Raw genomic sequence first — 108,004 nt, 5'->3', positions numbered from 1 at the left:
CTTTGGCCTTGATCTGGGCGACAAGACGATTGGCGTGGCGATTTCAGACCTGCGGCGGCGGGTGGCGACGCCGGTGGTGATCATCCGGCGGCAAAAATTCACGCTGGACGCGGCAGAGCTTTTGAAGCTGGCCGAGGCGCGCGGGGCATCGGGGCTGCTGCTGGGTCTGCCGCTGAACATGGACGGAAGCGAGGGGCCGCGGGTGCAATCGACCCGCGCCTTTGCCCGCAATCTGGAAAAGCTGACGCCCCTGCCCATCGGCTTTTGGGATGAGCGTCTGTCCACCGTCGCCGCCGAACGCGCGCTGTTAGAGGCGGATGCGTCGCGCAAACGTCGCAAAGAGGTGATCGATCAGGTGGCTGCCGGGTATATTCTGCAAGGAGCGCTGGATCGTCTGGCGTATATCGGGGGCTAGGTTGGACGACATCTGGAAACGGAACGAGGTGGAAAGCCCCTGCGTCAAGATCTGCGTCGTACACCCCGAGGCAAAGATTTGCGTTGGCTGCCGCAGGACACTGGACGAGATCGGCCGCTGGTCTGGCATGACCTCTGATCAGCGCCGGGCGATCATGGCCGAACTGCCGGGCCGCGCGGGCCTGTTGGCCAAGCGGCGTGGTGGGCGGCTGGGGCGTCAGCCGGGCTAAGGCAGCCCCGTTATACCCCGACCCATTCCTGCACTGACCCCATCACAGGCCGGAAATAGGCGATGATCCGCCCCTCTGCCGGGGCGGTGGCCCCCTTGGCCCAAGGGGCCACACCATGCAGCGTCAGCCGGTGCATCAGCGTCGCCTCTCCGGGTCGGGTGGGCAGTTCCACGCGCGGACAGGTTTCGAAAATCTGGCGGCGCGCGGCGGTATAGGCTGCGGTCACATCAATGTCGCCCCATTGCTCGGGCGGCGAATCGCCAAAAGCCGCGAGCAGCGCAGCCCGCAAGATGTTGGCACTGCCCTGCCATGCGACCAAGGGGGCCGCGTCGGCGCTGCAATCATTCAGGGGAATGCCCAAAATCCAGCCATGTGGTTCCTTTACCATGCGCTGGCGATCGGGCCCTATCGCCAGCAGCCCATCCAGATGCGCGGCATCGCGGGTCAACCGGAACCGATAGGCGGCCTCGGTTTCCTCATCGGACGGTTGCGGATAACCGGGATAAACCGTGGACAGTTGCGCCCGGTGCAAGGGCTGCGGCGTCAGGCCAAGGGCCGCCCATGGAAAGGCGACACCCCCGATGGAGCCATCCGGTTCGTTCGGCAACAGGTCCAGCCCCACATCCCATGTGCCGCCGCAACGGCGGGGTTCCTCGCTGTTGTGCAACGCCTCGATTGCAAGTGGCAGCGCGGCGCGCGCCCAGGCGGCAAGGCCGGGGTCGGCCTCAAACCTGTGCCAGTCGCCTACCATCCCACCACCTTGCGCAGCATGTTCAAGGACACCAGCACAAGGAAAATCGCAAAGGCCCGCTTCAATGGCTTGGGGTCCATCGCATGGGCCAGCCGCACCCCCCAGGGCGTGGTCAGCAGGGTTGACCCGATCACGATCAGGAACGCGGGCAGATTGACCGCGCCCACCGTATAGGGCGGCGCGTCCGGCACATGCAGCAGCAGGAACCCCAGCACCGAAGGCACCGCGATCAGGATACCAAAGCCCGAAGCCGTGCCCACCGCCCGGTGGATCGGCATGTTGAAAAGCGTCATCAGCGGCACGCCAAAGGTGCCACCGCCAATCCCCATCATGGCCGAAAAGAACCCGGTGGCCCCCGACAGGCCCCCTGCCCCGGCAGGCCCCGGCATTGCTTGGCCAAGCCGCCATTGCGGACGGCCAAAGGCCATGTAGAGGCCCGCAATTCCCGCCAGCACCCCGAACACCGCCTGCAACACCACCGATTTCACCTGCGCCGCCACCAGAACCCCCAGCGCCGCGCCGATCACCAGTCCCGGCCCCCAGCGGCGCAGGGTGGCCCAATCGACCGCGCCCTTCTTGTTGTGCCCGTTCATCGACCGGATCGAGGTGACGACGATGGTGGCAAGCGAGGTCGCAACGCAGACCTGCATCAGGTGATCGCCACCATAGCCAAGATGCTGGAACGCATAGAAAAACGCTGGAACCAGCACGATCCCACCGCCCACACCCAGCAAACCGCCGACCACACCGGCAAAGGCGCCGATGATCACAAGCACAAGGCCAAGGGTCACAAGTTCGGTCATCGCATCCTCATCTTTTCGCGCAGCCTAGAGGCAGCGGCGGGGAAGGGCCAGTGGCAGGGTTGTGCAGGTGCGGCAAAATGGCTAACCTGTGCCATACCTTTACATCACAGGTTCCCCAATCATGTCCGACCGTTTGCTGCGCCCTGCGTTGGTGCTGGGCCTTTTGTCCTGCATTGGCCCCTTTGCGATTGATCTTTATCTGCCCGCGATGCCTGCGATTGCCCAGGCCCTTGCCACCAGCGAACAGGGGATGCAGACCACGATCACCGCCTATTTCCTGGCCTTTGGTCTTGCGCAACTGATCTATGGCCCCTGGGCCGATCAGGCGGGGCGAAAGCCGCCGCTTTATGCCGGGATCGTGGTCTTCGCCATCGGATCGCTGATCTGCACCTTTGCGCCGTCGGTCGGCTGGCTGATTGCGGGCCGGGCGGTGCAGGGCTTGGGCGGGGCCGCCTTCATGGTGGTGCCGCGTGCCATCATCCGCGACATGCACACCGGGCCGCGCGCCACGCAACTGATGGCGGCGGTGATGCTGGTGATTTCGGTTTCGCCCATGCTGGCGCCGCTGGCCGGGTCTGGTCTGATGGCACTGACAGGGTGGCGGGTGATCTTTGGCGCGCTGCTGGCGGCCTCGGTTGTCAGCCTGATCACGCTGGCGCTGTTTCAGCCCGAAACGCTGGCCCCCGAACACCGCCACCCGTTCAGCTTTGCCGAAACCCGCGCGGCAGCGGGCAAACTGTTAAGCGACAAGGGGTTTTTAAGCCTGACCTTCCTTGGTGGATTCGGCATGGCCAGTTTCTTTGTCTTCATCGCCTCGGCGGCCTTTGTTTATACCGAGTTCTTTGGCCTGTCGCCCACCGGGTTTTCGCTGGCCTTTGCGGTCAATGCGCTGGGGTTCTTTGCCTCTTCGCAACTGGCCGGGCCTTTGGGCATGCGGTTCGGCCCGCGCCCGGTGATGGCGGTTGCGGCGGCGGGTTTTGGCCTGTTCACCGTGGCGCTGGCTGCGGTTGCGCTGGCCGGGTTCCATCCGCTGTGGCTGGTGATCGCCGGGCTGTTCTGCGCCAATGCCTGCCTTGGGTTTGTGATTCCAACAGCCATGGTGCTGGCGCTGGATGATCACGGAGAGGAGGCGGGTCTAGCCTCGTCGCTTGGGGGTACGTTGCAGATGGTGACGGGCGGGGTGCTGGTTGCCGTGGCCGGACCGTTCTTTGACGGAACGCCGGTGCCGATGCTGGTCACCATCGCCATTTGTGGCGTGGCGGCGTTCTTGCTGAGCCGCGTGGTGATGGCACGGCGCGGCGTGGCGCAGGGTGCGTGATTTCACGCCCCAATCTGCGCCCCCTCCACCGCCCCCAGCGCGGCGTCGATCAGGTCCAGTCCTGCCCCGGCGCGCCCTGCCCCTTCGGACAGCACCCGGCGCCACATCCGCGCGCCGGGCCGCCCGTGGAACAGGCCCAGCATGTGGCGGGTGATCGCATGAAGCCGCCCGCCCGCCGCCAGATGCGCGGTGATATAGGGCCGCATAGCCTGCACCACCTGCACCGGATCGGGGGCAAAACTGTCCCCCCACAGCGCATCGGCCCCGATCAGCACCGATGCCGGATCGTGATAGGCGGCGCGGCCCAGCATCACCCCGTCCAACCCCTGATCCAGCAGGCCCTGCGCCTGTGACAGGCTGGTGATGCCACCGTTGATGCACAGGATCAGCTCAGGAAACTGCTGCTTCATGCGGACGACCAAGGGGTAATCCAGTGGCGGAATCTCGCGGTTTTCCTTGGGGCTAAGGCCTTGCAACCACGCCTTTCGGGCATGAACGATCACATGGCGCACGCCGGCGCGGGCCATGGTCTCCAGAAACGCGGGCAGAACGTCTTCGGGAACCTGATCATCCACCCCGATCCGGCATTTCACCGTAACCGGCACATCGGCCTGATCCTGCATTGCGCGCAGGCAATCGGCCACCAGATCGGGGCGCAGCATCAGCACGGCCCCAAAGCAGCCCGATTGCACCCGGTCGGACGGGCAGCCGACGTTCAGGTTGACCTCATCATAGCGCCAGTCGCGCGCGATGCGGGTGGCCTGCGCCAGTTCGGTCGGGTCAGACCCGCCCAGTTGCAGGGCAATGGGGTGTTCGGCCCCGGAATAATCCAACAGCCGCGGCTTTGGCCCATGGATCACAGCCGGGGCCGTGACCATTTCGGTATAAAGCATGGCGCGCCGCGTCATCTGGCGGTGAAAGAACCGACAGTTCCGATCCGTCCAGTCCATCATCGGCGCAACAGATAGCCGGAAGGCATTGTAGTTGCTGGGTTTTTCTTTCTGCACAGTCACTTGCGCCTCGTCAAACACTGCCGATTTGTTCCCGGTTTTGCCCTGTTTACACCCGTTCCCAGATGTGCAGTCCTACAAATGTAGGACTTTCAGGCATCGTGTAGGACCGTGGGTAGCATCAACAAAAGGCAGCGGGCAGATGGGAGCTTCGGCTTCACCGCCCAGATCGTCATAAAGCGCAAGGGGGTCAAGGTCTATACCGAGGCGCGAACCTTCGACCGGGAACCACCGGCCCGCGCCTGGATGAAGCGGCGCGAGGCGGAAATCGCACGCGATGGATGGGGTAAACCCAAGGGCACGCTGGGCGAGGCGATTGACGACTATATCCGCGAGAGCCTGAAGGAGATGGGCAAGACCAAGGCGCAGGTGCTGAACGCCATCAAATCGCACAGCATCGCGGCGCTGGCCGGGCATGAAATCCGCAGCCACGATATTGTCAGCTGGGCGACCGAGCTTTCCAAGAAGGTGCAGCCCCAGACCGTCGCCAACTATCTAAGCCACCTGTCGGCCGTCTTCGCCGTCGCCCAGCCCGCTTGGGGCTATGCTTTGGACGCAGGCGAAATGAAGGCGGCTACGGTGGTCTGCAAGAAGTTGGGCATCACCTCGAAATCGAAGAAGCGTGACCGGCGCCCGACAATCGAGGAAATGGACGCGCTGATGGCCCATTTTGTGGAAAGGTCAAAGCGGCGCGGCGCGATGCCCATGCACAAGGTCGCATTCTTCGCCATGTTCTCGACCAGGCGACAGGAAGAGATTACGCGCATCCGGTGGGAAGATCTTAAACCGGGCAAGGTGCTGGTCAGGGATATGAAAGACCCCGATGAAAAGGACGGGAACAACGTGTGGGTTGATCTGCCGCCCGAGGCCGAGGCGCTGATCGGCACCATGCCCAAGGTCGCGGCCGAGATATTCCCCTTCAGCACCGACGCCATATCGGCCGGGTTCACGCGGGCCTGCAAGTTCCTTGCGATCAAAGACCTGCACTTCCATGACCTGCGGCACGAAGGCATTTCGCGGCTGTTCGAGATGGGGCAGAACATCCCGCATGTGGCGGCGGTCAGTGGGCACCGCAGCTGGCAGAGCCTTCAGAGATACACCCACATCGACGAGGTGGGCGACAGATGGGCGAAGTGGGAGTGGAAGGCCAAGTTGTTGCCCCAGCCTTCAGCGTAGCGCCTGCGCCTCTTTCCGAGCCTTGTCGGCCTGCGCGTCGATATAGTCGGCCAGATCGGACAGGTGGACGCCCTTGGCCGCCTTTTGCGAATCCGACATGCGGACCACGGGCAGCTTGATTTCGCCGCGGCTGATCCGTTCCAACAGCTTGGGCGTCGTCATGCGGAAATGATCTTCGGCCACCGCCTCGATCGGGATCACCGGGCGGCCCTGATACTGGGCCATCAACAGGAAGGCCGTGCTGATCCGCGGTGCGAAGCTCATTTCCCTGCCCCCTGTCTCTTGGCGGCCATCAGCGCGCCCTTCGGCGTCAGCCGGAAGCGCAGGGCCATGCCGCGATCATCTTCGGCCACCTCGACCAAGCCGATGTTTTCCAGCGCCTGAATGACGCGCAGGGGGGCACCTATGCGGGCGGTGGGCATATAACCATCGCGCCAGTCCTTGGCGGCCCGCCACAGCGTCAGAATGGCGATCTGCGCGGCCTTCTTGCCGCCGCGCGAGGACAGGATAGCCATGGCCCCGTCGCGCGTCGTGGGGTCGTGCTGCATCCCGAGCTGGTCTTCGTCGTCGTAGCGGCCCTGATCCTGGTCGCGCTGATGTGCGGCAAAGGTTCTCATTCCGCCACCTCGATCGGAAACAGGGTGTCCAGGCCGTCCACATCGACGGCGCGGGTCAGGATTGCATCAATCATGTCGTCAACCGTCAGGCCGACGCGGGCCGCATGATCGCGGATCGCGCGATAGCTGGTCGCCGTGATTGCGACGCCGTAACGGTGCCGGATCGGCACCATGCCCTTGCGCACGCCCAGCGGCTTCGGCCGAGGCGCAGGCGCTGGGCGGGCCGCGGGCTTTTCCTCTGCCCGCCGCACCGCAGGCTTGCCCTTGCCCGCAAGACCCGCGCACTGGATGCACCGGCACAGGCCTTCGGCATGGTTGTGAATTCGGCAAAGCCCCGTGGTGGACGCGCCCGACAATCGACGGTCACAGCCGGGATAGGCGCAGCGGCTAGGCATCACACAGCCCCCACCGCCGGCCGCGCGCCGTTGCAGGCGTTGGCCCAGTCCAGATGCGCCGCGATGCGCTGGGCGATCTGGTCTTTGGTATAGCTGACACCGGGTTTCAGATCGGCAATCACATCTGCCACCCACCACGCGGCCGAGGTCTTGGGGTCCAGCGGCGTGGCCGCCTGACCGTCCATCGTCTCGCGCAGGTGGATCATCATGGCTAGGTTGGCGAGGTCCACCCAGTTGCCCGCGTTGGTCTTGCCCAAGTGTTCCGAAAACATCAGGACAAGCCGATCGGGGGAACAGGTTTGCCAGCCGCCCCGGCCCTTGGCCCGCGACGATGCCAGCTTGGCCTTCATCATCATGGCGAAGGCATCGACGGCGTGATCGTCGGCCATCGCGGCGTCCTTCGGGAAATCCATCACAAAATCCTTATCTTGTAGCCCATGGCCGCCAGGACGGCCTGCTTGATCTGGAAAACTTCAGTCGGGTGGCCCTTGGCGTCGGCAATCACGCGCAATCCGTCTTCGAAGAAAACGAAGTCCGCGACGTAGTGCATCTGCCGCCCCGTGGGGGTCAGGATCGGCCCGGCCGCGCCCTTGAGCGGGATCTTCACCTGCCGCCGCAGATCGCTGATCTGGCCCGCCCGCTGGCGGAACATCAGCGCGGCCCATTGCGTGGCCTCGCGCTGGCTGTCGAACCAGATGCCGTCCAGGTTGACCCGCTTCGCGCCTTTGACGCGGCGATTGCCCTGCGCAGCCTTTTCGGCCTTCAGGATGACTGCCGCGTCTTTGGCGCTGATCCTCATTCCGCAGCCATCCCGGCGCTGGGCGTCCAGATGATCGGGTGGCCTTCGGGGTAACGCTGCCGATGGGTGATCACCGCTTCCGTCAGCGACGGCTTCCTTCCGCAGATGCCTGCAGTATCGCGGTCGCGCCGGGTCATGACGATTTCTAGCGCGGTATAGCTGTGGGGCGCGATGGCGAAGCGGATACCTGCGTCATGGGCCAGCATCACGGCGCGGGTCAGTTCGTCACTGTCCCAGGTCGCAAAGCTCTGGCCGTTCCACGTCACCTTCAGCGCGCCGGGCATCTTCCAGAAGATCGAGTCCCAGTCGATCGGGGCGTTGTAGATGCCACGGCCGATCACGCCCAGAATGGCGAAGGCGCGGCGCTGGAAGGGGTCCAGCACATCGGGCGCGGCCCACCAGCCCTTGCCCTGACCCATCAGCTTTTTCTGATCGGCCAGAGGCTTGAGCCGCTTGCGCGCCGCGATGGTCCCTTCGACCCAGGCGGCCGTCTGATCGACAACCGTGTCCATCAGCCCATCCCCAGCGCTTGCTTGTAGAGTTCCAGCACCGCCTCTTCTTCGGCAATGTCATCAGGCTGGCGCTTCCGCAGGGCCACGATCTTCATCAAGATCTTGGTGTCGTAGCCGCGGCCCTTGGCCTCTGCCATCAGCTCTTTCTGCTGTTCGGCCACAGTCTTCTTTTCGGCCTCAAGCTGTTCATACCGTTCGATGAACTGCTTCAGTTCGTCGGCGGTGACGTTGTAGGGGTCGGACATGCTCAGACCCCCCCCGCCAACGTCATCGGCCACGAAGGCCGGTTCCGGGGCCTTTTGTGCCGCCGTCAGCTTTTCGATATGCACGTCGATGCTGTGGGCAATGTCGGGCGCATAGCCCTGCGACGGGCGCGGGATCAGCCCGATAACCTGCCGCAGCGCGTCATAGGCTTCGGCCCGCGGGGCCAGCTCGGCCACGACGCGGCGCAGCTGCCGGATTTCGTCACGGGCCATGCCCATCAGGGCGATAGATTTGTTGTCCATGGCGGCCCCCGATCAGCGAATGTTCTGGGCGCCAGCGGCGTCGAGGGCTTCCGCCTGCGCCTTGACGTGTTCGATGGCCTTGTTCGGGTCGGCCGTGCGCCAGTCGGGCCAGTTGCGCTGTTCGTTTTCGTCCTGCTTGTCTTCAATCATCCCGCAGGCCTCGGCCGCCAATTCACCAGGATGCACGCCAGCTTCGCGCAACGCACGGGTCAGGCCGTCCAGCGCAAGGATGACAACATCAACCCACTCTTCCGCCGCCTCGTAAGGCGAACCGGCAGGGATCACCTCGCCCGTCAATTCGCGCTTGATATGGTCCGCGACGCCCGCGCGCCGTTCGCCGGGGCCGAAGGTGGCGCGGCTAAAGGCCATCTGCCGCTTTAGGTGAGCTTCAAGGTCGAACATGCTGACTCCTATGCTGAAAGTGGTTGCCGGTCTCTCCCGGCTGTCAGGCTCTGGCTGTGCAGGTCGCCTTGTCCTGCCGCGCGAATTCCGATCAGGTGAGCCTCGCGGTGCGCACCGAAAGTGTCGTCTCTCCGACCTGTCACCGCTGGTCTTGCTCTCGGTTCCCATCCAGTTCTCTCCGCGAGAAGATGGCGCTGCAGGCACTGGCAACCCCGCCCACCATTCGTGGCCCGCGCTAGACGCGCATGGGCATGATCACCTGCGTCAACGCCGGGTCTTCGGACAGGACGCGGAAGGGGTCTTTGTCGGTGCTGCCCGTGATCCGCACCGTGCCCGACGAGCGGGCAAAGTCCTTCAGATACCGAAGGTTCAGGCCGAAGGGCTTGCCCTTGCCAACGCAGGGCATCGAAACAACCGTGCCTTCCGGGTCGCGGATCGACATGCGGCCCGCGTCGGGGTTGATCTCGACAGCCTGCGCCCGGAAACGGTCGAGGTGCGGGAAGCGTCGCAGCGCGGTATAGTTCAGCGTGACCGCAATATCCTCGACCGGCGAAGGGATGACGCGGGTGTAGTCGGGATAGGTTCCGTCGATCATCTTCGACGTGATTGCCCAGCCATTGCCCGCAAAGCGCAGGCGTGCGGCCCACGGCTTTTCTTTGCCGTCCTTGTCCTTATGGTAAGCAACCTGCGACGTGATGGCGATTGCGCCGTTTCCGCCCTTCAGCAGCCGCCAGTGCAGTAGCTTGGCCGTCTTGCTGGGCACGATGGCGGCAAGATGTGGCCACGCCACATCGGTGTCGTAGACCGTCATGCGGTGACCATCGGTCGAAACCAGCCGCAGCGGCGTGCCGTCCTTTTCGCCAAGGCCATGCAGGTAGATGCCGTTCAGGTAATAGCGCGTCTCTTCGGTCGAGATTGACGCCATCGCGTGAGATATGGCCTTGTGCAACACCGCCTCGCCCACCGCCGAAGCCTCAGTCCAGCCGGGCAGGTCATCGCGCACCGGCCAATCTGTAACCGGGCAAATCTCGCGCAGGCGGGCCGTCATGTCGCCCGCCTCGACGGTCAGAATATCCGCCTCGACCCGCGAAATGGTCACCGGCCCGGAATGAAACTGCACCAAGCCGCCCAGGAAGCGCGGGTCCAGCATCGCGTCGAACCCGTAGTCACCCGTCGCCTCGATCTCGATCCGGCCCTCAATGTCCAGATCGGTCGCTTCGATGTGGAGCAAGCCTTCTATGTCATAGGTCAGGCGAACAAGGCCAAGGATCGGGATGGTGTTCCACCGTTCCACGATCGACCGGGCAAATGCCAAGGCATTGCGCAGCGCGGCGGCATCGACAGTAACCGACGAAGGGGTAAAGCTGGGCTTGGTCACAGTGGGGCCTCGCAACGCTTGGGCGCCTCGACGCGATGGCAGGCGCGCTGGGCGCGGGCCGCGTCGTCATTCGGGCCGATGATGACCCGCAGCCGACCATCGGGCCGGATGCAGCACTGGCGATAGGACTGGCCGCCCTGCCCTTCCGACCCATCCTTGGCCCGTGGCGCTGGGCTGGGCGGTGCTGGCGGGTTCGGTATGCCGGTGTCGTGGCACGATCCGGTGCAATCCGGGTTCGGGTCGCCCTGTTCGTCGGTCCACTGCGTGGCGCGGGCGACGATGGCCGAGGCCAGCAAGAGGCCCGCGGCCACAACGGCCGCCATCATCAGGCGCGGGCGGCGCTTGCCCTTGGGCGGGGCCGTCCAGTCGATCGTCATCAGGTCGCAACTGGGCAACGAGCGGTAACGGTGGCGAACAACGTCCATCACTCCCACCCCCCGTAAGCAATGAACCCAAGGGCAAGGACGGCCAGAAAGGCCGCGACAGAGATCAAGGCCATCATCACATGCCCCCCATCGCCTGGGCCTGCGTCACGACGCCCGCCAGATCGACGGACAGGGCAGCCGCCATGCGGATCACTGCGATCAGGCTGATCATGATCAGCACCCAAAGGACGGCCTCGACAAAGCCAAGCCCGACAGGGCGGGCGTCGTCCTGCGGTGCCGGAAGGCGGGATTGGTAGGTCTGGAACTGCTGCAACTGCGCCTCCATCGGAAATGATGGGGGCATCTAATCGGGGATATTTATCCCTGTCAATACATGAAAGGGATAAATATCCCCATCAATATGAGCGCCACGCCTGGCATGGAAGCAGAATCACGGAAGGGAAGAACGAGAAAGCCCTGCGCGGGGCGGGGCTGGCCAAGGCAAAGCTGGGCAGGTGGTCACTTCGTTTGCTGTGAAACCACAATGATATTTGACCACTCTGCCGGGGCAAAGGAGGCAAAGGCTGTGTCCCCAACTGTCGTGTAGGAAAACGCAGCAATCACCCTCTCGTCGTTCGGGAATGAAATCAGGGCCGAACCTTCAAAGTCAGAGAACCCGGCCCAAAGCGGAACCTTGATGCCATCGAGCGATGCGTTGCCCAGCCCATTTTTCTTGAGAATGTCAGCGATAATCGACTTGGATGTTTCGCTTGCAGAGATATAGCCGCCCAGGCCGTAGCCCAGAAACCCCAACACCCCAAGAACCCCGATAACCCGAAGAAACCGCCGCCTCGGGCGGCTGGCCCGCCCAGGCAGTGCATCTTCAGCTACCGGCTGCGCCGGATCAATGTGATGGTATCTTTGCGATTCAAAAGGAGGCAACACCTCTTCGTCACGCACCGTTGCTTCTGTCATATTGATCTCCAATCACAACGCCTTGCGCCAGTGCTGTTCCGAGATGATCCGAATCGGAACACCGGCGCTGCGCCATTCGACAGCCTGTTCGATCTTGCGACCATAGCTCGCGTGCATCCAGGCATCAGTCGCATATTCGCCAATCACCAGATAGTTGGTGGCCTTGCCGATGCCGCCCGTCTCGCCACCGCGGTCTTCGATGGCCATCTCGCACGCTGATCTGGTGCCGAACGTGAATGTGCCGGTAAAACAGAAGCGGCGATCGGGGATCGTAACCCTTGGGGCGGGCTTACACAGCGGCAGGCTGGTGGATTTCAGAGCTTCGCCAAGTTCGAAATCGCTTCCGGTCAGTCGCATAAGGGTATCTTGAAGATCAGCCCGCTCTTCCTCGTCAACCCGTCCGTCGGCAAAAATGGCATCTAGGCGTTCAACTAAAATCCCAATCATCGGGTCAGAATGTGCGCCGTCTGTCGCGGCAAGCCACTTGTAAAGATATGCGATTTCCGCGTCATTCAGATTGCCGTCGGCGATCATGCCGCGCGCCATGCCGATCAGCTCTGCCACCCGCCGATCGCTGATGCGCGCGCCTGAAAACCGCCCCGACCGACCAACGTCGCCTATGGTCATCTTGAAATCTCCCCTCTGACAATGGAACCATCCCCAGCGATATCCCCAAGAAAATTCGGAAATCAGATGGCCCTAAGGTGGTCAGATTGCGAATGTTCCCATAATGTTCCGTTAAGGATATTGAGGATCACTTAGATTATGTCGGACAGAGAGGCGCTGCTTGAAATTGCAAACAGCCTTAAGGAAATCACGGCTTTGCCCCACGGTCCTGAGCGCCTCGCCCGCGTGCGGCAGCTAGCAGAATGTCCCGCTCTTCCTGAGACAGCTGGCGCCACAGATCGGCGACTTCAGCTCGAAGCTGCGCAGTGTCGTCGCCCAGAAACTCGTCGAGGGTGACGCCAAAGACGTGGGCAACCTTTAGGGCATCGTCAACATTGGTGCTTTGGCTGCGGCCCTGGTTCAACTTCTTGAGTTGTTCGGCGGATACGCCCGCTTCAGCGGCCACCTTGTTGATGGACCAACCCGTCGCCTTGAGGGCGTCCTGAAATGCTTCACGAAAGGTGCGCGTCATAGCGACATTCATACCCGTCGCCCCTCTCGCAAGGTAGGAGACAATTCTCCCTTGACTAAGCGGGGATAATTATCCCTTATGCTGGCATGACCAGAGATCAGATCATCGCTGAGATTGAGAGCTATGCCACTGCGCGCGGCCTTGCGCCTGCGACGGTGACCAGCCGAGCAGTCGGAAACAGCCGCCTCTATCACCGCCTCAAGGCCGGTGCCGGATGCACCCTGACCATTGCCGAGCGCCTGCGCGCCTACATGGCCGAACATCCGGCCGACAGTGCCACAGGTGAAGCGGTATGATGCGGGTTTCTGTTCCATGCCCAAGCCTTACGCGGGCGCTGGGCGCGCGCCTAGGAAACAAGTTTTCCGTGGGGGCCGCCCATGTCTGACTATGAACGCATGGTTCAGCAGTTCATGGCCGCGCTGGTGGCCCGTGCCGGGGGCGTCGATGCCACGGTCGCGCTGATCGGCGCACGGCTTGGGGCCGAACCGTCCAAGGGCAGCATATCCAAGCGCCTGGCCGGGCAGTTGTCATGGCCGATCGAAGAGGTCTGGGCGCTGGAAGACGCGCTGGGCGATGCCCCGGTATCGCGCTGGCGTGGCCGCGCCCTTCCCGAAGAGGGGGCCAAGGTCAATCTGCTTCAGGCGCTAGGCGCATCATCCCGCGAGACCGGCGAAGCCCAAGGCGCGGTCATGGAAATGATCGCGGGCGAAGGCAGCAAAGAGCGCGCCCTGAAGGAGCTGGCCGAGGCGAAAGAGGCGATCGAGGCCCTGATCGGCCAAGTGGAGGGCAGTCGCCGTGGCTGACAAGCATATCCCGAACGCCGCCATCCTGCGCGTCTGGCGCGACCCTGACCTGAACGTCAACCAAGGTGCCGCCCTGTTGGGCATCAATCGGGGCACCCTGCGCCGCCGCGCCAAGTTGCTGGGCGAACCGGAAACCCCGCGGGGCCAGAAGTCCAAGATCGGTGACAAACCCCTGTTTGCCCGCATGTGGAAGGCCGGGGTCGGCACGGTCGAGATGGCCCGCCACTTTGGCATCCACATGCACAGCGTCAGCCATGCGCGCCGTTGGATGGGCCTGCCTGCCCGCGTGGGTTGGCAACGGCCGATCACCGTGGCCGACTTTGTGCTGCGCGAAATCATGGCCGGGGATGCTGCCGAGTGGAAGCGGCGGCAGGACGAACAAGCCGCACGGTGGGCCGCAGAATGACAAAGCCCCTGCGCGTCCTGATTGGTTGCGAGAAAAGTGGCATCGTGCGCCGCGCCTTTGCGGCGCTGGGCCATGACGTGTGGTCGGTGGACATGAAGGCCGCCGACGATGGGTCGAACCGCCATTACCGGGGCGACGTGCGAGATTATCTGCACCTTGGCTGGGATCTGTTGGCCGTGATGCACCCGCCCTGCACCCGCCTTGCCAATAGCGGCGTGCGCTGGCTGTCGGAACCGCCGACCAAGCTGGACCCCGAAGACTACCCGCCTGCCGTCTGCGCGGCCTATCTGGAATGGGATCGGGACCGGCGGCTGGCCTTCATGTGGCATCAGCTGCGGCTGGGGGCCGATCTGTTCAGCGATTGCTGGACTGCCCCCATCCCGCGCATCGCCGTGGAAAACCCCGTCATGCACAAGCACGCGAAGGCGCTGATCCGCGATTATCGGCCATTCGCCCAGTCGGTGCAGCCCTGGCACTTCGGAACCGAAGAGGAAGGCCCCGACAATATCAAGAAGCGCACCTGCCTGTGGCTGAAGGGCCTGCCCCAGCTGACCCGCACCGGCACGCTGGATGGCAGCACCGCGCGCGACGAAATCCACAAGGCCAGCCCCGGCCCCGACCGAAAGGACCGGCGCAGCAAGTTCTTCCCCGGACTGGCCGCCGCGATGGCCCTGCAATGGGGCGGGTATGCACTGGAACAAGAAGGGATGGCCGCCTGATGCGCCACCGGGCCGCAACCGTATGGACCGATGCCCGGATGCTGGAAGCGCTGGATATGCGCGACCGCAGAAAGATGACCGCCGCCCAGATCGCCAAGGCGCTGGGCAGCACCCGATCGGCGGTCTGCGGAATGTTCAAGCGGATTGCCGACGACGAAGCCGAAACAGAGGGGAATGCCTGATGCCAGAATATCGTGTGAAACAAGCGCGCGTCGAAGTCTGCAACGGCTTCACCAGCCACTACGAAAACCTCTGGATCGCACAACGGCGGGTGACGCTGTTCGGCATTTCCCTCTGGTGGTGGCCGGTTCTGAATGCCCGGTGGAGCAGAACCAAGGCAGAGGCCCGCCTTGATGCGGTTCGTGACGCGGACATGCGCGCCGAAGATGCCCAGCCCGAAACCTTCTTCTTGCCGGGCAATCGCTGATGGACCTGTCACGCTATCAAGACTTCATCGCATCCAAGGCGCTGGGCAGCGTCAACCACGGATTCCGGCCCGAGGCCCTGCCCGGCCGGCTGTTCGCCCACCAGAAAACCGCCGTCGAGTTCGCCTTGGAAAAGGGTCGCGCTGGGCTGTTCCTGGACACCGGACTTGGCAAATCGGGCTGCGAGGCGGTCTTTGCCGACGAAGCACGGCGCGCGACGAACAAGCCCGCGCTGATCCTTACCCCCTTGGCCGTGGCCCGGCAGTTGCAGCGCGAATGCGAGGCCTTCGGCGTCGAGGCGCGCGTGATCCGCGAGGCCGAAGAGGTCTGGGCGGGCGTCAACATCGCCAATTACGAACGCCTGCCCAGGCTCGACCTGTCGCGCTTTGGCAGCATCACCTTGGACGAGTCGTCCATCCTGAAAAACTACACCGGCACCACGAAGCGCGCGCTGGTCGAGGCCTTCAAGGATACGCCCTTCCGGCTGGCCGCCACCGCCACCCCTGCCCCGAACGACCATATGGAGATCGGCCAGCACAGTGAGTTTCTGGGCGTGATGCCAGGTTCGGAAATGCTCACCCGCTGGTTTATCAACGATCAGACCGAAATGGGCACCTATCGGCTGAAGGGCCATGCCGCCAAGTCGTTCTGGGCCTGGATGGCCAGTTGGTCCCGCGCGGCGTCCCTGCCATCGGATCTGGGCGGCGATGACGCTGGCTTTGTTCTGCCGCCCCTGACCGTCAAGAAGCACGTCGTCGGCGTGGACCTGTCTCAAGGCCGGGAAGAAGGGATGCTGTTCCGCATTCCAGACGCATCTGCCACCAGCATTCACCGCGAAAAGGCCGCCACACTGGCCGAACGGGTGGCCCGCGCATCCGAACTGGCCAATGCCGCCACCGGCGCCGTCATCGTCTGGTGTGAGCGCGACGACGAAAGCGCGGCCCTGACCGCCGCCATACCCGGCGCGATCGAGGTCAAGGGCAGCATGGCCCCGGACGCCAAGGAAGCGGCGCTGGACGCCTTCACCTTCGGCCATTCGCGCGTGATCGTCACCAAGCCGCGGCTGGCCGGGTTCGGGCTGAACTGGCAGCACGCCGACACGATGGTTTTTGCCAGCCTGTCGCACAGTTACGAGCAGTATTATCAGGCGATCCGGCGCAGCTGGCGCTTCGGCCAGACCCGGCCCGTCAACGCGCATGTAGTCATTGCCGAGACTGAACACGCCATCTGGCGGAACGTGCAGCGCAAGGCCACCGATCACGATCGCCTGAAGCGCGCGATGGCCGAGGCCATGCGCGGCGCCCAGAACGAAGCCACGCTGCGGGTCGCATATGCCCGCGCATCGGTCGTAACCCTTCCCGATTTCATGAAAGGAGCCAGCCATGGGGCCTGACTTCCAAGGTCAGAACTGGGCGCTATACAACGCGGATTGCGTCGAAATCCTTGCGGGCCTGCCCGATGAGAGCATCGACCTTGCCGTGTTTTCGTCGCCGTTTTCGTCGCTCTACATCTATTCCGACAGCGAACGGGACATGGGCAACAGCAACTCGCACGAAGAGTTCCTGCACCATCACGCCTTCATGGCGGCCGAGCTGTTCCGGGTGATGAAGCCGGGCGGGATCATCTGCGACCACCTGAAGGACACGGTGTTCTATCAGAACAGCAGCGAGACCGGCGAAAGCGGCATCTATCCCTTCAGCGACGAGGCCGCCCGCAACTATCGCAATGCCGGGTTTGCCCTGCGTGCCCGCGTCACCGTCTGGCGCGACCCTGTGCGCGAAATGCAGAAGTCGAAGAACGACCGGCTGCTTTACAAGAACATCCGCGAGAATAGCCGCGTGTCGGCCATGGGTATGCCGGAATATGTCATCGTCATGCGCAAAGGGTCGCATGGCGTGAAGTTCGGCGCCCCGGTGCGGCATGTGGCCGAAGGCGATTATTCCGGTGCCGTGGCGATTGCGCGGGAAGTTCTTCCTGAAAATGCCAGCGATACCGCCGTAGAAGACGTGGCGGCCGAGAAAATCTTCCCGCTGGACCAGTGGCAGCAATGGGCGTCGCCGGTCTGGATGGATACCAACGCCATGGACGTGCTGAACGCCCGCTTCAAAGGCAACGGCGACGAAAAGCACCTCTGCCCCATGCCGCTGGACCTGATCAAGCGCTGCCTGACGATGTGGTCAAACCCAGGCGACGTGGTGCTGGACCCCTTCAATGGCATCGGATCAACCGGCTTTCAGGCCGTCAAGATGCGCCGCCGCTATATCGGCATCGAACTGAAGCCGGAATACGCCGCCACCGCCGCCAAGTTCTTGGCAGAGGCCGAGGCCAGCCAAGCGACCTTGTTTCAGGAGTTGTCGGCATGAGGTGGGATCGTGACGCGGTAGAGGCCCCGCATACCCGGCGCGAACTGGCTCAAATTGAAGGGGGTTCTTTGCAGAAAGTGCAAGGAACTGCCAACGATCCGACCGAGATCAACACCGATCCGGCCTATGTGCGCGAGTTCGCGGCCACCTGCGGATATGCCGAGCGGGAAATGATCATCGCCCTGTTGGGCAAGCTGGAAGAGGCTCAAAGGGGCCTCGATAAAGCTGACGAGATGATCGGGGCGTATCATCTTTGGTTTGGCGACCTACCTGGTTTTCCACAGCCCCCAACTGGGCTTAAGCCCATGGCCCGCGTTGCCGGAAGACATGGTGAATCCTAATGGCGGCGCTGGGCAAGAAGCTGCGCAGCGTGCAGGCGGAACGCGGCCGAGCGGTCATGTTCTGGTGCCCAGGCTGCAATGAAGGCCACAAGGTCATGGTGGACGATGGCCCCGCGCCGCGCTGGTCCTTCAATGGCGATGGCGACCGCCCGACCTTCCAGCCGTCCGTTCGGGTCCAATGGCCCGATCCTGACCATCCGGGCCGGTATATCAAGGCATGCCACAGCTGGGTCACCGATGGACAGATCGAGTTCCTAGCCGACAGCACGCATCACCTTTCCGGCCAGACAGTCGAACTGCCTGACTGGCCGCACATCACCGATATGACCTGAAAACAAGGACTCGCACGGCGCTGGGCGTCGTGAAGGGTCTGGGGGCAGATAATGAGCATCAAGATCATGACCGCGATCTGGGATCGCACCGATCTGGATACGCACGAAAAGATGGTCCTGCTTTCGCTTGCAGACCACGCCGATGACGAGGGGGTTTGCTTCCCCTCGATCGCCCGCCTGTGCGACCGCACCGGGATGAAGGAACGCGGCGTCCAGAACGTCCTGCGCCGCATGAAAGAGGCCGGGATCATCACCGTCGAACTGAACGCCGGGCGTCGCGGGGCGAACAGATACACGATTCACGCGGCGCACCCCCGCATTGAATGCACCCCCGCACCAGATGCACCCCCGCATCCCATTACACCCACCCCCGCACCGGATGCGGGGGAACCCCCGCATGGGATGCACCCGAACCGTCATTTAACCATCAATAACCACCACCATGGGGCGGGGGCGGATGAATGGGATGATCTGATTTCCGGGCTGTGTAAGGCCGTGGGCATCGCTGGCAAGCCGCCAAGGTCGTGGTCAGGCCCCAAGGCCCGCAACCACATCGCCGGGTGGCTGGACCATCTGACCCCGGATCAGATCATCGAACGCGCCACCGCGTCCCGTGCCAAGCACCCCGAGGCCCCGGCCACGCCCCAGGCGCTGGATGGGTTCATGCTGCCAACTGTCCCGGCCAAGTCGGCCAAGCGGGCAGATCGGGCCGATGTACTGAAGTTCCACGCCGATTGGGTCAATGGCGACCGTCCGCTGCCCGCCGCGACCATCAGCCCGTCGATGGCCCGCGATCTGGTTTCGGCGGGGCTGGTGACCCCCCAACGTCTTGAGGAAAGGGGCATTCGATGAACGACAAAGATCGTGCCCGGATGCTGGAAGCCGAGATCGGCAAACGCGACCGACTGATCCGCGCCTTCGTCACCAAGGACGATGGCCCGCGCCGTGGCCGCAAGGCATCGCATCTGCAATACGCGCTGAACGTGACGCACTACCCCCTGACCGAGTTCGGCATGGCAGAGGGCCGCAAGATCGCCCTGCCCAAGACGCTGGCCGACATTGCCAAGACCATCGGGCGCGAGGGCGCGCTAAGGCTGGCCGAGGGCCTGTTGCGCCAACGCACGGGCAAGCGGGCCTATCGCCGCCAGATATACATCCCCAGCGGTGCCTATTCACCGGACCATCCAGTCGTCGCCTGCATCGGCATGGAAATGGCCATGATGCTGCAAGACGAATGGGCAAACTGCATCATTGAGGTGCCAAAGCTGCAAGACTTCCAGGTCGGCTATCGCGCCCATGTTGCTGCCAAGATGATCGAGGCAGGCGAGACGCCAGAGGACGTGGCCGCCTGTGGCGTCATATCCAAGAGCGCGGCCAATCAGATCGCGTCACACATCGACTGTGCATTTGCGCACGAAGATCAGGGAAAGGACGACGATCAGGCCGCCGCCGGTGGGCGGGAAGACGAAAGACGAAACAATGTCTAACCATATGACAATCAACACAAATACGACGGGTCCTTCCACCACCCGGCGGCGGGCGGGTGGCACGGGTGCGCAGAGAATTACTTGTGCGTGGGCGCAGGGGGTTATTGTTGATTATCTGGCGAGTTTGCCCAAGTGAAAAAGGCGCGTGCCGCAGGGAAGGACGTAAACAAGGCCGAGCTTGCGCAGATCATGGGGGTTTCCCTCCCCACCATTAACGCTTGGGTGGCAAAGGGTTGCCCTATTGTCGAAGAGGGTGGGCGTGGCCGGTCTTGGAAACTGAACACCGAAGCGGTTCGCCGGTGGCGCGAAGATCTTGTGGTTGAAGACAGTTCGGGCGGCGACCGTGACAACATGGCGTCGCTGGATCGTCGGCTGAAGATGGTTCAGGTCGAACGCGAAGAGCTGGCGCTTGCGAAGGACAAGGGCAAGGTCGCGCCCGTCGAACAGTTCGAACAAACGATGATCAGCGTCTTTGCCAAGGTTCGCGCCAAGATGCGGATGCTGCCCCCGCGCGTCGCCCTGTTGCTGGTTGGTCAAACCGACGAAGCAACCATCCGCGCGATCATGGCCCGCGAGATAGACGACGCACTGCGCGATCTGGGCACCGTGACGTTGACCGATGAGGACGAGGGCTGAAATGAGTTTGCCGTTCGGAAACCTTGAAACGATCTGGGCCGCCGTCGCCACCGCGCAACGGCACCTGATGCCGCCCCCTGATCTGCTGCCCAGCGAATATGCGGCGCAGAATGTGGTTATCCCGGTCGGGAACGCGCGGCCCGGCCTGATCAACTTCGACAATGCACCTTATCAGCGCGAACCGCTGGATATGACGGTGAACCCGGCCTGTCGCCGGATCACGATGCAATGGGGCGCACAGGTCGGGAAAACGACCGTGGCCCTTTGCGCCCAAGCCTATCGGATACAGCACAACCCGACCAACCAGATGATGATGCAGCCCAGCCAAGGCGACCTGAAGACTTGGCTGGAAACGAAGTTCAATCCGCTGGTCGAGGCCAATGACGAGCTGTCGCAGCTGATCGCGCCGCCGCGTGGCCGCCGCGGCGTCAACAACGATCTGATGAAGTCCTATCCGGGCGGGTTCATCATGTTCGCCTGGTCAGGATCGCCCAAGACCATGCGCGGCCGGTCGGCACCGTTCGCCGTCTGTGACGAAACCGATGGCTATGACCGGACGGCGGAAGGCCACCCGGTCAGCCTGCTTGCGCAGCGCCTTGCCTCTTTCGAAGGCCAGTCGCTGCTTCTGGAAATCTCGACGCCTCTGATCCGGGGCAGTAGCCATATCGAAACGGCATTCGAGCTGGGCGACCAGAGGCGATTCAATGTGCCCTGCCCCCACTGCGGCCATCGGCAAACGCTGCGCTGGGATAGGGTCACCTGGTCGCAGGATGCCAGCGGCAACCATCGGCCAGACACCGCGGGATATGAGTGTGAAGCCGAAGGCTGCGGCACGATCTGGACCGATGTTGACCGTATCGCGGCCATCCGCGCCGGGGAGTGGGTGGCGGCCAAGCCCTTCGATGGCCATGCCTCCTATCACCTGAACGAGCTTTATTCCTGCTTCCGCAAGCTGGAAAGCATCGTCCGATCCTTCCTTGAAAAGAAGGCGGCGGGCGACCTTCAGACCTTCGTTAACGTGTCTCTGGCCGAGACGTGGGAAGAGGCCGCCGAACAGATTTCCAGCGGCGACATGATGGCCCGCGTGGAGATATTCCGCGCGCCGGTTCCTGCCCGCGCGCTGTTCCTGACAGCTGGCATCGACATGCAGCAAGACCGGCTTGAGGTCGAGATCGTGGCTTGGGGTCTTGGCGAAGAAAGCTGGTCGATCAGATATGAAGTCCTGTGGGGCGATCCGATGCGCGATGAGGTTTGGGAAGCGCTGGATGATCTACTGGCCACAACATACCTGCACCAATCTGGGGCGCAGCTGCCAATCTCGGGCGCTTGTCTGGACACAGGCGGTTCGCCGGGCATGACCCAGGCCGCCTATGAATATGCCAGAGGCAAGACTTCCCGCCGCCTGTTTGCGATCAAGGGCGTGGGCGGATGGGGTCGCCCTGTCGTGTCGGCCCCATCGCGCAAGCGCACCGGCCGAGGGCAGCGCAAGGTTGATCTGTTTACGGTTGGGGCAGATGAGGCCAAGCTGGTGGTCATGCGCCGGTGGGGCTTGCTGACCCCCGGCCCAGGATACTGCCACTTCCCGAAAGAGCGCGACCCGGAATGGTTCGCCCAAGCCACGGCAGAGGCACTTGTGACGCGGCATGTGCGTGGCTTTGCCGTGCGCGAGTGGCACAAGAAGCGCGACCGCAACGAGGCCCTGGACTGCCGGGTCTATGCCTATGCCGCCCTGAAGATCCTGAACCCGAACATGGTGCGGCTGTCCGATCGCCTGAAGGTGGAGGACGATCAGGACGACGAAGAGGTTGATGACCTGCCAGACGATCGGCCCATGGCCGCCATCGCCAACACCGCCGTCAAACTGCACCATGCCCTGACCGCGCTATCAGCCGCAGGCGAAGAGGCCAAGAACGCGCCAGAGGAACACCCGCCAGAGAAACCGCAAGTTAAGGCCAGCGCGACCCCGCCCAAACGGCGGCGGCGCAAATCGGGCTGGATGACGAATTGGTGAATCGGTGGACCTGATCCCTGCAAAGATAGCGGCTGGTGTCACGGTGGAAATCGCCGTGACCTTGACCGCATTTCCGGCCCCAGAGTTCGAATTGCATCTGGTCCTGCGCGGGCCGGGTCAGATCGACATGCTGTCCGCCCCCGACGGCGCCACACACATCTTCGAAGCTACGGCCGTTCAATCGGCGGAATGGGTGCCGGGCACCTATTGGTGGCAATTGCGCGCCCAGAGCGCTGACGGCGTTTATCCAGTTGCCACCGGCCAGACGGTTATCGCAGCCGACCTTGCCACGATCACTGATCCGCATGACGGGCGCAGCCATGCGGAAAAGGTCTTGGAGGCGATCGAGGCCGTTATCGAAGGCCGCGCGACCAAGGATCAGGAAAGCTACACGATCAAGGACAGGACGCTTCAGCGCACCCCCTTGGGCGAACTTCTGAAGTTCCGCGCGCAATACCGCGATGAGGTTCGCGCGCAAAAGCAGGCCGCCCGCAATGGCAATTCGCTGTTCGGCCGTATGATCAAGGTCAGGTTCACAGGATGATGCGTTTTTTCCGCAGGTCGAAACCGACTGAAGAGGCGCAGCCCGTGGCAGTTGTCACGGCCACGGGGCCGACGATCGAGCGGTCGCGCCGGATCGGGATGCACCTTGCCCGATCTGCGATGATGGACAGCGCCCGCGCCGATCGCCTGACCGCCGCCTGGCCAACCTCACCCATCCCGGCCGACGATATTGTGCGCCGCAACCAACGCCCACTGGTGGCACGGTCGCGCGAACAGGCCGCCAACAATGACTATGGCAAGGCCTTCCTGCGGATGGTCAGTCAGAATGTCGTCGGCCCCGATGGCATCCGCCTGCAAGCCCAGACCCGCGACGACAACGGCACGCTGGACACCGCCGCCAACGACGCCCTTGAATCGGCTTGGCGCGAATGGGGCCGCCGTGAAAACTGCGACGTTGCAGGCAAGCTGTCTTGGCGGGCCATCCAGGCGCAGGCGGCGGTTTCTGCGGCCCGTGACGGCGAGTTCATGATCCGCATGATCTATGGGGCGGATGCTGGCCCTTGGGGCTTTTCCTTGCAGATGCTGGACCCGCAGCGCTGCCCGGTCGATTTCGATCAGGACCGGGTGGCGGGTGGCGGCTTCATCCGCCATGGCATCGAATTCAACATCTATGGCCGTGCGCTGGCCTATTACTTCACCACGACGCAGGAAGGCGAAGCCGACTATCACTATGGCGGCCGGGCCTATATCCGGGTTCCCGCCGATGAAATCCTGCACGGCTTCCTGCCCGATCTGGTGGGGCAAAAGCGCGGCCTGCCATGGATGGCAACCGCATTGTGGCGGATGCACATGCTGGGCGGCTATGAAAGGTCCGCGCTGGTGAACGCCCGTGCTTCGGCCGCCAAGGGTGGCTTCTTTCAGTGGCGCGAGGGCGAAGGCCCCGAGGCTGACGAAGATGAAGAGATCGAAATGGAAGTCGAACCCGGTATGTATCGGGAACTTCCGGCTGGCGTCGAGGTGGTCAATTCCCACCCCGCCTATCCCACCGGCGAGCTGGCGCCTTTCCGCAAGGAAATGTTGCGCGCCATCGCGTCGGGTCTGGGCGTTTCTTACAACGGTCTCGCCAATGACCTTGAGGGCGTCAACTATTCGTCCATCCGGCAGGGCGCGCTGGACGAGCGCGAACACTGGAAAGAGTTGCAGGAATGGCTGATCGAGGCGCTGGCCGAGCCAGTCTTCATGCGGTGGCTGCGCCTGTCCCTTCTGTCGGGCAAGATCGTGCTGGCCAAGGGCGGTCGCTTGAAGCCTGAACGCCTGGACAAATACACGGCAGTTGCCTGGCAGGGCCGCCGCTGGGCGTGGATCGATCCCAGCGCTGATGTGAAGGCGGCGATCGACGGCAAGGCCGCGGGCTTGTCCACATCTTCGCAGTTCATCCGCGATTCCGGCCGCGACCCGCAGGACGTGTTCCGCGAGCTGGCCGCCGACATTCAGATGATGACCGCCGCCGGATTGCCGCAGTGGTTCATCGAACAGGCGCTGGGGAAGAAACCCGCCGCGCCCGCAAAGCCGGGCGAACCGCCCGCCGACACACAGGGGAACCCTCAATGACCAGTATCATGTCAGATGCCATGCTGAACGCAGGCGCCGATGCGATGGAGGCCGCCGTGGGTGCATCCCCGACGATTGAAATCTATACCGGCGCCCGCCCCGCCACGCTGGCCACCGCCCCCACCGGCACGCTGCTGGCCACGGCAGTCATGCCGGCCGATTGGGCGACGGCGGCGGCAGGCGGATTGAAGACGCTGAACGCGGTCACTCTGCCGATTACCGTTTCCGGCGATGCAGGCTATTTCCTGATCAAGCAAGGCGCGACCCGGCACTGGTACGGCACTGTTTCGCGCGGTGCTGCCTATGGCGGGACAGGCGATCTGAAGATGAACCGGGCGAATGAATCGCTGGTGGCGGGTGACAGCATCACCGTCAGCGGCGGATCGTTCGGCGTTGGACAGCCGGTGTAATCATGGGCCTGTCTCGCTTTCCATCAGTCATGCAACAGGCAGTCGATGCTATCCTGCAAACTGCCGAATCCCTTCGCTTCGTGCGGGATACCCAGGGCGATCTGCCCTGGATGTATCTCGATGCCGTTCAGAATGGTCTGCGGGCCTCCAAAGTGGCGACATATGCCGTTTTTGCAGAAGCCCCAAAGCAGCTTGCCTTCGCGGAACAGCATATGGCCTCGATAGGCGGCCCTGCCTCGATTGCGGAATATCAGGCTAAGGCCGTTCAGGTCGAGATCGCAGCGTCGGCCTGGAATGCCTTCCTGACGGGCTTCGTGGAAGGGCTGCCGCACACGGCCTTGATCGCCATCGTCGTGCAGTCCTACGACAACATCCAGACCAAGCATATCGAGAGGCCCGGTTTCATCGCCGCCGCAGAAGCTGCGGCCCTGCGCGCCGCGCCCGAGCTTGCCGCGCTGATCGCCGCCTTTGAAGCCGTGGGGGCCTGATGCCAACGCCCTATGCCGTAATCTCTGGCTATACAGGCGCATCCAAGACGACCGCCACAATCAGCGGCACGTCCTATGATGTGTATCTGTTTGACAGCACGGCAGGGGGAACGATCACGATTTCGGTTGCCGGTTATATCGACCGGCAGCTGATTGGCGCGGGTGGACGCGGTGGCCGAAACAGCGGCGTCGCATCATACTATGCAGGCGGCGGGGCCGCGGGCGGTGTTCCAGTTGAAGACTATGTGTGGGTTGAACCCGGCACATATACAATCGTTGTCGGCGCGGCATCGACATCTACCGCCGCAGGCGTCGGCCCCAAAGGGGGGAATACGTCTGCGCTGGGGCTGACCGCGCTGGGTGGTGGTGGGGGCGCGCCGGGTAAATCGGGGTCTGGGGCCGAATACGCACCGACGGGCGGCGGATCTGGCGGTGGTGGTGGTAACTACAACTCCGTCAGCGATCCGAACCAATTCGGCGCGGCGGGCACCACCGGACAAGGCAACAGTGGCGGCAACGGTAACGGGTCGCGTGGTGCTGGCGGCGGTGGGGCTGGCAGCGCCGGGGGCAGTGCTGTTTCGACCACGCCCGGTATTGGCGGTGATCCTGTCGTCATCAATTTCACCGGCACCCCGATTTATGTCGCGGCGGGCGGTTCTGCGCGGGCGCGGGCCAATCCGGCCAACCATGGTGGCTATGGCTGCGGATCGTGGGGCACCAATGTCGTAGATGGCGGCGGCTGGGCAACCGTGGTTCCGGCGAAGGATGGTGCCGCCATCCTGCGGGTGCAAACACCTGGCGGCGCCGTAATCGATGCGAGCATCGTCGGCGTCGCGCCTGCCATTGGTGGCATGACCGCCGCCGCAAATTCCAATGCCGCGATCACCAGCTCTGGCATCGCACAAGGGAAAACCGCCGCGGGGATTGCAGGTTCGGCCGGTCTGACTGTCGTCGTCCCGTCGATCGGTGCGGCCATCGCCAGCGTCGCCGGGATCGGTCAGGCCAGTGCGGTGGCAAACTTGCTGGGCACGGCCAGCGCTTTGGTCTCAACCGGGGCCGCTGCGGTGGCAATCGCCGGGGCATTTGGCAGGGCTGTGGCAGGGCTGACCGGCGACGGCCAGATGCAGGGTATCGCCAGCGGGCGGGGCAGCATCGACGCTGCGGTTGACCTGCCTGGCGCATTGCAGGGCATCGCCAGCGGCCGTGGGGCCATTGCGGGCGGGGTTGATCTGTCTGGCGCGATGGAGGCCGTCGCGCAGCTCGTCGCGGATTTGCTGGGTATCGTGGCGACACCGCCCGACATAACGGGCGTCCAACACGAACTGACCGGCGTCTGGCGGCGCCCGGCGATCGGCGGGGTTTGGCAGCGCCATGAACTGACCGGCGCTATGGCCCAGCACAAACTGACCGGAACATGGAGGCGTAAATGATCAGCACTTGGGAAAAGAACAGCCTGACGATCAGATGCACCGTCACCGAAGACGGCGACCCGAACGGCCCGGCCCCTGCCCCGCAGGATCTGACCGGCGCGACGGTGACAGCTTCGCTTTTGCCGATGAAGGATGGTGCCGCACCGGTCTCTGGCATCGTGACGATGGACGACGCCAGCGCCGGGAAGGTGATCGTGCGCTTTGCGAAAGGCGATCTGGACTTCGGCCGCAGAAACAGAACCGAGTGCCGCTTGCAGGTCGATGTGGACCTTGACGGCGAATTTCAGACCGTCATCGAAGAGCGTGTTCTGGTCAATGGCAGCAACTGAAAAGCAGGGCGGCATAGCCGCCCTGCCGGGTCTTTAACTATGGCCCACAAGCTCACGCCGGGTAGAAGACGCGATAAAGGCGCTGCGAGTCATCCCGCGCGACTTTGCCGTGGTATCAATGGCCCGCAGAAGCCCACGCTCGATCGAGATATTCACCCGTTCAAGCGTGGTATCGGCAGGAATGTAGGGCACGGGAAACAGCACCGCCCCTTCCTTCAGTTCGGCCTGAATGGCCGGGTCTGCTTGCAGCTTTCCCAAGGACGATGGAACAACATCGTCCTGGTCCTCGAACCAGAGGTCCAAGGCCTCATTTGCTGCGGCCGGAATATCATCCCAGCTATCCGCCGCAGCGAAGCAACCGGGAAGATCGGGGAAAGTCAGGCCATAGGCGCTTTCCCCATCCCGATGAACGACGGCAGTATAATAGTGCATCCTCTTGTTGCGTCCCTTGTTTTGTTAAGTGTTGCAGAGGGTTCCATGGTGGGCGGGGCTATAGAAGCCCCGCCTGTTTGTAGATTGCCCTCACTAACCCAAGCGGCAGGTCTTTCTTCGGGTGAGGCATAACAAGTGTCGTATTGCCCTTCCGAAGTTTGAGGTGTGATCCACGTTTGGATATTTCCTCGAAACCTGCATCCTTAAGTATCTTGAGGAGCTTTTTACTGTTTGCTTCAAGCTCCATGAAACCCCCTTTCTGTGTGTAGTTATATACACACTCCAAACAACGCACAAGATAAAAACACACTTATGTGTGTATTTCCTTAAGGCTGCGTGCGATGGATCGGGGCGGATTTAGCGCCAGAGGAAATGCCACCCGTCCCGTGACGTAATGCCCCCGACACTTGCAGGGGGCCGCGATGGCAGAAACCAAACCGACGTGGGGCAAGACGCCGCCCAAGGATGGAGGCCTTGCCGAACGGCTGATCGGCCAGCCCCTGACACGCGCGGTCACCGTCGAGCAGATCAACGCCAACCGGGGTCAAGGTCGCCTTGCCCGCTTTGGCGAAGTGCGCAGCTTCAGCGCCGAGGAACGCACCGTCGAGCTGGCCTTCTCTTCCGAAGCGCCGGTGGATCGCTGGTTCGGCACTGAAATCCTTGACCACGCACCCACCTCGATCCGCCTCGATCGGCTGAACAACGCGGCGGCCCTGCTGCTGGATCATGACTGGACGCGCCAGATCGGCGTGGTGGAAAGCGTCGAGATCGGCGCCGACCGGATCGGCCGGGCCACGGTGCGGTTCAGCCGCAGCCCCGAGGCCGAAGCGGTCTTTCAGGACGTGCTGGACAAGATCCGGCAACACGTTTCGGTCGGCTATTTCGTGCATGGCTTCGTGCAGGAGATGGAGGACGACAACGAGATCGTCCGCATCACCGATTGGGAACCCTTCGAAATCTCGCTGGTGGCCGTGCCCGCCGACCCTTCGGTCGGTGTCGGGCGCAGTCAGCAAGCGCCAGAGGAACCGCCCCCGCAAGGTGGGCAAGGTGCAGACACACGGGCGTCGCCCGCCAATCCGCAACACAGGAGTAGCGGTATGAAAACCATCATCACGCGCGACGCCCAGGGCAATCTGGTTCGCGCAAAAGTGGACGAAAGCGGCGTCATCGTCGAGATCGTTGAAATTCTGGAACGTGCAGGTGAGGCCGAAGTGGCCCTGACCCGCGTCGCCGAGACCGCCGCCCGCACGCGCGTTACTTCGCTCATGGAACTGGGCCGCACCTATGGCGCGACCGATCTGGCCGAGGCGGCCGTGGCTGATGGGTCCACCCCGGAACAGCTGCAAACCCGCATTCTGGAACGCATGACCCAGCGCGGCCAGCGTCAGCGCCCGGTCGGTGAAAACACCCAAGCCCAGCGTGATCAGGAAGTTGGCCTGACCGACGAAGAAGTGCATCGCTTCAGCTTCTTCCGTGGCCTGCGCGCCCAGCTGCCCGGCGCAACCGCCGCCGACCGCGAAGCCGCCGCCTTCGAACTGGAATGTTCGGCCGCAGCTGCGCAGCGTTATGGCCGTGACGCGCGTGGCCTCATGATCCCGCATGAAGTGCTGTCTCGCGCCTTCAACGCCGGTGGCGCTGCCAACACGCCGGTCGGTGCGACCAGCGGCGCGAACCTGGTGGGCCGCGAACTGCTGGCCGGGTCGTTCATCGACATGCTGCGCAACCGCACTGCGTTTTTGCGCCTTGCACAGTCGATGGCTGGCCTTGTCGGCAACGTCGATGTGCCTAAGCAGATCGCCGGGGCCAGCGCCTACTGGATCGCGGAAAACGCCGATGCAACCGAGGGCGTGGCGACGATCGGTCAGGTCAGCATGTCGCCCAAGACCATCGCGGCCTATTCGGACATTACCCGTCGCCTGCTGATGCAATCGACCCCCGACGCCGAACGCCTGATCCGCAACGACCTGAACGCCGCGCTGGCGCTGGGCATCGACCTTGCGGGCTTCTACGGGTCGGGTGCTGCGAATAACCCGCGCGGCCTCAAGAACGTGTCGGGCATCAACCTTGTCGATTTCGCCACCGTGGCCCAGCCCACCTATGCCGAGATCGTGGACATGGAAGCCCAGATCGCGGCCGACAATGCCGATGTGGATTCGATGGCCTATGTGCTGAACGCACTGATGCGCGGCAAGCTGAAGACCACGCAGAAGTTCACCGGCACCGACGGCGCGCCCGTCTGGGAACCGGGCAACACCGTCAACGGATACCGCACCGAGGTGACCAACCAGATCACCACAGGCGATGTGTTCTTCGGCAACTTTGCCGACTGCATCGTCGGCATGTGGGGCGGCCTGGATGTGACGATCGACCCCTACAGCCTGTCGAAGTCGGGCGGGCTGCGGATCGTGATGTTCCAAGACGTGGACTTCGTGTTCCGCCACCCGGAATCGTTCTGCTACGGCGTGATGGTCCCGTAACCCACCCATGACCCATAGAGGGGCCGCATGACGCGGCCCCCTTTCTGATCAGGAGCCACACCCATGAAAGTTGAACTGTTGAACCCCATCATGATTGATGGTGTCGCCCACAAGGCAGGCGCGACCGTCACCGTCGAAGACGCGCTGGGCCGCAATCTGGTCTATCGTGAAAAGGCCATTGAGGCCGCTTCCGAAGGTGGAGAGGCCGCCGAAGGCAAGACCGGCAAGGCGGCCAAGTAAGGCCATGCCGCTGGCGCCATGGGAAGACCTGGACGATTTCCTTGACCCTGACATGGGGTTTGCGGTCGTCGCCCAGATCATTCCTTCGACCGGGCCGACACGTTCGGCCCGCGTCATTTTCGATGAAAGCGGTGTGAACGCCGCGCTGGGCAAGCAATACGTCCGCGAAGACACCGCCCCCGTGATCAGCGGAAAGGCCAGCGACTTCGCCGGGCTGGCCCGCAAGGATCGGGTGATCATCGCCGGTCGCACCTTCGACGTGATGGAATCGCCGGAACCAGATGGCACAGGCTGGGCCACGCTGCGCCTGTCGGCACAGGCCGGAAGCGGTGGCAGATGATCAGGATCGACATAGAGGCCGCCGAAATTCGCGCCCTTGCGCGTGAACTGGACGCGACCCCCAGCCAGATCGGCAAAGCCGTGACCCGTGCCCTTAGCAGGACGGCAGGAACATTGCGGCGGATGGCCCGCCCGGTGCTGACCAAGGGCCTCGACCTGCGCCGGTCGAACGCGCTGCGCAAGCGCCTCAAGGAACTTCGGGTCGGCCGGAAAGGCTATGTCCAGAATTCCGTCGGCCGCACTGGCGAAATTCAGGCAATAGCCCTTTGGTTTGGCCTGAACGACATGCCTGCATCGTGGTTCAAGGGCCGCCCGAGCCAAACCACCAGCGGCGTCGAGTTCCGTGGCCACCAGTTTCCCGGTGCATTCCTTGCCCGCATGAAGAACGGCAAGGTGGGCATCTACAAGCGAAGCGCCAAGGGAAGGTTCCCTATCCGCGAACAGACCGTTCCGATCAGCGACGAAGCCCAGACCATCCTTGAAGACGAGATATTTGCGCACGCCGCGGAAATCTTCATGCACCACTTTGCCGTCGATCTGCGCGCGCGCGTTCGCGGCTTCGGGAGTCCACGATGAACCAACCCGATACCGAGGTCGATCTGGACCAGATGCACAGCGCCATCTGCACCGCGATCCGCGAAGCCCTGCCGATCTTGCAGACCGTCGAAGCCTATGACGAAGACCGGCGCGACCTGCCCCTGCCCGCCTGCCTGATCGAACTGGTGGATCTGGAACCTGTGCCAGATGATGACCCCGGCACCGAACAGCTGGCCGCCACGTCGCGCTGGGAAGCCCGCATCATCCTGGGCCTGCGCGATTTCGAAACCAAGCGCGCGGCACCGAAGATGGCTGCGGCCATCGCGCTAGCCGTCAGGAACAATCGCTGGGGCTTGCGCGTGGGGCCAGCCGTTCCCACCGCGATCGAACCCGATGACTTCGCGCCCGAGCTGGACAAGTTCGAGGTGTGGCGCATCGATTGGGAACAGCGCATCCACATCGGCCCCAGCGTCTGGACCGACGAAGGCACCATCCCAACGCAGGTTTTCAGCGGATTCGCGCCAGAGGTAGGGGCCGCCAACCCCGGCGATTATGGGCCAGTAACCGACGAATAGGGACTGCCCGATGATCTGGAATGTCATCTTCGGCCCACGGCCGCCGCTTTGGAACCTGCCCGCCCTGATCCTGTGGAGCCTCTTCGGCAATTTCGAAGATGGCCCCTATGGCATTTACGAGGCCGAGGCGCTGGGCGCGCGCGACTGGCGCACCGCCTGGCGCTGGTGGAACCGGAACCCGCTGCATAACCTGTGGTTCCACACGCTGGCTGTGCCACTGTGGTGGACCCTTTGCCTGATCGGTCGGCCTGATGATCGGAACTATTGGCCTGCCGCCAACACGGGCCTGATCCTCGCCCTGAACCCCCTGCCCTACATCGCGTGGCGCACGCGCAGCTGGGAAGGCTATTTCGGGTATCGGCCCCAGAAGCAGAAGTCGGGGCGGAAGATCGGCGCCTTTGGCATCGCCCTTCGGCATCGGTGAGGTTCTGGAATGGACAGCGGCCAATCCTTCTGGGGTGATCTGGTGCAGGCGATGATCGCGTCGTCCATCATATCGACCGCAGCATGGGGCGCGGCAGGCGGTGCCACCTCTGCGATCGTCGTAAAGGTCAAGCCGGGCGACGCCCTACGTCAGATATTGAGCGGGTCGCTGATCGCGGGCGGTGTCGGCACCTTCGCATCCGCGCTGCTTGTGCGCTGGGGCATTCTGCCTGCCGAAGCCATCGTAGCCGGTGGCGCTGGTGGTTCGGCCAGCTACCTGGTGGGCGTCTTCGGCCCCGCCGTCTTCGAAGTGATCTTGCAGCGCATTCGTCGCGGTCGCCTTGCGGGCGAGCAAGGGGAGGACGGGGGCAATGGCTGATGTCAAACGCGCTTTGCACACGCTGCGCCGCGAAAGCAGGGGCGCAGGTGCGGACTTCATCCACCGCGTCAAAGCCGGGCTGATCGGCGGCGGTATCATCCTTTTCTTTTCGGGGGTTTTCAGATGGTTGGGACACTGACCCAAGGGGCGGCCAAGTATCCGGTCACCGAGATCTGCCTTCACACGTCAGCCACGTCGGCAACTTGGTGGCAGGGAAAATCGGCCGGCCAAATGCGCGACGAAATCCGCATCTGGCATACGCGCGACCGTGGATGGAATGACATAGGCTATCACTATGTCATCGCCCCGGATGGCACCGTGGCCGTGGGCAGGCCGCTGTCGGTTGTCCCGGCGCAGGTGGAAGGGCACAACCGCGGCGTCATCGGTATCTGCATGGTGCCGATCAAGGACGTGACCAAGATCAGCCGCTTCGAAGACTGGTATACGCCCGCCCAGCGTGACTCCGTTGAACGCCTGATCCGCGACATTCGGAAGATGGCGGCGATCAAGAAGATCAGCGGCCACAACGAGTATGCGGCGAAGTTGTGCCCCGGATTCAAGGTCGTGTCGAAGGACTGGATGCCATGATCGGCTTCGTCCTTCGGTGGTGGAAGCCCTTCGCCGTCGTGGTGATCTGTGCGGGCCTTTGGCTGCATGGATACACCACGGCAGTCTATCGGTGCGAGACGCGCCACAAGCTCGCGGCCGCAAAGGCAGCGACAGCCCAAGCCCAGGCCATTACCGAACTTGCCGCCGCCGAACAGCGCGCGCGCCTGTTGGCCAACGAATTGGAGGACGCTGCCCGTGCTGAACCGCCTGCCACATCTGCTTGCCTGCCTCGCTCTCGCGTCCTGCGCCTCAATAGCCGATAGGCCAAAGCCGCCCGCCTGTGACCGGCCGGTGATCCTTCCTGACCGCGCCTTGAACGATCAGGAAATCGAAGTGTTCTGGGGCCGCGACAGGTCAGCCTTGCGCACCTGCGCGGGCCGCCTTGAAGTTGCCGTGGGGCCGCGATGAACATCATCACCAGCATCCTTCGCCGCCTGTCGGACCTTGAGCGCCGCCTGACAAACGCGCAGCGCTATGGCACGATCACGGCCGTCGATGCTGCGAACGGCCGCGCCAAGGTGACATTCGGGGGCGAGACAGAAAGCGCGTGGTTGCCGATCAGCGTGGCCCGCGCGGCCGGTGCCAAGGTCTGGGCACCGCCCGTAGCCGGTGAACAGGTCATGATCTTTTCCCCCGGCGGCGACACCGCCCAAGGCGTGATCTGTGGCAGCTTGCCCAGCGATGCCAACCCGTCGCCGTCTTCGGATGGGGCCGCCTATACCATCCACATGCCCGGCGGTGTCACGATCAACGTGGCGGGCGGGGCGATCGAGATCGTCGCCCCCGGCCAAGTCAAGGTCACCGGCGATATTATCGTGACCGGCGGCGATGTCGTGGCGGATGGCATCAGCCTGAAAGAGCATATCCATGGCGGTATCGTTCGCGGCGCGCTGAAGACCGATCCGCCCGAATAGCGCCAGAGGAAACCCGGCGCACCCGCGGGCATCCTTCGCCCATGATAGGAACCAGTGCCACCACCGGAAAGCCTTTGAGCGGGACAGCGCATCTGCGCCAGTCCATCCGCGACATACTGACCACGCGCAAAGGCACCCGCGTCATGCGCCGCGATTATGGGTCGGAAATCCCGGCCCTGATCGACGCGCCGCTGACCCGCGAAACCATCGTGGACCTGTATGCCGAGACGGCAATCGCCATCGCCATCTGGGAACCCCGCGTCGAGGTGCAACAGGTGACGATCGAAAGCGCAGAACCGGGCCGCGTCGTGATCGGCCTTCAGGGGCTTTACACCCCGACAGGTGAGCCGATCACCGTGGACGGAATAGAGGTGACTTGATGGCTGGCAACTTTACCGCGATCGACCTGTCGCTGCTGGCCGCGCCCGATGTGGTCGAAACAATCGACTATGAAACCATCCTTGCGGCCATGCTGGCCGATCTGGTCGCGCGGGCGCCCGAGTTCAGCGCGCTTGTCGAGAGTGACCCGGCCTACAAGATCCTTGAGGTTGCAGCCTTCCGCGAAGTGATCCTGCGCCAGAGGGCGAACGAAGCCGCGCGCGCCGTCATGCTGCCCTATGCGCTGGGCGCTGATCTGGACAATCTGGCCGCCCTGTTCGGTGTGGTGCGTCTGGTGGTCGATCCGGGCGACGCTTTGGCCGTGCCGCCCATCCCGCCGACCTATGAAACCGACGATGCCCTGCGCCGCCGCACCCAGCTTTCGCTTGAGGGATACAGCACCGCAGGCCCGCGCGGTGCATACATCTACCACGCCCTGACCGCTTCCGGCGACGTGCTGGACGCCAACGCATCCAGCCCCAGCCCCGGCGATGTTCTGGTGTCGGTCCTGTCCAGAACCGGGAACGGCACGGCGGCGGCACCTCTCCTGGCAACCGTCCTTGCAGCTCTGGACGACGAAGATGTGCGGCCCCTTTGCGATCATGTCGTCGTCGCATCGGCCGGGATCGTGAACTACAGCGTGGCCGCCACCCTTACCTTCTTCACCGGCCCGGATCAGGCCGTCGTGCTGGCATCCGCGCAGGCCGCCATTGAGGCCTATGCAGAGGCGCAGCACCGCATCGGACGCGATGTAACCCTGTCGGGCATCTATGCCGCCCTGCATCAGCCTGGCGTCATGCGGGTCGATCTGACCGCGCCCGTCGCCAATATCGCAATCGGTGCCACGCAGGCCAGCTTCTGCACCTCGATCACCCTGACCGATGGAGGCATCGGTGAGTGAAACCCTGCTGCCCAGCAACGCAACAGAGGCCGAGGTGGCGCTTGATCTGGCCACGGCGCGGATAGGCGAAATCCCGATCGTCGCCCGCACGCTTTGGAACCCGGAAACCTGCCCGACCTACCTGTTGCCATGGCTGGCATGGGCGCTGGGCGTGGATGAATGGGATTCGTCGTGGAGCGAGGACGCCAAGCGCGCAACCATCGCGGCGTCGGTTGATATTCACCGGCACAAAGGCACGGTCGCAGCCGTAAAGCGGGCGGTGGCCGCCGCAGGCCTTGGCGATGCCACTCTGCAAGAGCGCTATGGCCGACGCTATTACGACGGCACTTTCCTGCATGATGGGTCGATCGACTATCTGGAACCGGACCATTGGGCCGAATATCGGCTGGTCCTTTCGCGGCCGATCTCGATCGCCCAAGCAGATCAGGTGCGCCGCGTCGTCGGCGCCGTCGCCCCCGTCCGTTCGCACCTGAAGGCCCTCGACTTCACCGAGGCCCTGAACCTTGAGAATGCGCAGATCGCGCACGATGGCACATACACATATGGGGTTGCCTGATGGCCAGCTTGGCAGAAACCGCCACCTATGACGCGGACATTTACCAGATCGAAACCACCGATCCTGTTGTTGGTGGGGTGCCAAACCCCCTGACTGGCGCGGGCATGTCGAACATTCCGCACCTTCAACTCGCCCGGCGCACCGCTTGGCTGAAGGCGCAGGTTGACGATTTGCTGGCCGATGTTGCTGGCATAGTCGTCACCGACCTGCTGGCATCGCCTGCCGCCCTTTACGCGGGTGACCTGAATGCGCTGACTGGCCGTAAGATCGTGCAGGTGACGGGTGCAGCCACCAACGGCTTTGCCGGTCTGGCGGCAGGCGATCTGGTGCTGCACGCAGAGGTGAGCGGCACCGCCGCCATTCAGTTCGGCCTGCGCGGCACCTCGACCGGCCTTGGCCTTTTCTTCCGCGCAAAGGTTGCCAGCGTTTGGAGCGCGTGGCGGTCGCCGGTCGAGAACGGCAACGCCGAAACCATCGCCGGGAACAAGACCCTTTCCGGCAACACGACGCTGAACGGCACTACGGCCCTTGCCGGTGCTGCCACCGCCGCTGGGGTCACCTCTGCATCGGTCAACGATGGCACGCCCGCTGCGGCCGCCACCTATCGCCCCGACCCGCTGGCGGCCACGACCGGGAACATGCGGCACATCACCAACAATGCCGCCTTCACCCTGGCCGCCCCGAACCGGGCGGGCGACTATACAATGACGGTCCTTGTGACCAACGGGGCGACGGCCGGGGCTATCACTATGTCCGGCTTCACGAAGGTCTATGGCGATGCCTTCACCACGACAAACGCCCAAGCCTTCATGGTCAGCATCATCAAGCAGAACGGTCTTGTTCTGGCCGTCGTGCAGGCCTGCCAATGACCTTTCCCCTGATGCCAGCCCCACGACCGGCGCAGTTCCTGAAGGGTGCCCTGACCCTTCGGGCCACCGCCGCCGGTGCGATCACGGTGGGCAACCCCGGCGAAGATCGCTGGCTGATCGTCGTCGCGGCGCACTTCGGTTACGAAGATGGATCGTCGGCCTGGGCCGCGCCCACGGTCGATGGCGTGGCCATGACGCAGCTGGTGCAGGACTATTCCAACGCCAACAACGATAACCACCGGGGCGCGATTTTCGCCAAGCGAATCCCGACCGGGGCCACCATTACGCTGGCCCTGCCCGGTTGGCCGACGATCGACACGCTGGGCGTCTTTACCCTGACCGGCGTGCGCGATGCGATCAACGGCCTGGTACTGGGGGCTTCCAACACGGCGGCAATCACTTCGGCCGTGGGCGCGGCAACGGTCGGCTATTTCATCACGACCCAAGAGGGCGCGATCACCAACGTCAACGAAATGACCCGCCTGAGCGGCGGGCCGGGCGCGGTCGTCGGCTATGACGAAGCCATGTCGGCCAGCCCCCTGACCTACACCGTCACCAATGCCGGAACGCTGATGTTCCAGCGCAAAATCTCTTGGCCATTCAATAACTAGGTGCGCGATGCTCAAGCTGCTTCTGAATAGTGTTTTCATCCAGGTTGTGCCTGAAGGTGGATGGTTCGACCTGCCGGGCGGCGTGTCTGTTTCGCCCGCCCATGCCGGGTGGTCGAATGCTGATGGTTACAGCTTGGAACCTCTGACCGAGGAACCGCCCGAACCGCCTGCGCCGCCGACCATGAACGACTATCGCATGGCCATCGACGCCAATGTCGAAGCCGTCGCCCGCGAATGGGGCTACAACGGCGCGGCCCATATCGCGGGGTATGTGTCTAGCACCGTGCCCCAATGGGCAGCCGAGGCGGTGGCCTTCATCGCGTGGCGGGATCAGGTCTGGCTGGCCGCGATTGCCGCCCTTGCCGAGATCGAGGCGGGAACGCAGCCCGCGCCTGAGAGCATCCCCGCCTTCCTTGCCACGCTGCCCGCCGCCGTGAGGCCGGAATAGCGCCAGAGGAACAGCAAGCACCCAAGGGGCAAGATGCCCCCAAACGCATCATGAGGTTTCGCAATGCCCGAACAGTTCTTGCATGGCGTCGAGGTGGTCGAAATCGACACCGGGGCACGTTCGATCCGCACGGTGCGGTCGGGCGTCATCGGCATTGTCGGCACCGCCCCTGATGCTCTTCCCGATACCAAGGCCACGCTGGAACTTGGCACCACGGCCGCCAACACCGCCCTGCGCTTCACGTCGAAGCTGGTGGGCGCGCTGGGCAATGCGATCAGCGTCGCCTTCGTCAACCCCGGTGCGGCCAACGCCGCGCTGGGCGTGGTCGTGACCGGCAACGCCATCGTGGTGAACCTTGCCACCAGCGCCGGGTCGGCCATCACCTCGACCGCCGCCCAGATCGCCGCTGCCATCGCGGGCAACGCCCCGGCGAATGCGCTTGTGGCGGTTGCGGCCATCGCGCCCAGCACCGGCGCGGGCGTTGTGGCTGCTTCGGCCGCGCAGCTGCTGACTGGCGGCGTGGATGAACCCTTCCCGGTGAACGTGCCCGTTCTGATTGCCGGGTCGCGTGCTGAAGCAGCCAAGCTGGATGGAGTCGGCAACCTGGCAGGCACCCTGCCCGCCGCGCTGGACGGTATCCTTGACCAGATCGGCGCGGTTGTCGTCGTGGTTCGGGTCGCGGTCGGCGCGAACGACGCCGCCACGCTGGCCAACATCATCGGCGGCGTTGACGCTGGCACCGGCCAATATCAGGGCGTCCATGCCCTGCTTGGTGCCGAAAGTGCCCTTGGCCTGTCGCCCCGCATCATCTGCGCGCCCGGCTTCACCCACCAGCGCACCGGCGCCGCGAATTCCGTGGTTTCCGAGCTGGTCGGGATTGCCGAGCGCCTGCGCGCCGTGATCATCGCAGATGGCCCGAACACGACCGACGCCGCCGCAATCACCTATGCCGGTGACTTTGGCAGCGCCCGCGTCTTTGTGGTTGACCCGTGGGTCAAGGTTCAGCGCGCTTCAGGCATCGTGTCGGAACCGGCTTCGGCGCGCGTCGCTGGCCTGATTGCCAAGATCGACAACGACCGGGGCTTCTGGTGGTCGCCTTCCAACCAGGAACTGAATGGCATCGTGGGCACGTCCCGCGCTATCGACTTCCGCATGGGCGATGCGGCCGCGCGCGCGAACCTGCTGAACGAAGCCAAGATCGCCACGATCATCCGCGAAGACGGCTATCGCCTTTGGGGCAACCGCACCCTGTCCAGCGATGACAAATGGGCCTTCCTGTGCGTGCGCCGCACGGCCGACATTCTGAACGACAGCCTGCAACGCGCCCACCTGTGGGCCGTGGACCGGCCGATCACGAAGACCTATGTGGAGGACGTGACCGAAGGCGTGAACGCCTATCTGCGGTCGCTGGTGGCCCAAGGTGCGCTGATCGGCGGCAAGTGCTGGGCTGACCCTGATCTGAACACCCCCGCGAACATCGCGCAGGGCAAGATCTTCTTCAACTTCGACTTCACCCCGCCCTATCCGGCGGAACACATCACCTTCCGGTCCATGCTGACGACCGACTATATCGAGGAGGTATTCGCGTAATGGCCGCCCGCGACATTCTGAAGAACTTCGCCGCCTTCGTGGATGGCCGGGGCTATGCCGGTGAGGTGCAGTCCTACAACCCGCCCGCGATCACCCTGACCACCGAAGCTATGCGCAACGGTGGCATGGATGCCCCGATCGACCTGGACATGGGCATGGAAGGCCTGACCACCAGCTTCGTCCTGTCGAAATACGACTACGAGGTGCTGGCGCTGTTTGGCGTGGCCGAAGGGTCGGACGTGCCCTTCACCGTGCGCGGCGCCATCGAAAGCTATGACGGCACCGTCAAGGCCGTCGTCCAGCACATGCGCGGCAAGATCATCGGCTTTGACCGGGGCGAGTGGAAGCCGGGCCAGATGGCCCCGCTGACCATCAACATGAGCCTGCACTATTACAAGGAAACCCTGGACGGCCGCGTCACCCACGAAATCGACGTGATCAACATGATCCGCATCGTGGGCGGCAAGGACCGGCTGGCAGCGCAGCGCGCGGCGATGGGGCTGTGACCATGGCGAAAGATCATATCATCGACAATGGCGACGGCACCGTGACCGTCAAGCTGGCAACCCCGATCAAGATTGACGGGGCCAGCACCAGCGCCGTGCTGATGCGCGAGCCGACCGTGGGCGATCAGATGGTGGCCGCCGCGCAGGCGAAGAACGACGAGGCCAAGGCCGAGGTCAACCTGTTTGGCAATCTGTGCAACCTATCGCCCGAGGACATGCGGAGCCTGACCATGCGCAACTATGGTCGGTTGCAGGACGGCTTCCGGTTTTTTACCGACTAAGCCCCGACGCGCTGCGCCACGGCGTTCTCGCCTTGGCGTCGCATACCGGCTGGGCAGAGGCCGAAATATCCAGAATGACCATTCGCCGCCTGCTGTGGTGGATCGAAGGATTGCCGAAAGATGGCTAACCAGAAGCTCAACGCCACGATCACGATCGGCGCGGCCATTTCCGGGTCGATCAAGAAGGCGTTTGGCGGCTTGGCGGGTTCGCTGGGCAAGGTCGATACCGAGATCAGCCGCATCGTCAAACGCCAGCGCGAACTGGACAAGCAACGGTCGATCCTTGAACGGCAGAAGAAGCCTGTCGATGAACTGACCCGCGAATACCAGAAACTGGGCCAGGAACTTGACCACCTGCGCGGCAAGGAACAGCGGCTGCTGGCAATCCGCGACGCTTCGGTGAACACCGCAGGCGCCCTTGGCGGCGCGCTGGGCACGGTCGTTCGCCAAGGGCGGATGCTGGCCATGTATTTCGGCGCGCAGGGCATCGTCACCGTCGGGCTGGGCCTGATGGTCAAGCAGGTGGCCGATGTAGGCGACGAGGTGGGCGAAACCGCCGCCGCCATAGGCATTGGCACCACGGCCCTGCAAGAGCTGCGCTATGCCGCCCAGATGGCCGGGGTTGAACAACAGACCTTCGACTCGGGCCTTGTGTCCATGACGAAGAACATCGGCCTTGCCGCCCGCGGCCAAGGCAAGGCCAAGAAGGCGCTGGACGCGCTGGGCATCAGCGCCAAGAAGCTGATCAAGCTGTCACCCGATCAACAGTTCGAGGCGCTGGCCGAGGCCCTTTCGCGCGTGCCAAACCAGACCGCCCGCGCCGCCTTTGCCATGCAGCTGTTCGGTGACGCTGGCAAGGACTTGGTGTTGATGGCCGCAGATGGGGCCGATGGCATCCAGGCCTTCCGAAAGGAAGCCGCGGCGCTGGGCATCATCCTGGACGAAAAGACCGTGGCGGCGGCGGGCCAATTTGACGATGCCTTGAACCGCAGCAAGTTCGCCCTGACCGGCCTGAAATACACCATCGGGTCAGTTCTGATGCCTGTCGTGACAGACATGCTGAACAGCTTTACCGAATTCGTCGTGACCCATCGGCCCCAGATCGAGGCGGCCGCCCAAAGCATCGGCCGGTGGTTTGAGCGGAACGTGGGTCACATCATCGCCTTCGGTGAAGGCATCGTGACCGTCGGCGCCGCAATCGCCAATGCCATCCCCCAGATTGCCGAGTTCGTCGGCGGTTGGCAGAACCTGGGCATTGTCGTCACCACCGCATTCATGGCCCCGACGATCTTTGCCATTGGTCGCGTCCTGTGGAGCGTCGCTCTTCTGGTCAAGGCAATCACCGGCATCGGAACGGCTTGGACGGCGGCGGGCGCCGCCGCCACAGCCGCTTCAGGCGCGATGGGTGCGGCCAAAGGCACCGGAATAGGCGCCCTTCTCAAGAAGGGATTGGCGGGCGCAGCAATCGGATGGGGACTTGCCGAAGGTGGCATCCGCTATGCGGAAAGCAAGGGCTATGACCGGCGCAGTAGCTGGTGGACGCGCGACCTTTGGGACTCGGCGCCGGTCGATAGCGCCACCGCTTCGCGCGACAGCGAACAGGCCGCCATCGACCGCGCCCGGCTACATCCGAACGCCAACGGCCGCAGCGGCCGGGGGCTGGGCACGCGCGGGGGCACGACGGGTTATCAGCCGGGCAACACCGCCACGACGATGAATGTCGGCGGTATCACCGTGAACGCGCCGGGTCTGGACGCCAAGCAGGTCGCGGCCCTGATCGCCGACAAGATCCGCGAAGTCTTTCAGAACGCCAGTTCCGGGGCGCTGCATGACAGTGGGAGACGGTAATGGCTGATGTGATGATGCGCCTGGGCACGCTGAAGTTCGGCCTGCGCCGCGCCGCCTATCAGGAATTGAGCCGCAACAGCGAATGGCGCTGGGCGCGGCAAGAGCGGATCGGCACAAACGATGCCCTGCAATACACCGGCATCGGCGCCGACAACGTGACCTTGCAGGGCGTCGTCTTCCCCACATTCACTGGCAGCGTCAAGAACATCGACCGGATGCGCACCCTTGCCACCGCCGCCCTGCCCCTGCCCCTGATCGACGGGCTGGGCAAGATCTGGGGCCTGTGGGTCATCACCTCGATCGGTGAGCGCCAAAGCGTCTTTGCCGCCCGCGGTGCGCCCCTGCGGCAAGAATTCGACCTGAGCTTGACCCGGTTCGATGCAGGCTTGGGAGGTCTTCGTGCGCTTCTATCGTTCTAAGGACGGCGACACCGCCGACCGGATCGCGTGGCAGGTCTATGGCCGCCAGAACAACCGCCTGACCGAGCTGTTGCTTGAGGCGAACCCTGGCCTTGCCGATCACGGCCCCAGCCTGCCCGCGGGCCTGCTGGTGGCCGTGCCAGACGCCGCCGAACCCGCCGAGACGGAAACGGTGCGGCTATGGGGATGATGGACTGGGCGCCCGCCGTTCGCGTGACGGTGGACGGCACCGATATGTCGGCCATCTTTCGCCAGCGGCTGGTGTCGATGCAGTTGACCGACACGGCCGGGGTGCAAAGCGATACGGTCAGTATCGTGCTGGCGGATGGTGGCCCCTTCGGCAAGCTGGAACTGCCCAAGACCGGGGCCGAGATTGAGGTGGCGCTGGGCTATGGCTTTTCCGCGCAGGTCGTCGGGCTTTATGTGGCCGAAGAGATCGGCGCATCCGGCCCGCCTGATCAGGTGACCATCCGCGGCTATTCCTCGCCCTTTGGCGGCACCAACGGCGGCAAGGCCCCGATCAACGACGCCAAGACCCGCAGCTGGCCCGATGGGCTGACCGTTTCGGCCATCGTCGCCAAGATCGCCAAGGAAGACGGGATGCAGGCCGCCGTGTCGGCCGAGGCGGGAAAGGTGAAACCGGGGCACCTCGACCAGATAGACGAAAGCGATATGGCCCTGCTGTCCCGCATGGCGCGCGACAATGGCCTGATCTTCAAGCCGGGCGGCGGCAAGCTGGTGATGGTGAAGGCCGGGGAAAGCACATCGGCCAGCGGGCAGAAGATACCCACGGTGTCGCTGCGCCCGCCACAGGTGTCGCGCTGGACGCTGGCCGTCAAGCGCCCCGAGGCGGTCAAGAAGGTCGTGACCAAGTATCGCAACCTGAAGACCAACACGACCGAAGAAGTCGAAATGGAATCGCCATCGGCCACGGGCGGCGATGGCAGCTATGGCGACAAGCTGCTGGCCCAGGTCACCACGACGCGGAAGGTGCAGACCACCTACACCAGCAAGGAAACCGCCACGGCCGCCGCAGATGCAGCCGCCAAGGAAGCCTATCGCAAGTCGCAACAGATGGATGTTGACCTGCCCGGCCGTGCCGACCTGATGGCAGAAGGCCGCCTTATCCTGTCAGGCTTCCGCCCCGGCGTCGATCGGGAATGGCTGATTGCCGAGGTGCAGCACCAGATGGACAGTCAGGGCTGGCGCACACGGGTGCAGTGCGAGCTGCCGCCGGTGTAGCAACAGCTTATCAGCCGTTACGCAACGCACAGCAAATCGCTTCCTGCCAACACCTAGCTCAGGCCTTCTAGACAAAACATACCTATCTTGTCAAAGATCAGAACCATGTCACTGCGCATTGGACTGATTTCGGAGGTAGCTTGGGTCAGGGCTCAGAAACGAACAACACACATCGATCGCTGAAAAGTCTGGTGATCGTAGATGCTTGGTATATAAGGGATAAGCATCAAAATGATAGATACACGCTTCACGCACACGTGGCCTTCACCGAGGAACGACTGGGAGGCGGCGCGGAGCCATCTGTCATTTTTAAGATTGCTGTAAAAAAATGCCAAATTGTCTTTCTGAAGCCAATTGATGGGTTCAGCGTAGATCGCAACTCGGTCAAGCGTCCAAAACCCCTTACCGAGATAGAGTTAACAAATCACAGTGAAGAGAAGAAGCATCGTAGCATTTCCGGAACCCTTTCACTTGGCCCAAAGCCAAACATCGGCGCGGAAGCTGGCCTGAGTCACAATAGCGATACCTCAAAGGTGTTAAAATCCGTGCAAAAAATGAGCCCATTCTCTGAGCAATTCACCTTTTCTTCAGAGGGATACGAGGCTTGGAATTTAAATGGGAGTATCCGCCCCAATGGAAGAATTATTGGACCGGTTTTTGACCATGAAGCAGATCCCCGACTCACAATTGTTGACAAAAGAAGCGCCGAACGCAAAGCGCGCGACGATGCGAACGCTATGACACCAGTCTCAAGGATTGAAGTCAGATGCTTACGTGAAGATATCGACATATACGATATAGAATTTAAGGACGAAGATAGACAGAAATCTTTCATTAATAGATCCAGGAATAAAGAGAAACTAGCGGTCGCCAGGCAGGTTCTTCGAGAGGCGATACTTCAGGAAAACCTTTCAGTCGGAAATCTAATAGATGACCCATATGCGGAGATGACGATCTGTGACACAACAATACCTATCGTTGATCAAGGCTCTTCAGACGGTTGACCTGATATTAGATAGTGAAGCAAAAAATATATCGGAGTTGGTAGAAATTGCCTCGAACGCGACTGGCATTTCAGAGGATCGCATCCTCTTCAGAATAGACCTTGAAAGCATTGATCTGACCCAAGAGGATATAACGAAGCTTCTGGGAAAATCTGCCATCTTTTCCAAGGCCATACTCACACCAAGCCAGCGAAAACGTTTCGAAATCGCCGCACGCGAGACAGCGCAGCGTGAAAGGCGTAGAACGATTCAGAGATTATCTTACGATCAGGTTTATGCTTTTATTGAAAAACACGGAGGAGCAGCCCCTCCAATATTCAGCATGGACGGAAAGCGCACTCTTTCATTTGACGCACTAAAATCCGCCATGATGTTCCCCATCAAGGGGAAGCCATCCGGCACCTCTGGATTCGAAGATACGTACTTTAATAGAGTATTGAAAAACCTAGAAGACTGGGCCAACCCGAGCAATCTTCCGTTTTTCCTATCTCTATTCGACCTAGCAGGATCACTAGGATTCCCCATCACACCGGGCACAGCGGAAGTTTTGAATGGAGTATATCTTTCAACGTTTGGGCTCTCCGTGGGCGACATGATTTCGAAAGTTTCAGCCACAAAGACTCTCGATTCTTACTGGATCACCGGCAAGAGGGGATTTAACCTCAAAGAGAATACAACTCAAATATCTCGAAATAGATCAATTCATCCTGCCGCCATAGAGAACGCCTTAGACGAGCTCACGGATGCACGGGAAAGAATTGAGTTTCTTTCATTTGCTCGATTCGACTGCGATCAGGACTCCGCGGAGCGGATAGCCGCCCGCATTACAAAATCAGATTGGCCATCAAATAATGCCGCATACTTTTTAAATGCGAAAGTCCATAGCAGGGTGCGCGGCGCCATTTTTCGACAATTGCTCGGACAAGGTGAAGAGTCTCGCATAGTTGAGGTTCTACGCTGGCTTGATGGAAATCGTGGGGCAGTGGGCGCGTTATCGCTTGAGAGCGCTTTTTCTCAGATACGGAGCTTCGAAATAGGAATCCAGTTCGCAGAAGAAGCAGGAAAGAATTTTGCAAATAATCAGCTTAAGGTAGTTATTCGCGCACTTCGAAACCTTTCGTCCAGCGATGCCGACAGGCGGCGTCTAGAATCTTTGTGTCAGCGATTGAACTACAAGATGGATTTGTAAGAGCGAGAATGCCTGACTGGTTTTGCTAAAGTGAGCCAACTCTCAGCTCGGCCCACCCGGTGCCGGGACGCAGATCGTTTGGGACTAAAATTGTCATACATTGAAGACTTCAATGGGCGTAATTATCTGAAAAATATAACTATTTCTGAATATTGACGCCCAATCCATCATCGGGGCGACCGATAGTCTGTGGCTGCCATGGTGGCCTGATGCTTCGATCTTGTTCACCATGGTGTCAGGCATAGGACTTTGCTCATTCCGGGCCGTTTCGGCCAATTCTTCCCGGCTCACCCTATCGCAAGACAGCAACGGGCAAGAATGGGACGGCCTTTGTCTAGCGCAAATCATCCGCAATGCCCATGGGCTGCCAAAAGCTCAGCCAGAAACCCACACCGAAAAGCACGGGCAGACAGGCTGCCCCAACAGGCCCGTAGAAAAGATTTCAGCGATATCCCGCCTGCGACAGAGGATTGTCACTGGTCTGTTGCGCATCTGGAGTTTAAAGATTTCCTGAAGATCAGTTTCAGGAATCCTTCACATGGCACCTGACGGCCAACTGCTTACCCCGCAAACCCTTGCCCCCGATGTGCATCAGTCCGAACCGATCCCTGAGGCTGCGCGCTCGGAAATCGAGCGGTTGCTGACCTCTGGCGACCTGTTTCGCTATACCGCACCCGAAGGCGCGCCGGTGGCTCTGCTGGAGCAGGAATTCGCCGACCTTTTGGGCGCGCGCTATGCGCTGGCGGTGGCATCCTGTTCGGCGGCGCTGTTCCTGTCGCTCAAGGCGCTGGACCTGCCGCGCGGGGCCAAAGTGCTGATCCCGGCCTTTACCTTTGCCGCGGTGCCTTCTGCCGTTGTGCATGCCGATTGCGTGCCGGTTCTGGTTGAGGTGGGCGACAATTACCGCGTGGACATGGCGGATTTCGCGGCCAAGCTGGACGATGCGCAGGCCGTGATGATCAGCCATATGCGCGGCCATACCAGCGACATGGATGCAATCATGGCGCTGTGCGATGCCCGCGACATTCCGGTGGTCGAGGATGCGGCGCATTCGCTGGGCACCAAATGGCATGGCCGCAACATCGGCACCATCGGCAAGATCGGCTGCTTTTCCTTCCAGTCCTACAAGCTGGTCAATGCGGGCGAAGGCGGCATCCTGATCACCGATGACCCAGAACTGGCCGCGCGCTGCGTGATCATGTCGGGCGCTTACGAGTCGAACTGGAAGAAGCATCCCGGCATGCAGAACAGCTATATGCTGTGGCAAAACAAGCTGCCGCTTTACAACATGCGGATGCAGAACCTGTCGGCGGCCGTCATCCGGCCCCAACTGCCCGAGGTGGCAAGCCGCGTCGCCAAGGGCCGCGCGGGCCATGACCGGGTGGCGGACCAGCTGAACACCAGCCCCTTCCTGACCGTGCCGCCCGCCCTGCCCCCCGAAGAACGCGCGCCGGATTCGATCCAGTTCAACCTCGCCGGCGACTGGACCGATGCCGAGGCCTATCGCTTTCAGGCCGAGGCGAAAAAGCGCGGCGTCACCGTGCAGATTTTTGGCCTGACCGAAGGCAACGCCCGTGCCTTCTGGAACTGGGAGTTTCTGGGGCCGCAGCCCGAACTGCCGCAAACCCGCGCCATGCTGATGCGGGCCTGCGACGTGCGCCTGCCGACCCGTCTGACCGAGGCGGAACTGGATTATATCGCCAATGCGGTGCTGGCGGCGGCGCAGTCGGTCAAAGCCTCCTGACAGCCAACACACTGGAAATGTGAAATAATCGGGGCCGCGCAGGAAATTGCGCGGCCCGTTTCATTTTCCCCTTGCAAGCGCGCGGCATAGCCCTTATCTCCCCGCCATCCGAACGGTGCGGGCGTAGCTCAGGGGTAGAGCATAACCTTGCCAAGGTTAGGGTCGAGGGTTCGAATCCCTTCGCCCGCTCCAATCGGATCGCTGAAAGGGCACCTTCGGGTGCCCTTTTGCATTTCCGGCCGCCCCATCAAAAATCCCGCACGACGGCCCTTGCCCTTCGCCCCCGGCCCCGCTATCACGCCGCACACGGAGTGCGGGCGTAGCTCAGGGGTAGAGCATAACCTTGCCAAGGTTAGGGTCGAGGGTTCGAATCCCTTCGCCCGCTCCAATTGCCAGACGGGTCCTTCGGGGCCCGTTTTGCATTTCGGGCGCGAAATCCTGCGACAAGCCCCTTGCCCCCCCTGACGCTTTCCCCTATTTCAGCCAGACATTCGAGGCGGGTGGGCAGGCAGGCTATGCGCTGGATTGCAAATCCATGTAGATCGGTTCGATTCCGATACCCGCCTCCAATGCGCCCCTCCCCTCTGGTCAGGATTGTTCAAACCGGCTAACACCTTGGAAAACAAGGTCGAGGGCGGCATGGGCAAAGAAACCATCTTCATCACCGGAACCGCCGGCTTCATCGGCTTTCACCTTGCGCGGCTTCTCTTGGCCGAAGGGTTCCGCGTGCATGGCTATGACGGGATGTCCGATTACTATGACGTGCGGCTGAAGCAGCGCCGCCACGCCATGCTGCGCCAGAATGAGGCCTTCACCACGACCGAGGCGCTGCTGGAGGACCGCGAGGCGCTGGCCCGTGCCATGGATGCGGCAAAACCGGATGTGATCGTCCACCTCGCCGGGCAGGCGGGGGTGCGCTACAGCCTTGAAAACCCGCGCGCCTATATTGAGACCAACATCACCGGCACCTTCAACGTGATGGAGCTGGCGCGCGATCACAAGGTGCGCCACCTGTTGATGGCTTCGACCAGCTCTGTCTACGGCGCGAATGAAGCCATGCCCTTCCGCGAGACGGACAAGGCCGACACCCCGCTGACGATCTATGCCGCGACGAAAAAGGCCAATGAGGCGATGGGCCATTCCTGGGCGCATATCTATGGCCTGCCGGTCACCATGTTTCGCTTTTTCACGGTCTATGGCCCCTGGGGCCGCCCCGATATGGCGCTGTTCAAGTTTACCAAGGGCATTCTGGAAGGCACGCCGATCGACATTTATAACCACGGCGATATGTGGCGCGACTTTACCTATGTCGAAGATCTGGTGCGCGGCATCCGCCTGCTGATCGACACGCCCCCCGCTGTGCCCGATGGCCCAGTGGCAGAAGGCGACAGCCTTTCCCCCGCCGCGCCCTATCGCGTGGTCAACATCGGCAATTCCGACAAGGTGCGCCTGATGGATTTCATCGACGCGATTGAACAGGAAACCGGGCGCAAGGCCATTCGCAATTACATGCCCATGCAGGCGGGCGATGTTCCGGCCACTTGGGCCGACGCGGGCCTGCTGAAATCTCTGACCGGCTACGCGCCGCAAACCCCGTTCCGCGAAGGGGTGAAGCGGTTCGTGGAATGGTATCGGGATTACTACGCGGTGTGATGCTGCGTGGAATGATGCGTGAAATCACGCACCATTCCAATAGCCTCCTGCCCAGTAGGATCCGTGCTCTGCACGCAAAACCCCCTCACGCCATCCCGCCATCCACCAGCCGCTGCGCCAGTCGGGCATAGGCGTCGGCCACCGGCCCCTCGCCCACAGCCACTGGCGTTCCGGCATCGCCCGCCAGCCGCACATCCAGCGACAGCGGAATTTCGGCCAGGAACGGCAGGTCCAGCCGCTTGGCCTCGGCCGCCACGCCACCATGGCCGAACAGATGTTCCTCATGCCCGCAGTTGGGGCAGACATAGGTGGACATGTTTTCAATCAGCCCCAGCACCGGGGTTTTCAGCTTGGAAAACATATCCAGCGCCTTTCTCGCATCCAGCAGCGCCACGTCCTGCGGGGTCGAGACCACAATCGCCCCGGTCAGTTGCGTGCGCTGGCACAGCGTCAGTTGCACATCGCCCGTGCCGGGCGGCAGGTCGATCAGCAGCACATCCAGTTTGCCCCAGGCCACCTGGGTCAGCAGTTGTTGCAAGGCACCCATCAGCATCGGGCCGCGCCAGATGACCGCCTCATCCTCTTTCAGCATCAGGCCCAGCGACATCATGGTGACGCCATGGGCCACCAGCGGTTCGATGATCTTGCCATCCGGGCTGGCCGGACGCTTGGAAACCCCCATCATGCGCGGCTGGCTGGGGCCATAGATATCGGCATCCAGCAGGCCCACGCGCCGCCCCTGTTTCGCCAGCGCCACCGCAAGGTTCGACGAGACAGTCGATTTGCCCACGCCCCCCTTGCCCGAGCCGATGGCGATGATCCGGTCCACCCCCGCCAACCGCTGCGCCCCGCCCTGCTGTGGCGTGGGGTGCTGGCCGATCTTCAGCGTGGGCGGGGCCGCCTTGGCAGCAGGGCCATGCGCCGTCATCACCGCCTGAACCGCAGCCACGCCGGGCAGCGCGCGCAAGGCCGCCTCAACCGCCACCTGCACCGGGCCAAGGCTGCGGGCCTCTTCGGCGCTGGCCGCCTCGATCACGAATCGCACCGTGCCGCCCTCAACCTGCAAGGCGCGCACCAGATCGCGCGAGATCAGGGTGCCGCCTCCGGGGCAGGCGATTCTGTCGATCACCGCCAGAACCTCTTCGCGCGAAACAGCCATTCTTCATACTCCAGTCATGTTTCGCGCAGGTTTCGCCGCTTTGTGCCCAAGTGCAAGCCCCCGTCGGCCCCGCAATTCGCAAACCGCCCATTTCTTCAGCTAACCCGTGACACTCATTGAACTATTCAAGACACTCAGCCATGCGCTCGCCGCATGGCGGCATTGACAACAGGGGTTATTGTGCAGTTGCAGCAAATGGCCCATGTTTGGGCTAACAAAAGGAGCCTAAGGAATGGGCCAGACGCTCCCAAGAAGAAGATGAGGCTGTAACATGGCATATGCTAACTCCACCCGCGCCGTCAGCGTTTCGCTCAGCGACCGCTTGGCTGCCACCCTCAACGTGCTGCGCGCCGCCCTTCAGCGCCGCCGCGTTTACGAACAAACCCTGCGTGAGCTGCGGTCGCTGTCCGACCGTGACCTCAGCGATCTGGGCATCTCGCGCTCGGTGATCACCATGGTCGCCCGTGAGGCTGCCTACGGCAAATAAGATCTTTGGCGAGGGTCCTCTCCTCCTCCCTGGACCCTTCGGCAAGGCGCGGCGACATCTCTCCTCCTCCCTGATGTCGCCGCCTTTTTATAGACTTCGACCGGCCCTCTCCTCCTCCCTGGGCCGCTCGGATACGCGGCGGTCTCCTCCTCCTCCCTGAGACCGCCGCACCCTCTTCCGGCCCTCCCTCCTCCTCCCTGGAGGGCCAGATGGCCGAGGCGCCCCTCCTCCTCTCTGGGCGCGTCGGACCTGCGGTGACCCCTCCTCCTCCCTGGGTCGCCGCACAGGTTTCTCGGGCCGCAAGGCCCGGCAGTCGTGCCCCATGACGGGTGCGCAACACGGATCGGTCGGCCCCTCCTCCTCCCTGGGCCGGTCTGATATGCGGCGGTCTCCTCCTCCTCCCTGAGACCGCCGCGCCCTCCCCCTTCGGCCAGCCCGCGCTTGACCCGGCTTGCATCCCGCCTGTCGCACCCCGATAGTCCGGGCAACGACCCGTGCCGGAGATAACATGCGCCTTTCTCTCTTCTCATCCGCGCTGGTCGCGGCGCTGGTCGGCTATGGGTCAACCATCGCGCTGGTGCTGTCGGCGGCGGCGGCAGTCGGGGCAACGCCCGCACAAACCGCCAGCTGGGTCTTTGCCATCTGTCTGGCCAAAGCGGTCGGATCGGCGCTGTTGTCATGGCGGGCGCGGGTGCCGGTTGTGCTGGCCTGGTCAACGCCGGGTGCCGCGCTGATTGCAGCCACCAGCGGCATTACCATGGCCGAGGCGGTAGGCGCCTTTGTCCTGGCGGGCGTGCTGATTGCGCTGACAGGGCTGATCCGGCCGCTGGGCCGACTTGTCGCCCTCATTCCCGATGGAATCGCCGCCGCCATGCTGGCGGGGGTGTTGCTGCCCTTCTGCCTGAAAGGGGCTGCGGCAGCGCAAAGCCTGCCCGCCATCATCTTTCCGATGATCGCTGTCTTTCTGCTGGTGCGGCTGAAAAATCCGGCGCTGGCGGTGCTGGCAGCTTTGGCAACCGGGCTGGTGCTGGCTTTCGCCACCGGCGGCGCGAACCTGCCCGCCCTGTCGCTGCCCCTGCCAACGCTGACCTTCATCGCGCCCGCCTTCCGGCCCGATGCGCTGCTGGGCCTTGGCCTGCCGCTTTATCTGGTCACCATGGCCTCGCAGAACCTGCCCGGCTTTGCCACCCTGCGCGCCGCCGGATATGAACCGCCTGTGCGCCCCGCGCTGATCACCACCGGCACACTCAGCGCGGTCACCGGCCTGTTCGGCGCGCATACCGTCAGCATGGCCGCAATAACCGCCGCCATCTGCCTTGGCGATGACACCCACCCCGACCGCAGCCAGCGTTGGAAGGTGGGGCTGGCCTATGCCGGGGTCTGGCTATGCCTTGGCCTGCTGGGGCCGGTCATCCTGCCGCTGCTGGCCGCATTGCCACCGGCTCTGATGACAGCACTGGTTGCGCTTGCCCTGCTTGGGCCGCTGACCGGGGCGCTGACCGGCGCTTTCGCCACACCGGAAACCCGCTTTGCCGCCACCGTCACAACCACCATTACCGCGTCTGGCGTTGCAGCTTTCGGCATCGGCGCCGCGTTCTGGGGCCTTTTGGCCGGGCTGGCCATTCATCTTCTGGAAAGGACCGCCCGCCGCAGCGCCAAGGCCTGACCGGCTTTTCCTGCGGCTTTCATACTGGCCCAAGTATCCTGGGGGTCCGGGGGCAAGCCCCCGGCCTGCGCTTAGAAATCGGTCGGCGCGCCGCCTTCCTGTTTCCTGCGCGCCACGAACTGGCGCAGCTCTTCCTGATGGTCGCCGTTCATCGCCGGGGCCTCGAACTCGGCCAGGATCTGCTTATACAGGCGATGCGCGCGTTCGGTCGTCCAGACCGCGCCGTCTGCCTGCCACGCCTCATAATTGCGCCAATCGGCGAGGAAGGGCTGATAAAAGGCCGTCTGATAGCGGTCCTGCGTGTGCTGAACGCCAAAGTAATGGCCGCCTGCCCCCACTTCGCGGATCGCATCAATGGCAATGTCATCATCCGTCGTGGCCCAGACGGCGGGCTCCATATACCGCTGGATCATCTGCAACACTTCGCAATCCATCACGAATTTCTCGGGCGACGCGATCAGCCCGCCCTCCAGCCAGCCCGCCGCATGATACACCATGTTTGTGCGCGACTGCACGGCGGCCCACAGGCTGTTCATGGTTTCCCACATGCCTTGGGCATCGGGCACGTTCGACGCGCAAACCCCCGAGGACCGCATCGGCACCTTGTAATGGCGCACCATCTGCCCGGTCATCTGCGTCGCGCGCATGTATTCCGGCGTACCAAAGGCCGGCGCGCCCGATTTCATATCGACGTTCGATGTAAAGGTGCCAATCGCCACCGGGCACCCCGGCGCGATATATTGCAGCAGCGCAATTGCCGCCAGCGCTTCGGCCAGCGACAGGGTCACCGCCCCCGCCATGGTGACCGGCGCCATCGCCCCTGCCAGCGTGAAGGGCGTCACCACCACCGGCTGGCCGCGCTTGGCCAGACGCATCGCGCCATCCAGCATCGGATAGTCGTGTTTCAGTGGCGAGACAGAGTTGATGTTGGTGTACATCCTCGGCTTCGCCTGAAACTCCTCTTCGGTCAGACCGCCGGCGATCTTGACCATCTCCATCACATCCTCGACCCGCTCGGCCCCCAGCGAATAGGCGTGAACCACCTTGTCCGTCAGCACCAGCTTTTCATAAAGGCAGTCAAGGTGGCGGACCGAGGGGTGAATATCCACCGGCTCCACCGGATAGCCGCCCGCGAAATGGATGCAGTTGAAATACTGCGTCAGCTTGATGAATTCCTTGTAGGTCTCAAAATCGCCTGATCGCTTGCCGCGCTCCAGATCCCAGGCGTTGGGTGGCGACGAGACATTGCCAAACAGCATGTATTTGCCGCCCATGATCAGCTCGCGCTCGGGGTTGCGCGGGGTCAGGGTAAAGGTCTCGGGCGCGCGGGCCAGCATTTCCATCACGAAGTCTTCGCTCATGCGGACATTCGTGCCGTCCACTTTGCAGCCCGCCTTTTTAAGATGGGCCACCGCTTCGGGGTTCAGAAACTCGATGCCGATGTCTTTCAGAATCCGCATGGTGCCGCGATGGATCGCCTGCACACCGTCTTCGTCCATCGGTTCAATCGGGCGGTCAGAGTTGACCGGCAGACGCCACGGCATCTGGTCGATAACCGAGGTTCCGGCGCGAACCTTGTTGCCCGCCCGCCCCCCGGCGCGGCGCTTGCGGGTGGCTGCATCATCGGTCATCTTGATCTCCATCTTCGGGCTTGCCCCCGTCTTCGGCCCTGTTCGGGCGGGCTTGCCAAAGCATGGCGCAAAGCGCGCGCGGGCGCTTACCGATTTTCCGACCAATTTCTGTCGTTTTTGATCGCCATCACGTCAGATTGCCCGGCGTGCGTCGATCCATGCGCCCAGTGAGGCAATGTCGGGCAGCACCACATCCGCATGCGGTGACAGTTCCTGCGCTTCGGCAATGCCCGTCAGAACTGCCACCGTCGCCATGCCCGCAGCCTTGCCTGCCGCAATGTCATGCAAGCTGTCACCCACCATAACAGCCCGCTCAGGCGGCACGCCGACCGCAGTGGAAAACGCCAAAAGCTGCCCCGGCGCGGGCTTGCCGCCCCAGCCGGAATCGCACCCGGCAACAAAGTCGAACAGGTCCAGCACCCCCGCCCCATCCAGATGCGCCCGCGCCGGAACTTCGGTGTCATTGGTGGCAAGGCCCAGCGAAAGCCCGCGGTCGCGCAGGCCCTGCAACACGGTGCGCAAGGGCACGGCGGGCTGCATCGGTGCCTCTGCCGCCAGCCGGTTCATCAGGTCGTTCAGCTCTGCAATCGGCAGGTCCGTAACTGCGGAATGCACCAGATCAGCAATTTCTGGCGTGGTCTGGGCGATCACCGCGCTGTCGGGGCGAAACACGCGGTAGCGGCGGTCAAAGCCCAAAAGATGCTCCAGCCGCGCGGCGTCTGCACCGCGTGCGACCAGCGCACCGATCAGCGCCTCGGTCCAGGCCCCCCAACTGGCGCGAAAATCGAAAAGCGTGCCGTCCTTGTCGAAAATCACCGCGTCAATCATCTGGCCCCTCCTGTTCGCGCCAGATCATGGCGCGGCCACCGGGTCACGTCCAGTGCGGATCGCCGCCGCCTGGCAAGGCGCGGCGGGCCTGGGCAATCGCTTCGGGGCGCACCCCAAGGGCCACCGCGCAAGTCAGCACCCGATCGTCGCTTTCCAGGCAAAAATCGACCACCCCCGCCAGAAAGACCGGATCGCGCGTAAGGGCGGCAATGTCCCCCTGCGCCAGCCCCGTCGCCCCCAGAAAGGCCCCGATCATTTCACTGTCCGACACCAGCCATCCCAATGCCTGCAAGGCAACAATTTCGGCAGACTCCCGCTCATTCATCAACTTATCCCCAGCCAGATCACGCAGTGGTGCATGACATGCCCCTTTTCGCACGAATTTCGGAAATGAATTCTTAACCACTTTTCACTCAAAGTCGAAGGTAGCGCCAAAGGAGCGGACGAAGGCCTTATGACGGGACGACTCCTCATTGTTGACGATGCGCCGACGAATCGCATTGTCCTGAAGGCAAAGCTGGCTGCCGCCGGTTATGATCCTGTCGTGGCATCCGATACGGCAATTGCGCTGGGTCTGTTGCGCACCTCGACGCCCGATCTGGTGGTGATCGACCTGTCGGCGCGCGACGGGCTTGCGCTGATCGGCGCGCTGCGGGCGCGGGCGGCCACCGCGCAACTGCCCGTCGTTATCATGGCGAATGAAGGGCCACCTGGCCTGCGGGCCGATTATCTGCGCGCCGGTGCGGATGAGGTTTTGGCAAAGCCGGTCGATGACCAGCATCTGTTAGCGCTGATCCGTAGCCATATGCGCCATATCGCGCTGGCGGTGGCTGACCCGACTGGGCAATACCTTCAGGGGTTGGGGGAAGGCCCCGCATCGTTTCAGCCACAGGGCCAGGTTGCACTGATCACCGCCCGGCCCGAAACCGCCCTGCGGCTGAAGCGGGACCTTTCGGCCCATTGCCGCGACCGCATCACAGCGCTGCCCCCGGACGAGGCACTGGCTTGCCTGACTCGCCCCGGACACGCCCCCGACGCCGTGGTGATCGAGGTTGATCTGCCAGAGGCGGGGGGGGGGCTGCGCCTGATGTCGGAACTGCAAAGCCGCGCAACCACCTGCCACGCCAGATTCGTGCTGCTGGTATCGGCGGGCACACAGGTTTTGGCATCAATGGCCTATGATCTGGGCGCCCATGCCCTGATCGGCCCCGAAACCTCGGCGGTGGAAACCGCGTTGCGCCTGTCGCGGCTGATCGGCCAGAAACAGGCGGCAGACCGGCGGCGCGCCTCGGTTCAAGACAGCCTGCGGCTGGCTGCGCATGATCCGCTGACCGGCCTTTATAACCGCCGCTATATCGACCAGCAGTTGGTGACGGCGGTGCAGGACGGCGCGCGCGACGGCAAGGGATTCGCGGTTCTGGTCGTCGATCTCGACCGGTTCAAGCGGGTGAACGACAACTGGGGCCACCCGGCAGGAGATGCCGTTCTGGTGGCGGTGGCAGAGCGGATGGGCCAAAGCCTGCGGCGCGGCGATATGCTGGCCCGGATGGGGGGCGAAGAGTTTCTGGCCATCCTGCCAGGTGCCAGTCTGGCCGATGCCCGCGCCATTGGCGAACGGCTGTGCCATTCGATCGAGGCGCTGCCGATTGCGGTGCCTCAGGGGCATTCGATTCCGGTCACTGTGTCGGTGGGCATCGCCGCCTGCCTGCCCTGCCCCCTGCGCGCGCCCGTCGATCAGGCGCGCGAGGTGGTGGAGCATGCCGACCGCGCGCTGCTTTACGCCAAATCGCACGGGCGCAACCGCGTCACAGTCTTTCGCAGCGCCGCCTGATCCTGCCACACCATCGGGCTTTATGGCCCTAATGTTTGTCCTTGTGCTTCAGCCGGTCTTCAAGCCGGTCGGCAAAGGCGTGGCGATGTGCGGTGTCCATCGTCAGAAGAAAGTCGCGCAGCGCCTGACTGCCGACCGAGATCTGCCCCGTCAGCCTGGCCTGCTGCGCCTCCATGACGGTGGTCAGGGCCACCGGATCAAATGGCTCTGCCCGCAGTGCCGCCACCACCTTGTCCATATTGGCCCGCATCTCTTGACGCATCTGGCCCAGACCGGGCGCGCGCTGCAAAATATCCTTGCGCAGCGCCTTGCGCTCTGCCGGTTCCATCGCATCGGAAAAGGGGCCAAAGCTGAACTCGCGGTCCTTGCCCTCGGGGCCATGGGGACCGCGCAGCATGGCGCCCCCCACAAGGCCTGCGACGATCAGATTCAGCGTGACAGAAAGCGCCAGCGCGACCTGCATCCCCCGCCCTTTCAGCCCCAGGCCCTTTGGCTGGGGCACCTTGCCCGGTGCAACAGGATCATCCACCATCATCATTCCTCCGAAATCAGCGCATCAATGCCTGTCGCGACATCAAGCGCGGGAGTGGCCGTTGTGGCCTGCCCCCCCATCATGGCGGTCAGCGCGGAAACCGGGGCGGGTTGGGCAAAGCCCAGCATCAGGCTTGCCACCGCCGCCGATCCCATGCCCGCCAGCACCGGCCCGCCGCCAAACATCGCGGCAACCGCCGCAAGCAGGCTGCGCCGGGGTGCCACAGCGTGCGACAGTGGTGCTTCAAGGCCCGGCTGCAATGCCGCCGCATCCGCCAGAACCCGCACGACAAGATCACCAGAGGGCACCGGCCCATCGGCCCGCGCCGCTGCGAAAAGATCGTCCAGATCGTCTTTGCCCATCATCCCGGCCCCCATTTCAAGCCGATTCCTCATATCCCAACTCTTCCCGCCGCCCCGCCAGCAGCGCCTGAAGCGCCCGCTTGCCGCGCGCGGTCAGGCTTTCCACCGCCTCGACCCCGATGCCCAGCACCTCGGCAATCTCGGGGTTGGTCAGCCCCTCGATATGGCGCAGCACCACGGCCTGTCGCTGGCGTTCGGGCAGACTGCCCAGCGCCGCCTGCAAAGCCGCCATCCGATCGGCCGCAATCATCGCCCCTTCGGCATCGACCGCGCCATCGACCGGCTCTGGTACATCGTCCAGCGCCTCGGCCCGCCGCCTGCGCCCCGCGCGCAGCCGGTCGGTACACAGGTTGGTGACAACCCGGTACAGCCAGCTTGTCACCTTGGCCTCGCCCTGCCGCCAGTCGGGCGCGATGCGCCACAGCCGGATCATCGCCTCTTGCGCGATATCCTCGGCCTCGGCCCGGTTGCCCAGAAGGCGGGTGGCATAGCCCAGAACCACCGGCAACAGGCGCTGCGTCAGGACACGGGCCGCCATACCGTCGCCGTTGGCATAAAGCACCAACAGCGCGTCATCGCTCAGTTCGGCGGTCATGTCCCTGGGCATCGTCATCCGGTCAGGCTAGGGCGGGAACCCGGCGCGAGGCAAGCCCGCGCCGGACAAGGGCGTGGGATCAGTTGAACCACCACTCCATCATGTCACCCCCTTTGGGGCCGCCGCCCATCGGGCCATGGCCCCCCTTGCCGTGGCCGCCCTTTTCGCCGCCCTTGCCATGCTTGCCCATGCGCTCGGCCATCCGGTCCTGCGCCGCTTCGGCCTCGGCCTTGGACACAGCGCCATCGCCGTCGGTATCCAGCCGCTCGATCATCGTTTTTGGGCGCGGACCGGCAGCCATTTCGTCGGTCGAAAGCAGCCCGTCACCATCGCGGTCAAAGCGAGAGACCATCTTTTCCGCCCTTGCAAGGCGGCGTTCGGCCTCCATCTTTTCGCGCATCGCCACCAGTTCGGCGGGTGACAACTTGCCATCCTTGTCAGTATCCGCCTCGGCAAAGCGGGCGGCTTTGAAGGCGTCGATCTCGGCCTGGGTGATCTTGCCATCCTTGTCGGCGTCAACCTTGTCGAAGAATTGCATCGCCATATCGCCGCCTGGCGGTGGGGCAGCAGGCCCTTCCTGCGCCAGTGCGACGGTTGAAACACCGGCCGCAATCATCGCGGCCAGCGTTAGCGAATTCAGGGCGTTCATCTTGCGCATCTTTGCTTTCCTTGATCCGGGGGCGAAGCCGTTCCGCGCCCTTCTGCCAGGAAAAACGGCACGGATGCCGGTTTCCGTCGCAATCTGTCGATCACGGAATTGCGACATAATGCACACCCCCTCTACATCTTTGCCTTGCGAGGTTAAATTGGGGGCAACCCCGAAAGGAAGACCCATGACCGAGGCCACAGCCCTACCCGAAGACCGCCCGTTTGGGCGTGCCGTGCTGAATGGCTGGCGCAAATGCTGCCCGAACTGCGGCTCTGGCCCGCTGCTGCGCGGATACCTCAAGGTAAGAGAGACCTGCCCGGTTTGTGGGGAAGAACTGTTTCATCAGCGTGCTGACGATGGCCCCGCCTATATGACCATTCTGATCGTCGGCCACCTGTTGGCCCCTGCGCTGCTGATCAGCTATAACCTTTGGCATCCCGATCCGTGGCTGATGTCGGCGGTGCTGTCGGTCGCTTGCGTGGCGCTGTCGCTGTTCCTGTTGCCGCGCATGAAGGGGGTGATGGTCGCCATTCAATGGGCCAAGCGGATGCACGGTTTTGGCAGGGCACCGGCCAACGGGATGCCCAAAGAGGTGCCCGTTGACCAGTGAAGAGCCGATCTGGCCCGCCGCGACCGTGGTGTTCTGGCGGCAGGCCGAGGGCGGTCCGCAGGTTCTGATGGGCCAGCGCGGCGCTGCGGCGGTCTTCATGCCATCGAAATATGTCTTTCCCGGCGGGCGTCTGGACGCCGCGGATGCCACGGGCGCTGCTCCGGCGCTGGATGCCCGCTGCGCCGCGCGCCTGGCCGCGCATTGCCCGCCTGATGCCCCGCAGCCGACAGCCTTGGCCGCCGCCGCCCTGCGTGAACTGGCCGAAGAGACCGGCCTTACCCCCGCCTCCGATGCGCGCTGGCGTTTCATATTCCGCGCCATCACCCCGCCGGGCCGCACAAGGCGGTTTGACGCGCGCTTTTTTCTGGTGCCCGCCCTTGGGGCCAGCGGCGACAGCGAAACCTTTGCCGGGGCCGAGGATGAGCTGTCGCATCTGCACTGGATCGGGCTGACCGAGGCCCGCGCGCTGGATCTGCCCTTCATCACCGAGGTGGTTCTGGCCGAGGTGCAGGCCCTGCTGGCCGGCACCGATCAGCCCGGCGTGCCTTTCTTTGACAATTCCGGCCCGGTGCCGACCTTTCGCCGCATCCCCTGATCAATCGTCGGCTTTACGCACCGGCCAGACCGGATGCGGCACCGGATCTTTCGCCTTGAACAGATAGCGGCGGAAAACCTCGGCATAGCTGCGATAGACATAGGCCTCGTTCCGACGCTGATAATGTGCGCGCCGTTCGGCATAAAGCGCCGGCAGATCGTACCAAGGCACCGTAGGGTGCATGTGGTGAACGACATGCAGGTTGTTGTTCAAAAACAGCAGCGCCAGCGGCCCCCTATCCTCAATAATCACAGTGCGGGCGCGGGGTGCCTCATGCGCGCGATGCTCCAGATAGGTGCGGATTTTCAACAGGCTATAGCCCAGATAGGCCGCCATTGCATAGGCCAGCAGCGGCATGTCGCTGACACCCCACAGCCAGCCCAGCACCAACAGGATACCCAGGCCGTTCATCATCCATGCGTGCAGGATTGCGGGGTTGCCCTTTTGGTGAAGGTCGATCTCGGCCTTGATGAAAAACCGTGTGCCAATGGCCGGACCCAGCAGAATGCGGCCCAAAAGCGTGTTGTTCAGCCGCAACAGCGCCTGCGTGCCCCGCGGCATCCGCGCCCAGACCTGCGGGTCCTGATAGTTCGATTCCGGGTCATCATAGGGGTCGGTCAGCGCCGGGTCGTAATGGTGTTGCAGGTGGGTGTCGCGAAACCGCTCATAGGGAATCACCAATGCCAGCGCCGGAAAGACCAGCGCGTGGTTCAGATTCGGGTTGCGAAACGGGTGGCCATGCAGAACCTCGTGCTGCAACGAGCAGAACTGCGCCACGGCAACCCCGGTCACCACGACCGACAGCAGCCCCGATACCGGCCACAGCAGGGTTCCCGCCGCCCAGACCGCATAGGTGGCAATCAGCAGCAACAAGGTAGGCCATTCAAATCCAGTCTTCTCGCTCATCTCTGCCCTTTCAGTGCGCAATATCAGGCTAGCACTGGACAGAGGCGTCGAGAACTCAGAGGATACGCAACATTAAGTCGCAGTTGTTTTGTAAAAGAAGCACATGGTGGAAATGATCGACAAACGCGACCGCGCCCATATCTTCCGCACCCGACTGGCAGAGGCGATGGCCGCCTCTGGCCAGACGCAAAGCGCATTGGCCCGGCATCTGGGGGTGGACCGCTCTACCCTGTCGGCGCTGCTGGCCCCCGGCACCCGCCTGCCCAACGCCCAGTTGGCCGCCGACTGCGCTGCCGCACTGGGAGTAACCTGCGACTGGCTTTTGGGTCTGGCCGATGCCCCCCAGCCGGTTGATGCCCTGCTGGCCGAGGCGCTGACCTTTACCCCGGCCCCCCGCGCACTGTTTGACGCCACGATCTTTGGCTGGCATCAGGCGGCAGCGGGCTACAAGGTGCGCCATGTGCCCGCCACCCTGCCCGACATGCTTAAGACCCGCGCCGTGGTGGAATGGGAATACCGCGATTCCCTTGGGCCTACTGCGCCAGAGGCCATCGCGGCCTTCGAGGCGCAGCTTGAACACCTGCGCTCGGCCCGGTCAGACTATGAAATCGCGCTGCCGCTGCATGTCTTGCAGGCCTTTGCCGAAGGGTCGGGCTATTGGTCGGGCCTGCCCGCAACCACCCGCAGCGGGCAGTTGGATTTCCTCCTGCGACTGGCCGAAGATCTTTATCCCGGCTTGCGCCTGTATCTGTTCGATGGCCACAATCAATGGTCAGCCCCGGTCACGGTGTTCGGACCAAACCTCGCTGTCCTCTATCTGGGTCACGACTACATTGCCTTCCGCGATCCCACCCACGTCGCCCGCATCAGCGCCCATTTCGACTGGCTGGTGAAGGGTGCGCCAACGGGTGCAAGGGACACACCGGGGGTGCTGCGGGGGTTACGGGGAAAACTGGCGTAGGGTGCGTCAGTCCACGCGCAGACAAGAAAAGCCCCGCAGCCTGCGCCACGGGGCCTTCACCTGTCTGCGCCGAAGATCAGCCAAACACCTTGGTCAGCGCGTTATCAATCGCGCCGGTGATCGCATCGATGTCATCCGCCGTGGCAATCAGCGCGGGCGACAGGCAGAGCGTGTTGTTCAGCCCCGGAACCGAGCGGTTGGTCATGCCGATGATCACGCCTTGCGCGTTGCATTCAGCGACCACGGCGGCCACCTTTTTCTCATCCATCGGTTCCTTGGTCTTGCGGTCCGCCACCAGTTCGGCGCCGCAGAACAGGCCCGCCCCACGCACATCGCCAATGACCTTGTGCTTTTCCATCAGCGCCCAAAGGTTATCGACCGTCCGCTTGCCCATGCGCAGGGTGTTATCCAGCAGGTTCTCATCCTCGATGATCCGCATGTTTTCCAAGGCCGCCGCCGGGCCGCTGGTGCAGCCGCCAAAGGTGGAAATGTCGCGGAAATAGCCCATCGGATCGCTGGCATCATCCTTGAACAGGCCGAACACCTCTTCCGTGGTCACGGTGCAGGAAATCGCCGCATAGCCCGAGGCCACACCCTTGGCCATGGTCACGAAATCCGGCTTGATGCCATAGTTCTGATAGCCGAACCACACACCTGTCCGGCCCACACCGCAAACAACTTCGTCGATGTGCAGCAGGATGTTGTGTTTCTTGCAGATCTCCTGAACCCGCTCCCAATACCCCTTCGGCGGCACGATCACGCCACCGCCTGCCGTCACCGGCTCCAGCACCAGCGCGCCGATCGTGTCGGCGCCTTCGCGCAGGATCACCTCTTCGATGGCATCGGCGGCACGTTCGCCATAATTCTCCACATCCCACTGCTTGCGGTATTCCAGGCAATGCGGAACCATGACGAAGCCATCGGGATAGGGCCCATACATCGCCGCCCGCTCGGCCTGCCCGCTGGTGGCCAGCGCGCCGATGGTGGTGCCGTGGTAATCCCGCTCACGATACAGGATCTTCCACTTTTTCCCGCCATGGTGACGGTGCGAGATCTGGCGCACCATCTTGTAGACCTTCTCATTCGCCTCGGACCCCGAGTTCGAATAATAGACCCGGCTCAACCCCGGCATCTTGGTCAACAGCTTTTCGGCAAACAGCGCGCCCGGAACCGACCCGCCCGAGCCCGCGAAATAGTTCATGCGGATCAACTGGTCGCGCACCACATTGGCAATGGATTCACGCCCATAGCCGACGTTCACCGTCCAGACCGCGCCAGACACGGCGTCGATATATTCCTTGCCCTTGGCATCCCAGACGCGCAGGCCCTTGCCTTCAACGATCACGCGCGGATCGGCGGTTTCAAACGCTTTGTGCTGGGTCAGGTGGTGCCAGACGTGCTTCTTGTCGGCTTCGACGACCGCGCTCAGGTCGTTGACGGATGCATAGCCTTCCATGGCCAAACCTCATTTCGCCGGGCAGGCAGGCCCTTCGCCCGCCCTTCGCCCCCTGCCGCCATCATCGGGGAACATCGGGCGAAGCATTAGGTCCAACGCGCGCATGCTGTTAAGTCCAGACCGCCCCTTGCCGCCCCGCCCCCGCTCTGGCAAGCAGATCCCAGCCCAAGGAGCGCCCATGGACCCCACCGAATTCCTGCCGCAGATCGCCGCCCTGTCGCCCGATCAGGCCGCCGCACTTGCCCGCGATGCGGGCCTTGTCGCCCATGTCCTGCCCGCGCCGCAGGATCTGGCGCGCCTTGCCGCCGCCGCCCGCGCCATCGCCGCCAGCCTTGGCCGGGGCGCGCCGGGCGTTCTGCTGGTGACTGCGGCACAAGCGGCCACCGCCGATGCCCTCGCCCCCCATCTCCTCAGCTATGACCGCATCCACGCCCTTGCCCCGCTGGCCGGCGGTTCGGGCCTGATCAGGCCCGCCAGCAGCGCCGTCACCCCGCTGCCCGCCGCCACATCGCTTCTGGCCCTGCTGATCGAGGCGCCGCCCCCAGCATGACTTTCCCTCATATACCTTCGCAGGGAAAATCCGTTCCCGCGCGCTGGTCAATCGCCTAGAACCACACCAAGACCTTGCACCTTTCCAAATACTCCACGGGGGTCCGGGGGTGTGAAACCCCCGGCCTTCGTCCCCAGAAAGCCCGCCCATGGACCGCGCCAATATCGTCCACGAAAACTTCCTGCGCCGGGTCGCCGCGCGTGACCTGCCGCCGGGCCGTGCGCCCGCCGGGCCAATGACGCCCGAAACCGCCGTGCAGGCGTTCCGCGCCGGGGTGTTGACCCGCGCACTTGATCGGCAAAGCCGCGCGATGCAGCGGGTGGGACAGGGCTTTTACACCATCGGGTCTTCGGGCCACGAAGGGCTGGCGGCGGTGGCCCTCGCCCTGCGCCCGACCGATATGGCCTTCCTGCATTACCGCGATGCCGCCTTCCAGATCGCGCGCTCGGCTCAGGTGCCGGGGCAAAACCCGGTCTGGGATATGCTTTTGTCCTTCGCCTCCTCCTCCGACGATCCCATCTCGGGCGGGCGTCACAAGGTTCTCGGCTCGCGCGATCTGCTAATCCCGCCGCAAACCTCAACCATCGCCAGCCACCTGCCCAAGGCGGTGGGGGCGGCCTATTCCATCGGTGCCGCCCGGCGGCATCGCCCCGAACACCAGATCCTGCCCGAAGACGGCATCGTGTATTGCAGCTTTGGCGACGCCAGCGCCAACCATTCCACAGCGCAAGGTGCGTTCAACACCGCGCAATGGACCAGCTATCAATCTGTCCCCCTGCCGCTTCTTTTCGTCTGCGAAGACAACGGCATCGGCATCTCGACCAAGACCCCGAAAGGCTGGATCGAGGCCACCTTCTCTGCCCGTCCCGGCCTGAAATACTTCAAGGCCGACGGTCTGGACCTTTACGACACCTTCCGCGTGGCGTCAGAGGCCGCCGCCTATGTTCGCGACCGCAAGAAACCTGCCTTCCTGCACATTCGCACCATCCGCCTTTACGGCCACGCCGGGGCCGATGTGCCCACCACCTACCTGCCGCGAGAGGAGGTGGAGGCTGAGGAGGCCAACGACCCCCTGCTGCATTCGGTCCGCCTGCTGGATCAGGCCGGGGTGATGACGCCGGAACAGGCGCTGGAGATTTACACCGAAACCAACGCCCGCGTCGTCCGCGTCGCCGATCAGGCGATCACCCGGCCCCGCCTGAAAACCGCGGATCAGGTCATGGCCTCGATCATCCCGCCGAAACGGGATTGCAAGCCGACCAACGGTCCGACGCCAGAGGCGCGGGCGGCGGCCTTTGGCGGCGATCTCAAGGCGATGGAAGACCCGCAGATCATGTCGCGCCTGATCAACTGGGCGCTGACTGACCTGATGCTGGCCCATCCCGAAGTGGTGATGATGGGCGAGGATGTCGGTCGCAAGGGTGGCGTCTATGGCGTCACGCAAAAGCTGCACCAGCGGTTCGGCCCCGACCGGATGATCGACACGCTGCTGGATGAGCAGAGCATTCTGGGTCTTGCCATCGGCATGGCGCAGAACGGTTTCGTTCCCCTGCCGGAGATTCAGTTCCTCGCCTATCTGCACAATGCCGAAGACCAGATCCGGGGCGAAGCCGCGACCCTGCCCTTCTTCTCGAACGGCCAATACACCAACCCGATGGTGCTGCGGATTGCGGGGCTGGGGTATCAAAAGGGCTTCGGCGGGCATTTCCACAATGACAATTCGGTCGCCGTGCTGCGCGACATTCCGGGGGTCATCCTTGCCGTGCCATCGAACGGCGCCGATGCCGCGATGATGCTGCGCGAATGCGTCCGTCTGGCGCGAGAGGAACAGCGCGTGGTCGTCTTCCTTGAACCCATCGCGCTTTACCCGATGCGTGACCTGCATACCGACAAGGACGGCCAGTGGATGCGCCGCTATCCCGACCCGTCGCAGGTGATCCCCCTGGGTCAGGTGGGGGTGACGGGCGCGGGCACCGACCTCGCCATCGTCACCTTCGGCAACGGGGTTTACCTGTCCAATCAGGCGCTTGCCGAAACTGAGTCCGCCGGCATCAAGGCCCGCATCGTCGATACCCGCTGGCTGTCGCCCCTGCCCAAAGATGCCCTGACCGAAGCCGTCAAGGGCTGCAAGAACATCCTGATCGTCGATGAAACCCGCCATTCCGGCGGTGTGGCCGAGGCGCTGATGGCCCACTTCCATGAGGCGACCAAGGCCAACCTTGCCCGCCTGACTGCCGAGGACAGCTTTATCGCCACTGGTCCGGCCTATGCGGCGACCATGCCCTCATCGGCGCAAATCGTCCAAGCCGCGAAAGGGTTGGTCAAATGAAGACCGCCGTCCTGATCTGCCCCGGCCGGGGCACCTATACCAAGACCGAACTGGGCAGCCTTGCCCGCTTTCCCGACCGCCCGCTGCTGGCGCGGTTCGATGCCGCCCGCACCGCGCTTGGGCAGGAAACGCTGTCGGCGCTGGATGGTGCGGCCAGCTATTCCGTCGCCAAACACTCGCGCGGCGACAATGCCAGCGCGCTGATCTATGCCTGCACGCTTGGCGACCGGCTTGCCTTGCAGGGCGTCAACCTCGTCGCCGTCACCGGCAATTCAATGGGCTGGTATTCGGCGCTTGCCTGTGCCGGGGCGCTTTCGCCTGAAAACGGCTTTACCGTGGTCAACACAATGGGCACCCTGATGCAGGAACGGCTGATCGGCGGGCAACTGGTCTATCCGTTCTTGGGCGAGGACTGGCAGCCCGATCCCGCCCGCAAGGCCGACCTGCTGGCGCTGGTGGCCAACATCGCCACCCGCCCCGATCACGCCCTTGCCCTTTCGATCGACCTTGGCGGCATGCTGGTCATCGCTGGGAATGAGGCCGGGCTGAAAGCCTTCGAGGCCGCCGTACCCCCGGTGCAAGGCCGCTTTCCCCTGCGCCTGTCGAACCACGCCGCGTTCCACACCGCCCTTCAGGCCCCCGTGGCCGCCGAGGGCCGCGCCCGCCTGCCCGAAACCCTGTTCCGCCAGCCTGACCTGCCCCTGATCGACGGGCGCGGCCATGTCTGGTGGCCCGGTGCCGCTACCACGGCTGCTTTGCGCGATTATACGCTGGGCCATCAGGTGGTTGAATCCTATGATTTCACCACCGCCATCCGCACCGCCGCCCGCGAATTCGCCCCGGATTACTTCATCATCCCCGGGCCCGGCACCACCTTGGGCGGCGCGGTCGCGCAATCGCTGATCCTGTCGGGCTGGAAAGGCATGACCAGCAAGGCCGATTTCCAGCACCAGCAAGGTGAATGCCCGCTGCTGGTGTCGATGGCCATCCCAGAACAACGCGCCCTCGTCACCTGAACCCGTCATCGGGTCATCACAAGGCCCATCAGCGACAAACTTTTGCCGGAATGCCCCGCGAAACTCGTGTGATGAGTTGGATTCGCGTGGCCTAACGATGACGTTCAGAATTGCCCTACTGGTTGATGGTGACAACGTTTCTGCCCGTTACATGCCCCAGATCATGCAGATCGCGGCACAGTCGGGCCGTGTCGACGTGGCGCGCGTATACGGCAATGCGCAGACGGCGCGCGGCTGGTCGGACTGTGACGGCTTCCGCTTCATCCACTCCGGGACAGGCAAGAACGCAACTGACCTGCTGTTGACCATCGATGCGATGGAACTGGCCTTGACGGCCGGGATTGAAGGCTTTGTCCTTGTCAGCTCTGATGGCGATTTCAAGCCGCTGTCCGAGCGGCTGCGAGATCATGGCATGTGCGTCACCGGGATCGGCGAGGCGAAGACACCATCGGCCTTTCGCGCCGCCTGTACCGCCTTCCATCAGCTTGGCAGCCCAGCACCGAAAGCGGCACCAAAACTCGCGCTGGTCGCGCCAAGCGCAAAGCCAGCGCCATCTATGGCTACCCTACCGCAGCCGGACGACCTGTATGAGAAGATCCGGGACATCATTGTGGAAAGTGCCCCCGAAACCAAAGGCATGATGATCGCCCGCCTGGCCGCTGCGATGCACGCGCGCCATCAGGTGCGGATCAGCAAATACCCTGAAAAGAACTGGCGGCGCTATCTGCAAGCTCGCCCCAAGCTGTTTGACCTTGACCCAAAAGGGCCAGATGCAAAGGTTCGGCTGCAATCAGAAGACCCCTGCACATCGCTCAGGTTAGTAAAATCCTAATCCGATCTGCGGAACGAATTACTTTATTCCATACCCACCTTCCGGCACTTTCCCCTGACCATCAAAAGGGGACCAAGGAAATGTCGGTCGAGAAAGTCGAAGCGCTGGTTGTCGGCGCAGGTCAGGCCGGGGTCGCGATGAGCGAACATCTGACCCGCCATGGCGTGCCGCATCTGGTGCTGGAACGCAGCCGCATCGCCGAACGCTGGCGGTCCGAGCGGTGGGACTCGCTGGTCGCCAACGGCCCCGCCTGGCATGATCGGTTCCCCGGTCTCGACTTTGCGGGAGACCCCGATGCCTTCGTGCCGAAAGAGGGTGTTGCCGATTATCTGGTTGCCTATGCCCAGAAATTCGCTGCTCCGATCCGCACCGGGATAGAGGTGAAATCGGTCACACGCAATGCCACGGGCCCGGGGTTCCGCGTTGAAACCCCGACCGGCGTGATCGAGGCTGAATATGTCGTCGCCGCCACCGGCCCCTTTCAAAAGCCGGTGATCCCTGCGCTGGTGCCCGAAACCACCGGGCTGACCCAGATCCACTCAACCGCCTACCGCAACCCGGGCGCGCTGGCCCCCGGGGGGGTGCTGGTGGTGGGGTGCGGCTCTTCCGGCACCCAGATTGCCGAAGAGCTGATGCAGGCGGGGCGCAAGGTCTATCTGTCGGTCGGCCCACATGACCGCCCGCCGCGCGCCTATCGGGGCCGCGATTTCTGCTGGTGGCTGGGCGTTCTGAACAAATGGGACAGCGAGGCAACCCCCGGTGCCGACCACACCACCATCGCCGTTTCGGGCGCGCATGGCGGCCACACGGTCGATTTCCGCAAGCTGGCGGCCCAAGGCATGGTGCTGGTCGGGCGGACCGAGGGCTATGCCAACGGCACCCTGACCTTCGCCGATGATCTGACGCGCAATGTGAACCGGGGCGATGCCAATTATCTGGCCCTGCTGGATGAGGCGGACGCATATCTGGCCCGCAATGGCATGACCCTGCCGGAAGAGCCGCAAGCCCGCGTGATCGGGCCCGACCCAGACTGCATGGCGCATCCTCTGCGGTCACTGAATTTGACCGAGGCAGGGGTGACCACCATCATCTGGGCCACCGGCTTTGCGGTGGATTTTTCCTGGCTCAAAACCGCCGCCGTCGATGAACATGGCCGCCCGCGCCATGTTCGGGGCATCGGTGCCGAACCCGGCATCTATTTCCTTGGCCAACCCTATCAGACGCGGCGCGGATCGTCGTTCATCTGGGGCGTCTGGCATGACGCCAAGCTGGTCGCCGACCATATCGCCAAACAACGCAGCTACCTTGCCTATTCCGGCACAGGCAAGCCCGCCTGATCCCCCTTCAAACGCGCGAAAGACCCCAACCATGACCATCACCCGCTATCGCAAGTTCAACACCAAGGTCACCTACCCCGAGCAGAATCTGGATAATGACCTCTGCCATCTGGTCGCCACCAAAGGCGGCACCACATTGTGGTTCCGGGGCGCCTGCCCGCAAGACCTCGACACTGCCGAAAATCTGGGCAGCCACGACCCCGTCGCCCAGACCCACAAGGTCATGGGCAACATCAAGCAGCTTATCGAAGAAGCCGGTGGCAAGATGGAACATCTTGTCAAGCTGGTGGTCTATTTGACCGACGTGCGCCACCGTGAACCGGTCTACCGGACGATGGGCGAATATATCAAAGGCGTGCATCCGGTCTGCACCGGGCTGACAGTGGTGGCCCTTGCCCGCCCCGACTGGCTGGTGGAAATCGACGCAACCGCCGTCATTCCGGACTGAACCGTTCCAACACCGGGGGTTTCACACCCCCGGACCCCCATGCGATATTTGGGCCAATGTGAAAGCGCCTTACGTCTTTCATACTGGCGCAAATATCCTCTGGTGGTCCGGGAGGCCAAGCGCCACCGGCCTTTTCCACAGGGGCTGCCCATGACCTTCTCGCTTGTTGCCCGTTGCGCCCGGACCGGGCAGTTCGGCATGGTGATTTCTTCATCTTCTCCGGCCGTTGCGGCGCGCTGTGCGCATGTGCGTGCGGGCGTGGGCGTGGTGGCCAGCCAGAACATCACCGATCCTGACCTTGGGCCGATCCTGCTGGACCGCTTGCAGGACAGAATGGATGCGCCTTCTGCGCTTGCCGCAGTCGTTGCGGGGCGCAGCCACATCGCTTATCGCCAGCTTCTTGTGGTAGACCGGGCGGGCAGAGTAGCCACTCACTCTGGCCCGAATGTGCTTGGCATCTGGGGAGAAGCGCGCGGGACGGATTGCGCGGCGGGCGGCAATCTTTTGGCGGTTGCGGATGTGCCGGCGCGGATGGTCGCGGCGTTCGAGGTGGCAAAAGGCCATCTGGGCGACCGTCTTATGGCCGCGCTGGAGGCTGGTCTGACCGCAGGGGGCGAGGCTGGGCCGGTGCACTCGGCGGGCCTGAAGATTGCCGACCGCCTGTCCTGGCCGCTGGTCGATCTGCGCATCGACTGGTCGGATGACCCCATCGGCCAGTTGCGCGCCGCCTGGACCGAATACCGCCCGCAGATGGCCGCCTATGTCCAGCGCGCGGAAGACCCGACACAGGCGCCCTCTTACGGAGTTCCCGGTGATGAGTGACCCTGCCCTGTTCAGCCATGCCGACTGGCAGGCCCGCGCCGCCGCGCTGACCTTTCGCAACCTGTGCCTGATCGACGGGGCCTTTGTGCCTGCCGCCTCCGGCAAGCGGTTTGCCAGCGTCAACCCCGCCACCGGCCAGGTGCTGACCGAGGTTGCCCATGGCGGCGCGGAAGATATCGACCGGGCCGTCCGTTCGGCCCGCAACGCCTTTGACGACGGGCGCTGGTCGCGGCAAACGCCGGGGCAGCGCAAAGAGGTGATGTTGCGGCTGGCCGCGCTGATCCGGGCGAATATCCCTGAACTGGCGCTGCTGGACAGCCTTGATATGGGCAAGCCGGTCAAGGATGCGGCCACGGTGGATGCCCCCGGCTCGGCCCATTTCTTCCAGTGGCACGCCGAGGCGATTGACAAGATTTACGACGAGATTGCACCGACCGGGGGCCGTGATCTTGCGATGATACGTCGGGTTCCCCTGGGCGTGATCGGCGCGGTCGTGCCGTGGAATTTCCCTTTGGACATGGCCACATGGAAGCTGGCCCCGGCCCTTGCCATGGGCAATTCGGTGGTGCTGAAACCGGCCGAACAATCGCCCCTGTCGGCGCTGCGGCTGGGCGAACTGGCGCTGGAGGCGGGCCTGCCGCCGGGCGTGCTGAACGTGGTGCCCGGCTTTGGCGAGGATGCCGGGCGGGCGCTGGGGCGGCACCCGGATGTCGATTGTCTGGTCTTCACCGGGTCAACCGCCGTGGGCAAGTTGTTTCAGCGCTATGCCGGCGAAAGCAACATGAAGCAGGTCTGGCTGGAAACCGGGGGCAAAAGCCCGAACCTGATTTTCCCCGACGCCGATCTGGACAAGGCCGCCGACATGGCCGCCTTTGGCATCTTCTTCAATCAGGGCGAGGTGTGTTCTGCCAACTCTCGCCTGCTGGTCCACGAAAGCATCGCGGAAGAGATGATTGACCGCATGGCCACGCGGGCAGCGGCGGCGCAACCGGGCGATCCGCTTGATCCGGCCAGCCGGATGGGATCGATGGTCGATCACCGCCATGCCGATCAGGTGATGAATTTCATCGCATCGGGCCGCGCGCAGGCCCGGCTGGTTTGTGGCGGAGAGCGCGTTACGCTGAACGGATCGGATGCCTTCATCCAGCCGACGATCTTTGCCGATACCGCCCCCGATGCCCGGATCGTGCGCGAGGAAATCTTTGGCCCCGTCTTGTCGATTCAGACCTTCAAGGACGAAGATCAGGCCGTAACCATGGCGAATGACACGGTTTATGGCCTTGCCGCCTCGGTCTGGACGCGCGACATCAGCCGCGCCCTGTCGCTGGCAGACCGGCTGAATGCGGGCACGGTCAGCGTGAATACGGTGGATGCGCTGTCGGCGATGACGCCCTTTGGCGGCATGAAGCAATCGGGGTTTGGCCGGGATCTGTCGCTCCATTCCTTTGACAAATATTCCGCGCTGAAAACCGTGTGGATCAAGTATTGACGGCGGGGCGACAGCGGCGCAGCGTGGCTTAGGGCCAACCTAAGGCAAACCGCGATGCCGCTGCGATTTACCCTGCGCCAACTGGAATATCTGGTCGCCGTCGGCGAAGCCGGGTCCATCGCGCTGGCGTCAGAGCGGGTGAATGTGTCCTCGCCCTCGATCTCGGCCGCGATTGCGCAGCTAGAGGCCGAATTTGGGTTGGCGCTTTTCGTGCGCAAACACGCCCATGGCCTGACGCTGACCCAAGGGGGCCGCCAGTTCATGGCGCAGGCCAAGGCCGTTCTGGCCGAAGCCGCCCGGCTGAACGAAATCGCGGGCAGCATCACGGGCCAAGTGCGCGGGCCCCTGTCTGTCGGGTGCCTGCAAACCTTTGCGCAGGTGGTCTTGCCGCAACTGCGCCGCAGCTTCATGGACCGTTATCCGGCGGTGGAATTCCATCAGCTTGAACTGGACCAGACCGGAATTTTCGAAGGGCTGCGCAGCGCCAAGCTGGATGTAGCGATCAGCTATGACCTTGATATTCCGTCCGATATCAGCTTTCAGCCTCTGATCAGCCTGCCGCCCTATGCCGTGCTGGAGGCCGCACACCCTCTTGCCAACCGAACCAGCCTTGGCCCCGGCGATCTGGCCGATTATCCGATGGTGCTGTTGGACCTGCCGTTTTCCAACGATTACTTCATTTCCTTCTTCAGCCGCGCCGGCCTGCGGCCAAGGATTGTCGAGCGCACGCGCGACATGGGGGTGATGCGGTCGATGGTGGCCAATGGGTTCGGCTATTCCATCGCCAACATCCGCCCGATGACCGACTCCGCCCCCGATGGCCGCGCCTTGCGCTATGTGCCGCTGACAGGCCCGGTGCGCAGCCTCAATCTGGGGCTTGCGCTGATGGAGGGGGCGGGCATGGCGCTGACGGTGCGGGCGTTTCTGGACCATGCGGCAGAGCGGCTGTCGGCGGATACCGGGCCCAGCCCCTATCTGCGGATGCCTGATCTGGATTAGGGTGAACCTAAGCCGCGCTTCCATCAAGCGTGCTTTTTTCCGAATCCGCGCTGCGCCATTTTGGCCGGACCAAGGAGCCCGCCATGACCGACCCGCGCTATGACATTCTGTTCACGCCGATGCAGATTGGCCCGCATCTGGCCAAGAACCGCTTTTATCAGGTGCCCCATTGCAACGGCGGCGGCTACCGTGACCCTTCGGCGGCGGCAGAAATGCGCGGCATCAAGGCCGAGGGTGGCTGGGGCGTGATCTTTACCGAGCAGACCGAGATTCACCAGACATCGGAAATCACGCCCTTTATCGAGCTGCGGCTGTGGGAAGATCAGGACATTCCTGCCATCGCCAAAATGGCCGAGAAGATGAAGACCCATGGCGCGCTGGCGGGCATCCAGCTTGCCTATTCCGGTGTGAACGGGCCGAACCTTTATACCAAGGAGGTGCCGCTGGCGGTTTCCCCCGGCCCGATCCGCACCTTTACCTATGATCCGGTTCAGGCGCGCAGTCTGGACAAGACCGACATCAGGAACCTGCGCCGCTGGTTCGTGAATGCCGCGCGGCGGTCTCAGACGGCGGGGTTTGATCTGATCTGCCTTTACGGCGCGCATGGCTTTGGTATCTTTCAGCATTTCCTCAGCCGTGCCACCAACCAGCGCGGCGACGAATACGGCGGCAGCCTTGAAAACCGCAGCCGCTTCGCGCGCGAGGTGATGGCCGATCTGCGTGATGCGGTGGGCGACCGGATGGCCTTTACCATGCGCGTCAGCCTGGATGAGACCATTGGCGACTTGGGCTTTTCCAACGCCGAGTTGCGCGATTTCATCGAGATGAATGGCGATCTGCCGGATATGTGGGACCTGGCCCAAGGCAGTTGGGACGAATGCTCCGGCCCCAGCCGCTTCAAGGAAGAGGCGGCGCAAGAGGCGTTGGTCAAAGGCATCAAGGAATTGACCAGCCGCCCGGTGGTGGGCGTGGGCCGCTTTACCTCTCCTGACGTGATGGCGCGGATGATCCGGCAAGGCGTGCTGGATTTTATCGGCTGCGCGCGGCCATCCATCGCCGACCCCTTCATCCCGGTGAAAATCGCCGAGAACCGGATCGAGGACATCCGCGAATGTATCGGCTGCAATATGTGCGTCACCGGCGACATGACGATGAGCATCAGCCGCTGCACCCAGAACCCGACCTTCATGGAGGAATGGCGCAAAGGCTGGCACCCCGAGCGGATGAACGCCAAGGGTGACAGCCAGAATGTGCTGGTGATCGGCGGCGGCCCGGCGGGGCTGGAGGCGGCGCGGGCGCTTTCTCTGCGGGGTTATGATGTGGCTCTGGCCGAGGCGGGCGATGTCTTGGGGGGGCGGGTCACACGCGAGCGCAAGTTGCCGGGCCTGTCGGCCTGGGGGCGCGTGGCGGATTACCGAACCTATCAACTGTCGCAGCGCGGCAATGTGGAAACCTATCTGCAAAGCCGGTTGACGGCCGAGGACGTGCTGTCCTTCGGGTTCCAGAACGTCTGCATCGCCACCGGGTCACACTGGCGGGCCGATGGTGTGGCCCGCTGGCATGTGGTGCCGATGCCGGGTGCGGGCCTGCCGGTTTTTACCCCCGATGACCTGATGGCCGGGCGGTTGCCACAGGGCCGGGTCGTCGTGTTCGACGATGACCATTACTACATGGGCGGAGTTCTGGCCGAGCTTTGCGCCCAAGCGGGGTGCGAGGTGACGCTGGTCACCCCCGCCGCCTTCGTCTCGGACTGGACGCGCAACACGCTGGAACAGGGCGCGATCCACCGGCGGCTGGTGGAGAATGGGGTGAAGATCGTGCTGAACACCGGAGTTGCGGCGGTCACAGCAGCGGGGGTGGAAACGGCCTGTGCCTATACTGGCACTCCGGGCCGGATCGAGGCGGATGCGGTGGTGATGGTCGCCAGCCGCACCTCTGACAACACGCTTTACCGCGACCTGATGGCGCGTCAGGCCGATTGGGCCGATGCCGGCATCCGCAGCGTCAAGGTCATCGGCGATGCCGAGGCCCCCGGCCCGATCGCGTGGGCCACCTATGCCGGCCACCGCTATGCGCGAGAGCTGGACATGCCCGACCGGGGCGACGCCCTGAGCTTCCGGCGCGAGGTAACGGCATTGCAAGGGTAGACGCCCGGCTCGACCAGGCGGCTTGCCAGTGGCAAGACGCCCGCGCTGTTGCCCAAAGGCGAAAGCCGCAGGGCAAGGGGGTATCAACCTACGCAAGCGCATCAAATTCTGATGTGGCCGCCCCGGTGGGCGCGAATGCGTCCGCCGCCCGGGGGGCGGACGCAGCAGAATTCCGGCATGTGGCCGAAATTCTGCGCCAAGCTTCCGCCGTCACCGCCCTTGCCCCACCCCGCCCCCGCCCCTATCCTTCGCGGTGAAGGAGCCGCCATGCCCACCGCCCACCCGCCAGCCCCCCCACCCGCGCCGTTCACCGACGACGCCTGGATGGATGTGCTGTCGGCGATGGACCGCACCTATGCCGACCTGCTGGGCCATCAGGAACAGTTAGAGCGGCAGAACACCGAACTGGAAGGGATGCGGGCCTTCCTGACTGCCATCCTCGGCTCGGTCAGCGACGTGCTGATCGTGGTGTCGCGTGCGGGCCGGGTCGAGCAGGCCTCGGCCTCGCTGGCCGCGCGCAGCGGTCTTTCTCCCGGCGCATTGGAGGGCACCGACCTGACCGCACTGATCGACTCCGCCGATCACCCGGCCCTGACCGCCGCCCTGTCCCGCGCCCGCGACGCCCGCCGCCCCGTGGCGCTGGAGGCGGGGCTGATGACCCCCGACGGCCCCAGCCCGCTGGAACTGTCGGTGGCACCCCGGCTGGATGACCGGGGCCGCGCGGCGGGCTATGTGCTGACCGGCCGCCCGGTGGGCGAGTTGCGCCGCGCCTATGCCGAACTGTCGGCCAGCCATGACGCGCTAAAGGCCGCGCAGGCGCAACTTGTGCGGAACGAAAAACTGGCCGCCCTTGGCCGGTTGCTGGCCGGTGTCGCGCATGAGCTGAACAACCCGATCAGCTTTGTCTATGCCAATGCCCATGCGCTGGAACGCTATGCCGGCAAGTTCGAGACCTATTTCCAGCATGTGCAGGACGGGGCCAGCCGCGAAGACCTTGTTGCCTTGCGCCACAGCCTGCGCCTTGACCGAGAGGTGGCGAACCTGCGGCAAGCCATCGAAGGCGCCCGCGACGGGGCCGAACGGGTGCGCGATATCGTCGAGGATTTGCGGCGGCTGTCGTCGGACGGATCGGGCGAAAGGGTGGTGTTCGATCTGGTGGAAACCGCCCGCGTGGCGGCGAATTGGGTGCTGCGGGGGATGAAGCAGCCCGTGACGCTGGCCTTTGCCGGTGCGGCTACCCTGCCCGCCTTTGGCCGCCCCGGTCATGTCCAGCAGATCGTGATGAACCTGGTGCAGAACGCGATTGACGCAATGGAGGGCCAGCCGGGTGCCGCCGTCACCCTGACTGCGCGGGCCGAGGGCGACCGCGCCACCCTGACCGTCGCCGACAACGGGCCGGGCGTGCCCCCCGACCTTGCCGCCACCATTTTCGATCCGTTCTTCACCACCAAACCTGTTGGGCGCGGCACCGGCCTTGGCCTGTCGATCAGCCACAAGATCGCCGAGGAACACGGCGGGCGGCTGACCTTGGCCGAGGCGCAAGAGGGCGCCACCTTCCGCCTTGATCTGCCGGGGGGGCCGATATGACCACGATGCTCTGGCTGCAAACCTCGGGCTGCGGCGGCTGCACCATGTCGCTTTTGTGCGCCGAAAACCCCGGCCTGCCCGACCTTTTGGCCGATGCGGGCATTCGCCTGCTGTGGCACCCTGCCCTGTCGGTTGAAACCGGGGCCGAGGCGCGCAGCCTGCTGGAGCGGATCGAGCGGGGGGAAACCCACCTCGATATCCTCTGCGTCGAGGGCGCGATTGCACGCGGGCCAAAGGGCACCGGGCGGTATCAGATGCTGTCGGGTACGGGCCGCAGCCTGATGGATTGGGTCGCCTCGCTGGCGCCCCTTGCCACCCATGTCGTCGCGGTGGGCAGTTGCGCAGCCTTTGGCGGGGTGACGGCGGCGGGCGGGAACCCCTCGGACGCGGTCGGGTTGCAGTATGACGGCACCCATCCGGGCGGGCTGCTGCCTGCTGGTTGGCGCGCCAAAGGGGGCCTGCCGGTGATCAATGTCGCGGGCTGTCCCACCCATCCCGGCTGGGTCACCGAAACCCTGATGATGCTGGCGGCGGGAGAGGTGCTGCCGCTGGACGGCTATCAGCGGCCCCGGTTCTACGCCGACCATCTGGTGCATCACGGCTGCCCGAAGAATGAGTTCTATGAATACAAGGCTTCGGCCCGCGAGCTGTCGCAGATGGGCTGCATGATGGAAAATCTGGGCTGCATCGGCACCCAAGCCGTGGGCGACTGCAACACAAGGCCTTGGAATGGCGAGGGAAGCTGCACCAAGGGCGGCTATCCTTGCATCAACTGCACCGCGCCAGAGTTTGAAGACCCGCGCCACGCCTTTACCGAAACGCCAAAGATCGCGGGCATCCCCGTTGGTCTGCCGACCGACATGCCGAAAGCATGGTTCATGGCTCTTGCCTCGCTTTCCAAAGCCGCCACGCCCGACCGTTTGGGCCGCAATGCCGTGGCCGACCATATCGTCGTGCCCCCCACCCTGCGGAAGCCGAAATGAGTGGCGCTCGGCTGGTCGTCGGCCCGTTCAACCGGGTTGAGGGCGATCTGGAGGTGACGCTGGATCTGGCCGATGGCCATGTGGCGGCGGCGCGGGTGAACTCTACCCTCTATCGGGGGTTTGAGCGGATGCTGGAAGGGCGCGACCCGCGCGATGCGCTGACCATCACGCCGCGCATCTGCGGCATCTGCTCGATCAGCCAGTCGGCGGCAGCGGCGCGGGCGCTGGGTTCGGCGATGGGCTTGCAGCCCACGCCTGACGGGGCGGCGATGGCGGCGCTGATCCATGCGGTTGAAAATGTGGCCGACCATCTGACCCATTTCCACCTGTTCTTCATGCCCGATTTCGCAAGGCCGGATTATGCGGGTCGCGCGTGGCACACCCGCGCGATTGCCCGGTTTACCGCGCTTGAGGGCAGTGCGATGCGCGGGGCCATCACAGCGCGGGCGGAACTGCTGCATGTCATGGGCCTGCTGGCCGGGAAATGGCCGCATACGCTGGCCATTCAGCCCGGCGGCGTCACCCGCGCGCCGGGGCTGCGGGAAAAGCTGCGGTTGCAGGCGACCTTGCGCGCTTTTCGCCGCTGGCTGGAAGACAGCCTGTTCGGCGGGTCGCTGGAGGAATTTTCTGCCATGCCTGATAGCCATGCCCTGATGCGCTGGGGCCGGGGCGAGGTGGGGTTATTCCTTGAAATTGCCGCCGATCTGGGGCTTGCCAGCCTTGGAAAAGGCGCGGGGCGCTATATGTCGTTCGGCGCCTATCCGATTGAAACCGGGCCGATCTTTGCCCGCGGCCTTTGGGATGGCAGCCCCGGCCCGCTGCAGACCGCCGCGATCACCGAAGATCTGTCCCACGCCTGGATGCTTGGCCCCACCACCCACCCCGCCCAGGGCCGCACCGAACCCGACGAGGATATGCGCGACACCGCCTATAGCTGGTGCAAGGCCCCGCGTCTGGGTGGCCAGCCGGTCGAGGTTGGGGCGATTGCCCGGCAGGTGGTGGATGGCCACCCCCTTGCCCGGTCTCTGGCACAGGAGGGCGGCGTGCTGGCGCGGGTTGCAGGCCGTCTGCTGGAAATCGCGCGCACCCAAGAGGTGATGGAGCGGCTGGTTGCGGGCATCACACCCGGCGCGCGGTTCATGGCGCAGGGTGTGATGCCCCGCGACGGCACGGGCGAAGGGCTGGTCGAGGCGGCGCGCGGTGCGCTTGGCCATTGGCTGCGGATCGAGAGCGGCAAAATCGCCGGCTATCAGATCATCGCGCCGACGACGTGGAACTTTTCTCCCCGCGACGCGGCGGGCGTGCCGGGGCCGCTGGAAACGGCTCTGGTCGGGGTGCCTGCCGAAGACGGGGCAACACTGGCGGTGCAGCATGTCGTGCGCAGTTTCGACCCCTGCATGGTTTGCACCGTGCATTAGGGGCGCGCTGCCCCTTGCCTGCGGCCTCCGCCAAGATGTTTGGACCGATGTGAAAGCGATGAACGGCATCAGAATTAGGGTCAGGGGGCAGGTGCAGGGGGTGGGGTTCCGCCCCTTTGTCTGGCAATTGGCTCAAGAGTTCGGCCTGACGGGAAAGGTGCTGAATGATCCCGAAGGGGTGCTGATACATGCGCTGGGTCCGCAGGTCGATGAGTTTGTCGCGGCGATTTCGGCACGCGCGCCAAAGCTGGCACGCGTGGATGCGGTGGAGGTGTCGGATTGGGCCGTTTACACCGCGCCCGTGGCATTTGTGATTGCGCCATCGCAAGGCGTGGGCGCAGAAACCCGTGTTACCCCCGACGCCGCCACCTGCGATGCCTGCCGGGACGAGGTTTTCGAACCCGGGCGAAGGCAGGGCTATGCCTTCACCAACTGCACGCATTGCGGGCCGCGTTTCACTATTCTGAACGGGCTGCCGTATGATCGTGCAAAGACGACGATGGCGGCGTTTCCGATGTGCCCAGCTTGTCGGGCGGACTATGAAAACCCTGCCGACCGCCGGTTTCATGCCCAGCCCATTGCCTGCCCCGATTGTGGGCCAAGGCTGTGGTATGAGATCGCAGGGCAAGAGGTGGCGGGAGATGCGATTGCCTTGGCAGCACAGGCACTGCGGCGTGGGAGTATCCTTGCGATCAAGGGGTTGGGCGGATTTCATCTGGCTTGTGACGCGCGCAACGGGCAGGCGGTTGCGGTGCTGCGCACTCGCAAGCGGCGGACCTCAAAACCCTTTGCGCTGATGGGGATTGAGGCGGACTTGGCCGAGGTGGCCGTTTTGGGGACCGTGGATCGGGCACTTTTGCGCGACCCTGCGGCCCCTGTGGTTCTTGTCGCGTCGCGTGGGGCGCTGCCCGAAACGGTGGCCCCCGGAATGGCGCAACTGGGCGTGATGCTGCCCTATACACCGCTGCATCACCTGCTGCTGGCGAGGTTTGGCGGGGTTCTGGTGATGACATCGGGCAACCTTTCGGGAGAGCCGCAGGTGATCGGGAATGACGAGGCGCGGGAAAAGCTGGCCGCCTTTGCCGACGGCTTCCTGATGCACGACCGCGACATCGCGCGGCGGCTGGATGACGGGGTAGAGCGCGCCCACCCCCGCATGGTGCTGCGCCGGGCGCGGGGGCGGGTGCCGGGCACACTGCCGCTGCCGCCGGGGTTTTCGGGCGCACAGGTGCTGGCCTTGGGCGGGCAGATGAAGGGAGCGATTTGTCTGGTCAAGAACGGGCAGGCGATGCTGTCGCACCATCTGGGCGATCTGGATGACGCTTTGTGTGCCGAGGAATTCACCAAGGCCATCGCCGATTGCACCGCGCTATTCGACCACCACCCGCAGACCGTCGCCTGCGACCTGCACCCCGGCTATCGCGCCACCCGCGAGGCCGAGGGCATGGGCCTGCCACTGATCCGGGTGCAGCACCACCAAGCCCATCTGGCCGCCTGTCTGGCCGAGAACCTGTGGCCCTTGGATGGTGGACCGGTGGCGGGGATCGTGCTGGACGGGTTGGGGCTTGGTGCGGATGGCACGATCTGGGGTGGTGAGGTTTTACTTGGCGATTACAAAGGGTTTCGCCGCGTCTCTTATCTGAAGCCCGCACCTTTGCCGGGGGGTGACATGGCCAGCCGCCAGCCGTGGCGCAACGCCTTGGCGCGGCTGGATCAGGCGGGGCTTTCCGAGGTGGCGGACCGGCTGTTCCCTGACCAACCGCGCGAGACCCTGCGCACCGCCATGGCGCGGGGGATCAATGCGCCCTTATCCTCCAGCGCGGGGCGGTTGTTCGATGCGGTGGCGGCGCTGCTGGGGATCGTGCCTGACGCACAAAGCTATGAGGGCGAAGCCGCGATGCGGCTGGAGGCTTTGGCGGGCCCGCCGGGGCCGGGGTATGCCTTCGGACCGGGGCTGGACCCTGCGCCGATGTTTCGTACGATTGTGCAAGACCTATCCGATAGCGTGTCAACCGCCATGATCTCCGCTCGCTTCCACGACGGACTGGCGCAGGCCTTCGCTGCCGAGGTGCGGGCGCTGGTGGAAGGTGGCCAGGCGCAGGCCGTGGCCCTGTCGGGGGGGTGTTTCCAGAACGCGCGGCTGCTGACAGCGACTCTGGCCGCGCTGGAGGGGGTGCCCATGCTGACCCACCGCGAGGTGCCCGCGAATGACGGGGGCCTTGCGCTGGGGCAGGCTGTCATCGCGCTGGCGCAGATGGAAAGCGTCTGACCGACGCCGCGCAAGACTGGTCAGGGGCTTTGCGGAACCCTGCAATGGAATCTCGCAAGAATGACAGACAATTATCTGACATATAACGCATTTCCGAAATACTGACCGCCGCTGAATTCCACCGCATACCATCCGCCTGACCTGCTGCAAACTTGGGCACTGCCCGGAATTCTCGGGCCAAACGGGTCAAAGCGGAGGAGCCATGTCCCGCATCGAAACCTTCTATGAGGTCATGCGCCGTCAGGGGATCACCCGGCGCAGTTTCATGAAATACTGCTCATTGACCGCCAGTGCCCTTGGCCTTGGCCCGGCCTTCGTGCCCAAGATCGCGCATGCGATGGAGACCAAGCCCCGCACCCCGGTAATTTGGGTTCACGGCCTTGAATGTACCTGCTGTTCGGAAAGTTTCATCCGCGCCGCGCACCCCCTGGCCAAGGATGTGGTGCTGTCGATGATCAGCCTTGATTATGACGACACGCTGATGGCCGCCGCCGGGCATCAGGCCGAAGCCGCCCTGTTGGACACGATCGAGAAATACAAGGGCAACTACATTCTGGCCGTCGAAGGCAACCCGCCGCTGAATGAAGACGGGATGTTCTGCATCATCGGCGGCAAGCCCTTTGTCGAACAGCTCAAGATGGCCGCCGAACATGCCAAGGCGATCATTTCCTGGGGCGCCTGTGCCAGCTATGGCTGCGTGCAGGCCGCCGCGCCGAACCCTACCCGCGCGACGCCGGTGCACAAGGTCATCACCGACAAGCCGATCATCAAGGTGCCTGGCTGCCCGCCGATTGCCGAGGTGATGACCGGCGTCATCACCTATATGCTGACCTTTGACCGCCTGCCCGAGCTGGACCGTCAGGGCCGCCCGGCGATGTTCTATGGTCAGCGCATCCACGACAAATGCTATCGCCGCCCGCATTTCGATGCAGGCCAGTTCGTTGAACATTGGGACGATGAGAACGCCCGCAAAGGCTATTGCCTTTACAAGATGGGCTGCAAGGGGCCGACCACCTACAACGCCTGCTCGACCGTGCGCTGGAACGAAGGCACCAGCTTTCCGATCCAGTCGGGCCATGGCTGTATCGGCTGTTCCGAGGATGGGTTCTGGGATCAGGGGTCGTTCTATGACCGGCTGACCAACATCAAGCAATTCGGGGTCGAGGCGAATGCCGACACGGTGGGCATGACAACCGCAGGCGTCGTCGGTGGGGCCGTTGTGGCCCATGCCGCGGTGTCGGCGCTGAAACGCGCGCAGAAGAAAACGCAAGACAAGGTAGAGGGTTAAGCCATGGGGATCACAACGCCGAACGGCTTTACCCTTGATAACTCGGGCAAGCGCATCGTGGTCGATCCGGTCACCCGGATCGAAGGCCATATGCGGTGCGAAGTGAACGTGGATGATCAGGGCATCATCCGCAACGCGGTGTCCACCGGCACGATGTGGCGGGGGCTGGAGGTCATTCTGAAAGGCCGCGACCCGCGCGATGCCTGGGCCTTTACCGAGCGGATTTGCGGGGTCTGCACCGGCACCCATGCGCTGACAAGCGTGCGCGCGGTTGAGGATGCCTTGGGAATCATGATCCCCGACAATGCCAATTCGATCCGCAACCTGATGCAGCTTGCCCTGCAAATCCACGACCATGTGGTTCACTTCTACCACCTGCACGCGCTGGATTGGGTGAACCCGATCAATGCCTTGCGCGCCGATCCTAAAGCCACCAGCGAGTTGCAGCAGATGGCCAGCCCCAGCCATCCGCTGTCCAGCCCCGGCTATTTCCGCGATGTGCAGAACCGGCTGAAGGCTTTCGTCGAAAGCGGCCAGTTGGGCTTGTTCAAGAACGGCTATTGGGACAACCCAGCCTATCTGTTGCCACCCGAAGCCGACCTGATGGCGACGACGCATTACCTTGAAGCCTTGGACCTGCAAAAAGAGATCGTGAAGATTCACACGATCTTTGGCGGCAAGAACCCGCATCCGAACTGGCTGGTGGGCGGCGTGCCCTGTCCGATCAACGTGCATTCCACCGGCGCTGTCGGCGCGATCAACATGGAGCGTCTGAACCACGTCTCCTCGATCATCGATCAGGGTCTGGCCTTCATGCGCAACGTCTATATCCCGGACGTTATCGCCATTGGCGGGTTCTACAAGAACTGGCTGTATGGTGGCGGGCTGTCGGGTCAGGCGGTGCTGGCTTACGGTGACATCCCCGAAAACCCCAATGACTTCAGCGCCGGGCAACTGCACCTGCCACGCGGCGCGATCATCAACGGCAACCTGAACGAAGTGCATGACGTGGACATGCGCAACCCGGATGAGATTCAGGAATTCGTGGACCATTCGTGGTATCAGTATGCCGAGGCGGGCAAGGGCCTGCACCCCTGGGATGGGGAAACCAGCCCCAAGTATGAGCTTGGCCCCAACGCCAAGGGCACCCGCACCAACATTCAGGAACTGGACGAGGCGGCGAAGTATAGCTGGATCAAGGCCCCCCGCTGGAAAGGGCACGCGATGGAGGTCGGCCCCCTTGCTCGCTATGTCGTGGGCTATGCCAAGGGGCATGAGGACATCAAGAACCAGGTCGATGGCCTGTTGGGCACCATGGGTCTGCCGCTGAACGCGATATTCTCGACCCTCGGCCGCACCGCCGCGCGGGCGCTGGAATCGGAATATTGCGGGCGGCTGCAAAAGCATTTCTTCGACAAGCTGGTGCAGAACATCAAGAACGGCGACGAAAGCACCGCCAACGTCGCGAAATGGGATCCGTCAACCTGGCCGAAAGAGGCCAAGGGCGTGGGCGCGACCGAGGCCCCGCGCGGCGCGCTGGGCCACTGGATTCGGATCAAGGATGGCCGGATCGAGAATTACCAATGCGTGGTGCCCACCACCTGGAACGGCAGCCCGCGCGACACGGCGGGCAATATCGGCGCGTTCGAGGCCAGCCTGATGGACACCAAGATGGAGCGCCCCGAGGAGCCGGTCGAGATTCTGCGCACCCTGCACAGCTTTGACCCCTGCCTTGCCTGTTCCACCCATGTCATGTCGCCCGATGGTCAGGAACTGACCACGGTCAAGGTTCGCTGAGAGGAGGACGCGATGAAGAAACTTGCACTTTCGGCGGCTTTGGTGCTGCTGGCCGCCCCGGCAATGGCGCATCCGGGCCACGGCGCTTCGGGCCTGATGGCGGGGCTGGCGCATCCGGTGACCGGGGCCGATCACTTGCTGGCCATGCTGGCCGTGGGCCTGTGGTCGGGCTTTGTGTTGCCCCGCCATGTCTGGGCGGGGGCGGCCAGTTTCATGGCGGCGATGGCCCTTGGCGCGGGCCTGTCATGGGCGGGCATCGCCTTGCCCATGGTGGAAATGTGGATCACCGCTTCGGTCGCGGTGTTCGGTCTGCTGACCCTTCTTGCGCGTCGCGGCCAGCCCGCCGGGATGACGGGCGCGTCGCTGGCGGCGATTGCGCTGTTTGCGATGTGCCATGGCCATGCCCATGCGACCGAGGCCACGGGCAACGCCCTGCCCTATCTGGTGGGTTTTTTGTCCGCGACCGCCGCACTGCATCTGTCGGGCATCGCAATCGCGCGCAGCATCGCGACTGGTGGCCTTGCCCAGCGCGCGATTGGTCTGGGCATCACGGGCGCAGGCCTGTGGATGATGGCGGGGTAAGGCGATGACCGATCTTCCCGCCCCCGACCCGGTCCCAGCGCCCACAGGCGATGCCACGGCGCATGACCTGCGATCCTTGCGCAAGCAGTCCTCGATCTACGTCTATGAGGCGCCGGTGCGGCTGTGGCACTGGATCAACGCGCTGGCCATCGTCATCCTGATCGTGACCGGCTATTTCATCGGCTCTCCCCCGCCCTCGATGCAGATCGCCGAGCCGGTCAGCCAGTTCGTCTTTGGCTATATCCGCTTTGCCCATTTCGCAGCGGCGCAGGTGATGACGGTCGCCTTCTTTGGTCGCATCTACTGGGCCTTTGTCGGCAACAGCCATGCGCGGCAGATGTTCTGGCTGCCGATCTTCAGCCGCCACTGGTGGTCGGAGGTGTTTTTCGAGTTGCGCTGGTATCTGTTTCTGGAACCCGAGCCAAAGAAGTATGTCGGCCATAACCCCTTGGCGCAGATGGCGATGTTCTTCTTCATGACCATCGGCATCACCTTCATGCTGGTCACCGGCTGGGCGCTTTATGCCGAGGGCGCGCAAAAAGGCAGCCTGCCCGATCTGGCGTTTGGCTGGCTGCTGGGGTTGGTGCAGAACAGCCAGCGGCTGCACACGCTGCACCACTTGGGCATGTGGTCGATCGTGGTCTTCATGATCGTGCATATCTATGCCGCGATCCGAGAGGATATCATGTCCCGTCAGACCATGGTCTCTACCATGATCTCGGGCCATCGTTCGTTCCGCGACGACCGGACGGATTGAAACCGCGCCCAGCGCAAGACAGGGCGGACCTTCGGGTCCGCCCTTTTTCATTGGAAGGGTGGAAGCCGGGCGATCCAGAAAACTGGAAACACCCTTTCCACCTCCACCCCGCAAAGCTGATTGCATACCACAGGATTCCGTGGCTTTTTCAGCATCTTGCCCGAAAAATCACCCGCGTGAAAATTCTGGCAGTGTGGGGGGATCGGAAAGACTACTCTCACTTCCAACGCAGGCCGGAAAGCCCGCGACCAGTCAGGGGGGATGGATATGATGCAGGTGCTGATCCTTGGCATCGGCAATGTGCTGTGGGCCGACGAAGGGTTCGGTGTGCGCTGTGTCGAGGAGATGGCCGAGCGGTTCGCCCTGCCCGAAGGCGTCAAGCTGCTCGATGGCGGCACGCAGGGCCTCTATCTGCTGCCGTTTCTGGAAGAGGCGCAGGCCCTGCTGGTGTTTGACGCCATCGACTATGGCCTGCCGCCCGGCACCCTGCGCCTGATCGAAGGTGATGAGGTTCCCGCCTTCATGGGGGCAAAGAAGATGAGCCTGCACCAGACCGGCTTTCAGGATGTCATCGCCACCGCCCGCCTTTTGGGCCGCTGCCCACCGCAGATGGCGCTGATCGGCTGTCAGCCGGTTGAGCTGGAGGATTACGGCGGTGGGTTACGCCCCGCCGTTGCGGCACAGATCGCCCCGGCGCTGGAGATGGCCCAAGGCATCCTCGCCCGCTGGGGCATCACCGCCACCTCAGGCACCACCCCTTCGCCCGACCTTGCCGACAGCGCCATTCGCCGCGACGCCTACGAATCCGGTCGCCCGGCGGCACAGGATGCCTGCCGCACCGGCGATGACCGTTTCTTTCCGGGTGCCCGCTGATGTGCGTGGGCGACCCGATGCGGCTGGCCAGCCTGACCGGCATCGCCGGCACCACCGAGGAGGGCCAGTTGATCGACCTGTCACTGACCCCCGATGCAAAGCCCGGCGACTGGCTGCTGGTCTTTCTTGGCACCGCCCGCGAAGTGCTGGCCGAGGAGGAGGCGCTTAAAATCCGCGCGGCACTCACGGGCCTGCGCGCCCTGATGCAGGGCGGCGATCTGGGCACTGCCTTTGCCGATCTGGAAACCCGCACACCCGCCCTTCCCCCCCACCTTCAGGCCGCGCTCAACGCGGGCCAAACCACGGGTTGACCGATGCACGACCATGCCCATGACCATCACGACCTGCCGCCCGCCGCCGGCATTCACCCGCTGATCGCCCGGCTGGAAACCGAATTCGGCTGGCCGCGCCTGCACAGCCGCCACGATGTGGCCGAATTCACCACCCGCCCCGGCGCGCATTGCCTGTTCATTCCCGGCGATGCCCGGCGCAACCTTGAAACCGCCGATGCCGCCGTGATCCTGCCGGAACTGCGCATCGCCTTTCAGCACGCCTTTGACTGTGCCGTGGTCGATGACGCGATCGAGGCGGAGTTGCGCGAGGAAACCCGCGCGCTGAAAACCCCCGGCTTTCTGTTTTACCGCGACGGCCAGTTCCTTGGCTCTATCGAAAAGGTGCGCGACTGGGGCGATTACCTGTCGCGCACCACGCTGATCCTGCAACGCCCCCTCGAAACTCCCGCCGCCTGAGGTTCCCATGGTCTCGCCCTTCATGATGCCCCCCACCGGCTTTGGCCCCGGCTCTCAACCCGACGAGGGGGATGAGGAGCTGACTTATACCCCGCTGCCTTCGGGCATGAACACCTATTCCCCCCACCTGCCCGAGGTGGATGACCCCAGCCTTGCCGAACCCGCGCTGGCGATGCTGCTGGCGATGGCCGATGCTGCGACGGGCGCGGGGGCGGAATTCGACCTTGCCTCCCTAACGCCCGCTGCCCGCGCCGTTCTGGCCGATGCAATGGGGCAAGGCGAGGTGTCGATGAAGCTGCGCGGCATTCCGGCCATTGCGGTGCAGGAAAGCGTCTTTGCGGGCGTCTGGATGCTGGCAGGCGCGGGCGTGGACCGGATCGAGGTGGGCCCGGTGCCCGCCCTTGCCGTGGCCCGCGCCCACCTGCCTCACCGCCCCGCACTTGGGGCCTTGGCCCAGCGCAACCCCGGCGTGGTCAATGCCCCCGCCCTGCTGGCCGAACTGGTGGACAAATCGGCCTCTTGGGGGCCGGGCATGGCCCCTCATGTCATCAACCTGACCCTGTTGCCCCACACCCCCGAAGACCTTGACTGGCTGGCCGAGGCTTTGGGTGAAGGCGCGGTCACCATCCTGTCGCGCGGCTACGGCAATTGCCGGATCACCGCACTCGCCTTGCCGCATGTCTGGCGGGTGCAATTCTACAACTCGACCGACCAGTTGATTTTGGACACCTTCGAGGTGACCGACATGCCAGAGGTCGCCCTCGCCGCCGCCGAAGACCTTGAAGACAGCGCGAAACGTCTGCGCGAAGTGGTGAGGGCCATCGCATGAATGCCCCAACCGGTTTCGAAGGCAGCTATCTGGGCGCCAGCGACAAGATCAGCGCCCGCGCGATCATGGAATGCAAGATCTGCTGGACACCCTATGACCCGGCCGAAGGCGACGACACGCGGCAGGTGCTGCCCGGCACCGCCTTTCTTGACCTGCCCGCTGACTGGACCTGCCCCGGCTGTTCCGCCCCCAAGGCCCAGTTTCTGGTGCGCGAAGACCCCGGCGCAGCCGATGCCTTTGTGCGCGCCGAAATGGCCCGCCGGGTCGGCGCGCTGGAGGCCGACTTTCGCGAGGTTTTCAATGCCAAGATGCGCGACGTGCCGATGGTAAACCACGCCCTGCATGTCGAGGCGGTGGGGTTTCAGCCGCATGAGGGCGGGTTTCTGGGTGTGCTGGTCGCACCGTGGTTCATGAACCTTGTGTTCCTGCCGCCCGAAACCCGCCCTGCTTTGGCGGCGACCGCCAAGGAAACCATCGCCTTCCCCTCGGGTGACTATGAATTTCTGCACAATTCGCGCGAGTTGACAGGGCCTTACCTTGCCTGTTCCCTTTTCTCACCCATGGCCGATTTCACCAGCCAGTTGCAGGCGGTGCAGGTGGCAAGCGCGGTGATGGTCGAGCTGTGGAAGGCCGAGAACAAGGGCGAAACCGACCGTGCCGCCGAGATTCGTGCGGCGCGCGAGGCGGAGTTGACGCCGCCAGAGGAAGCGCCCGAGGAACCACCCATCCCCGACCTTACCCCCAACCGGCGCAAGCTGATCACCGGCGGCATGGGCGGCTGACCCATGGCAAGCGGCACGGAAATCCGGCTATCCCCCGGCGCGATGCAGATCACCCGCGCCCCGGCCCTGCCTTTGGCCGGGCTGGTCGTGGGCAAGCCGGTGCGGGAGGTCGCCGCCCTGCTGCCGCGCCTGTTCAACCTGTGCCGCATGGCGCAGGGGGCCGCCGCCCGCGCCGCCCTTGGCCTGCCGCCCGAAACCACCACCGCCGATCTGGCGGCAGAGGTGCTGCGCGATCATCTGGCCGCCCTGTTCGTCACCTTGCCGCCCCTTCTGGGCCTTGCCCCTGCCCGCCCGCCGCAATCCGCTATCGCGCAGGCCCTGTTCGGCATGGGCGGCCTGCCCCGCAACCTGCCCGACCTGAACCTGTGGCTAGCCTCGGGCGCGGGTGTCTCGCCCCTCGCCCAAGCGGTCAGCCGTGCCTTTCCGGGCCGTATGGCCAGCGCACCTGCCCTGCCCGCGCCCAATGACCCGCTGGCCGATGGCCCCTATGACACCTCTCTCGCGGCCCGCCGTGCGGGTCACCCCTTGCTGACGGCGCTCGAATCCGAACGCGGTCGCAGCCCCCTGTGGCGGCTGATGGTGCGGCTGGTCGATGCCGAGGCCTGCCTGCGGGGCGACCTGCCCGCCGTCACCGTGGCAAACGGCACCGCCCTTGCCCCCGCCGCCCGTGGCACCTATGCCCTGCGGCTGACCCACGCAGGCGGCCTTGTCACCACCATCACCCGCCGCACGCCAACCGACCACCTGCTGGCCCCGGGCGGCATGCTGCACCACTCGCTGATGGGCTCGCCGCCCGCCCTTGCGCCCCTTGTCATCGCGCTGCACGATCCCTGCGAGCCGGTCACGCTGAGGGAGGTCCGCCATGCATGAGATGAGCCTTGCCGAAGGCATCCGCAGCATCGTCCTCGACCAAGCCCGCAGCCACGGTTTCACCCGCGTCACCGTGCTGCGGCTGGAGATCGGGAGTTTTGCCGGGGTCGAGAAACCCGCCCTCGAATTCGCCTTCGACGTGGTGATGCGCGGCAGCCCGGCCCAAGGTGCGCGGCTGGAAATGATCGACCTGCCGGGCCGCGCGATGTGCTACGATTGCCTCAAGCCCGTCGAGATTGACGACCGGCTGGCCCCCTGCCCCCTTTGTGGCGGCGGACGGCTGTTGCCCGAGGGGGGCGACGAAATGCGGATACGCGACATGGAGGTGCTGTGATGTGCACGGTTTGCGGATGCAATGATGTGGTAACGGCCGATGGCCGCAAGATGACCCATGATGAGGCCCATGCCCTTGGCCTCGATCACCACCACGACCATGGGCACCACCCCCACGGCGAGACCGCCCACCACCATGTGCTGGACGATCACCCCCACGACCACCGCCACTATGGCGAGGGGCCTGCGGGGGTGTCGGTGCCCGGCATGTCGCAGGCGCGGTTGATCGAGGTGGAAACCTCGATCCTGGCCAAGAACGACGCGCTGGCCCAGTCCAACCGGCGGGTGCTGAACGCGCTGGGGGTGCTGGCGCTGAACCTTGTGTCCTCGCCCGGATCGGGCAAGACGACGCTTTTGTGCAAGACCATTCAGGCCCTTGGCGATGCCCCCTTGGCGGTGATCGAGGGCGATCAGCAGACATCGGTCGATGCCGACCGTATCCGCGCCACCGGGGCACGGGCGATGCAGATCAACACCGGCAAGGGCTGCCACCTTGATGCCCAGATGGTCGGTCATGCGATTGACGAGTTGCGGCCCCGGACCGCAAGTTACCTCTTCATCGAAAACGTCGGAAACCTTGTCTGCCCCGCCGCCTTTGATCTGGGCGAGGATGCCAAGGTGGCGATCCTTTCTGTGACCGAGGGCGAGGACAAGCCCCTGAAATACCCCGATATGTTCACTGCCGCGAAACTGGCGATCCTGAACAAGATCGACCTTGCCCCCCATACCGATGCCGACATTGCGGCCTATGAGGCGAACCTGCGCCGGGTCAATCCCGCCATCGAAATCTTGCGCGTTTCGGCCCGCACGGGCGAAGGCATGGCCGAATGGCTGCACTGGCTGAAATCGCGGCTGGAGGAAAAGGCGGCATGACGACGCCCCGCCCCACCGTCCTTCTGGTCGATGACGAGCCCCACTCGCTCTCCGCCATGCGGATGGCGTTGGAGGATGAATTCGACTGTCTGACGGCGGGTGATGCCGAGGCCGCCCTTGGCCTGATGGCCGAGGAGTGGGTGCAGGTGGTGATCTGCGATCAGCGGATGCCGGGACGCACTGGGGTGGAGTTCCTGACCGAGTTGCGCGAACGCTGGCCGGATGCGGTGCGCATCATCATCACCGGCTATACCGACCCCGGCGCGATGGCGCAGGCGATCAACGAGGCGGGAATTCACCAGTTTCTGACCAAGCCTTGGCACCCCGACCAGTTGCTGATGGCGGCGCGGAATGGGGCGCGGCTGTTTTCGCTGGCGCGGGAAAACGAACGGATGGCGCTGGAAATGCGCTTCCTTGCCGCAACGGCGCAAACCAAGCTGGAGAAGAAACGTACGGCGCTGCGCGAGGGGATGGGGTTTGAAACCATCCTGCGCTCGCCCCAAAGCCCGATGAATGCACTGGTCGAGGCGGCGCGGCACTATGCCAGTTTCGACGTGCCGGTCCTCTTGGCGGGTGAACCCGGCACCGGCAAGGCGCGGCTCGCGCGCGCGATGCACCTTGGCAGCCTGCGGTCGGACCGGCCGTTTCACGCCATCAATCTAGCGGGCATGCCAGAGGATCTGGCGATGGTGGAACTGTTCGGCGCGAAACGCGGCGTGCTGCCGGGGGGCGTGAACAAGATCGGGCTGGCACAAAAGGCCGACCGGGGCACGCTGTTTCTGGCCGGGGTTGAACATGCCAGCCCCGCCCTGCAACTGGCGCTGTGGCGGCTGGTCGAGGAGGGCACCTTTACCCCCCTTGGCGGGCAAGAGGTGCTGACCACCAACCTGCGGCTGATTGCCGGGTCTGGCCTGGACGTGGCGCGACGGGTGGCCGATGGGGCGTTCCGGCCCGACCTTTACTATGCGCTGGCGGTGGCTGAACTGCACCTGCCCCCGCTTCGGGCGCGGCGGGGCGATGTGGCGATATTGGCGCAGCATTTCCTGATGGACCTGGCCGCCCAGCACGGCAAGGCGGCGCATGGCTTTGCCCCCGCCGCCCTTGAATTCCTTGAGAATTACGACTGGCCCGGCAATCTGCGGGAACTGATCAACGAGGTGACGCGAATGCTGATCTTCGCGCCCTCGCCGCTCTTGGGCGCCGAACTGATCAGCCGGGCGATCCTGCAATCCGCCCCCGGCGATGGCGGCGCCGACCGCATGGCCGAGGTGGCGCTGACCGCCGACGGCACGCTGAAAGACCGGGTAGAGCTGATCGAGATGCGCATCCTGCGCGAGACGCTGACGCGCCACCGCTGGAACAAAAGCCGCGCCGCCGCTGAACTGGGCCTGTCGCGTGTGGGCCTCAGGGCGAAACTGGAACGCTATGGCATCGCCGACCCTTCGGGCCGCGTGGTGGAAGAGGAGGAAGACTGACATGTGCCTTGGCATCCCCGGCCGGATCACGGCCATCACCGACCCGGCCCGCCTGATGGCAATGGCCGAGGTGTCGGGCGTGCGGCGCGAGGTCAACGTGGCCTGCGTCGCGGGCAACGACCTTGACGCGCTGGTCAGCCAGTGGGCGCTGATCCATGTCGGTTTCGCCATGAGCCTGATTGATGAGGACGAGGCGGCGAAGACGCTGGAGGCGCTGCGCGATCTGGGCGAGGCACAGGAGACGCTGGAACAAATGGCTTTGTCACAAGAGGCTTTGGCATGAAGTTCGCCTCCGAATTCCGCGATCCGGTCGCGGCCCGCGCCCTGCTGACGGCGATTGCCGCCAAGGTCGATGCCATTGGCGCCACCAAGGCCAAGCCCCTGCACCTGATGGAGATTTGCGGCGGCCACACCCATTCGATCTTTCGCTATGGCCTCGACAAGCTGATCCACGAAGGCATCGAATTCATCCACGGCCCCGGCTGCCCGGTCTGCGTGCTGCCGATGGCGCGGGTCGATGAATGCGTCGAAATCGCCGAGCGTCCGGGCGTGATCTTTACCACCTTTGGCGATGCGATGCGGGTGCCGGGGCACCGCAAATCCCTGATGCAGGCCAAGGCCGATGGGGCCGACATCCGCATGGTCTATTCGCCCTTGGATGCCCTGGAACTGGCGCGGCGCAATCCGGGCCGCGAGGTGGTGTTCTTCGGTCTGGGGTTTGAGACCACCACGCCTTCGACCGCCCTTTCCATCCAGCAAGCGGCGCGTGAGGGGTTGACGAACTTCAGCGTCTTTTGCAACCACATCACGGTGCCCGAGCCGATCAAGGCGCTGCTGGATGACCCTGACATGGTGCTGGACGGCTTTATAGGGCCCGGCCATGTCTCGATGGTGATCGGCGTGCATCCCTATGATTTCATTGCCCGCGACTATGGCAAACCCTTGGTCGTGGCGGGGTTCGAACCGACCGACCTGCTGCAATCGGTGTTGATGCTGGTGACGCAAATTGCCGAGGGCCGGGCCGAGGTGGAAAACCAATATGCCCGCGTGGTGCCCGAGCATGGCAACCCGGTCAGCATCGCCGCGATTGCCGATGTGTATGAACGCCGCCCCAGCTTCGAATGGCGGGGCTTGGGCGAGATCGACGCCAGCGGGCTGCGGATCAGGCCGAAGTATCAGGCCTTTGACGCCGAAGAGAAATTCGGCATCGGCTATGCCACGGGCCGTCGTAATGTGCCGGAAATCGAAGGCTGCGCCTGCGGGTCGGTGATGATGGGCAAGCTGAAGCCAACGGGATGCCCGCAGTTCGGCAAGGGCTGCACGCCGGAAATGCCTTTGGGCGCGCTGATGGTGTCATCCGAGGGGGCTTGTGCCGCCTATTGGCAATATGGCGGCGCGCGGGTGGCGGCGGAGTAAAGGGGGCGCTGCCCCCTTGGGCCTGACGGCCCCACCCCCGGGATATTTATGAACAGATGATGGAGCGGGAATGGTTTTGCGCGACAAGGTGGTGACGCTGGCCCATGGCGGCGGCGGCAAGGCGATGCGGGATCTGATTGCCGAGGTCTTCACCGCTGTCTTCCAGCCGCCCGGCAGTGAGGATCAGGCGCGGCTGATGGATGAGGCATTGCGCGAACCGGGCGCCCGGCTGGCCTTTACCACCGACAGTTTCGTGGTGACACCGCTGGAGTTTCCGGGCGGCGATATTGGCAAGATTGCCGTCTGCGGCACGGTGAACGATCTGGTGGTGGGCGGCGCGCGGCCCCTGTGGCTGTCGGCGGCGTTCATCATCGAGGAGGGCTGCCCGGTGGACACCCTGCGCCGTGTGGTGGCCAGCATGGCAGAGGAGGCGGCCAAGGCCGGGGTGCGGATTGTGACCGGCGATACCAAGGTGGTCGAGCGGGGCAAGGGCGATGGGGTGTTTGTCACCACCTCTGGCATTGGGGTTATTCCACCGGGGCGCGAGATTGGCGCGGTGCAGGTGCGGCCCGGCGATGTGGTGCTGGTCAATGGGGTGTTGGGCGATCATGGCGCGACGATTCTGGCGGCGCGGGGCGATCTCGCCTTGTCGTCGGATATTCAATCGGACTGTGCCGGGCTGGGGCACCTGATGGAGGCGGCTTTGGCCGCGGCACCCGGCATCCGGGCGGCACGGGATTGCACGCGAGGGGGCCTTGCCTCGACCCTGAACGAGATTGCGGGCGAGGCGGGGGTGGCGATCGAGTTGGACGAAACCGCCCTGCCCCTGCGCGATGAGGTGCGGGGGGTGTGCGAGATTCTGGGGCTTGATCCCCTTTATCTGGCGAATGAGGGGCGGCTGGCGCTGTTCTGCCCGGCGGATCAGGCCGAGGCCGCTTTGGCCGCGATGCGGGCTTTGCCCGAAGGGATGGGTGCCGTGGCGGTGGGCCGGGTGCTGGCCGCCCCTGCGGGCCGGGTGACGATGCGCACACCGTTCGGTGGATCGCGGATTGTCGATATGCTGGTGGGGGAACAACTGCCCCGCATCTGCTAGGGGCACTGGCCAAGACCCGCGTCCTCGGTCAGGATGGGCCGTGAAAGCGAGGGCCTATGAGCCAAGACACCCCAGCCGGACGCGCGCCCTTTCTGGCCGTACTGATCGACGCCGACAACATTCCCGCTCGTCATGCCGAGGCGATTTTGAACGAGATCGCCGCCTATGGCGACCCCGGCCTGCGGCGGGTTTATGGCGATTGGTCCAGCACCGCGCTGACCCAGTGGAAAGAGCAGGCCCGCAACCTTGGGCTGGTGATGCATCAGCAATCGGCCAACACCAAGGGCAAGAATGCCAGCGACATCGGCCTTGTCATCGACGCGATGGACATTTTGCACGCGGGCAAGGTGGAGGGGTTCGTGCTGGTTTCTTCGGACAGCGATTTCACCCGGCTGGCGGCGCGCATCCGGGAAGAGGGGATGCAAGTGATCGGCGTGGGTGAGGCGAAAACGCCCGAGAGCTTGCGCAAGGTCTGCAACCGCTTTTTGCTGATCGAGAATATAGTGGGCGCGGATGAGCCTGCGGCCGAGGCGGAGCGCCCGCGCGGCAAGGCCGACCCGGCCCCTGCGCCAACCCCGCCCGCTACCAAGCGCCCCGCGGAAGAGGCGCAGCCCCTGGTGCTGGACGCTATGAAAAAGATCGACCCCGATCAGGATTGGTATTCGCTGGGCCAGTTGGGTCAGGTGATGACCCAGATTCATCCCGATTTCGACTCGCGCAGTTACGGCGCACCCAAACTGTCCGACCTGCTGCGCCGTTTGTCGCGGTTTGAGGTGAAGCCGGGCGCGAACAATTCGATCATCGTGCGCGACAAGGCTTAGACCCTCTCCCCACGAGGGGGGGCGGGAAGCGCCCGCTGTCGCCCCCCCACAAAACTTTCACAAAACCGCAGCCCCTGCGTCACGGCCCGCCCGTAATCAGCCTTCAACCACAAGGGGGCTGCCCGATGCTGATGCAGGTGAAATCCGTCACGCGGATATTCGGCCAGAAGGCCGCGCTGGATGATGTCAGCTTTGCTGTCGAGAAACCGGGCTTTGTTGGCATCATCGGGCGGTCGGGCGCGGGCAAATCTACCTTTCTGCGCGTGATGAACCGGATGACGGATGCCACCAGCGGCAGCCTGATGTTCGATGACCGCGATGTGCTGGCGCTGGAGGGCGGGGCGAAACGCGCCTGGCAAAGCCAATGCGCGATGATCTTTCAGCAGTTCAACCTCGTGCCGCGTCTGGATGTGGTGTCGAACGTGCTGCACGGCACGCTGAACCGCCGGTCTACCCTTGCCAGCATGTTCGGCTTTTGGCCCGATGATGATGTGCTGAAGGCCTTTGCCATTCTGGAACGCCTTGACATCGCCGAACAGGCCGCCAAACGGGCCGAGGCCCTGTCAGGTGGCCAGCAGCAGCGCGTGGCGATTGCGCGCGCCCTGATGCAAGACCCCAAGGTGATCCTTGCGGACGAACCCATCGCCAGCCTTGACCCGATGAATGCGCAGGTGGTGATGGACAGCTTGCGCCGCATCCATGACGAGGATGGCCGCATGGTCATCGCCAACCTGCATACGCTGGATACCGCGCGCCGGTACTGTGACCGCGTGATCGGCATGCGCGACGGGCGCATCGTCTTTGACGGCACGCCCGACCAACTGACCACCGGCGTCGCCCGCGACATCTATGGCGCCGATGCCTCGTTCAACGAGGGCGCGACCTCGACCGCAATCGAAACGCTGGGGACCGAAGGCGATGACGCCTACGCCCAGTCGATGATGGCCTGACGCCATTTCCCCCGGCCCCAGACCGGGGCCTTTCATCTTCGGAGACACCGATGAAAAAGCTGCTTGCCGTTCTTGCTGCCGCGACCGCCATTTCGGGCACCGCCCATGCCGATGGCATCAAGGAATTCAACCTTGGCATCCTTGGCGGCGAAAATGCCCAGGACCGCATGAACTCGAACGAATGCTACCGCGCCAAGCTGGAAGAAGCGCTTGGCGTTCCGGTCAAGGTCTTTACCCCCGCCGATTATGACGGTGTGATCCAGGGCCTCTTGGGCGGCACGCTGGACATGGCCTGGCTGGGCGCTTCGGGCTTTGCCAAGATCTACCTGACCGACCCCAAGGCGGTTGACCTGGCGCTGACCAAGCAGAACGCCGATGGCTCGACCGGCTATTATTCGTTCGGCTTTGCCCGCAAGGACAGCGGCATCACCAAGATCGAGGATGCCAAGGGCAAGGTTTTCGCCTTTGCCGAGCCGAACTCCACTTCGGGCTATCTGGTTCCTGCGGCCGAGTTGACCGAAGCCTATGGCGACCTGAAGAGCTATTTCGGCGAAGTGAAATTCTCGGGCGGGCATGAGCAGACCATCGTCGGCGTCGCCAATGGTGACTTTGCGGCGGGCGTGTCGTGGGCCGATGGTCTGGGCAACTGGGAAGACGGCTATAATTCGGGCGCGTTCCGCAAGGCCGCCGATGCGGGCCTCGTGGATATGAACGATCTGGTGCAGATCTGGAAATCCAAGGAAATCCCCGAAGGCCCGATGGTTGTGCGCTCTGCCCTGCCGCAGGATGTGAAGGACAAGGTGACCGCGATCACCGCCGATCTGTGGGAAACCGACAAGGACTGCGCCTATGGCGTGGCCGCCGGTGAAGCCAAGGATTTCATCCCGGTGACGCTGGACGCCTATCAAGGCGTGATCGCTGCCCGCAAGCTGCAAGAAGCCCAGCAGTAATCCCCTGACATGATGCCGCCGGGCCCTTCCCCAAGGGCCCGGTTTTCTCTTACCCGGACAGACCCATGGTCGATGTTTCCTTTGGCCCCGAACCGGGGCCGCGCCCGGCCCCGCCCGCTGGCCCCTATCTGGCGATGCAGCGCAGAAAGCGTGTCTACGGCCTTGTGCTGCTGGTGCTGTTCGTCGCCCTTCTGGCATCGGGCTTTCAGGTGGCCGAAAACCGCAATGCGGGCGGTTTCCTGAACGGGCTGGCGCAACTGGATGATTTCCCGGCCGAAGTGCTGTCCGAAGCCTGGGCCAAGCGCGCCGCCATTCCGGGGCGGATGTGGGAATATCTGCCTTCGCTTTTGGAAACCATCAATATCGCGGCCGTGTCCACCCTGCTGGGCGTTCTGGCGGCAAGTGTGCTGTCGCTGTTGGCGACCCGTGGCCTTGCGCGCTGGCCGCGCCTGACGCCGCTGTTTCGCCGATTGCTGGATGCCTTTCGCGCCGTGCCCGAAATCGTGGTGGCGCTGGTGCTGATCTATATCCTCGGGCCCGGCCCGGTGCCCGCAATGATCGCGATTTCGCTGCATACGGCGGGCGCGATGGGGAAACTGTTTTCCGAAGTTGCCGAAAACACCGATCTGAAGCCGGTGGAGGGCCTGACTTCGACCGGGGCAAGCTGGGGGCAAAAGATGTGGCTGGGCATCATCCCTCAGGTCGCGCCGAACTGGCTGTCTTATGCGCTGCTGCGTTTTGAGGTGAACGTGCGGGCAAGCGCCATCCTTGGCTTCGTCGGGTCGGGCGGGATTGGCTATGAGCTGAAGGTGGCGATGCAATGGGGGGGCGGGAAATACGATCAGGTGGTGGCGATCTTCCTTCTGCTGTTCCTGACCATCATGCTGATCGACCAATGTTCCGACCGGCTGCGCCACCGTCTGGTCAAGGGGGCCTGAGATGACCGTTTCGATCCCCCTGACCGCCACGCCCCTGCTGGCCAGTTTTCACCGCCGCCGCCTGATCGCGCTGGCCGTGCCTGCGGTGATCCTGGCCTATCTGGTCTATATCTTCTTCGCCTTCGACATCGCAGGCCTTGCGGGACGCGCCCGGCTGGACAATGCGAAAATCCTGCTGGGCGATTTCGTCAGCTATAAAACCCATGTCACCCGCAACAACACCACCGGCGCGGTGACAGTGGCGGTCGAGGGCGAGGCGAAGGGCACCTTTGCCCCCGGCCACCTGCCCGATTGGGTCAAGGTTCAGGGCGATACCACCACCGTCGATCTGGGGGCCGGGCATGTGGTGACCTATGATGCCACGGGTGCCCGCTATGTCGTGCCGGGCTACGGCACCATCGACATCCGGCCCGAAGGGGGGAAGCTGACGCTGACGGCACCGCAGCCCCTGCCCGACTGGATCAACGCCTCCGATACCCGCGTTTCGGTGACCACCAGCCACGGGCGGTTCGCCTATACCCGCTCCAAGGTGGAAACCTTCCGCTATGCGCCGGGCTGGCCCCTGTTCTTCTTTACCCCCGACAGTGCGTTCTTTGGCAAATCATGGGGGGAGCTGGCAACGCTGGCGCTGTGGGAACCGCGGCTTGAGGCAGCGCAGCCGAACATTCTTGGCATGGTCCATGATTTCTGGACCAACAAGATGTGGCGGCATGGCGATGTGGTCTGGGCGATTGGCGAGACGATCCTGATGGCCTTCCTTGGCACCATGGGGGCGGCCATCGTATCGCTGCCGCTGGCCTTTCTGGCCGCGCGCAACATGAACCGGCTGGCGCCGGTGCGGTTTGCCCTGCGCCGGGTGTTCGATTTCGTGCGCGGGGTCGATGCGCTGATCTGGACGATCATCCTGAGCCGCGCCTTCGGGCCGGGGCCGATGACAGGGGCCTTGGCCATGCTGGTCACCGACACCGGCAGCTTTGGCAAGACCTTCTCGGAGGCACTGGAAAACATTGACGAAAAGCAAGTTGATGGCATCCGGTCAACCGGGGCAAACACCGTTCAGCGCGCGCGCTGGGGCGTGCTGCCACAAGTGTTGCCGGTGTTGTTAAGTCAGGTGCTCTATTTCCTTGAATCCAACACCCGCAGCGCCACCGTGGTGGGGGCCATCGTCGGTGGCGGGATCGGGCTTTTGCTGACCCAGGCCATCCAGACCCAGAAGGATTGGGAAGATGTGGCTTATTACGTCCTGCTGATCATCGGGATGGTCATGGCGATGGACAGCTTGTCAGGCTGGCTACGCAGGAAACTGATCAAGGGGGAATAGCGCGCCCCCCTCACCCCGGCCCTCTCCCCCAAGGGGAGAGGGAGATCGCCCCCTTTGTCCCCCTTCCGCCCTGCCCCAACCGCGCCTCCCCTCTCCCCTTGTGGGAGAGGCTCAGGGTGAGGGGCAACCACAAGAGAACCCCATGCCCCGCCTGTCACCCACCGAACCGTTTCTGCACCCCGAGACCGAGGTCAGCAATTCCACCTTTGGCACCTATGTGGAAATCGGGCGCGGGTCGCGCGTGCTGAACAGCCATTTCGACGATTACGCCTATTGCGACCGCTATGCCGATGTGGCCAACACCACGGTCGGGCGTTTTGCCAATATCGCCGCCTTTACCCGCATCGGGCCGACCGATCACCCATGGCAGAACGCGGCGCAGCACCATTTCCTGTATCGCTCCAGCCATTACTGGGACGATGCGCAGGATGACACCGAGTTTTTCGCCGCCCGCGCGGCCCGCCGCACCGTTTTGGGCGCAGATTGCTGGATCGGCCATGGCGTGATTCTCAAGCCAGAGGTGACATTTGGCATCGGGGCGATTGCTGCATCGGGGGCGGTGGTCACCAAGGATGTCAGCCCGTTCATGATTGTGGCCGGCGTGCCCGCCCAGCCGATCCGCGCCCGGTTCCCCGCAGCCGTGATTGACCGGCTGCTGGCGCTGGCGTGGTGGGATTGGGGCCATGACCGGCTGCGCGCGGCGCTGGCGGATTTCAGGGCGCTGAAGGCCGAGGCGTTTTTGGAGAAATACGGCGGCTGATCATTCCGCCGCCAGCCGCGCCACCTGCGGCTCTGCCATCAGCCGCCGCGCGGCCACACCGGCCGCATAGGCCAGCCTGCCGCCCGATATGGTCAGTTCGACCATCCGCGTTTCCTTGTTCACCGCCACCAGATCGGCGCGCAGGCCCGGCACCAGCCGCCCCCGGTCCGCCAACCGCAAGATCGCCGCAGGGGTTTCCGACACCAGCGCCCAGGCGCGGGCAAAGGACAGCACGCCCCGATCAGCCAGCGACCACGCGGCCATGGCCAGCGCGGGAATGTGATAATCCGACACCAGCGCATCGCACAGACCTTCACGGATCAGCTCTTCCGCGCCAATATTCCCGGCTTGCGAGCCGCCCCGCACCACATTGGGTGCGCCCATCAGCACCGGATCATCCACCGCCCGCGCGGCGGCGGCGGCGCGGCGGCGGGTCGGAAACTCGGCCACCCTTGCGCCAATCATGCTATAGAATTCGCGGGTTTCGGCATCAGGGTCGTCATGGCTGCCGTAAACCACGCCCAGCCGGTCAAACTCTGCCGCCAACTGGCACAGGGCGCGGGGCACTTCGCGGGCGCGGGCACGGGCGGCCTCCATCCGTGCCAAGAGGTCGTCGGCGCCCAGGCCGATCTTGGCGGCCCAATGGCCAAAGCGCGCCGGATCGCGGCGGCGCATCAGGAAACCTTCGCCCAAGTGATCGTTGAAGATCACATAGCCCACGCCAAACCGCTTGACCGCCGCCGCCAGCCTGTCCACCTCGGCCACCATATGGGTTTCGGCGCGCAGTTGAACGCGCAGGTCCACCAGCGCATGGTCACGATAGGCCTGCACCTCTGCCAACAGCGCCTCGGCCTGATCGGGGCTGCGCGCGCCGCCCTCCCAGCTCCAGCTTTGGGCCAGAAAGGCGGTGGTGACGCCATTGGCCGCCGCCTCACGATCAGTGCCGATCAGGCCTGAGCGGATCGGGAAGGGCGCGCTGGGGCGAGGAAAGATGTGACGCTCGAACCCGTCGCCATGCAGATCGATGATGCCGGGCAGCAAAAGATAGCCCGACAGATCCACTTGCGGCAGGGCGGCATCGACAATGCGGCCTTCTGCCAGCGACAGGGCACGGCGTTCCAGCCGCCCGTCGATCAGAATCTCTGCGCCGGTTAGGCGGATGGGGGGCAGAAAGGGCGACATACTGGCCTCGGGTGGTCGGGGTGAGGCTGTGGATAACCTTTGCCTGCAACGGCGGTGTGACGATTCGGATTTGAATTCAGCCGCAGATTGCGGTGCCCGGCCCGACCGCCATGCAACCGGCGTCCGGGCGGATCAGGAAACGCGAAGGCGTTTCCCCGCCCGCTTGTGCGGGGTCCACAAGCGTCGGCTCAGCCAGTACGACGAGAGGCCAGCGCCTGCCCCGGCGGGCGAGAAGCGCCCGCCGATGGCGGGGCGGGCGCTGGCCGGACCTTATGGGCCCGGCGGTGCAAATTGCCCCTGCACCGCATGGCGAAGGCGATGGCCTTCGCCAGAGTGAGCGGGCTATATGACCCCTACCCCGCCCCCACCGTCAGCGTCACCCGGTCCCCCGCGAACCATGTCGTGCCGAACTCCACCGGCACCCCGGCCTCATCCACGTTGATCGCTACGCTGCGCAAGACCGGCGCGCCGTCGGGCAGGCGCAGGGCAAGCGCCAGCATCGGGCGGGCGGTCTTGGCGGTCAGCCGGGTCTGGGCGCGGGTATAATCGGCCACGCCGCAGGCCTTCAGCGCCACCGTGATCGAGGGCACCGCGCGCAGCGCCTCTGGCAGGCCCGGCAGGCGGGCGGCCGGAAAGACCGAGCGGAAAGCGGCCAGCGGCTGGCCATCGGCGCGCGAAACCCCTTCAACCACATGCACAAGGTCGGCCACTGTCAGGCCCAGCGCCTCGGCCTCTTCGCCATCGCAAGGGCGGGTTTCGATGCGGGTGATCTCGCGCTCAGGCGTCTGGCCCTGCGCGGTAATCGCCTGATGAAACCGCACCCTGCGGCCCAGCGGATATTCAGTCGGCTGGCCCGTGACGAACACCCCCGCCCCGCGACGCGCCAGCACCAGCCCCCGTGCCGCCAGATCGGCCAGCGCATGGCGCACTGTATGGCGGTTGACGCCAAAGCGCGCCGACAGCTCTGCCTCGGTCGGCAGGCGGGTGGCAGAGGGGAAATGGCCGCGCGCAATCTCGCCCTCCAGCGTGGCGGCGATTTCTTTCCAAAGAGGAGAGCGGGTCATGCTGTCACACAGATTTCATCAAATCTTCGCACCGGCGACTCGTCGGGCAGGTTATCAATTTGTATAGTTGTATAGATCACTAGACAACCCCGGAAAGATGTCGATGACCACGCCCGACCCCTCTCAGCGACAGGAATGGATGGGCCTTCTGGCCCGCGCCCCGGCCGGCAGGCTGGCCGCGCTGATGCCTTCGCCCCTGCCCCCGCATGATGTGCTGCGCGCACCAGAGGTGGGGGCGGTGATGGTGCGGGGCCGCACCGGGGCAACCGGGGCGCCCTTCAATCTGGGGGAAATGACGGTCACCCGGTGCAGCCTGCGACTGGCGGACGGCAGCGTTGGCCATGCCTGGGTGCAAGGCCGCGACAAGGACCATGCGCGGCGCGCGGCGATTGCCGATGCGCTGCTGCAAGGGCCATTGGCGGCGCAGACCCGTGCGAACCTGCTGGACCCGCTGGCGGCCGAGGAAACCACCCGCCGCGCCACCCGCGCCGCCAAGGCCGCCGCCACCAAGGTGGAATTCTTCACGCTGGTCAGGGGAGAGGATCAATGACGCCCGAGGCCTTGATGGGCGGCTTTACTGCTCCGCCGCAGCACTCCTCCCGCGCGTTTCGCGCCGCGCTGACCGCCCTGTCGCGCCCCGGCACGATTGTGACCGTTGAGGGTGGCCATGGCCCCGCCCCCCTGTCGCCCGCTGCCGCCATTCTGGCGCTGACCCTGCTGGACGGCACCACGCCGGTGCATCTGGCCGGCGGGCATGACGCGCCCGCCTTACGCGACTGGCTGGCCTTTCATACAGGCGCGCCGGTGGTGGGCGCGGAAGGCGCGGCCTTTGCCATCGGCACTTGGGCGGCTTTGCAGCCCATCCCCCGCTTTGCCATCGGCACGGCGGAATACCCCGACCGCGCCGCCACGCTGATCATCGAGATGCCTGCGCTGACCGCCACCGGCCCGCGCCTTTCCGGCCCCGGCATCGACGGTACGGCCCAACTGTCCCTACCCGAAGCCGCCGCCTTCCGCGCCAATCGCGCGCTGTTCCCCTTGGGGTTTGACTGTTTTCTGACGTGTGGCAGCCATCTGGCGGGCCTGCCCCGGTCCACCATTGTGGAGGACATCTGATGTATGTCGCCGTCAAGGGTGGCGAGCGCGCCATCGACAACGCCCATGGCTGGCTGGCCGAAGAGCGGCGGGGTGATCCTGGAGTGGCCGAACTGTCGGTCGCCCAGATCCGCGAGCAATTGCGGCTGGCAGTCAATCGGGTGATGGCCGAAGGCTCGCTTTACGACCCCGGTCTTGCCGCTTTGGCGATCAAGCAGGCGCGGGGTGACCTGATCGAGGCGGTGTTCCTGATCCGCGCCTACCGCACCACCCTGCCGCGCCTTGGCGGATCGGCCCCGATCGACACCGCCGCCATGGCGCCGATCCGCCGGATTTCGGCAACCTTCAAGGATGCGCCTGGCGGTCAGGTTCTGGGGCCGACGTTTGACTACACCCACCGCCTGCTGGATTTCAAACTGGCCGCCGAGGGGGGTGATTTTCCCCCTGCCGCTGCCCTGCCCAGCGCCCCTGCCCCGGTGCCCCATATCACCGAATTCCTGAACCGCGACGGCATGATCGAGGTTGAACCCGCGTCGGACGCCACCCCCCCCGACCTGACGCGCGAACCGATGGACCTGCCCACCACCCGCCCCTTGCGCCTGCAAGCGCTGACACGGGGGGATGAGGGCTTTGTGCTGTCGATGGCCTATTCCACCCAGCGCGGCTATGGCCGCACCCATGCCTTCGTGGGCGAGTTGCGCATCGGCACGGTCGCGGTGGAATGTGACATCCCCGAGCTGGGCTTTGCCATCTGCATCGGCGAGGTCGAGGTGACGGAATGCGAAACCGTCAACCAGTTCAAGGGCTCAAAAACCGAACCCCCGCAGTTCACCCGCGGCTATGGCCTGACCTTCGGCCAGAACGAACGCAAGGCGATTGCGATGAGTTTGGTGGACCGCGCCCTGCGCTGGCAGGAGCTGGGCGAGGATTTCATCGGCGCCCCGGCGCAGGATGAGGAATTCGTGCTGATGCACAGCGACAACGTGCAGGCGACCGGGTTTCTGGAGCATATCAAGCTGCCGCATTATGTGGATTTCCAAAGCGAGATGGAATTGATCCGGCGACTGCGAGGTAAGGCCCTTACACAGAAGGAGGCTGCGGAATGATACCCTGCCCCCTCACCCCAACCCTCTCCCCCGAGGGGAGAGGGAGATGCGCCCCGAGGGTTAGGACAGTGCCATTAACCCTTCGCTTACCATCCTGCGCTCAACCTGCCCAGAGAGCGACATCCCCTCTCCCCTCGGGGGAGAGGGTCAGGGTGAGGGGGCAAAACATGCGCCAGAACGACCGCCAAACCAGTTTCGCCCGCGCCATGCGGCAAAGCCCAACCGAGGCAGAGCGCGCCCTATGGCTAGCCCTGCGGGACCGTCGCCTGTGTGGTCATAAATTCCGCCGTCAGGTGCCCTTTGGCCCCTTCATCGTGGATTTCCACTGCGCCGACGCGCGTCTGATCGTTGAAGCCGATGGCAGCCAGCACGGCGATGCCGCCGACATGGCCCGCGACGCCTGGTTGCGCGCCCAGGGCCAGACCGTCCTGCATTTCTGGAACACTGACATTCTGACGAACCTGCCAGGCGTGCTTGACACCATCCTTGCCGCCATCGCGGAGGCCACCCCATGACCGACCAAGCCTATAACTTCGCCTATCTCGACGAACAGACCAAGCGGATGATCCGCCGCGCCATCCTGAAGGGCGTGGCGGTCCCCGGCTATCAGGTGCCCTTTGCCAGCCGCGAGATGCCGATGCCCTATGGCTGGGGCACCGGCGGGGTGCAGGTGACGGCGGCCTGCCTGACGCCCGAGGACACGCTGAAGGTGATCGACCAGGGTGCCGATGACACGACCAACGCGGTCAGCATCCGCAAGTTTTTCCAGCGCACGGCGCAGGTTGCCACCACCGAGGCGACGTCCGAGGCGACCGTGATCCAGACCCGCCACCGCATTCCCGAGGCACCGCTGACCAAGGACCAGATCCTTGTCTATCAGGTACCGATCCCCGAGCCTCTGCGCTTTCTGGAACCGCGAGAGACCGAGACGCGCAAGATGCACAGTCTGGAGGAATACGGCCTGATGCACGTCAAACTCTATGAGGACATCGCGCGGCATGGCGCCATCGCCACCTCTTACGCCTATCCGGTCAAGGTCGAGGGGCGCTATGTCATGGACCCCTCGCCCATCCCGAAATTCGACAACCCGAAACTGTCGAACAGCCCCGCCCTGCAACTTTTCGGCGCGGGGCGCGAGCAGCGCATCTATGCCCTGCCGCCCTTTACCCATGTCGTCAGCCTTGATTTCGACGACCACCCGTTCGAACCCAGCAAGGCCCCGCATGATTGCGACCTGTGCGGTGCGGGCGAAAGCTATCTGGATGAGGTGATCACCGACGATCAGGGCGGGCGGATGTTCGTCTGCTCCGACACCGACTTTTGCCGCACGCGGCGCGAAGAGGGGCATGTTGGCCGGTTGGGCGAGCCGCAATTTTCTTCCAAGAAAATTGCAAATTCCTTCGAAGGAATTTGTGCGCCCGAGGAGGCCGCAGAATGACCCAACCCCTTCTTTCCGTCCGTAACCTGACCAAGCTTTACGGCCCGCGCATCGGCTGTGCCGATGTGGCGTTCGACCTTTATCCCGGCGAAGTGCTGGGCATCGTGGGCGAGTCTGGCTCGGGCAAATCCACCCTGCTGTCCTGCCTTGCCGGGCATCAAACTCCCGACACCGGCAAGGTGATATTCGAAACCGCCCAAGGCCCCCGTGACGTTCTGCAAATGGCCGAACCCGACCGCCGCCGCCTTGGCCGCACCGACTGGGCCTATGTTCACCAGAACCCGCGTGACGGGTTGCGGATGGGCGTGACCGCCGGTGGCAATGTGGGTGAGCGGCTGATGGCTGTGGGCGCGCGGCATTATGGCGACATCCGCGACAAGGCGACCGACTGGCTGGGCCGGGTGGAAATTGCCGCCGACCGGATTGACGACCGCCCGCGCCAGTTTTCAGGCGGGATGCAGCAGCGGTTGCAGATTGCGCGCAACCTCGTGACCGGCCCGCGCCTTGTGTTCATGGATGAACCAACGGGGGGCCTTGATGTCAGCGTGCAGGCGCGCCTCTTGGATCTGTTGCGCGGTCTGGTGCGAGACCTTGGGTTGTCGGTGATCATCGTCACGCATGACCTTGCCGTGGTCCGCCTGCTGGCCCATCGCCTGATGGTGATGAAGTCGGGGCATGTGGTGGAACAGGGGCTGACCGATCAGGTCTTGGACGATCCGCAACATGGATATACGCAACTGTTGGTATCCTCGATCCTACAGGTGTGACCCATGCTTTTCGCCTATGCCGCCGATGGCGCGAAACTTACCCAGCTTCCCCTGTCCACCGACCTGTCACAGGCTTTGTGGGTGGACCTGTACCGGCCCATGCCGGAACAGGTGGCCAAGGTGCGCGATCTGGGCGTCGATGTGCCGACGCTG

At 63.9% G+C, this 108,004-nt stretch carries 131 protein-coding genes and 3 tRNA genes (2 of these 134 cut by a window edge); 103 read left to right on the top strand and 31 right to left on the bottom strand.

Going from position 1 to position 108,004, the window contains the following annotated elements:
• Both ruvX and JI744_RS14825 read left to right on the top strand, forming a co-directional pair.
• Positions 1 to 415 carry the 3' portion of a Holliday junction resolvase RuvX gene (gene ruvX / locus JI744_RS14830; protein WP_202661911.1) on the top strand. The gene continues 56 nt to the left of window position 1, outside the view, so the window shows 415 of its 471 coding nt (coding positions 57-471); its start codon lies off the left edge, out of view; it ends in the stop codon at positions 413 to 415.
• Position 416: 1 nt separating this feature from the next.
• Positions 417 to 644 carry a DUF1289 domain-containing protein gene (locus JI744_RS14825; RefSeq protein ID WP_202661910.1) on the top strand — a complete coding sequence of 76 codons (228 nt, stop codon included), beginning with the start codon at positions 417 to 419 and terminating at the stop codon, positions 642 to 644.
• Between the two features lie 10 nt (positions 645 to 654).
• Here JI744_RS14825 and JI744_RS14820 read toward each other — a convergent pair whose 3' ends face one another.
• Positions 655 to 1,395, bottom strand: coding sequence for a hypothetical protein (locus JI744_RS14820; protein ID WP_202661909.1), 741 nt, complete (start codon positions 1,393 to 1,395; stop codon positions 655 to 657).
• Positions 1,389 to 2,198 (bottom strand): sulfite exporter TauE/SafE family protein, encoded by an 810-nt coding sequence (locus JI744_RS14815; protein WP_202661908.1) that lies wholly within the window; start codon positions 2,196 to 2,198, stop codon positions 1,389 to 1,391. Before JI744_RS14815 ends, JI744_RS14820 begins: the two co-directional genes overlap by 7 nt.
• Positions 2,199 to 2,319: 121 nt before the next feature.
• On the opposite strand from JI744_RS14815, the gene JI744_RS14810 reads away from it, so the two are divergent.
• Positions 2,320 to 3,516: a multidrug effflux MFS transporter gene (locus tag JI744_RS14810; RefSeq protein ID WP_202661907.1), complete on the top strand. Its 1,197-nt coding sequence runs from the start codon at positions 2,320 to 2,322 to the stop codon at positions 3,514 to 3,516.
• Positions 3,517 to 3,518: 2 nt separating this feature from the next.
• On the opposite strand, the gene dusA is transcribed toward JI744_RS14810, so the two are convergent.
• Positions 3,519 to 4,523 (bottom strand): tRNA dihydrouridine(20/20a) synthase DusA, encoded by a 1,005-nt coding sequence (dusA, locus tag JI744_RS14805; protein ID WP_202661943.1) that lies wholly within the window; start codon positions 4,521 to 4,523, stop codon positions 3,519 to 3,521.
• A gap of 114 nt (positions 4,524 to 4,637) precedes the next feature.
• On the opposite strand from dusA, the gene JI744_RS19350 reads away from it, so the two are divergent.
• The gene (locus JI744_RS19350) at positions 4,638 to 5,702 is read left to right on the top strand and encodes a tyrosine-type recombinase/integrase (RefSeq protein ID WP_202661906.1); all 1,065 of its coding nucleotides are present in this window, start codon (positions 4,638 to 4,640) and stop codon (positions 5,700 to 5,702) included.
• Here JI744_RS19350 and JI744_RS14795 read toward each other — a convergent pair.
• From JI744_RS14795 to JI744_RS14730, 14 genes are all read right to left on the bottom strand, one after another.
• Positions 5,694 to 5,966: a pyocin activator PrtN family protein gene (locus JI744_RS14795; protein WP_236019469.1), complete on the bottom strand. Its 273-nt coding sequence runs from the start codon at positions 5,964 to 5,966 to the stop codon at positions 5,694 to 5,696. The genes JI744_RS19350 and JI744_RS14795 overlap by 9 nt on opposite strands.
• The gene (locus JI744_RS14790; protein ID WP_202661905.1) at positions 5,963 to 6,319 is read right to left on the bottom strand and encodes a hypothetical protein; all 357 of its coding nucleotides are present in this window, start codon (positions 6,317 to 6,319) and stop codon (positions 5,963 to 5,965) included. Before JI744_RS14790 ends, JI744_RS14795 begins: the two co-directional genes overlap by 4 nt.
• Complete coding sequence (locus tag JI744_RS14785) at positions 6,316 to 6,714, bottom strand: hypothetical protein (RefSeq protein ID WP_202661904.1); 399 nt, start codon at positions 6,712 to 6,714, stop codon at positions 6,316 to 6,318. The genes JI744_RS14790 and JI744_RS14785 overlap by 4 nt, the downstream gene beginning before the upstream one ends.
• Positions 6,714 to 7,127 carry a hypothetical protein gene (locus JI744_RS14780; protein ID WP_202661903.1) on the bottom strand — a complete coding sequence of 138 codons (414 nt, stop codon included), beginning with the start codon at positions 7,125 to 7,127 and terminating at the stop codon, positions 6,714 to 6,716. Before JI744_RS14780 ends, JI744_RS14785 begins: the two co-directional genes overlap by 1 nt.
• Positions 7,127 to 7,513 (bottom strand): DUF1064 domain-containing protein, encoded by a 387-nt coding sequence (locus JI744_RS14775; protein ID WP_202661902.1) that lies wholly within the window; start codon positions 7,511 to 7,513, stop codon positions 7,127 to 7,129. The genes JI744_RS14780 and JI744_RS14775 overlap by 1 nt, the downstream gene beginning before the upstream one ends.
• Positions 7,510 to 8,025 (bottom strand): hypothetical protein, encoded by a 516-nt coding sequence (locus JI744_RS14770; RefSeq protein ID WP_202661901.1) that lies wholly within the window; start codon positions 8,023 to 8,025, stop codon positions 7,510 to 7,512. The genes JI744_RS14775 and JI744_RS14770 overlap by 4 nt, the downstream gene beginning before the upstream one ends.
• A complete protein-coding gene (locus JI744_RS14765) occupies positions 8,025 to 8,270 on the bottom strand; it encodes a DUF2312 domain-containing protein (RefSeq protein WP_202661941.1) in 246 nt (81 codons plus the stop codon). Before JI744_RS14765 ends, JI744_RS14770 begins: the two co-directional genes overlap by 1 nt.
• Before the next feature lie 273 nt (positions 8,271 to 8,543).
• Positions 8,544 to 8,933 (bottom strand): dATP/dGTP pyrophosphohydrolase domain-containing protein, encoded by a 390-nt coding sequence (locus tag JI744_RS14760; protein WP_202661900.1) that lies wholly within the window; start codon positions 8,931 to 8,933, stop codon positions 8,544 to 8,546.
• A 235-nt stretch (positions 8,934 to 9,168) separates the two neighbouring features.
• Positions 9,169 to 10,311 carry a DNA polymerase III subunit beta gene (locus JI744_RS19135; protein WP_202661899.1) on the bottom strand — a complete coding sequence of 381 codons (1,143 nt, stop codon included), beginning with the start codon at positions 10,309 to 10,311 and terminating at the stop codon, positions 9,169 to 9,171.
• Positions 10,308 to 10,736 (bottom strand): hypothetical protein, encoded by a 429-nt coding sequence (locus JI744_RS14750; protein WP_202661898.1) that lies wholly within the window; start codon positions 10,734 to 10,736, stop codon positions 10,308 to 10,310. Before JI744_RS14750 ends, JI744_RS19135 begins: the two co-directional genes overlap by 4 nt.
• A 76-nt stretch (positions 10,737 to 10,812) precedes the next feature.
• Positions 10,813 to 11,040 carry a hypothetical protein gene (locus JI744_RS14745; RefSeq protein WP_202661897.1) on the bottom strand — a complete coding sequence of 76 codons (228 nt, stop codon included), beginning with the start codon at positions 11,038 to 11,040 and terminating at the stop codon, positions 10,813 to 10,815.
• Between the two features lie 155 nt (positions 11,041 to 11,195).
• On the bottom strand, positions 11,196 to 11,651 hold the full coding sequence (locus tag JI744_RS14740) for a hypothetical protein (RefSeq protein WP_202661896.1): 456 nt from the start codon (positions 11,649 to 11,651) through the stop codon (positions 11,196 to 11,198).
• A gap of 12 nt (positions 11,652 to 11,663) precedes the next feature.
• Entirely contained in the window at positions 11,664 to 12,215 is a 552-nt protein-coding gene (locus tag JI744_RS14735) for a BRCT domain-containing protein (protein WP_328757371.1), read from the bottom strand.
• 250 nt (positions 12,216 to 12,465) lie between these two features.
• Positions 12,466 to 12,789 carry a helix-turn-helix domain-containing protein gene (locus tag JI744_RS14730; RefSeq protein ID WP_202661894.1) on the bottom strand — a complete coding sequence of 108 codons (324 nt, stop codon included), beginning with the start codon at positions 12,787 to 12,789 and terminating at the stop codon, positions 12,466 to 12,468.
• Positions 12,790 to 12,875: 86 nt separating this feature from the next.
• Between JI744_RS14730 and JI744_RS14725 the strand changes: the two genes are divergently transcribed.
• From JI744_RS14725 to JI744_RS14630, 20 genes are all read left to right on the top strand, one after another.
• Positions 12,876 to 13,085 (top strand): hypothetical protein, encoded by a 210-nt coding sequence (locus JI744_RS14725; RefSeq protein WP_202661893.1) that lies wholly within the window; start codon positions 12,876 to 12,878, stop codon positions 13,083 to 13,085.
• Positions 13,086 to 13,166: 81 nt separating this feature from the next.
• Complete coding sequence (locus JI744_RS14720) at positions 13,167 to 13,592, top strand: hypothetical protein (RefSeq protein WP_202661892.1); 426 nt, start codon at positions 13,167 to 13,169, stop codon at positions 13,590 to 13,592.
• Entirely contained in the window at positions 13,585 to 13,998 is a 414-nt protein-coding gene (locus tag JI744_RS14715; protein WP_202661891.1) for a hypothetical protein, read from the top strand. The genes JI744_RS14720 and JI744_RS14715 overlap by 8 nt, the downstream gene beginning before the upstream one ends.
• Positions 13,995 to 14,717, top strand: coding sequence for a hypothetical protein (locus JI744_RS14710; protein WP_202661890.1), 723 nt, complete (start codon positions 13,995 to 13,997; stop codon positions 14,715 to 14,717). Before JI744_RS14715 ends, JI744_RS14710 begins: the two co-directional genes overlap by 4 nt.
• The gene (locus JI744_RS14705; RefSeq protein ID WP_202661889.1) at positions 14,717 to 14,899 is read left to right on the top strand and encodes a hypothetical protein; all 183 of its coding nucleotides are present in this window, start codon (positions 14,717 to 14,719) and stop codon (positions 14,897 to 14,899) included. Before JI744_RS14710 ends, JI744_RS14705 begins: the two co-directional genes overlap by 1 nt.
• A complete protein-coding gene (locus tag JI744_RS14700; RefSeq protein WP_202661888.1) occupies positions 14,899 to 15,144 on the top strand; it encodes a hypothetical protein in 246 nt (81 codons plus the stop codon). The genes JI744_RS14705 and JI744_RS14700 overlap by 1 nt, the downstream gene beginning before the upstream one ends.
• Positions 15,144 to 16,535, top strand: coding sequence for a helicase-related protein (locus tag JI744_RS14695; RefSeq protein WP_202661887.1), 1,392 nt, complete (start codon positions 15,144 to 15,146; stop codon positions 16,533 to 16,535). The genes JI744_RS14700 and JI744_RS14695 overlap by 1 nt, the downstream gene beginning before the upstream one ends.
• Positions 16,525 to 17,505, top strand: coding sequence for a DNA-methyltransferase (locus JI744_RS14690; protein ID WP_202661886.1), 981 nt, complete (start codon positions 16,525 to 16,527; stop codon positions 17,503 to 17,505). The genes JI744_RS14695 and JI744_RS14690 overlap by 11 nt, the downstream gene beginning before the upstream one ends.
• A complete protein-coding gene (locus tag JI744_RS14685) occupies positions 17,502 to 17,846 on the top strand; it encodes a hypothetical protein (RefSeq protein ID WP_202661885.1) in 345 nt (114 codons plus the stop codon). Before JI744_RS14690 ends, JI744_RS14685 begins: the two co-directional genes overlap by 4 nt.
• Positions 17,846 to 18,178, top strand: a complete 333-nt coding sequence (locus JI744_RS14680; RefSeq protein WP_202661884.1) for a DUF6527 family protein — start codon at positions 17,846 to 17,848, stop codon at positions 18,176 to 18,178. The genes JI744_RS14685 and JI744_RS14680 overlap by 1 nt, the downstream gene beginning before the upstream one ends.
• A gap of 51 nt (positions 18,179 to 18,229) precedes the next feature.
• Positions 18,230 to 19,030, top strand: coding sequence for a helix-turn-helix domain-containing protein (locus JI744_RS14675; RefSeq protein WP_202661883.1), 801 nt, complete (start codon positions 18,230 to 18,232; stop codon positions 19,028 to 19,030).
• Positions 19,027 to 19,665 (top strand): hypothetical protein, encoded by a 639-nt coding sequence (locus JI744_RS14670; protein ID WP_202661882.1) that lies wholly within the window; start codon positions 19,027 to 19,029, stop codon positions 19,663 to 19,665. The genes JI744_RS14675 and JI744_RS14670 overlap by 4 nt, the downstream gene beginning before the upstream one ends.
• 132 nt (positions 19,666 to 19,797) lie before the next feature.
• Positions 19,798 to 20,301 (top strand): terminase small subunit, encoded by a 504-nt coding sequence (locus JI744_RS14665; RefSeq protein WP_202661881.1) that lies wholly within the window; start codon positions 19,798 to 19,800, stop codon positions 20,299 to 20,301.
• Between the two features lies 1 nt (position 20,302).
• Positions 20,303 to 22,312 carry a phage terminase large subunit family protein gene (locus JI744_RS14660; RefSeq protein WP_202661880.1) on the top strand — a complete coding sequence of 670 codons (2,010 nt, stop codon included), beginning with the start codon at positions 20,303 to 20,305 and terminating at the stop codon, positions 22,310 to 22,312.
• 55 nt (positions 22,313 to 22,367) lie between these two features.
• Complete coding sequence (locus tag JI744_RS14655; RefSeq protein ID WP_328757366.1) at positions 22,368 to 22,856, top strand: hypothetical protein; 489 nt, start codon at positions 22,368 to 22,370, stop codon at positions 22,854 to 22,856.
• A complete protein-coding gene (locus tag JI744_RS14650) occupies positions 22,853 to 24,427 on the top strand; it encodes a phage portal protein (protein ID WP_202661879.1) in 1,575 nt (524 codons plus the stop codon). Before JI744_RS14655 ends, JI744_RS14650 begins: the two co-directional genes overlap by 4 nt.
• Positions 24,424 to 24,837: a hypothetical protein gene (locus JI744_RS14645; RefSeq protein ID WP_202661878.1), complete on the top strand. Its 414-nt coding sequence runs from the start codon at positions 24,424 to 24,426 to the stop codon at positions 24,835 to 24,837. The genes JI744_RS14650 and JI744_RS14645 overlap by 4 nt, the downstream gene beginning before the upstream one ends.
• A 29-nt stretch (positions 24,838 to 24,866) precedes the next feature.
• Positions 24,867 to 25,325, top strand: a complete 459-nt coding sequence (locus JI744_RS14640; RefSeq protein WP_202661877.1) for a hypothetical protein — start codon at positions 24,867 to 24,869, stop codon at positions 25,323 to 25,325.
• A complete protein-coding gene (locus tag JI744_RS14635) occupies positions 25,325 to 26,755 on the top strand; it encodes a glycine-rich domain-containing protein (RefSeq protein ID WP_202661876.1) in 1,431 nt (476 codons plus the stop codon). Before JI744_RS14640 ends, JI744_RS14635 begins: the two co-directional genes overlap by 1 nt.
• On the top strand, positions 26,752 to 27,084 hold the full coding sequence (locus tag JI744_RS14630; protein WP_202661875.1) for a hypothetical protein: 333 nt from the start codon (positions 26,752 to 26,754) through the stop codon (positions 27,082 to 27,084). Before JI744_RS14635 ends, JI744_RS14630 begins: the two co-directional genes overlap by 4 nt.
• A 33-nt stretch (positions 27,085 to 27,117) precedes the next feature.
• On the opposite strand, the gene JI744_RS14625 is transcribed toward JI744_RS14630, so the two are convergent.
• On the bottom strand, positions 27,118 to 27,516 hold the full coding sequence (locus tag JI744_RS14625; protein ID WP_202661874.1) for a type II toxin-antitoxin system HicB family antitoxin: 399 nt from the start codon (positions 27,514 to 27,516) through the stop codon (positions 27,118 to 27,120).
• Between the two features lie 58 nt (positions 27,517 to 27,574).
• Complete coding sequence (locus JI744_RS14620; protein ID WP_202661873.1) at positions 27,575 to 27,763, bottom strand: type II toxin-antitoxin system HicA family toxin; 189 nt, start codon at positions 27,761 to 27,763, stop codon at positions 27,575 to 27,577.
• A 175-nt stretch (positions 27,764 to 27,938) separates the two neighbouring features.
• On the opposite strand from JI744_RS14620, the gene JI744_RS14615 reads away from it, so the two are divergent.
• From JI744_RS14615 to JI744_RS14470, 30 genes are all read left to right on the top strand, one after another.
• The gene (locus JI744_RS14615) at positions 27,939 to 29,993 is read left to right on the top strand and encodes a phage major capsid protein (protein ID WP_236019468.1); all 2,055 of its coding nucleotides are present in this window, start codon (positions 27,939 to 27,941) and stop codon (positions 29,991 to 29,993) included.
• Between the two features lie 63 nt (positions 29,994 to 30,056).
• On the top strand, positions 30,057 to 30,233 hold the full coding sequence (locus tag JI744_RS14610) for a hypothetical protein (RefSeq protein WP_202661872.1): 177 nt from the start codon (positions 30,057 to 30,059) through the stop codon (positions 30,231 to 30,233).
• Between the two features lie 4 nt (positions 30,234 to 30,237).
• Positions 30,238 to 30,573: a head-tail joining protein gene (locus JI744_RS14605; RefSeq protein WP_202661871.1), complete on the top strand. Its 336-nt coding sequence runs from the start codon at positions 30,238 to 30,240 to the stop codon at positions 30,571 to 30,573.
• The gene (locus JI744_RS14600) at positions 30,570 to 31,148 is read left to right on the top strand and encodes a phage tail protein (RefSeq protein ID WP_202661870.1); all 579 of its coding nucleotides are present in this window, start codon (positions 30,570 to 30,572) and stop codon (positions 31,146 to 31,148) included. The genes JI744_RS14605 and JI744_RS14600 overlap by 4 nt, the downstream gene beginning before the upstream one ends.
• Positions 31,145 to 31,684: a hypothetical protein gene (locus JI744_RS14595; protein ID WP_202661869.1), complete on the top strand. Its 540-nt coding sequence runs from the start codon at positions 31,145 to 31,147 to the stop codon at positions 31,682 to 31,684. Before JI744_RS14600 ends, JI744_RS14595 begins: the two co-directional genes overlap by 4 nt.
• 10 nt (positions 31,685 to 31,694) lie before the next feature.
• Positions 31,695 to 32,108: a hypothetical protein gene (locus JI744_RS14590; RefSeq protein WP_202661868.1), complete on the top strand. Its 414-nt coding sequence runs from the start codon at positions 31,695 to 31,697 to the stop codon at positions 32,106 to 32,108.
• A 9-nt stretch (positions 32,109 to 32,117) separates the two neighbouring features.
• Complete coding sequence (locus JI744_RS14585) at positions 32,118 to 32,486, top strand: hypothetical protein (protein ID WP_202661867.1); 369 nt, start codon at positions 32,118 to 32,120, stop codon at positions 32,484 to 32,486.
• 123 nt (positions 32,487 to 32,609) lie between these two features.
• Positions 32,610 to 33,074, top strand: coding sequence for an N-acetylmuramoyl-L-alanine amidase (locus JI744_RS14580; RefSeq protein ID WP_202661866.1), 465 nt, complete (start codon positions 32,610 to 32,612; stop codon positions 33,072 to 33,074).
• Entirely contained in the window at positions 33,071 to 33,358 is a 288-nt protein-coding gene (locus tag JI744_RS14575; RefSeq protein WP_202661865.1) for a hypothetical protein, read from the top strand. The genes JI744_RS14580 and JI744_RS14575 overlap by 4 nt, the downstream gene beginning before the upstream one ends.
• A 141-nt stretch (positions 33,359 to 33,499) precedes the next feature.
• Positions 33,500 to 34,009, top strand: coding sequence for a phage baseplate assembly protein V (locus JI744_RS14570; RefSeq protein ID WP_202661864.1), 510 nt, complete (start codon positions 33,500 to 33,502; stop codon positions 34,007 to 34,009).
• Positions 34,010 to 34,050: 41 nt separating this feature from the next.
• Complete coding sequence (locus JI744_RS14565; RefSeq protein WP_202661863.1) at positions 34,051 to 34,389, top strand: GPW/gp25 family protein; 339 nt, start codon at positions 34,051 to 34,053, stop codon at positions 34,387 to 34,389.
• A complete protein-coding gene (locus JI744_RS14560) occupies positions 34,389 to 35,288 on the top strand; it encodes a baseplate assembly protein (RefSeq protein WP_202661862.1) in 900 nt (299 codons plus the stop codon). Before JI744_RS14565 ends, JI744_RS14560 begins: the two co-directional genes overlap by 1 nt.
• Positions 35,281 to 35,844 carry a phage tail protein I gene (locus JI744_RS14555; RefSeq protein ID WP_202661861.1) on the top strand — a complete coding sequence of 188 codons (564 nt, stop codon included), beginning with the start codon at positions 35,281 to 35,283 and terminating at the stop codon, positions 35,842 to 35,844. The genes JI744_RS14560 and JI744_RS14555 overlap by 8 nt, the downstream gene beginning before the upstream one ends.
• On the top strand, positions 35,844 to 36,713 hold the full coding sequence (locus JI744_RS14550; protein ID WP_202661860.1) for a hypothetical protein: 870 nt from the start codon (positions 35,844 to 35,846) through the stop codon (positions 36,711 to 36,713). The genes JI744_RS14555 and JI744_RS14550 overlap by 1 nt, the downstream gene beginning before the upstream one ends.
• Positions 36,710 to 37,324, top strand: coding sequence for a hypothetical protein (locus JI744_RS14545; protein WP_202661859.1), 615 nt, complete (start codon positions 36,710 to 36,712; stop codon positions 37,322 to 37,324). The genes JI744_RS14550 and JI744_RS14545 overlap by 4 nt, the downstream gene beginning before the upstream one ends.
• Positions 37,325 to 37,331: 7 nt before the next feature.
• The gene (locus tag JI744_RS14540) at positions 37,332 to 37,772 is read left to right on the top strand and encodes a hypothetical protein (RefSeq protein WP_202661858.1); all 441 of its coding nucleotides are present in this window, start codon (positions 37,332 to 37,334) and stop codon (positions 37,770 to 37,772) included.
• Positions 37,773 to 37,835: 63 nt separating this feature from the next.
• Positions 37,836 to 39,362 (top strand): phage tail sheath subtilisin-like domain-containing protein, encoded by a 1,527-nt coding sequence (locus JI744_RS14535; protein WP_202661857.1) that lies wholly within the window; start codon positions 37,836 to 37,838, stop codon positions 39,360 to 39,362.
• Positions 39,362 to 39,868, top strand: coding sequence for a phage major tail tube protein (locus JI744_RS14530; protein ID WP_202661856.1), 507 nt, complete (start codon positions 39,362 to 39,364; stop codon positions 39,866 to 39,868). The genes JI744_RS14535 and JI744_RS14530 overlap by 1 nt, the downstream gene beginning before the upstream one ends.
• A 2-nt stretch (positions 39,869 to 39,870) precedes the next feature.
• Entirely contained in the window at positions 39,871 to 40,149 is a 279-nt protein-coding gene (locus JI744_RS14525) for a phage tail assembly protein (RefSeq protein ID WP_202661855.1), read from the top strand.
• Positions 40,150 to 40,269: 120 nt separating this feature from the next.
• Positions 40,270 to 41,997 carry a hypothetical protein gene (locus JI744_RS14520; RefSeq protein WP_202661854.1) on the top strand — a complete coding sequence of 576 codons (1,728 nt, stop codon included), beginning with the start codon at positions 40,270 to 40,272 and terminating at the stop codon, positions 41,995 to 41,997.
• Positions 41,997 to 42,416, top strand: a complete 420-nt coding sequence (locus tag JI744_RS14515; RefSeq protein WP_202661853.1) for a phage tail protein — start codon at positions 41,997 to 41,999, stop codon at positions 42,414 to 42,416. Before JI744_RS14520 ends, JI744_RS14515 begins: the two co-directional genes overlap by 1 nt.
• The gene (locus tag JI744_RS14510) at positions 42,397 to 42,606 is read left to right on the top strand and encodes a tail protein X (protein WP_407927598.1); all 210 of its coding nucleotides are present in this window, start codon (positions 42,397 to 42,399) and stop codon (positions 42,604 to 42,606) included. The genes JI744_RS14515 and JI744_RS14510 overlap by 20 nt, the downstream gene beginning before the upstream one ends.
• Entirely contained in the window at positions 42,606 to 43,658 is a 1,053-nt protein-coding gene (locus JI744_RS14505; protein WP_202661851.1) for a phage late control D family protein, read from the top strand. Before JI744_RS14510 ends, JI744_RS14505 begins: the two co-directional genes overlap by 1 nt.
• 257 nt (positions 43,659 to 43,915) lie before the next feature.
• Positions 43,916 to 44,662 carry a hypothetical protein gene (locus JI744_RS14500; RefSeq protein ID WP_202661850.1) on the top strand — a complete coding sequence of 249 codons (747 nt, stop codon included), beginning with the start codon at positions 43,916 to 43,918 and terminating at the stop codon, positions 44,660 to 44,662.
• Positions 44,637 to 45,851 carry a hypothetical protein gene (locus JI744_RS14495; RefSeq protein WP_202661849.1) on the top strand — a complete coding sequence of 405 codons (1,215 nt, stop codon included), beginning with the start codon at positions 44,637 to 44,639 and terminating at the stop codon, positions 45,849 to 45,851. The genes JI744_RS14500 and JI744_RS14495 overlap by 26 nt, the downstream gene beginning before the upstream one ends.
• 538 nt (positions 45,852 to 46,389) lie before the next feature.
• A complete protein-coding gene (locus JI744_RS14490; RefSeq protein ID WP_202661848.1) occupies positions 46,390 to 47,595 on the top strand; it encodes a DegT/DnrJ/EryC1/StrS family aminotransferase in 1,206 nt (401 codons plus the stop codon).
• A gap of 117 nt (positions 47,596 to 47,712) precedes the next feature.
• A tRNA-Gly gene (locus JI744_RS14485) sits at positions 47,713 to 47,787 on the top strand.
• Between the two features lie 121 nt (positions 47,788 to 47,908).
• Positions 47,909 to 47,983: transfer RNA gene (locus tag JI744_RS14480), tRNA-Gly, on the top strand.
• 107 nt (positions 47,984 to 48,090) lie between these two features.
• Positions 48,091 to 48,164 (top strand) — tRNA-Cys (locus tag JI744_RS14475).
• A gap of 70 nt (positions 48,165 to 48,234) precedes the next feature.
• Complete coding sequence (locus JI744_RS14470) at positions 48,235 to 49,248, top strand: SDR family NAD(P)-dependent oxidoreductase (protein ID WP_202661847.1); 1,014 nt, start codon at positions 48,235 to 48,237, stop codon at positions 49,246 to 49,248.
• A gap of 85 nt (positions 49,249 to 49,333) precedes the next feature.
• Here JI744_RS14470 and JI744_RS14465 read toward each other — a convergent pair whose 3' ends face one another.
• Positions 49,334 to 50,407 (bottom strand): Mrp/NBP35 family ATP-binding protein, encoded by a 1,074-nt coding sequence (locus tag JI744_RS14465; protein WP_202661846.1) that lies wholly within the window; start codon positions 50,405 to 50,407, stop codon positions 49,334 to 49,336.
• A gap of 271 nt (positions 50,408 to 50,678) precedes the next feature.
• On the opposite strand from JI744_RS14465, the gene JI744_RS14460 reads away from it, so the two are divergent.
• Positions 50,679 to 50,894, top strand: coding sequence for a DUF1127 domain-containing protein (locus JI744_RS14460; protein ID WP_202661845.1), 216 nt, complete (start codon positions 50,679 to 50,681; stop codon positions 50,892 to 50,894).
• A gap of 508 nt (positions 50,895 to 51,402) precedes the next feature.
• Complete coding sequence (locus JI744_RS14455) at positions 51,403 to 52,560, top strand: benzoate/H(+) symporter BenE family transporter (RefSeq protein WP_202661844.1); 1,158 nt, start codon at positions 51,403 to 51,405, stop codon at positions 52,558 to 52,560.
• A gap of 71 nt (positions 52,561 to 52,631) precedes the next feature.
• Here JI744_RS14455 and JI744_RS14450 read toward each other — a convergent pair whose 3' ends face one another.
• The 3 genes from JI744_RS14450 to JI744_RS14440 form a co-directional block, all read right to left on the bottom strand.
• Positions 52,632 to 54,191 carry a trimethylamine methyltransferase family protein gene (locus tag JI744_RS14450; protein ID WP_202661843.1) on the bottom strand — a complete coding sequence of 520 codons (1,560 nt, stop codon included), beginning with the start codon at positions 54,189 to 54,191 and terminating at the stop codon, positions 52,632 to 52,634.
• A 132-nt stretch (positions 54,192 to 54,323) separates the two neighbouring features.
• The gene (locus JI744_RS14445; protein WP_202661842.1) at positions 54,324 to 55,019 is read right to left on the bottom strand and encodes an HAD family hydrolase; all 696 of its coding nucleotides are present in this window, start codon (positions 55,017 to 55,019) and stop codon (positions 54,324 to 54,326) included.
• Between the two features lie 43 nt (positions 55,020 to 55,062).
• Positions 55,063 to 55,344, bottom strand: coding sequence for a DUF3572 domain-containing protein (locus JI744_RS14440; protein ID WP_202661841.1), 282 nt, complete (start codon positions 55,342 to 55,344; stop codon positions 55,063 to 55,065).
• A 129-nt stretch (positions 55,345 to 55,473) separates the two neighbouring features.
• Here JI744_RS14440 and JI744_RS14435 point away from each other — a divergent pair, with 129 nt between their 5' ends.
• The gene (locus JI744_RS14435; RefSeq protein WP_202661840.1) at positions 55,474 to 56,850 is read left to right on the top strand and encodes a diguanylate cyclase; all 1,377 of its coding nucleotides are present in this window, start codon (positions 55,474 to 55,476) and stop codon (positions 56,848 to 56,850) included.
• Between the two features lie 28 nt (positions 56,851 to 56,878).
• Here JI744_RS14435 and JI744_RS14430 read toward each other — a convergent pair whose 3' ends face one another.
• The 4 genes from JI744_RS14430 to JI744_RS14415 form a co-directional block, all read right to left on the bottom strand.
• A complete protein-coding gene (locus tag JI744_RS14430) occupies positions 56,879 to 57,382 on the bottom strand; it encodes a periplasmic heavy metal sensor (protein WP_202661839.1) in 504 nt (167 codons plus the stop codon).
• Between the two features lie 2 nt (positions 57,383 to 57,384).
• A complete protein-coding gene (locus tag JI744_RS14425; protein WP_202661838.1) occupies positions 57,385 to 57,777 on the bottom strand; it encodes a dihydroorotate dehydrogenase in 393 nt (130 codons plus the stop codon).
• The gene (locus tag JI744_RS14420; protein WP_202661837.1) at positions 57,761 to 58,357 is read right to left on the bottom strand and encodes an RNA polymerase sigma factor; all 597 of its coding nucleotides are present in this window, start codon (positions 58,355 to 58,357) and stop codon (positions 57,761 to 57,763) included. The genes JI744_RS14425 and JI744_RS14420 overlap by 17 nt, the downstream gene beginning before the upstream one ends.
• A 61-nt stretch (positions 58,358 to 58,418) precedes the next feature.
• Positions 58,419 to 58,997 carry an EF-hand domain-containing protein gene (locus JI744_RS14415; RefSeq protein WP_202661836.1) on the bottom strand — a complete coding sequence of 193 codons (579 nt, stop codon included), beginning with the start codon at positions 58,995 to 58,997 and terminating at the stop codon, positions 58,419 to 58,421.
• Between the two features lie 175 nt (positions 58,998 to 59,172).
• On the opposite strand from JI744_RS14415, the gene JI744_RS14410 reads away from it, so the two are divergent.
• Positions 59,173 to 59,598, top strand: a complete 426-nt coding sequence (locus JI744_RS14410; RefSeq protein ID WP_202661835.1) for a DUF983 domain-containing protein — start codon at positions 59,173 to 59,175, stop codon at positions 59,596 to 59,598.
• Complete coding sequence (locus JI744_RS14405; RefSeq protein WP_236019467.1) at positions 59,588 to 60,193, top strand: NUDIX domain-containing protein; 606 nt, start codon at positions 59,588 to 59,590, stop codon at positions 60,191 to 60,193. Before JI744_RS14410 ends, JI744_RS14405 begins: the two co-directional genes overlap by 11 nt.
• Here JI744_RS14405 and JI744_RS14400 read toward each other — a convergent pair whose 3' ends face one another.
• The gene (locus JI744_RS14400) at positions 60,194 to 61,099 is read right to left on the bottom strand and encodes a fatty acid desaturase (RefSeq protein ID WP_202661834.1); all 906 of its coding nucleotides are present in this window, start codon (positions 61,097 to 61,099) and stop codon (positions 60,194 to 60,196) included.
• A 103-nt stretch (positions 61,100 to 61,202) separates the two neighbouring features.
• Here JI744_RS14400 and JI744_RS14395 point away from each other — a divergent pair, with 103 nt between their 5' ends.
• Complete coding sequence (locus tag JI744_RS14395) at positions 61,203 to 62,060, top strand: helix-turn-helix domain-containing protein (RefSeq protein ID WP_202661833.1); 858 nt, start codon at positions 61,203 to 61,205, stop codon at positions 62,058 to 62,060.
• A gap of 76 nt (positions 62,061 to 62,136) precedes the next feature.
• On the opposite strand, the gene tpa is transcribed toward JI744_RS14395, so the two are convergent.
• Positions 62,137 to 63,516 carry a hypotaurine--pyruvate aminotransferase Tpa gene (gene tpa / locus JI744_RS14390; RefSeq protein ID WP_202661832.1) on the bottom strand — a complete coding sequence of 460 codons (1,380 nt, stop codon included), beginning with the start codon at positions 63,514 to 63,516 and terminating at the stop codon, positions 62,137 to 62,139.
• A 178-nt stretch (positions 63,517 to 63,694) separates the two neighbouring features.
• Here tpa and JI744_RS14385 point away from each other — a divergent pair, with 178 nt between their 5' ends.
• From JI744_RS14385 to JI744_RS14210, 36 genes are all read left to right on the top strand, one after another.
• Positions 63,695 to 64,066: a hypothetical protein gene (locus JI744_RS14385; protein ID WP_202661831.1), complete on the top strand. Its 372-nt coding sequence runs from the start codon at positions 63,695 to 63,697 to the stop codon at positions 64,064 to 64,066.
• A gap of 148 nt (positions 64,067 to 64,214) precedes the next feature.
• Complete coding sequence (locus JI744_RS14380; RefSeq protein WP_202661830.1) at positions 64,215 to 66,395, top strand: dehydrogenase E1 component subunit alpha/beta; 2,181 nt, start codon at positions 64,215 to 64,217, stop codon at positions 66,393 to 66,395.
• The gene (locus tag JI744_RS14375) at positions 66,392 to 67,411 is read left to right on the top strand and encodes an ACP S-malonyltransferase (protein WP_202661829.1); all 1,020 of its coding nucleotides are present in this window, start codon (positions 66,392 to 66,394) and stop codon (positions 67,409 to 67,411) included. Before JI744_RS14380 ends, JI744_RS14375 begins: the two co-directional genes overlap by 4 nt.
• A gap of 97 nt (positions 67,412 to 67,508) precedes the next feature.
• On the top strand, positions 67,509 to 68,243 hold the full coding sequence (locus JI744_RS14370) for an NYN domain-containing protein (protein WP_202661828.1): 735 nt from the start codon (positions 67,509 to 67,511) through the stop codon (positions 68,241 to 68,243).
• An 80-nt stretch (positions 68,244 to 68,323) separates the two neighbouring features.
• Positions 68,324 to 69,580, top strand: coding sequence for a flavin-containing monooxygenase (locus tag JI744_RS14365; protein ID WP_202661827.1), 1,257 nt, complete (start codon positions 68,324 to 68,326; stop codon positions 69,578 to 69,580).
• Positions 69,581 to 69,611: 31 nt separating this feature from the next.
• Positions 69,612 to 70,028 carry a RidA family protein gene (locus JI744_RS14360; RefSeq protein WP_202661826.1) on the top strand — a complete coding sequence of 139 codons (417 nt, stop codon included), beginning with the start codon at positions 69,612 to 69,614 and terminating at the stop codon, positions 70,026 to 70,028.
• 150 nt (positions 70,029 to 70,178) lie between these two features.
• Positions 70,179 to 70,850 (top strand): DUF1028 domain-containing protein, encoded by a 672-nt coding sequence (locus tag JI744_RS14355; RefSeq protein WP_202661825.1) that lies wholly within the window; start codon positions 70,179 to 70,181, stop codon positions 70,848 to 70,850.
• Positions 70,843 to 72,339 carry an aldehyde dehydrogenase gene (locus JI744_RS14350; protein ID WP_202661824.1) on the top strand — a complete coding sequence of 499 codons (1,497 nt, stop codon included), beginning with the start codon at positions 70,843 to 70,845 and terminating at the stop codon, positions 72,337 to 72,339. Before JI744_RS14355 ends, JI744_RS14350 begins: the two co-directional genes overlap by 8 nt.
• A 54-nt stretch (positions 72,340 to 72,393) precedes the next feature.
• Positions 72,394 to 73,338 (top strand): LysR family transcriptional regulator, encoded by a 945-nt coding sequence (locus tag JI744_RS14345; RefSeq protein WP_202661823.1) that lies wholly within the window; start codon positions 72,394 to 72,396, stop codon positions 73,336 to 73,338.
• An 83-nt stretch (positions 73,339 to 73,421) separates the two neighbouring features.
• A complete protein-coding gene (locus JI744_RS14340) occupies positions 73,422 to 75,485 on the top strand; it encodes an oxidoreductase (RefSeq protein WP_202661822.1) in 2,064 nt (687 codons plus the stop codon).
• A 267-nt stretch (positions 75,486 to 75,752) separates the two neighbouring features.
• Positions 75,753 to 77,072, top strand: a complete 1,320-nt coding sequence (locus JI744_RS14335; RefSeq protein WP_202661821.1) for a sensor histidine kinase — start codon at positions 75,753 to 75,755, stop codon at positions 77,070 to 77,072.
• Positions 77,069 to 78,055 carry an NADH-quinone oxidoreductase subunit B family protein gene (locus JI744_RS14330; RefSeq protein ID WP_236019465.1) on the top strand — a complete coding sequence of 329 codons (987 nt, stop codon included), beginning with the start codon at positions 77,069 to 77,071 and terminating at the stop codon, positions 78,053 to 78,055. Before JI744_RS14335 ends, JI744_RS14330 begins: the two co-directional genes overlap by 4 nt.
• Positions 78,052 to 79,473 (top strand): nickel-dependent hydrogenase large subunit, encoded by a 1,422-nt coding sequence (locus JI744_RS14325; RefSeq protein ID WP_202661820.1) that lies wholly within the window; start codon positions 78,052 to 78,054, stop codon positions 79,471 to 79,473. The genes JI744_RS14330 and JI744_RS14325 overlap by 4 nt, the downstream gene beginning before the upstream one ends.
• A 58-nt stretch (positions 79,474 to 79,531) precedes the next feature.
• Positions 79,532 to 81,742, top strand: coding sequence for a carbamoyltransferase HypF (hypF, locus tag JI744_RS14320; RefSeq protein ID WP_202661936.1), 2,211 nt, complete (start codon positions 79,532 to 79,534; stop codon positions 81,740 to 81,742).
• Positions 81,743 to 81,944: 202 nt separating this feature from the next.
• Positions 81,945 to 83,030, top strand: coding sequence for a hydrogenase small subunit (locus JI744_RS14315; RefSeq protein WP_202661819.1), 1,086 nt, complete (start codon positions 81,945 to 81,947; stop codon positions 83,028 to 83,030).
• A gap of 3 nt (positions 83,031 to 83,033) precedes the next feature.
• Entirely contained in the window at positions 83,034 to 84,827 is a 1,794-nt protein-coding gene (locus tag JI744_RS14310; RefSeq protein WP_202661818.1) for a nickel-dependent hydrogenase large subunit, read from the top strand.
• A gap of 12 nt (positions 84,828 to 84,839) precedes the next feature.
• Positions 84,840 to 85,409 (top strand): HupE/UreJ family protein, encoded by a 570-nt coding sequence (locus tag JI744_RS14305; protein ID WP_202661817.1) that lies wholly within the window; start codon positions 84,840 to 84,842, stop codon positions 85,407 to 85,409.
• A gap of 4 nt (positions 85,410 to 85,413) precedes the next feature.
• Positions 85,414 to 86,166 (top strand): Ni/Fe-hydrogenase, b-type cytochrome subunit, encoded by a 753-nt coding sequence (gene cybH / locus JI744_RS14300; protein WP_202661816.1) that lies wholly within the window; start codon positions 85,414 to 85,416, stop codon positions 86,164 to 86,166.
• Positions 86,167 to 86,433: 267 nt separating this feature from the next.
• Positions 86,434 to 87,039, top strand: a complete 606-nt coding sequence (locus JI744_RS14295) for a HyaD/HybD family hydrogenase maturation endopeptidase (RefSeq protein ID WP_407927597.1) — start codon at positions 86,434 to 86,436, stop codon at positions 87,037 to 87,039.
• Positions 87,039 to 87,350 carry a HypC/HybG/HupF family hydrogenase formation chaperone gene (locus JI744_RS14290; RefSeq protein WP_202661815.1) on the top strand — a complete coding sequence of 104 codons (312 nt, stop codon included), beginning with the start codon at positions 87,039 to 87,041 and terminating at the stop codon, positions 87,348 to 87,350. Before JI744_RS14295 ends, JI744_RS14290 begins: the two co-directional genes overlap by 1 nt.
• Positions 87,351 to 87,353: 3 nt before the next feature.
• The gene (locus tag JI744_RS14285; protein ID WP_202661814.1) at positions 87,354 to 87,788 is read left to right on the top strand and encodes a thioredoxin domain-containing protein; all 435 of its coding nucleotides are present in this window, start codon (positions 87,354 to 87,356) and stop codon (positions 87,786 to 87,788) included.
• A gap of 7 nt (positions 87,789 to 87,795) precedes the next feature.
• Positions 87,796 to 88,617, top strand: coding sequence for a hydrogenase expression/formation protein (locus JI744_RS14280; RefSeq protein ID WP_202661813.1), 822 nt, complete (start codon positions 87,796 to 87,798; stop codon positions 88,615 to 88,617).
• Positions 88,614 to 89,399, top strand: a complete 786-nt coding sequence (gene hybE / locus JI744_RS14275) for a [NiFe]-hydrogenase assembly chaperone HybE (protein WP_202661812.1) — start codon at positions 88,614 to 88,616, stop codon at positions 89,397 to 89,399. The genes JI744_RS14280 and hybE overlap by 4 nt, the downstream gene beginning before the upstream one ends.
• 3 nt (positions 89,400 to 89,402) lie before the next feature.
• Entirely contained in the window at positions 89,403 to 90,269 is an 867-nt protein-coding gene (locus JI744_RS14270) for a hypothetical protein (protein WP_202661811.1), read from the top strand.
• Positions 90,262 to 90,603 (top strand): hydrogenase maturation nickel metallochaperone HypA, encoded by a 342-nt coding sequence (hypA, locus tag JI744_RS14265; RefSeq protein ID WP_202661810.1) that lies wholly within the window; start codon positions 90,262 to 90,264, stop codon positions 90,601 to 90,603. Before JI744_RS14270 ends, hypA begins: the two co-directional genes overlap by 8 nt.
• Positions 90,603 to 91,475: a hydrogenase nickel incorporation protein HypB gene (hypB, locus tag JI744_RS14260; RefSeq protein WP_202661809.1), complete on the top strand. Its 873-nt coding sequence runs from the start codon at positions 90,603 to 90,605 to the stop codon at positions 91,473 to 91,475. Before hypA ends, hypB begins: the two co-directional genes overlap by 1 nt.
• Positions 91,472 to 92,950 (top strand): sigma-54-dependent transcriptional regulator, encoded by a 1,479-nt coding sequence (locus JI744_RS14255; RefSeq protein ID WP_202661808.1) that lies wholly within the window; start codon positions 91,472 to 91,474, stop codon positions 92,948 to 92,950. Before hypB ends, JI744_RS14255 begins: the two co-directional genes overlap by 4 nt.
• A 1-nt stretch (position 92,951) precedes the next feature.
• Positions 92,952 to 93,233: a HypC/HybG/HupF family hydrogenase formation chaperone gene (locus tag JI744_RS14250; RefSeq protein WP_202661807.1), complete on the top strand. Its 282-nt coding sequence runs from the start codon at positions 92,952 to 92,954 to the stop codon at positions 93,231 to 93,233.
• Complete coding sequence (gene hypD, locus JI744_RS14245) at positions 93,230 to 94,366, top strand: hydrogenase formation protein HypD (protein ID WP_202661806.1); 1,137 nt, start codon at positions 93,230 to 93,232, stop codon at positions 94,364 to 94,366. Before JI744_RS14250 ends, hypD begins: the two co-directional genes overlap by 4 nt.
• Before the next feature lie 70 nt (positions 94,367 to 94,436).
• Complete coding sequence (gene hypE, locus JI744_RS14240; protein WP_202661805.1) at positions 94,437 to 95,459, top strand: hydrogenase expression/formation protein HypE; 1,023 nt, start codon at positions 94,437 to 94,439, stop codon at positions 95,457 to 95,459.
• A gap of 56 nt (positions 95,460 to 95,515) precedes the next feature.
• Complete coding sequence (locus JI744_RS14235) at positions 95,516 to 96,280, top strand: NYN domain-containing protein (RefSeq protein WP_202661804.1); 765 nt, start codon at positions 95,516 to 95,518, stop codon at positions 96,278 to 96,280.
• A gap of 131 nt (positions 96,281 to 96,411) precedes the next feature.
• A complete protein-coding gene (gene phnC / locus JI744_RS14230) occupies positions 96,412 to 97,230 on the top strand; it encodes a phosphonate ABC transporter ATP-binding protein (protein WP_407927600.1) in 819 nt (272 codons plus the stop codon).
• Between the two features lie 50 nt (positions 97,231 to 97,280).
• The gene (gene phnD / locus JI744_RS14225; RefSeq protein ID WP_202661803.1) at positions 97,281 to 98,180 is read left to right on the top strand and encodes a phosphonate ABC transporter substrate-binding protein; all 900 of its coding nucleotides are present in this window, start codon (positions 97,281 to 97,283) and stop codon (positions 98,178 to 98,180) included.
• A 65-nt stretch (positions 98,181 to 98,245) separates the two neighbouring features.
• On the top strand, positions 98,246 to 99,118 hold the full coding sequence (gene phnE / locus JI744_RS14220; protein ID WP_202661802.1) for a phosphonate ABC transporter, permease protein PhnE: 873 nt from the start codon (positions 98,246 to 98,248) through the stop codon (positions 99,116 to 99,118).
• Between the two features lies 1 nt (position 99,119).
• Positions 99,120 to 100,439 (top strand): phosphonate ABC transporter, permease protein PhnE, encoded by a 1,320-nt coding sequence (gene phnE, locus JI744_RS14215; protein WP_202661801.1) that lies wholly within the window; start codon positions 99,120 to 99,122, stop codon positions 100,437 to 100,439.
• A gap of 142 nt (positions 100,440 to 100,581) precedes the next feature.
• Complete coding sequence (locus tag JI744_RS14210; protein WP_202661800.1) at positions 100,582 to 101,199, top strand: LbetaH domain-containing protein; 618 nt, start codon at positions 100,582 to 100,584, stop codon at positions 101,197 to 101,199.
• On the opposite strand, the gene JI744_RS14205 is transcribed toward JI744_RS14210, so the two are convergent.
• Both JI744_RS14205 and phnF read right to left on the bottom strand, forming a co-directional pair.
• On the bottom strand, positions 101,200 to 102,381 hold the full coding sequence (locus tag JI744_RS14205) for an alpha-D-ribose 1-methylphosphonate 5-triphosphate diphosphatase (RefSeq protein WP_202661799.1): 1,182 nt from the start codon (positions 102,379 to 102,381) through the stop codon (positions 101,200 to 101,202).
• Positions 102,382 to 102,734: 353 nt separating this feature from the next.
• Positions 102,735 to 103,445 carry a phosphonate metabolism transcriptional regulator PhnF gene (phnF, locus tag JI744_RS14200; protein ID WP_202661798.1) on the bottom strand — a complete coding sequence of 237 codons (711 nt, stop codon included), beginning with the start codon at positions 103,443 to 103,445 and terminating at the stop codon, positions 102,735 to 102,737.
• Between the two features lie 97 nt (positions 103,446 to 103,542).
• Here phnF and phnG point away from each other — a divergent pair, with 97 nt between their 5' ends.
• The 7 genes from phnG to JI744_RS14165 form a co-directional block, all read left to right on the top strand.
• Positions 103,543 to 103,995, top strand: coding sequence for a phosphonate C-P lyase system protein PhnG (phnG, locus tag JI744_RS14195; protein WP_202661797.1), 453 nt, complete (start codon positions 103,543 to 103,545; stop codon positions 103,993 to 103,995).
• Positions 103,992 to 104,561 (top strand): phosphonate C-P lyase system protein PhnH, encoded by a 570-nt coding sequence (phnH, locus tag JI744_RS14190; RefSeq protein ID WP_202661796.1) that lies wholly within the window; start codon positions 103,992 to 103,994, stop codon positions 104,559 to 104,561. Before phnG ends, phnH begins: the two co-directional genes overlap by 4 nt.
• Positions 104,561 to 105,646, top strand: a complete 1,086-nt coding sequence (locus JI744_RS14185; RefSeq protein ID WP_202661795.1) for a carbon-phosphorus lyase complex subunit PhnI — start codon at positions 104,561 to 104,563, stop codon at positions 105,644 to 105,646. The genes phnH and JI744_RS14185 overlap by 1 nt, the downstream gene beginning before the upstream one ends.
• 167 nt (positions 105,647 to 105,813) lie before the next feature.
• Entirely contained in the window at positions 105,814 to 106,161 is a 348-nt protein-coding gene (locus tag JI744_RS14180; RefSeq protein WP_202661794.1) for an endonuclease domain-containing protein, read from the top strand.
• On the top strand, positions 106,158 to 107,084 hold the full coding sequence (locus JI744_RS14175; protein WP_202661793.1) for an alpha-D-ribose 1-methylphosphonate 5-phosphate C-P-lyase PhnJ: 927 nt from the start codon (positions 106,158 to 106,160) through the stop codon (positions 107,082 to 107,084). The genes JI744_RS14180 and JI744_RS14175 overlap by 4 nt, the downstream gene beginning before the upstream one ends.
• Entirely contained in the window at positions 107,081 to 107,851 is a 771-nt protein-coding gene (phnK, locus tag JI744_RS14170) for a phosphonate C-P lyase system protein PhnK (RefSeq protein ID WP_202661792.1), read from the top strand. The genes JI744_RS14175 and phnK overlap by 4 nt, the downstream gene beginning before the upstream one ends.
• A 3-nt stretch (positions 107,852 to 107,854) precedes the next feature.
• Positions 107,855 to 108,004: the 5' end (the start) of a magnesium transporter CorA family protein gene (locus JI744_RS14165; protein ID WP_202661791.1), read on the top strand. 798 nt of this gene lie beyond the right edge of the window; only the first 150 of its 948 coding nucleotides appear in the window; it begins with the start codon at positions 107,855 to 107,857; the stop codon falls past the right edge of the window.

This window comes from Fuscibacter oryzae (genome assembly GCF_016765795.1).
In the GTDB taxonomy this organism is placed as follows: Bacteria; Pseudomonadota; Alphaproteobacteria; order Rhodobacterales; family Rhodobacteraceae; genus Fuscibacter; species Fuscibacter oryzae.
Note: the sequence above shows the minus strand (reverse complement) of the source record. Positions and strands in the feature narration are given on the sequence as shown.

Excerpts from the sequence above, each read along its gene's own strand:
- JI744_RS14820 (WP_202661909.1), bottom strand. The coding sequence starts at position 1,395 with ATGGTAGGCGACTGGCACAGGTTTGAGGCCGACCCCGGCCTTGCCGCC.
- JI744_RS14815 (WP_202661908.1), bottom strand. The coding sequence starts at position 2,198 with ATGACCGAACTTGTGACCCTTGGCCTTGTGCTTGTGATCATCGGCGCC.
- JI744_RS14810 (WP_202661907.1), top strand. The coding sequence starts at position 2,320 with ATGTCCGACCGTTTGCTGCGCCCTGCGTTGGTGCTGGGCCTTTTGTCC.
- JI744_RS14795 (WP_236019469.1), bottom strand. The coding sequence starts at position 5,966 with ATGAGCTTCGCACCGCGGATCAGCACGGCCTTCCTGTTGATGGCCCAG.
- JI744_RS14790 (WP_202661905.1), bottom strand. The coding sequence starts at position 6,319 with ATGAGAACCTTTGCCGCACATCAGCGCGACCAGGATCAGGGCCGCTAC.
- JI744_RS14785 (WP_202661904.1), bottom strand. The coding sequence starts at position 6,714 with ATGCCTAGCCGCTGCGCCTATCCCGGCTGTGACCGTCGATTGTCGGGC.
- JI744_RS14780 (WP_202661903.1), bottom strand. The coding sequence starts at position 7,127 with ATGGATTTCCCGAAGGACGCCGCGATGGCCGACGATCACGCCGTCGAT.
- JI744_RS14775 (WP_202661902.1), bottom strand. The coding sequence starts at position 7,513 with ATGAGGATCAGCGCCAAAGACGCGGCAGTCATCCTGAAGGCCGAAAAG.
- JI744_RS14770 (WP_202661901.1), bottom strand. The coding sequence starts at position 8,025 with ATGGACACGGTTGTCGATCAGACGGCCGCCTGGGTCGAAGGGACCATC.
- JI744_RS14765 (WP_202661941.1), bottom strand. The coding sequence starts at position 8,270 with ATGTCCGACCCCTACAACGTCACCGCCGACGAACTGAAGCAGTTCATC.
- JI744_RS14760 (WP_202661900.1), bottom strand. The coding sequence starts at position 8,933 with ATGTTCGACCTTGAAGCTCACCTAAAGCGGCAGATGGCCTTTAGCCGC.
- JI744_RS14750 (WP_202661898.1), bottom strand. The coding sequence starts at position 10,736 with ATGGACGTTGTTCGCCACCGTTACCGCTCGTTGCCCAGTTGCGACCTG.
- JI744_RS14745 (WP_202661897.1), bottom strand. The coding sequence starts at position 11,040 with ATGCCCCCATCATTTCCGATGGAGGCGCAGTTGCAGCAGTTCCAGACC.
- JI744_RS14740 (WP_202661896.1), bottom strand. The coding sequence starts at position 11,651 with ATGACAGAAGCAACGGTGCGTGACGAAGAGGTGTTGCCTCCTTTTGAA.
- JI744_RS14730 (WP_202661894.1), bottom strand. The coding sequence starts at position 12,789 with ATGACGCGCACCTTTCGTGAAGCATTTCAGGACGCCCTCAAGGCGACG.
- JI744_RS14725 (WP_202661893.1), top strand. The coding sequence starts at position 12,876 with ATGACCAGAGATCAGATCATCGCTGAGATTGAGAGCTATGCCACTGCG.
- JI744_RS14720 (WP_202661892.1), top strand. The coding sequence starts at position 13,167 with ATGTCTGACTATGAACGCATGGTTCAGCAGTTCATGGCCGCGCTGGTG.
- JI744_RS14710 (WP_202661890.1), top strand. The coding sequence starts at position 13,995 with ATGACAAAGCCCCTGCGCGTCCTGATTGGTTGCGAGAAAAGTGGCATC.
- JI744_RS14705 (WP_202661889.1), top strand. The coding sequence starts at position 14,717 with ATGCGCCACCGGGCCGCAACCGTATGGACCGATGCCCGGATGCTGGAA.
- JI744_RS14700 (WP_202661888.1), top strand. The coding sequence starts at position 14,899 with ATGCCAGAATATCGTGTGAAACAAGCGCGCGTCGAAGTCTGCAACGGC.
- JI744_RS14695 (WP_202661887.1), top strand. The coding sequence starts at position 15,144 with ATGGACCTGTCACGCTATCAAGACTTCATCGCATCCAAGGCGCTGGGC.
- JI744_RS14690 (WP_202661886.1), top strand. The coding sequence starts at position 16,525 with ATGGGGCCTGACTTCCAAGGTCAGAACTGGGCGCTATACAACGCGGAT.
- JI744_RS14685 (WP_202661885.1), top strand. The coding sequence starts at position 17,502 with ATGAGGTGGGATCGTGACGCGGTAGAGGCCCCGCATACCCGGCGCGAA.
- JI744_RS14680 (WP_202661884.1), top strand. The coding sequence starts at position 17,846 with ATGGCGGCGCTGGGCAAGAAGCTGCGCAGCGTGCAGGCGGAACGCGGC.
- JI744_RS14675 (WP_202661883.1), top strand. The coding sequence starts at position 18,230 with ATGAGCATCAAGATCATGACCGCGATCTGGGATCGCACCGATCTGGAT.
- JI744_RS14670 (WP_202661882.1), top strand. The coding sequence starts at position 19,027 with ATGAACGACAAAGATCGTGCCCGGATGCTGGAAGCCGAGATCGGCAAA.
- JI744_RS14660 (WP_202661880.1), top strand. The coding sequence starts at position 20,303 with ATGAGTTTGCCGTTCGGAAACCTTGAAACGATCTGGGCCGCCGTCGCC.
- JI744_RS14650 (WP_202661879.1), top strand. The coding sequence starts at position 22,853 with ATGATGCGTTTTTTCCGCAGGTCGAAACCGACTGAAGAGGCGCAGCCC.
- JI744_RS14645 (WP_202661878.1), top strand. The coding sequence starts at position 24,424 with ATGACCAGTATCATGTCAGATGCCATGCTGAACGCAGGCGCCGATGCG.
- JI744_RS14640 (WP_202661877.1), top strand. The coding sequence starts at position 24,867 with ATGCAACAGGCAGTCGATGCTATCCTGCAAACTGCCGAATCCCTTCGC.
- JI744_RS14635 (WP_202661876.1), top strand. The coding sequence starts at position 25,325 with ATGCCAACGCCCTATGCCGTAATCTCTGGCTATACAGGCGCATCCAAG.
- JI744_RS14630 (WP_202661875.1), top strand. The coding sequence starts at position 26,752 with ATGATCAGCACTTGGGAAAAGAACAGCCTGACGATCAGATGCACCGTC.
- JI744_RS14625 (WP_202661874.1), bottom strand. The coding sequence starts at position 27,516 with ATGCACTATTATACTGCCGTCGTTCATCGGGATGGGGAAAGCGCCTAT.
- JI744_RS14620 (WP_202661873.1), bottom strand. The coding sequence starts at position 27,763 with ATGGAGCTTGAAGCAAACAGTAAAAAGCTCCTCAAGATACTTAAGGAT.
- JI744_RS14615 (WP_236019468.1), top strand. The coding sequence starts at position 27,939 with ATGGCAGAAACCAAACCGACGTGGGGCAAGACGCCGCCCAAGGATGGA.
- JI744_RS14610 (WP_202661872.1), top strand. The coding sequence starts at position 30,057 with ATGAAAGTTGAACTGTTGAACCCCATCATGATTGATGGTGTCGCCCAC.
- JI744_RS14605 (WP_202661871.1), top strand. The coding sequence starts at position 30,238 with ATGCCGCTGGCGCCATGGGAAGACCTGGACGATTTCCTTGACCCTGAC.
- JI744_RS14600 (WP_202661870.1), top strand. The coding sequence starts at position 30,570 with ATGATCAGGATCGACATAGAGGCCGCCGAAATTCGCGCCCTTGCGCGT.
- JI744_RS14595 (WP_202661869.1), top strand. The coding sequence starts at position 31,145 with ATGAACCAACCCGATACCGAGGTCGATCTGGACCAGATGCACAGCGCC.
- JI744_RS14590 (WP_202661868.1), top strand. The coding sequence starts at position 31,695 with ATGATCTGGAATGTCATCTTCGGCCCACGGCCGCCGCTTTGGAACCTG.
- JI744_RS14585 (WP_202661867.1), top strand. The coding sequence starts at position 32,118 with ATGGACAGCGGCCAATCCTTCTGGGGTGATCTGGTGCAGGCGATGATC.
- JI744_RS14580 (WP_202661866.1), top strand. The coding sequence starts at position 32,610 with ATGGTTGGGACACTGACCCAAGGGGCGGCCAAGTATCCGGTCACCGAG.
- JI744_RS14575 (WP_202661865.1), top strand. The coding sequence starts at position 33,071 with ATGATCGGCTTCGTCCTTCGGTGGTGGAAGCCCTTCGCCGTCGTGGTG.
- JI744_RS14570 (WP_202661864.1), top strand. The coding sequence starts at position 33,500 with ATGAACATCATCACCAGCATCCTTCGCCGCCTGTCGGACCTTGAGCGC.
- JI744_RS14565 (WP_202661863.1), top strand. The coding sequence starts at position 34,051 with ATGATAGGAACCAGTGCCACCACCGGAAAGCCTTTGAGCGGGACAGCG.
- JI744_RS14560 (WP_202661862.1), top strand. The coding sequence starts at position 34,389 with ATGGCTGGCAACTTTACCGCGATCGACCTGTCGCTGCTGGCCGCGCCC.
- JI744_RS14550 (WP_202661860.1), top strand. The coding sequence starts at position 35,844 with ATGGCCAGCTTGGCAGAAACCGCCACCTATGACGCGGACATTTACCAG.
- JI744_RS14545 (WP_202661859.1), top strand. The coding sequence starts at position 36,710 with ATGACCTTTCCCCTGATGCCAGCCCCACGACCGGCGCAGTTCCTGAAG.
- JI744_RS14540 (WP_202661858.1), top strand. The coding sequence starts at position 37,332 with ATGCTCAAGCTGCTTCTGAATAGTGTTTTCATCCAGGTTGTGCCTGAA.
- JI744_RS14535 (WP_202661857.1), top strand. The coding sequence starts at position 37,836 with ATGCCCGAACAGTTCTTGCATGGCGTCGAGGTGGTCGAAATCGACACC.
- JI744_RS14530 (WP_202661856.1), top strand. The coding sequence starts at position 39,362 with ATGGCCGCCCGCGACATTCTGAAGAACTTCGCCGCCTTCGTGGATGGC.
- JI744_RS14525 (WP_202661855.1), top strand. The coding sequence starts at position 39,871 with ATGGCGAAAGATCATATCATCGACAATGGCGACGGCACCGTGACCGTC.
- JI744_RS14520 (WP_202661854.1), top strand. The coding sequence starts at position 40,270 with ATGGCTAACCAGAAGCTCAACGCCACGATCACGATCGGCGCGGCCATT.
- JI744_RS14515 (WP_202661853.1), top strand. The coding sequence starts at position 41,997 with ATGGCTGATGTGATGATGCGCCTGGGCACGCTGAAGTTCGGCCTGCGC.
- JI744_RS14505 (WP_202661851.1), top strand. The coding sequence starts at position 42,606 with ATGGACTGGGCGCCCGCCGTTCGCGTGACGGTGGACGGCACCGATATG.
- JI744_RS14490 (WP_202661848.1), top strand. The coding sequence starts at position 46,390 with ATGGCACCTGACGGCCAACTGCTTACCCCGCAAACCCTTGCCCCCGAT.
- JI744_RS14470 (WP_202661847.1), top strand. The coding sequence starts at position 48,235 with ATGGGCAAAGAAACCATCTTCATCACCGGAACCGCCGGCTTCATCGGC.
- JI744_RS14465 (WP_202661846.1), bottom strand. The coding sequence starts at position 50,407 with ATGGCTGTTTCGCGCGAAGAGGTTCTGGCGGTGATCGACAGAATCGCC.
- JI744_RS14460 (WP_202661845.1), top strand. The coding sequence starts at position 50,679 with ATGGCATATGCTAACTCCACCCGCGCCGTCAGCGTTTCGCTCAGCGAC.
- JI744_RS14455 (WP_202661844.1), top strand. The coding sequence starts at position 51,403 with ATGCGCCTTTCTCTCTTCTCATCCGCGCTGGTCGCGGCGCTGGTCGGC.
- JI744_RS14450 (WP_202661843.1), bottom strand. The coding sequence starts at position 54,191 with ATGACCGATGATGCAGCCACCCGCAAGCGCCGCGCCGGGGGGCGGGCG.
- JI744_RS14445 (WP_202661842.1), bottom strand. The coding sequence starts at position 55,019 with ATGATTGACGCGGTGATTTTCGACAAGGACGGCACGCTTTTCGATTTT.
- JI744_RS14440 (WP_202661841.1), bottom strand. The coding sequence starts at position 55,344 with ATGAATGAGCGGGAGTCTGCCGAAATTGTTGCCTTGCAGGCATTGGGA.
- JI744_RS14435 (WP_202661840.1), top strand. The coding sequence starts at position 55,474 with ATGACGGGACGACTCCTCATTGTTGACGATGCGCCGACGAATCGCATT.
- JI744_RS14430 (WP_202661839.1), bottom strand. The coding sequence starts at position 57,382 with ATGGTGGATGATCCTGTTGCACCGGGCAAGGTGCCCCAGCCAAAGGGC.
- JI744_RS14425 (WP_202661838.1), bottom strand. The coding sequence starts at position 57,777 with ATGAGGAATCGGCTTGAAATGGGGGCCGGGATGATGGGCAAAGACGAT.
- JI744_RS14420 (WP_202661837.1), bottom strand. The coding sequence starts at position 58,357 with ATGACGATGCCCAGGGACATGACCGCCGAACTGAGCGATGACGCGCTG.
- JI744_RS14415 (WP_202661836.1), bottom strand. The coding sequence starts at position 58,997 with ATGCGCAAGATGAACGCCCTGAATTCGCTAACGCTGGCCGCGATGATT.
- JI744_RS14410 (WP_202661835.1), top strand. The coding sequence starts at position 59,173 with ATGACCGAGGCCACAGCCCTACCCGAAGACCGCCCGTTTGGGCGTGCC.
- JI744_RS14400 (WP_202661834.1), bottom strand. The coding sequence starts at position 61,099 with ATGAGCGAGAAGACTGGATTTGAATGGCCTACCTTGTTGCTGCTGATT.
- JI744_RS14395 (WP_202661833.1), top strand. The coding sequence starts at position 61,203 with ATGGTGGAAATGATCGACAAACGCGACCGCGCCCATATCTTCCGCACC.
- tpa (WP_202661832.1), bottom strand. The coding sequence starts at position 63,516 with ATGGAAGGCTATGCATCCGTCAACGACCTGAGCGCGGTCGTCGAAGCC.
- JI744_RS14385 (WP_202661831.1), top strand. The coding sequence starts at position 63,695 with ATGGACCCCACCGAATTCCTGCCGCAGATCGCCGCCCTGTCGCCCGAT.
- JI744_RS14380 (WP_202661830.1), top strand. The coding sequence starts at position 64,215 with ATGGACCGCGCCAATATCGTCCACGAAAACTTCCTGCGCCGGGTCGCC.
- JI744_RS14375 (WP_202661829.1), top strand. The coding sequence starts at position 66,392 with ATGAAGACCGCCGTCCTGATCTGCCCCGGCCGGGGCACCTATACCAAG.
- JI744_RS14370 (WP_202661828.1), top strand. The coding sequence starts at position 67,509 with ATGACGTTCAGAATTGCCCTACTGGTTGATGGTGACAACGTTTCTGCC.
- JI744_RS14365 (WP_202661827.1), top strand. The coding sequence starts at position 68,324 with ATGTCGGTCGAGAAAGTCGAAGCGCTGGTTGTCGGCGCAGGTCAGGCC.
- JI744_RS14360 (WP_202661826.1), top strand. The coding sequence starts at position 69,612 with ATGACCATCACCCGCTATCGCAAGTTCAACACCAAGGTCACCTACCCC.
- JI744_RS14355 (WP_202661825.1), top strand. The coding sequence starts at position 70,179 with ATGACCTTCTCGCTTGTTGCCCGTTGCGCCCGGACCGGGCAGTTCGGC.
- JI744_RS14350 (WP_202661824.1), top strand. The coding sequence starts at position 70,843 with ATGAGTGACCCTGCCCTGTTCAGCCATGCCGACTGGCAGGCCCGCGCC.
- JI744_RS14345 (WP_202661823.1), top strand. The coding sequence starts at position 72,394 with ATGCCGCTGCGATTTACCCTGCGCCAACTGGAATATCTGGTCGCCGTC.
- JI744_RS14340 (WP_202661822.1), top strand. The coding sequence starts at position 73,422 with ATGACCGACCCGCGCTATGACATTCTGTTCACGCCGATGCAGATTGGC.
- JI744_RS14335 (WP_202661821.1), top strand. The coding sequence starts at position 75,753 with ATGCCCACCGCCCACCCGCCAGCCCCCCCACCCGCGCCGTTCACCGAC.
- JI744_RS14330 (WP_236019465.1), top strand. The coding sequence starts at position 77,069 with ATGACCACGATGCTCTGGCTGCAAACCTCGGGCTGCGGCGGCTGCACC.
- JI744_RS14325 (WP_202661820.1), top strand. The coding sequence starts at position 78,052 with ATGAGTGGCGCTCGGCTGGTCGTCGGCCCGTTCAACCGGGTTGAGGGC.
- hypF (WP_202661936.1), top strand. The coding sequence starts at position 79,532 with ATGAACGGCATCAGAATTAGGGTCAGGGGGCAGGTGCAGGGGGTGGGG.
- JI744_RS14315 (WP_202661819.1), top strand. The coding sequence starts at position 81,945 with ATGTCCCGCATCGAAACCTTCTATGAGGTCATGCGCCGTCAGGGGATC.
- JI744_RS14310 (WP_202661818.1), top strand. The coding sequence starts at position 83,034 with ATGGGGATCACAACGCCGAACGGCTTTACCCTTGATAACTCGGGCAAG.
- JI744_RS14305 (WP_202661817.1), top strand. The coding sequence starts at position 84,840 with ATGAAGAAACTTGCACTTTCGGCGGCTTTGGTGCTGCTGGCCGCCCCG.
- cybH (WP_202661816.1), top strand. The coding sequence starts at position 85,414 with ATGACCGATCTTCCCGCCCCCGACCCGGTCCCAGCGCCCACAGGCGAT.
- JI744_RS14295 (WP_407927597.1), top strand. The coding sequence starts at position 86,434 with ATGATGCAGGTGCTGATCCTTGGCATCGGCAATGTGCTGTGGGCCGAC.
- JI744_RS14290 (WP_202661815.1), top strand. The coding sequence starts at position 87,039 with ATGTGCGTGGGCGACCCGATGCGGCTGGCCAGCCTGACCGGCATCGCC.
- JI744_RS14285 (WP_202661814.1), top strand. The coding sequence starts at position 87,354 with ATGCACGACCATGCCCATGACCATCACGACCTGCCGCCCGCCGCCGGC.
- JI744_RS14280 (WP_202661813.1), top strand. The coding sequence starts at position 87,796 with ATGGTCTCGCCCTTCATGATGCCCCCCACCGGCTTTGGCCCCGGCTCT.
- hybE (WP_202661812.1), top strand. The coding sequence starts at position 88,614 with ATGAATGCCCCAACCGGTTTCGAAGGCAGCTATCTGGGCGCCAGCGAC.
- JI744_RS14270 (WP_202661811.1), top strand. The coding sequence starts at position 89,403 with ATGGCAAGCGGCACGGAAATCCGGCTATCCCCCGGCGCGATGCAGATC.
- hypA (WP_202661810.1), top strand. The coding sequence starts at position 90,262 with ATGCATGAGATGAGCCTTGCCGAAGGCATCCGCAGCATCGTCCTCGAC.
- hypB (WP_202661809.1), top strand. The coding sequence starts at position 90,603 with ATGTGCACGGTTTGCGGATGCAATGATGTGGTAACGGCCGATGGCCGC.
- JI744_RS14255 (WP_202661808.1), top strand. The coding sequence starts at position 91,472 with ATGACGACGCCCCGCCCCACCGTCCTTCTGGTCGATGACGAGCCCCAC.
- JI744_RS14250 (WP_202661807.1), top strand. The coding sequence starts at position 92,952 with ATGTGCCTTGGCATCCCCGGCCGGATCACGGCCATCACCGACCCGGCC.
- hypD (WP_202661806.1), top strand. The coding sequence starts at position 93,230 with ATGAAGTTCGCCTCCGAATTCCGCGATCCGGTCGCGGCCCGCGCCCTG.
- hypE (WP_202661805.1), top strand. The coding sequence starts at position 94,437 with ATGGTTTTGCGCGACAAGGTGGTGACGCTGGCCCATGGCGGCGGCGGC.
- JI744_RS14235 (WP_202661804.1), top strand. The coding sequence starts at position 95,516 with ATGAGCCAAGACACCCCAGCCGGACGCGCGCCCTTTCTGGCCGTACTG.
- phnC (WP_407927600.1), top strand. The coding sequence starts at position 96,412 with ATGCAGGTGAAATCCGTCACGCGGATATTCGGCCAGAAGGCCGCGCTG.
- phnD (WP_202661803.1), top strand. The coding sequence starts at position 97,281 with ATGAAAAAGCTGCTTGCCGTTCTTGCTGCCGCGACCGCCATTTCGGGC.
- phnE (WP_202661802.1), top strand. The coding sequence starts at position 98,246 with ATGGTCGATGTTTCCTTTGGCCCCGAACCGGGGCCGCGCCCGGCCCCG.
- phnE (WP_202661801.1), top strand. The coding sequence starts at position 99,120 with ATGACCGTTTCGATCCCCCTGACCGCCACGCCCCTGCTGGCCAGTTTT.
- JI744_RS14210 (WP_202661800.1), top strand. The coding sequence starts at position 100,582 with ATGCCCCGCCTGTCACCCACCGAACCGTTTCTGCACCCCGAGACCGAG.
- JI744_RS14205 (WP_202661799.1), bottom strand. The coding sequence starts at position 102,381 with ATGTCGCCCTTTCTGCCCCCCATCCGCCTAACCGGCGCAGAGATTCTG.
- phnF (WP_202661798.1), bottom strand. The coding sequence starts at position 103,445 with ATGACCCGCTCTCCTCTTTGGAAAGAAATCGCCGCCACGCTGGAGGGC.
- phnG (WP_202661797.1), top strand. The coding sequence starts at position 103,543 with ATGTCGATGACCACGCCCGACCCCTCTCAGCGACAGGAATGGATGGGC.
- phnH (WP_202661796.1), top strand. The coding sequence starts at position 103,992 with ATGACGCCCGAGGCCTTGATGGGCGGCTTTACTGCTCCGCCGCAGCAC.
- JI744_RS14185 (WP_202661795.1), top strand. The coding sequence starts at position 104,561 with ATGTATGTCGCCGTCAAGGGTGGCGAGCGCGCCATCGACAACGCCCAT.
- JI744_RS14180 (WP_202661794.1), top strand. The coding sequence starts at position 105,814 with ATGCGCCAGAACGACCGCCAAACCAGTTTCGCCCGCGCCATGCGGCAA.
- JI744_RS14175 (WP_202661793.1), top strand. The coding sequence starts at position 106,158 with ATGACCGACCAAGCCTATAACTTCGCCTATCTCGACGAACAGACCAAG.
- phnK (WP_202661792.1), top strand. The coding sequence starts at position 107,081 with ATGACCCAACCCCTTCTTTCCGTCCGTAACCTGACCAAGCTTTACGGC.